Annotated in this window: 97 protein-coding genes and 2 pseudogenes (2 of these 99 running past the window's edge); 58 read left to right on the forward strand and 41 right to left on the reverse strand. The window is 73.6% G+C overall.

Annotated features, from left to right (window positions below; all coding sequences use genetic code 11):
* Both QA634_RS29000 and QA634_RS29005 read left to right on the forward strand, forming a co-directional pair.
* On the forward strand, positions 1-50 hold the final stretch of the coding sequence (locus QA634_RS29000) for a hypothetical protein (protein WP_012335411.1). Its footprint begins 283 nt before the window's first position; 50 of the gene's 333 nt are visible here — the last part of the coding sequence; its start codon lies off the left edge, out of view; it ends in the stop codon at positions 48-50.
* 95 nt (positions 51-145) lie between these two features.
* Positions 146-367, forward strand: coding sequence for a hypothetical protein (locus QA634_RS29005; protein ID WP_012335412.1), 222 nt, complete (start codon positions 146-148; stop codon positions 365-367).
* A gap of 91 nt (positions 368-458) precedes the next feature.
* On the opposite strand, the gene QA634_RS29010 is transcribed toward QA634_RS29005, so the two are convergent.
* Positions 459-836 (reverse strand): 4a-hydroxytetrahydrobiopterin dehydratase, encoded by a 378-nt coding sequence (locus QA634_RS29010; RefSeq protein WP_012335413.1) that lies wholly within the window; start codon positions 834-836, stop codon positions 459-461.
* A 198-nt stretch (positions 837-1,034) separates the two neighbouring features.
* On the opposite strand from QA634_RS29010, the gene QA634_RS29015 reads away from it, so the two are divergent.
* The 8 genes from QA634_RS29015 to QA634_RS29050 all read left to right on the forward strand — a co-directional run bounded on the left by QA634_RS29015 (position 1,035) and on the right by QA634_RS29050 (position 8,959).
* A complete protein-coding gene (locus tag QA634_RS29015; protein WP_012335414.1) occupies positions 1,035-2,009 on the forward strand; it encodes an ABC transporter substrate-binding protein in 975 nt (324 codons plus the stop codon).
* Between the two features lie 61 nt (positions 2,010-2,070).
* Positions 2,071-2,805, forward strand: coding sequence for an ABC transporter permease (locus tag QA634_RS29020; RefSeq protein ID WP_012335415.1), 735 nt, complete (start codon positions 2,071-2,073; stop codon positions 2,803-2,805).
* Positions 2,806-2,809: 4 nt separating this feature from the next.
* Entirely contained in the window at positions 2,810-3,550 is a 741-nt protein-coding gene (locus QA634_RS29025; protein WP_012335416.1) for an ABC transporter ATP-binding protein, read from the forward strand.
* A gap of 141 nt (positions 3,551-3,691) precedes the next feature.
* Positions 3,692-4,531 (forward strand): quinoprotein relay system zinc metallohydrolase 2, encoded by an 840-nt coding sequence (locus tag QA634_RS29030; RefSeq protein WP_283026977.1) that lies wholly within the window; start codon positions 3,692-3,694, stop codon positions 4,529-4,531.
* 452 nt (positions 4,532-4,983) lie between these two features.
* Positions 4,984-6,783, forward strand: coding sequence for a lanthanide-dependent methanol dehydrogenase XoxF5 (xoxF5, locus tag QA634_RS29035; RefSeq protein ID WP_012335418.1), 1,800 nt, complete (start codon positions 4,984-4,986; stop codon positions 6,781-6,783).
* A 138-nt stretch (positions 6,784-6,921) separates the two neighbouring features.
* On the forward strand, positions 6,922-7,533 hold the full coding sequence (locus QA634_RS29040; protein WP_012335419.1) for a c-type cytochrome, methanol metabolism-related: 612 nt from the start codon (positions 6,922-6,924) through the stop codon (positions 7,531-7,533).
* On the forward strand, positions 7,533-8,429 hold the full coding sequence (xoxJ, locus tag QA634_RS29045) for a rare earth element methanol dehydrogenase accessory protein XoxJ (RefSeq protein ID WP_012335420.1): 897 nt from the start codon (positions 7,533-7,535) through the stop codon (positions 8,427-8,429). The genes QA634_RS29040 and xoxJ overlap by 1 nt, the downstream gene beginning before the upstream one ends.
* The gene (locus QA634_RS29050) at positions 8,426-8,959 is read left to right on the forward strand and encodes a PQQ-dependent catabolism-associated CXXCW motif protein (RefSeq protein WP_012335421.1); all 534 of its coding nucleotides are present in this window, start codon (positions 8,426-8,428) and stop codon (positions 8,957-8,959) included. Before xoxJ ends, QA634_RS29050 begins: the two co-directional genes overlap by 4 nt.
* Before the next feature lie 78 nt (positions 8,960-9,037).
* Here QA634_RS29050 and folK read toward each other — a convergent pair whose 3' ends face one another.
* The 3 genes from folK to folP are packed head-to-tail and all read right to left on the reverse strand — an operon-like array spanning position 9,038 to position 10,794.
* A complete protein-coding gene (folK, locus tag QA634_RS29055; protein ID WP_012335422.1) occupies positions 9,038-9,514 on the reverse strand; it encodes a 2-amino-4-hydroxy-6-hydroxymethyldihydropteridine diphosphokinase in 477 nt (158 codons plus the stop codon).
* 12 nt (positions 9,515-9,526) lie between these two features.
* Positions 9,527-9,907: a dihydroneopterin aldolase gene (gene folB, locus QA634_RS29060; RefSeq protein ID WP_012335423.1), complete on the reverse strand. Its 381-nt coding sequence runs from the start codon at positions 9,905-9,907 to the stop codon at positions 9,527-9,529.
* Positions 9,907-10,794, reverse strand: a complete 888-nt coding sequence (gene folP, locus QA634_RS29065; RefSeq protein WP_012335424.1) for a dihydropteroate synthase — start codon at positions 10,792-10,794, stop codon at positions 9,907-9,909. Before folP ends, folB begins: the two co-directional genes overlap by 1 nt.
* A gap of 1,514 nt (positions 10,795-12,308) precedes the next feature.
* Between folP and QA634_RS29070 the strand changes: the two genes are divergently transcribed.
* Positions 12,309-13,118, forward strand: a complete 810-nt coding sequence (locus tag QA634_RS29070; protein ID WP_012335425.1) for a quinoprotein dehydrogenase-associated SoxYZ-like carrier — start codon at positions 12,309-12,311, stop codon at positions 13,116-13,118.
* Positions 13,119-13,124: 6 nt separating this feature from the next.
* Here QA634_RS29070 and QA634_RS29075 read toward each other — a convergent pair whose 3' ends face one another.
* On the reverse strand, positions 13,125-14,057 hold the full coding sequence (locus QA634_RS29075) for a cyclase family protein (RefSeq protein ID WP_012335426.1): 933 nt from the start codon (positions 14,055-14,057) through the stop codon (positions 13,125-13,127).
* A gap of 138 nt (positions 14,058-14,195) precedes the next feature.
* Between QA634_RS29075 and QA634_RS29080 the strand changes: the two genes are divergently transcribed.
* From QA634_RS29080 to QA634_RS29125, 10 genes are all read left to right on the forward strand, one after another.
* Positions 14,196-15,776, forward strand: a complete 1,581-nt coding sequence (locus tag QA634_RS29080) for a sensor histidine kinase (protein ID WP_012335427.1) — start codon at positions 14,196-14,198, stop codon at positions 15,774-15,776.
* 43 nt (positions 15,777-15,819) lie between these two features.
* Positions 15,820-16,524 carry a response regulator transcription factor gene (locus QA634_RS29085; RefSeq protein WP_012335428.1) on the forward strand — a complete coding sequence of 235 codons (705 nt, stop codon included), beginning with the start codon at positions 15,820-15,822 and terminating at the stop codon, positions 16,522-16,524.
* 239 nt (positions 16,525-16,763) lie between these two features.
* Positions 16,764-16,853, forward strand: coding sequence for a pyrroloquinoline quinone precursor peptide PqqA (pqqA, locus tag QA634_RS29090; RefSeq protein WP_012335429.1), 90 nt, complete (start codon positions 16,764-16,766; stop codon positions 16,851-16,853).
* Between the two features lie 75 nt (positions 16,854-16,928).
* A complete protein-coding gene (gene pqqA / locus QA634_RS29095; RefSeq protein ID WP_012335430.1) occupies positions 16,929-17,018 on the forward strand; it encodes a pyrroloquinoline quinone precursor peptide PqqA in 90 nt (29 codons plus the stop codon).
* A gap of 48 nt (positions 17,019-17,066) precedes the next feature.
* The gene (gene pqqB / locus QA634_RS29100) at positions 17,067-17,966 is read left to right on the forward strand and encodes a pyrroloquinoline quinone biosynthesis protein PqqB (protein ID WP_012335431.1); all 900 of its coding nucleotides are present in this window, start codon (positions 17,067-17,069) and stop codon (positions 17,964-17,966) included.
* Positions 17,967-18,381: 415 nt separating this feature from the next.
* Positions 18,382-19,182 (forward strand): pyrroloquinoline-quinone synthase PqqC, encoded by an 801-nt coding sequence (gene pqqC / locus QA634_RS29105; protein ID WP_050777521.1) that lies wholly within the window; start codon positions 18,382-18,384, stop codon positions 19,180-19,182.
* Positions 19,179-19,466 (forward strand): pyrroloquinoline quinone biosynthesis peptide chaperone PqqD, encoded by a 288-nt coding sequence (gene pqqD, locus QA634_RS29110; RefSeq protein WP_012335433.1) that lies wholly within the window; start codon positions 19,179-19,181, stop codon positions 19,464-19,466. The genes pqqC and pqqD overlap by 4 nt, the downstream gene beginning before the upstream one ends.
* A gap of 90 nt (positions 19,467-19,556) precedes the next feature.
* Positions 19,557-20,696, forward strand: a complete 1,140-nt coding sequence (gene pqqE, locus QA634_RS29115) for a pyrroloquinoline quinone biosynthesis protein PqqE (RefSeq protein WP_012335434.1) — start codon at positions 19,557-19,559, stop codon at positions 20,694-20,696.
* A complete protein-coding gene (locus QA634_RS29120) occupies positions 20,693-21,394 on the forward strand; it encodes a hypothetical protein (RefSeq protein WP_012335435.1) in 702 nt (233 codons plus the stop codon). The genes pqqE and QA634_RS29120 overlap by 4 nt, the downstream gene beginning before the upstream one ends.
* On the forward strand, positions 21,375-21,740 hold the full coding sequence (locus tag QA634_RS29125; protein WP_012335436.1) for a hypothetical protein: 366 nt from the start codon (positions 21,375-21,377) through the stop codon (positions 21,738-21,740). Before QA634_RS29120 ends, QA634_RS29125 begins: the two co-directional genes overlap by 20 nt.
* A gap of 42 nt (positions 21,741-21,782) precedes the next feature.
* Here QA634_RS29125 and QA634_RS29130 read toward each other — a convergent pair whose 3' ends face one another.
* Positions 21,783-22,799 carry an NAD-dependent epimerase/dehydratase family protein gene (locus QA634_RS29130; RefSeq protein WP_012335437.1) on the reverse strand — a complete coding sequence of 339 codons (1,017 nt, stop codon included), beginning with the start codon at positions 22,797-22,799 and terminating at the stop codon, positions 21,783-21,785.
* A 91-nt stretch (positions 22,800-22,890) separates the two neighbouring features.
* Here QA634_RS29130 and QA634_RS29135 point away from each other — a divergent pair, with 91 nt between their 5' ends.
* Positions 22,891-23,790, forward strand: a complete 900-nt coding sequence (locus QA634_RS29135; RefSeq protein ID WP_012335438.1) for a LysR family transcriptional regulator — start codon at positions 22,891-22,893, stop codon at positions 23,788-23,790.
* 22 nt (positions 23,791-23,812) lie between these two features.
* On the opposite strand, the gene QA634_RS29140 is transcribed toward QA634_RS29135, so the two are convergent.
* Genes QA634_RS29140 through QA634_RS29155 form a run of 4 tightly spaced genes read right to left on the reverse strand, consistent with a single transcriptional unit; the run spans position 23,813 to position 28,240 of the window.
* Positions 23,813-24,610, reverse strand: a complete 798-nt coding sequence (locus QA634_RS29140; RefSeq protein WP_012335439.1) for a formylmethanofuran dehydrogenase subunit C — start codon at positions 24,608-24,610, stop codon at positions 23,813-23,815.
* Positions 24,607-25,539 (reverse strand): formylmethanofuran--tetrahydromethanopterin N-formyltransferase, encoded by a 933-nt coding sequence (gene fhcD, locus QA634_RS29145; RefSeq protein WP_012335440.1) that lies wholly within the window; start codon positions 25,537-25,539, stop codon positions 24,607-24,609. The genes QA634_RS29140 and fhcD overlap by 4 nt, the downstream gene beginning before the upstream one ends.
* Positions 25,540-25,541: 2 nt before the next feature.
* Complete coding sequence (locus tag QA634_RS29150; RefSeq protein ID WP_012335441.1) at positions 25,542-27,173, reverse strand: formylmethanofuran dehydrogenase subunit A; 1,632 nt, start codon at positions 27,171-27,173, stop codon at positions 25,542-25,544.
* Entirely contained in the window at positions 27,167-28,240 is a 1,074-nt protein-coding gene (locus QA634_RS29155; protein ID WP_012335442.1) for a tungsten-containing formylmethanofuran dehydrogenase subunit B, read from the reverse strand. The genes QA634_RS29150 and QA634_RS29155 overlap by 7 nt, the downstream gene beginning before the upstream one ends.
* 362 nt (positions 28,241-28,602) lie before the next feature.
* Here QA634_RS29155 and QA634_RS29160 point away from each other — a divergent pair, with 362 nt between their 5' ends.
* From QA634_RS29160 to fae, 7 genes are all read left to right on the forward strand, one after another.
* Positions 28,603-29,574 carry a beta-ribofuranosylaminobenzene 5'-phosphate synthase family protein gene (locus tag QA634_RS29160; protein WP_012335443.1) on the forward strand — a complete coding sequence of 324 codons (972 nt, stop codon included), beginning with the start codon at positions 28,603-28,605 and terminating at the stop codon, positions 29,572-29,574.
* Between the two features lie 198 nt (positions 29,575-29,772).
* On the forward strand, positions 29,773-30,666 hold the full coding sequence (locus QA634_RS29165; protein ID WP_012335444.1) for an NAD(P)-dependent methylenetetrahydromethanopterin dehydrogenase: 894 nt from the start codon (positions 29,773-29,775) through the stop codon (positions 30,664-30,666).
* A gap of 216 nt (positions 30,667-30,882) precedes the next feature.
* Positions 30,883-32,037, forward strand: coding sequence for an ATP-grasp domain-containing protein (locus QA634_RS29170; RefSeq protein ID WP_012335445.1), 1,155 nt, complete (start codon positions 30,883-30,885; stop codon positions 32,035-32,037).
* A complete protein-coding gene (gene mch / locus QA634_RS29175; RefSeq protein WP_012335446.1) occupies positions 32,034-33,008 on the forward strand; it encodes a methenyltetrahydromethanopterin cyclohydrolase in 975 nt (324 codons plus the stop codon). Before QA634_RS29170 ends, mch begins: the two co-directional genes overlap by 4 nt.
* 195 nt (positions 33,009-33,203) lie before the next feature.
* Entirely contained in the window at positions 33,204-34,121 is a 918-nt protein-coding gene (locus QA634_RS29180; protein WP_012335447.1) for an ATP-grasp domain-containing protein, read from the forward strand.
* The gene (locus QA634_RS29185; RefSeq protein WP_012335448.1) at positions 34,121-34,981 is read left to right on the forward strand and encodes a triphosphoribosyl-dephospho-CoA synthase; all 861 of its coding nucleotides are present in this window, start codon (positions 34,121-34,123) and stop codon (positions 34,979-34,981) included. Before QA634_RS29180 ends, QA634_RS29185 begins: the two co-directional genes overlap by 1 nt.
* Before the next feature lie 247 nt (positions 34,982-35,228).
* The gene (gene fae, locus QA634_RS29190) at positions 35,229-35,744 is read left to right on the forward strand and encodes a formaldehyde-activating enzyme (protein WP_012335449.1); all 516 of its coding nucleotides are present in this window, start codon (positions 35,229-35,231) and stop codon (positions 35,742-35,744) included.
* Positions 35,745-36,068: 324 nt separating this feature from the next.
* Here fae and QA634_RS29195 read toward each other — a convergent pair whose 3' ends face one another.
* The 4 genes from QA634_RS29195 to QA634_RS29210 all read right to left on the reverse strand — a co-directional run bounded on the left by QA634_RS29195 (position 36,069) and on the right by QA634_RS29210 (position 54,882).
* Positions 36,069-36,686, reverse strand: coding sequence for an invasion associated locus B family protein (locus tag QA634_RS29195; protein ID WP_012335450.1), 618 nt, complete (start codon positions 36,684-36,686; stop codon positions 36,069-36,071).
* A gap of 212 nt (positions 36,687-36,898) precedes the next feature.
* Positions 36,899-51,466 (reverse strand): beta strand repeat-containing protein, encoded by a 14,568-nt coding sequence (locus tag QA634_RS29200; RefSeq protein WP_012335451.1) that lies wholly within the window; start codon positions 51,464-51,466, stop codon positions 36,899-36,901.
* A 16-nt stretch (positions 51,467-51,482) separates the two neighbouring features.
* Complete coding sequence (locus QA634_RS29205; protein ID WP_265576450.1) at positions 51,483-53,327, reverse strand: ShlB/FhaC/HecB family hemolysin secretion/activation protein; 1,845 nt, start codon at positions 53,325-53,327, stop codon at positions 51,483-51,485.
* Between the two features lie 826 nt (positions 53,328-54,153).
* Positions 54,154-54,882, reverse strand: coding sequence for a HisA/HisF-related TIM barrel protein (locus tag QA634_RS29210; RefSeq protein WP_012335453.1), 729 nt, complete (start codon positions 54,880-54,882; stop codon positions 54,154-54,156).
* Positions 54,883-54,923: 41 nt separating this feature from the next.
* Between QA634_RS29210 and QA634_RS29215 the strand changes: the two genes are divergently transcribed.
* Positions 54,924-55,985 (forward strand): hydantoinase/oxoprolinase family protein, encoded by a 1,062-nt coding sequence (locus QA634_RS29215; RefSeq protein WP_012335454.1) that lies wholly within the window; start codon positions 54,924-54,926, stop codon positions 55,983-55,985.
* A 179-nt stretch (positions 55,986-56,164) separates the two neighbouring features.
* On the opposite strand, the gene QA634_RS29220 is transcribed toward QA634_RS29215, so the two are convergent.
* From QA634_RS29220 to QA634_RS35625, 4 genes and pseudogenes are all read right to left on the reverse strand, one after another.
* Entirely contained in the window at positions 56,165-58,690 is a 2,526-nt protein-coding gene (locus QA634_RS29220) for a putative bifunctional diguanylate cyclase/phosphodiesterase (protein WP_012335455.1), read from the reverse strand.
* Positions 58,691-58,913: 223 nt separating this feature from the next.
* On the reverse strand, positions 58,914-59,135 hold the full coding sequence (locus QA634_RS29225) for a hypothetical protein (RefSeq protein WP_012335456.1): 222 nt from the start codon (positions 59,133-59,135) through the stop codon (positions 58,914-58,916).
* A gap of 72 nt (positions 59,136-59,207) precedes the next feature.
* Positions 59,208-59,576: a response regulator gene (locus QA634_RS35620; protein WP_322597464.1), complete on the reverse strand. Its 369-nt coding sequence runs from the start codon at positions 59,574-59,576 to the stop codon at positions 59,208-59,210.
* A 131-nt stretch (positions 59,577-59,707) separates the two neighbouring features.
* Positions 59,708-60,907 (reverse strand): annotated as a pseudogene (locus QA634_RS35625) (ATP-binding protein); the annotation flags it as partial.
* 666 nt (positions 60,908-61,573) lie between these two features.
* On the opposite strand from QA634_RS35625, the gene QA634_RS29235 reads away from it, so the two are divergent.
* The 4 genes from QA634_RS29235 (at position 61,574) to QA634_RS29250 (ending at position 64,415) form a co-directional block, all read left to right on the forward strand.
* Positions 61,574-62,365, forward strand: a complete 792-nt coding sequence (locus tag QA634_RS29235; RefSeq protein WP_012335457.1) for a gamma-glutamylcyclotransferase — start codon at positions 61,574-61,576, stop codon at positions 62,363-62,365.
* A 402-nt stretch (positions 62,366-62,767) separates the two neighbouring features.
* Positions 62,768-62,980 carry a hypothetical protein gene (locus tag QA634_RS29240; RefSeq protein ID WP_012335458.1) on the forward strand — a complete coding sequence of 71 codons (213 nt, stop codon included), beginning with the start codon at positions 62,768-62,770 and terminating at the stop codon, positions 62,978-62,980.
* A gap of 300 nt (positions 62,981-63,280) precedes the next feature.
* Positions 63,281-63,460 carry a hypothetical protein gene (locus tag QA634_RS29245; RefSeq protein WP_018263818.1) on the forward strand — a complete coding sequence of 60 codons (180 nt, stop codon included), beginning with the start codon at positions 63,281-63,283 and terminating at the stop codon, positions 63,458-63,460.
* 208 nt (positions 63,461-63,668) lie between these two features.
* Positions 63,669-64,415: a hypothetical protein gene (locus QA634_RS29250; protein WP_012335461.1), complete on the forward strand. Its 747-nt coding sequence runs from the start codon at positions 63,669-63,671 to the stop codon at positions 64,413-64,415.
* Here QA634_RS29250 and QA634_RS29255 read toward each other — a convergent pair.
* Positions 64,397-64,675 carry a hypothetical protein gene (locus QA634_RS29255; RefSeq protein ID WP_012335462.1) on the reverse strand — a complete coding sequence of 93 codons (279 nt, stop codon included), beginning with the start codon at positions 64,673-64,675 and terminating at the stop codon, positions 64,397-64,399. The two genes, QA634_RS29250 and QA634_RS29255, sit on opposite strands and share 19 nt — an antisense overlap.
* A gap of 204 nt (positions 64,676-64,879) precedes the next feature.
* Here QA634_RS29255 and QA634_RS29260 point away from each other — a divergent pair, with 204 nt between their 5' ends.
* Complete coding sequence (locus tag QA634_RS29260; protein ID WP_012335463.1) at positions 64,880-65,188, forward strand: hypothetical protein; 309 nt, start codon at positions 64,880-64,882, stop codon at positions 65,186-65,188.
* A gap of 174 nt (positions 65,189-65,362) precedes the next feature.
* Positions 65,363-65,668 carry a hypothetical protein gene (locus tag QA634_RS29265; RefSeq protein ID WP_012335464.1) on the forward strand — a complete coding sequence of 102 codons (306 nt, stop codon included), beginning with the start codon at positions 65,363-65,365 and terminating at the stop codon, positions 65,666-65,668.
* Positions 65,669-65,681: 13 nt separating this feature from the next.
* Here QA634_RS29265 and QA634_RS29270 read toward each other — a convergent pair whose 3' ends face one another.
* Positions 65,682-66,746 carry an aromatic ring-hydroxylating oxygenase subunit alpha gene (locus QA634_RS29270; protein ID WP_012335465.1) on the reverse strand — a complete coding sequence of 355 codons (1,065 nt, stop codon included), beginning with the start codon at positions 66,744-66,746 and terminating at the stop codon, positions 65,682-65,684.
* Positions 66,747-66,897: 151 nt separating this feature from the next.
* Between QA634_RS29270 and QA634_RS29275 the strand changes: the two genes are divergently transcribed.
* Complete coding sequence (locus tag QA634_RS29275; RefSeq protein ID WP_012335466.1) at positions 66,898-67,314, forward strand: DUF3597 domain-containing protein; 417 nt, start codon at positions 66,898-66,900, stop codon at positions 67,312-67,314.
* A 48-nt stretch (positions 67,315-67,362) separates the two neighbouring features.
* Here QA634_RS29275 and QA634_RS29280 read toward each other — a convergent pair whose 3' ends face one another.
* Complete coding sequence (locus QA634_RS29280; RefSeq protein WP_012335467.1) at positions 67,363-68,247, reverse strand: fumarylacetoacetate hydrolase family protein; 885 nt, start codon at positions 68,245-68,247, stop codon at positions 67,363-67,365.
* 352 nt (positions 68,248-68,599) lie between these two features.
* On the opposite strand from QA634_RS29280, the gene QA634_RS29285 reads away from it, so the two are divergent.
* Positions 68,600-69,898 (forward strand): OmpP1/FadL family transporter, encoded by a 1,299-nt coding sequence (locus tag QA634_RS29285; RefSeq protein WP_012335468.1) that lies wholly within the window; start codon positions 68,600-68,602, stop codon positions 69,896-69,898.
* Positions 69,899-69,945: 47 nt separating this feature from the next.
* Here QA634_RS29285 and phaC read toward each other — a convergent pair whose 3' ends face one another.
* Entirely contained in the window at positions 69,946-71,739 is a 1,794-nt protein-coding gene (gene phaC / locus QA634_RS29290) for a class I poly(R)-hydroxyalkanoic acid synthase (protein ID WP_012335469.1), read from the reverse strand.
* 199 nt (positions 71,740-71,938) lie between these two features.
* On the opposite strand from phaC, the gene QA634_RS29295 reads away from it, so the two are divergent.
* The 6 genes from QA634_RS29295 (at position 71,939) to QA634_RS29320 (ending at position 77,985) form a co-directional block, all read left to right on the forward strand.
* Positions 71,939-72,271, forward strand: a complete 333-nt coding sequence (locus tag QA634_RS29295; RefSeq protein WP_012335470.1) for a hypothetical protein — start codon at positions 71,939-71,941, stop codon at positions 72,269-72,271.
* A gap of 247 nt (positions 72,272-72,518) precedes the next feature.
* A complete protein-coding gene (locus tag QA634_RS29300; RefSeq protein ID WP_012335471.1) occupies positions 72,519-73,739 on the forward strand; it encodes an LL-diaminopimelate aminotransferase in 1,221 nt (406 codons plus the stop codon).
* 268 nt (positions 73,740-74,007) lie between these two features.
* Positions 74,008-74,223, forward strand: coding sequence for a hypothetical protein (locus tag QA634_RS29305; RefSeq protein ID WP_012335472.1), 216 nt, complete (start codon positions 74,008-74,010; stop codon positions 74,221-74,223).
* A 137-nt stretch (positions 74,224-74,360) separates the two neighbouring features.
* Positions 74,361-74,711, forward strand: coding sequence for a hypothetical protein (locus QA634_RS29310; protein ID WP_012335473.1), 351 nt, complete (start codon positions 74,361-74,363; stop codon positions 74,709-74,711).
* A gap of 16 nt (positions 74,712-74,727) precedes the next feature.
* The gene (locus QA634_RS29315; protein WP_012335474.1) at positions 74,728-75,096 is read left to right on the forward strand and encodes a hypothetical protein; all 369 of its coding nucleotides are present in this window, start codon (positions 74,728-74,730) and stop codon (positions 75,094-75,096) included.
* A gap of 243 nt (positions 75,097-75,339) precedes the next feature.
* Positions 75,340-77,985, forward strand: a complete 2,646-nt coding sequence (locus QA634_RS29320) for an MGH1-like glycoside hydrolase domain-containing protein (protein WP_012335475.1) — start codon at positions 75,340-75,342, stop codon at positions 77,983-77,985.
* Positions 77,986-78,220: 235 nt separating this feature from the next.
* Here the strand turns inward: QA634_RS29320 and QA634_RS29325 are convergent, their stop codons facing one another.
* Positions 78,221-78,688, reverse strand: coding sequence for a MarR family winged helix-turn-helix transcriptional regulator (locus QA634_RS29325; RefSeq protein ID WP_012335476.1), 468 nt, complete (start codon positions 78,686-78,688; stop codon positions 78,221-78,223).
* 78 nt (positions 78,689-78,766) lie between these two features.
* Between QA634_RS29325 and QA634_RS29330 the strand changes: the two genes are divergently transcribed.
* From QA634_RS29330 to QA634_RS29340, 3 genes and pseudogenes are all read left to right on the forward strand, one after another.
* Positions 78,767-80,671 (forward strand): chloride channel protein, encoded by a 1,905-nt coding sequence (locus QA634_RS29330; protein ID WP_012335477.1) that lies wholly within the window; start codon positions 78,767-78,769, stop codon positions 80,669-80,671.
* A gap of 234 nt (positions 80,672-80,905) precedes the next feature.
* Positions 80,906-81,160, forward strand: coding sequence for a hypothetical protein (locus QA634_RS29335; protein ID WP_012335478.1), 255 nt, complete (start codon positions 80,906-80,908; stop codon positions 81,158-81,160).
* 437 nt (positions 81,161-81,597) lie between these two features.
* Positions 81,598-82,386 (forward strand): annotated as a pseudogene (locus QA634_RS29340) (class I SAM-dependent methyltransferase); the annotation flags it as partial.
* A 168-nt stretch (positions 82,387-82,554) separates the two neighbouring features.
* Here QA634_RS29340 and QA634_RS29345 read toward each other — a convergent pair.
* The 15 genes from QA634_RS29345 to QA634_RS29415 all read right to left on the reverse strand — a co-directional run bounded on the left by QA634_RS29345 (position 82,555) and on the right by QA634_RS29415 (position 96,564).
* The gene (locus QA634_RS29345; RefSeq protein ID WP_236728939.1) at positions 82,555-82,836 is read right to left on the reverse strand and encodes a cytochrome C oxidase subunit IV family protein; all 282 of its coding nucleotides are present in this window, start codon (positions 82,834-82,836) and stop codon (positions 82,555-82,557) included.
* Positions 82,833-83,510, reverse strand: coding sequence for a cytochrome c oxidase subunit 3 family protein (locus QA634_RS29350; protein ID WP_012335480.1), 678 nt, complete (start codon positions 83,508-83,510; stop codon positions 82,833-82,835). The genes QA634_RS29345 and QA634_RS29350 overlap by 4 nt, the downstream gene beginning before the upstream one ends.
* Positions 83,507-85,183: a cytochrome c oxidase subunit I gene (locus tag QA634_RS29355; protein WP_012335481.1), complete on the reverse strand. Its 1,677-nt coding sequence runs from the start codon at positions 85,181-85,183 to the stop codon at positions 83,507-83,509. Before QA634_RS29355 ends, QA634_RS29350 begins: the two co-directional genes overlap by 4 nt.
* Positions 85,180-86,112, reverse strand: coding sequence for a cytochrome c oxidase subunit II (gene coxB, locus QA634_RS29360; protein WP_012335482.1), 933 nt, complete (start codon positions 86,110-86,112; stop codon positions 85,180-85,182). Before coxB ends, QA634_RS29355 begins: the two co-directional genes overlap by 4 nt.
* On the reverse strand, positions 86,112-86,897 hold the full coding sequence (locus tag QA634_RS29365; RefSeq protein ID WP_012335483.1) for a hypothetical protein: 786 nt from the start codon (positions 86,895-86,897) through the stop codon (positions 86,112-86,114). The genes coxB and QA634_RS29365 overlap by 1 nt, the downstream gene beginning before the upstream one ends.
* Entirely contained in the window at positions 86,894-87,235 is a 342-nt protein-coding gene (locus QA634_RS29370) for a hypothetical protein (protein ID WP_283026980.1), read from the reverse strand. Before QA634_RS29370 ends, QA634_RS29365 begins: the two co-directional genes overlap by 4 nt.
* A 54-nt stretch (positions 87,236-87,289) precedes the next feature.
* Positions 87,290-88,279 carry a hypothetical protein gene (locus tag QA634_RS29375; RefSeq protein ID WP_012335485.1) on the reverse strand — a complete coding sequence of 330 codons (990 nt, stop codon included), beginning with the start codon at positions 88,277-88,279 and terminating at the stop codon, positions 87,290-87,292.
* The gene (locus tag QA634_RS29380) at positions 88,276-88,761 is read right to left on the reverse strand and encodes a c-type cytochrome (protein ID WP_283026981.1); all 486 of its coding nucleotides are present in this window, start codon (positions 88,759-88,761) and stop codon (positions 88,276-88,278) included. The genes QA634_RS29375 and QA634_RS29380 overlap by 4 nt, the downstream gene beginning before the upstream one ends.
* Positions 88,762-88,855: 94 nt before the next feature.
* The gene (locus QA634_RS29385) at positions 88,856-89,374 is read right to left on the reverse strand and encodes a DUF3341 domain-containing protein (protein WP_012335487.1); all 519 of its coding nucleotides are present in this window, start codon (positions 89,372-89,374) and stop codon (positions 88,856-88,858) included.
* Positions 89,374-90,729: an NrfD/PsrC family molybdoenzyme membrane anchor subunit gene (gene nrfD, locus QA634_RS29390; RefSeq protein WP_012335488.1), complete on the reverse strand. Its 1,356-nt coding sequence runs from the start codon at positions 90,727-90,729 to the stop codon at positions 89,374-89,376. Before nrfD (QA634_RS29390) ends, QA634_RS29385 begins: the two co-directional genes overlap by 1 nt.
* Entirely contained in the window at positions 90,726-93,569 is a 2,844-nt protein-coding gene (locus tag QA634_RS29395; RefSeq protein ID WP_012335489.1) for a 4Fe-4S dicluster domain-containing protein, read from the reverse strand. Before QA634_RS29395 ends, nrfD (QA634_RS29390) begins: the two co-directional genes overlap by 4 nt.
* Complete coding sequence (locus QA634_RS29400; RefSeq protein WP_050777589.1) at positions 93,557-94,168, reverse strand: cytochrome c3 family protein; 612 nt, start codon at positions 94,166-94,168, stop codon at positions 93,557-93,559. Before QA634_RS29400 ends, QA634_RS29395 begins: the two co-directional genes overlap by 13 nt.
* Before the next feature lie 47 nt (positions 94,169-94,215).
* Positions 94,216-95,373, reverse strand: coding sequence for an NrfD/PsrC family molybdoenzyme membrane anchor subunit (gene nrfD, locus QA634_RS29405; RefSeq protein WP_012335491.1), 1,158 nt, complete (start codon positions 95,371-95,373; stop codon positions 94,216-94,218).
* Positions 95,373-96,335 carry a 4Fe-4S dicluster domain-containing protein gene (locus QA634_RS29410; RefSeq protein ID WP_012335492.1) on the reverse strand — a complete coding sequence of 321 codons (963 nt, stop codon included), beginning with the start codon at positions 96,333-96,335 and terminating at the stop codon, positions 95,373-95,375. The genes nrfD (QA634_RS29405) and QA634_RS29410 overlap by 1 nt, the downstream gene beginning before the upstream one ends.
* Positions 96,336-96,345: 10 nt before the next feature.
* The gene (locus tag QA634_RS29415) at positions 96,346-96,564 is read right to left on the reverse strand and encodes a hypothetical protein (protein WP_012335493.1); all 219 of its coding nucleotides are present in this window, start codon (positions 96,562-96,564) and stop codon (positions 96,346-96,348) included.
* Positions 96,565-96,858: 294 nt separating this feature from the next.
* Between QA634_RS29415 and fdh the strand changes: the two genes are divergently transcribed.
* Positions 96,859-100,095: a formate dehydrogenase gene (gene fdh, locus QA634_RS29420; RefSeq protein WP_271413142.1), complete on the forward strand. Its 3,237-nt coding sequence runs from the start codon at positions 96,859-96,861 to the stop codon at positions 100,093-100,095.
* The gene (locus QA634_RS29425; RefSeq protein ID WP_012335496.1) at positions 100,082-100,402 is read left to right on the forward strand and encodes a hypothetical protein; all 321 of its coding nucleotides are present in this window, start codon (positions 100,082-100,084) and stop codon (positions 100,400-100,402) included. Before fdh ends, QA634_RS29425 begins: the two co-directional genes overlap by 14 nt.
* A 203-nt stretch (positions 100,403-100,605) precedes the next feature.
* On the opposite strand, the gene QA634_RS29430 is transcribed toward QA634_RS29425, so the two are convergent.
* Both QA634_RS29430 and mbfA read right to left on the reverse strand, forming a co-directional pair.
* Complete coding sequence (locus tag QA634_RS29430) at positions 100,606-101,076, reverse strand: cupredoxin domain-containing protein (protein ID WP_012335497.1); 471 nt, start codon at positions 101,074-101,076, stop codon at positions 100,606-100,608.
* 279 nt (positions 101,077-101,355) lie between these two features.
* On the reverse strand, positions 101,356-102,333 hold the full coding sequence (gene mbfA, locus QA634_RS29435; protein WP_012335498.1) for an iron exporter MbfA: 978 nt from the start codon (positions 102,331-102,333) through the stop codon (positions 101,356-101,358).
* A gap of 281 nt (positions 102,334-102,614) precedes the next feature.
* Between mbfA and alaS the strand changes: the two genes are divergently transcribed.
* The 5 genes from alaS to rfbA all read left to right on the forward strand — a co-directional run bounded on the left by alaS (position 102,615) and on the right by rfbA (position 108,849).
* The gene (gene alaS / locus QA634_RS29440) at positions 102,615-105,275 is read left to right on the forward strand and encodes an alanine--tRNA ligase (protein ID WP_012335499.1); all 2,661 of its coding nucleotides are present in this window, start codon (positions 102,615-102,617) and stop codon (positions 105,273-105,275) included.
* A gap of 145 nt (positions 105,276-105,420) precedes the next feature.
* Entirely contained in the window at positions 105,421-105,975 is a 555-nt protein-coding gene (gene rfbC, locus QA634_RS29445; protein ID WP_012335500.1) for a dTDP-4-dehydrorhamnose 3,5-epimerase, read from the forward strand.
* Between the two features lie 24 nt (positions 105,976-105,999).
* Complete coding sequence (rfbB, locus tag QA634_RS29450; protein ID WP_012335501.1) at positions 106,000-107,052, forward strand: dTDP-glucose 4,6-dehydratase; 1,053 nt, start codon at positions 106,000-106,002, stop codon at positions 107,050-107,052.
* 7 nt (positions 107,053-107,059) lie between these two features.
* On the forward strand, positions 107,060-107,953 hold the full coding sequence (gene rfbD / locus QA634_RS29455) for a dTDP-4-dehydrorhamnose reductase (protein WP_012335502.1): 894 nt from the start codon (positions 107,060-107,062) through the stop codon (positions 107,951-107,953).
* 11 nt (positions 107,954-107,964) lie between these two features.
* Positions 107,965-108,849, forward strand: a complete 885-nt coding sequence (rfbA, locus tag QA634_RS29460) for a glucose-1-phosphate thymidylyltransferase RfbA (protein WP_018263793.1) — start codon at positions 107,965-107,967, stop codon at positions 108,847-108,849.
* Between the two features lie 42 nt (positions 108,850-108,891).
* Here rfbA and tyrS read toward each other — a convergent pair whose 3' ends face one another.
* A complete protein-coding gene (tyrS, locus tag QA634_RS29465; RefSeq protein ID WP_018263792.1) occupies positions 108,892-110,166 on the reverse strand; it encodes a tyrosine--tRNA ligase in 1,275 nt (424 codons plus the stop codon).
* Between the two features lie 161 nt (positions 110,167-110,327).
* Here tyrS and QA634_RS29470 point away from each other — a divergent pair, with 161 nt between their 5' ends.
* The 4 genes from QA634_RS29470 to QA634_RS29485 form a co-directional block, all read left to right on the forward strand.
* Positions 110,328-111,455 (forward strand): anhydro-N-acetylmuramic acid kinase, encoded by a 1,128-nt coding sequence (locus QA634_RS29470; protein ID WP_012335505.1) that lies wholly within the window; start codon positions 110,328-110,330, stop codon positions 111,453-111,455.
* Complete coding sequence (locus QA634_RS29475) at positions 111,452-112,045, forward strand: DUF3578 domain-containing protein (RefSeq protein ID WP_012335506.1); 594 nt, start codon at positions 111,452-111,454, stop codon at positions 112,043-112,045. Before QA634_RS29470 ends, QA634_RS29475 begins: the two co-directional genes overlap by 4 nt.
* Before the next feature lie 247 nt (positions 112,046-112,292).
* Positions 112,293-113,666, forward strand: coding sequence for an N-acetylmuramoyl-L-alanine amidase (locus QA634_RS29480; RefSeq protein ID WP_012335507.1), 1,374 nt, complete (start codon positions 112,293-112,295; stop codon positions 113,664-113,666).
* Positions 113,667-113,814: 148 nt separating this feature from the next.
* Positions 113,815-114,179, forward strand: the 5' portion of a protein-coding gene (locus QA634_RS29485; protein WP_012335508.1) for a penicillin-binding protein 1A. It continues 2,062 nt past the right edge of the window; 365 of the gene's 2,427 nt are visible here — the first part of the coding sequence; the start codon lies at positions 113,815-113,817; its stop codon lies off the right edge, out of view.

Here is a 114,179-nt window from a genome sequence, read left to right on the forward strand (position 1 = left end):
TCTGGAAGGGGGCGACGCTGCGCAGCCTGGAGGTCGCGCGGCCGGGCTGAGGCCGGCGCGGCGACCCCGGACCAAGGTCGGAGCGAGGCTTGGCGGCGTCCCGCGGCGCCCCATCCTGTTCGGAGGGATCGATGGAGCGCCCGCGATGAACGGCTTCCTGGCAGTCGTGCTGATCTGCGCCAACGCGGTCGCGGTGCAGGATTGCGAGGAGGCGACCGCCACCGACGTCTTCAAGACCCGGGTCGCCAACGAGATGGGCTGCGCCACCGGCTGGCAGGAGATCATCGCGCGCTCGGACGTGCGGGAGGGCATCGGCCAGACCGCCTACCTGAAGACGCAGTGCCGGCGCCTGCGCGCCGGGGGCTGAGGCCCCGCGCCCGGCCGGCGGAGCGGGATCGCGCCGCGGATCCCGATCCCGCCTCGTCCGCCGAACCGGCGGCCGTGGCGGCGAGCGGGGCTCAGCGCTCGTGCTTGACGTAGGCGAAGCGCGGGTCGGCGGGGGTGCCTTCGAGGGCGCCGCCCTCCAGGCCCGGCTGCCAGCCCACCACCTCCTCGATCTTGCGCGCCAGGGCGAGGTCCTTCTCGGTGACGCCCTTCGCCGAGTGGGTGGTGAGCCGCACCTCGACCCAGGCGTAGGAGGCGGTGAGGTCCGGATGGTGCCAGGCGGCCTCCGCGAGGTGGCCGACCGTGTTGATCACCATCAGGGTGCCCTTCCAGGAATGCGTCTTGTAGGTCCGCTTGATCCAGCCGTCCTCGTAGCGCCACGCGGGCAGGTCGCGGGCGAGGCGTTCGGTGACGGCGGCGGCCTCCAGCACGGTGTCGCGGGTCACGGCCATGGGGGTCTCCTCATCCGGTTGACGAAAGTCCAGGTGACCGGGGGACCGGCGCCGTCCCAAGGTCGGCGGGGCGATGGCGAAAAGGTGAACCGCGCCGCGCCCCGGCGCAAGCGCGCGCGGTGGACGGGGACGGCCCGCATCCTTACCAGTGCGCCGACGCGGCGGCCGGGCCGGCCGGACGGAGAGGGGAGGAGCGGGATGCTCTCACGGCGCGGGTTCCTGGCGGCGGCCGCCCTCTGGCCGCTGCCGCTCGGCGCGGCGGAGGAGAGCGCGCTCCGGGTCGGGGTTTTGCCCTTCGGCACCGTCTCCTGGGAGGCGGCCGTCATCAAGGAGCGCCGGCTCGACGCCGCCCTGGGCTTCTCCCTCGAGAGCCTGAAACTCGCCGGCAACGACGCCGCCCGCATCGCCTTCCAGGGCGACCAGGTCGACACGATCGTGTCGGACCTGCTCTGGGCGGCGCGCCTGCGCGCCGAGGGCAAGCCGGTGAAGTTCCTGCCCTATTCCTCCACCGAGGGCGCCCTGATGGTGCCGGCCGGAAGCCCGATCCGCGCGGTCGCGGACCTCGCCGGCAAGCGGATCGGCGTGGCGGGCGGCGCCCTCGACAAGAACTGGCTCCTCCTCAAGGCCCGCGCGCAGGAGAAGGACGGGATCGACCTGGAGCGGGCGGCCCGGCCCGCCTTCGGGGCGCCGCCGCTCCTGATGCAGAAGCTCGAAGCGGGCGAGCTCGACGCCGCGCTCCTCTACTGGACCTTCTGCGCGCGGCTGGAGGCCAGGGGCTTCCGGCGGCTGATCGGCGCGGACGAGATCGCCCGCGCCTTCGGGATCGAGGGGCCGATCGCGCTCCTCGGCTACGTCTTCGACGAGGGGCTGCTCCGGCGCAAGCCCGCGGCGCTGGCCGCCTTCGCCCGGGCCTCGCGCGAGGCCAAGCAGGCCCTCGCCGCGGACGACTCCGCCTGGGCCAGCGTCCGCCCGCTGATGGCGGCGGAGGACGAGGCGACCTTCGGGGCGCTGCGGCGCGACTTCCTGGCCGGCATCCCGCGGCGCCCGGTCGCCGCCGAGCGCGCCGATGCCGAGCGCCTCTACGCGGTGCTGGCGCGGCTCGGCGGCGAGCGCCTGGTCGGCAGCGCCACCACCCTGCCCGAGGGCCTCTACTGGGACGCCCCGCATGGCTGAGCCCGGCCGGGCGCCCCGGCCGGGCGCGGCGGCCGCGCCCCCCGCGGCCGGGTGAGGCGGCATGGCCCTCGCGACGCGCCTCGCCTCGGCGCTGCTCCTCCTGATCGCGTGGTTCCTGGCGAGCCGCTTCACCGACCTGCGCACGCTGCCCTCGCCGGAGGCGGTGACGGCCTTCGTGTGGCGCGAGGCGCAGGGCGGCGACCTGCCGCGCAACGTCGGCATCACGCTGCTGCGGGTGGCGGCGTCCTTCCTCCTCGCCATGACGACCGGGGCGGTGCTCGGCATCCTGCTCGGGCGCTCCCGGGCCGCCGACCGGCTGCTCGACACGCCCCTCATCGTCCTCCTCAACACCCCGGCCCTGGTGATCACCGTGCTCGCCTATATCTGGCTCGGCCTCACCGAGACGGCGGCGATCCTGGCGGTGGCGCTCAACAAGATGCCGAACGTCGCCGTGATCATGCGCGAGGGGGCGCGGGGCCTCGATCCCGGCCTGCAGGAGATGGCGCAGGCCTTCCGCTTCGACCGCCGCACCTGGATCCGCCACGTGCTGCTGCCGCAGCTCGAACCCTTCGCGGTCGCGGCCGCCCGCTCGGGGCTCTCGCTGGCCTGGAAGATCGTGCTGGTGGTGGAACTGCTCGGGCGGCCGAACGGCGTCGGCTACGCCATCTCCTACTATTTCCAGCTCTTCGACGTGGCGGCCCTGATCGGCTACAGCCTCGTCTTCAGCGCGGTCATGCTCGCGGTCGACCTCCTGCTGCTCCAGCCCCTCGATGCCCATGTCCGCCGCTGGCGCTGAGCCCATGTCCGCCGCTGGCGCTGACCCGGCCCTCTCCGTCGCGATCCGCCGCAAGACCTACGCGGCCCGCGGCGAGCGCGTCGAGGCGGTGCGCGACCTCGCCTTCGCGGTCGAGCCCGGCGAGACGCTCTGCCTGATCGGCCCCTCGGGCGCGGGCAAGACCACCACGCTGCGCATCCTGCTCGGCCTCGACCGGGATTTCGAGGGACGCGTCAGCCCCGATCCCGCCACCCTGCGCATCGGCATCGTGTTCCAGGAGCCGCGGCTGCTGCCCTGGCGCAGCGTCGAGCAGAATGTCCGCCTCGCCCTGCCGCGGGCGGAGCGGGGGCGCCCGCTCGACGGGCTGTTCGAGGAGCTCGGCCTGACGCCGTGGCGGGACCGGTTCCCGGGCGAGCTCTCCCTCGGCATGGCGCGGCGCGTCGCCCTCGCGCGGGCGCTGGCCCTGGAGCCGCGCCTCCTCGTCCTCGACGAGCCCTTCGTGTCCCTCGACGACGCGGCCGCCGCCGCCCTGCGCGCGGCCGTGTTCGGCGCCGCGCGGCGCCGCCGCGCCGCCGTGCTGATGGTGACCCACAACGTGCCCGAGGCGCTGGAGGTGGCCGACCGGCTCCTCCTGCTCACGCCCCGGCCGGCGCGGCTCGCCGCGACGATTCCCCTGACCACGCCGCGGGCGGAGCGCGGCCGCGCCTGGCAGGAGGCGACCCGCCGCGACCTCGCGGCCCGCTACCCGGAGGCGGTGGCGGCCTGATCCCGGAGGATTCTCGATGCGCGCGATCCCGCGCTGGCTCCTCGCCGCCACCCTCTCGGCGACCGCCGCCCTGCCGACGCCCCCGCCGCGCGCGCCGAGGCGCCGGCCCCGCCCGGCCCCGCCGAGGCCGCGCCCCTGCCGATGCGGGAGGTGGCGCCGGGGATCCTCGTCTACGCCGCGCCCTACGCGCTCGCCTCCCGCGACAATGAAGGGGCGATCGCCAATGTCGGCTTCGTGGTCGGGCGCGACGCGGTGGCGGTGATCGACACCGGCGGCAGCCTGCTCGCCGGCCGCCGGCTCCTCGCCGCCGTGCGGGCCCGGACGGCGCTGCCGATCCGCTACGTGATCAACACCCACGTCCACCCGGACCACGTGCTGGGCAACGCCGCCTTCGCGGGCGAGGGCGCCACCTTCGTCGGACACCGCAACCTGCCCGAGGCGCTCGCCGCCCGGGCCGGGAGCTACCTGCAATCCAACGCCGACCTCGTCGGCCCGGGCTTCGCGGGCACCCGCATCGTGCCCCCGACCCTCCTGGTGGAGGAGCGCCGCGAACTCGACCTCGGCGGGCGGGTGCTGCGCCTCGATGCCTGGCCCACCGCCCACACCAACAGCGACCTCACCGTGCGCGACCTCGCGACCGACACGTGGTTCCTCGGCGACCTCCTGTTCGTCGGCCACGTGCCGGCCCTGGACGGGCGGCTGGAGGGATGGATCGCGGTGCTGCGGCGCCTGCGGGCCGAGCCCGCCGCCCGCGTGGTGCCCGGCCACGGCCCGGCCTCGGTGTCCTGGCCGGCCGCGTCCGGGCCGATCGAGCGCTACCTGACCACCCTCGAGACCGAGGTGCGGGCCATGGTCCGGGACGGCCGCCCGATCGGGGAGGCCGGCACCGCCGCCGCCGGCGAGGCGTCGGAGTGGTCACTCTTTCGTGATTTCAACGCCCGTAATGCCACCACCGCCTACCAGGAACTCGAATGGGACTGATCGTCATTATCCACAAGCGGCCGGTCGACTGACAGGTGAGCCGGCTCATCCATCGCGCCGCAGCCCCGCGAGGCCGCTCCTGCCCTACACAAGTAGTTGATGCTGCGCTGCGGTAGCGCCGTTGTGCAATGCGGCGCACAGGGGAAATCGTACTTAAGTCACCTGATTGGGCGCCGAAACGCGCCCCGCCGGGCGCCGATCGTTGTTGACGCCGCCCATTTTTCTCTTAGAGTTCGTTCAGCTTCGGTTTCCAACGGCGCCGCCAGGGGAGGGTGGTGTTCGGTTCGCAAACACGGCGTGCCCTAACGGCAAAATAAGCCCGGGCAAGCAATCAAGCCTGTTGTGACACGCTGCCGGAGCTCAACGACGTCCCCATGCGCAAACAGCAGGTCAGTGCTGCCGGCCCCTCGTTCCGAGGGCGGGACGCACGCAAGCACCTGTCGGAGGAATCCATGAGAGCGGTCCATCTCCTAGCGTTGAGCGCGGGTATCCTGGGCGTGACGCCCGCCCTGGCCGATGATCTCCAGAAGGAGATCAACAACCCGGCACAGCAGGTTCTGCAAACCGTCGACTACGCCAACACCCGGTTCTCGAAGCTCGACCAGATCAACACCGGCAACGTCAACAAGCTGCAGGTGGCCTGGACGTTCTCGACCGGCGTGCTGCGCGGTCACGAGGGCGCGCCGCTGGTCGTCGGCGACATGATGTACGTGCACACGCCGTTCCCGAACATCGTGTACGCGCTCGACCTGAACCAGGACGGCAAGATCGTCTGGAAGTACGAGCCGAAGCAGGATCCGAACGTGATCCCGGTGATGTGCTGCGACACGGTCAACCGTGGCCTGGCCTACGCCGACGGCAAGATCATCCTGCACCAAGCCGACACGACGGTCGTCGCCCTCGACGCCAAGACCGGCAAGGTCGCGTGGTCGGTCGTCAACGGCGACCCCAAGAAGGGCGAGACCAACACGGCGACCGTTCTTCCGGTCAAGGACAAGGTCATCGTCGGCATCTCGGGCGGTGAGTACGGCGTGCGCTGCCACGTGACGGCCTACAGCCTGAAGGACGGCAAGAAGATCTGGCGCGGCTACTCGATGGGCCCGGATGACGAGATGCTCGTCAACCCGGAGAAGACCACCTCCCTCGGCAAGCCGGTCGGCAAGGACTCTTCGCTGAAGACCTGGGAAGGCGATCAGTGGAAGCAGGGCGGCGGCTGCACCTGGGGCTGGTACTCCTACGACCCCAAGCTGAACCTGATGTATTACGGTTCGGGCAATCCCTCGACCTGGAACCCGAAGCAGCGCCCCGGCGACAACAAGTGGTCGATGACCGTTTGGGCGCGTGACGTCGACAGCGGCGAGGCCAAGTGGGTCTACCAGATGACCCCCCACGACGAGTGGGACTACGACGGCATCAACGAGATGATCCTCACGGATCAGAAGGTTGGTGACAAGGAGCGTCCGCTCCTGACCCACTTCGACCGCAACGGCTTCGGCTACACCCTCGACCGCGCGACCGGCGAGCTGCTCGTCGCCGAGAAGTACGATCCGGTGGTGAACTGGGCCTCCAAGGTCGACATGGACAAGTCGTCCAAGACCTACGGCCGTCCGCTGGTGCAGGCCAAGTACTCGACCGAGCAGAACGGCGAGGACGTGAACTCGAAGGGCATCTGCCCGGCGGCTCTGGGCTCCAAGGACCAGCAGCCGGCGGCCTACTCGCCCAAGACCAACCTGTTCTACGTGCCGACCAACCACGTCTGCATGGACTACGAGCCGTTCCGGGTGAGCTACACCCCGGGCCAGCCCTATGTCGGTGCGACCCTGTCGATGTACCCGGCCCCGAACAGCCACGGCGGCATGGGCAACTTCATCGCCTGGGACGGCGTCAACGGCAAGATCAAGTGGTCGGTCCCCGAGCAGTTCTCGGTGTGGTCGGGCGCTCTCGCCACCGCCGGCGACGTGGTGTTCTACGGCACCCTCGAGGGCTACCTGAAGGCCGTCGACGCCAAGTCGGGTAAGGAACTCTACAAGTTCAAGACCCCGTCGGGCATCATCGGCAACGTGATGACCTACGAGCACAAGGGCAAGCAGAACGTCGCGGTCCTGTCGGGCGTCGGCGGCTGGGCGGGCATCGGCCTCGCGGCCGGCCTGACCGACCCGAATGCCGGCCTCGGCGCGGTGGGCGGCTACGCGGCCCTCTCGAACTACACCAACCTGGGCGGCCAGCTCACCGTCTTCACGCTGCCGAACTAATCGGTCGCAGCTTGAACCGTACTTAAGTCAGGCCGGCGCGGGTTTCCGCGCCGGCTTCCTTATGATCAAGTGGCCCTCGGAGAGAACCGGCCACCCGCAAGGCCCGGGTCTCTGACCGGATACAGGGAGAAACGTCCGTTGCGTCACCTCAGCACGACCGCTCTGCGGCCCGTTCTGGCCGGCCTCGCCCTAGCAACCGTTTCCGTGGTTGCCGTATATGCTGAGGAAGCGAAATCCGCCGACCCGGCCCTCGCCAATTCGCTCAACCCGAACGACAAGACCGCCGAGATCGACCAGCCGGTGCTCGACAAGGCCAAGGCCGTGAAGGTCGAGGACGGCAAGTACCTCGATGCGGACGGGCATCCGACCTTCCACGTCACCGACAACGGCAAGAAATTCGACTGGTACTCCTATTCGGGCTACCGGCGCTACCACGCCGAGTGCCACGTCTGCCACGGCCCCGACGGGATGGGCTCGACCTACGCCCCGGCCCTCAAGGATTCGCTGAAGAACCTCTCCTACGAGGAGTTCATCGGCATCCTGGTGGGCGGCAAGCAGGACGTGAACGCCGCCCAGCAGAAGGTGATGCCGGCCTTCGGCGACAACAAGAACGTGATGTGCTACGCGGACGACCTCTACGTCTACCTGCGGGCGCGGGCCGCGGGCGCCATGGGCCGGGTGCGCCCGGGCGACAAGGAGGAGAAGCCCGAGGCCGCCAAGAAGGCCGAGAAGGAGTGCCTGGGCGGCTGATGGCGCGGGCAAGGCTCTCGTCCGCGGGCGGCCTCCTGGCCGGCTTTCGCCCGGCCGGCTGGCTCGCGGCAAGCTTGGCGGCCCTGCTGCTCGCGGCGGGGCCCGGCCCGGCGGGCGCGCAGCAGCTCCCGGACCTCGTCACCACGGACGCGCTGCGGGTCTGCGGCGATCCGGCCAACATGCCCTTCTCCGACCGCAAGGGGGAAGGCTTCGAGAACAGGATCGCGGCGATCCTGGCCGACGAGCTGAAGGTCAAGCTGCGGACCTACTGGCTCACGCAGGGGCCGGGCTTCGTGCGCAACACGCTCGGATCCGGGCTCTGCGACGTGATCGTCGGCTCGGCGCTCGGGACCGACCTCGTCCAGAACACCAACCCGTATTACCGCTCGGCCTACGTGCTGGTGTCGCGCCGGGGTGACCTGTCGGGCGTGGCGGCGCTCGACGATCCCCGGCTCAAGGGCAAGGTGATCGGGGTCGTGGCGGGCACCCCGCCGGTGAACCGGATGGGGGAGGTGGGGCTGGTCTCGTCGATGCGGCCCTATCCGCCCTACCAGTTCGACCCCTCGAACGCGCACCAGACCGTCTCGGCCCAGATCGTCGCCGACCTCGCCGAGAAGCGGCTCGACGCCGCCATCCTGTGGGGTCCGGCGGCGGGCTGGCTCGCCCGCCAGAGCGGGGTGCCGATGGAGGTGGTCCCGCTCCTCAAGGAGCCGGACCGGCCGGCGCTGACCTACCGCATCGCCATGGGGGTGCGGCTCAACGAGAACGACTGGAAGCGCACGCTCAACACGGCCCTGCGCAAGCGCCGGGCCGAGATCGAGCAGGTGCTGCGCGACTACGCGGTGCCGCTCCTCGACGAGGAGGAGAACCGGCTCCTCGACCCCAGGGCGCCGTGAGGGCGCTCCTCGTCCTCGCCCTGCTCGCGGCGGCGGGGCCGGCGGGGGCGGCGCCGGTGCCCGAGCCGCCGGGCTACCGGGAGGACGCGTTCCGCACGCCGACCCCCGCCACGCTCCGGGGCGCGCGGGTGGTGACGACCGAGGAGGCGGAGGCCCTGTGGCGGGCGGGCGTGGCCTTCGTGGACGTGATGCCCCAGCCGCCGCGGCCGGCCGCTTTGCCGCCGGGCACGATCTGGCGGGACCCGCCCCACGAGAGCATCCCGGGCGCGCACTGGCTCGCCAATACGGGGTTCGGGGCGCTGGCGCCCGAGACCGAGGCCTATTTCCGGCGCGAGCTCGACCGCCTCACCGGGGGCGACCGCGGGAAGCCGCTGGTCTTCTTCTGCCTGCGGAATTGCTGGATGTCGTGGAACGCGGCCAAGCGCGCCCTGTCCTACGGCTACGGCCAGGTGATCTGGTTCCCGGACGGGACCGACGGCTGGAGCGACGCGGCCCTGCCGCTGGAGCGGCTGCAGCCGGTCACGCCCTGACGGGGAACGACGGGCGCTCGCGCGCCTCTGGCGCGGGGGACTCGCGCGCCTCCGACGCGGGGGAGTCGCGCGCCCCGCTCATTCCACCGGCTCGATCCCGGTGCGGTCGAGCTTGGCCAGCGCCGCGGTCACGGTCTCGCCGCCGATGACGAGGTCGGGGGCGATCTCCGCGAGGGGCACCAGGACGAAGGCGCGCGCGCGCACGAAGCGGTGGGGCAGGACCAGCCGCTCGTCCTCGACCGCGGCGCCGGCATAGTGCAGCACGTCGATGTCGATGACGCGGGGCCCCCAGCGCCGCGCGCGCACGCGGCCGAGCCGCGCCTCGAGGGCGAGGCAGGCGTCGAGCAGCGCGTGCGGGGTCAGGTCGGTCGCCACCGCGACGGCGGCGTTCAGGAACCAGTCCTGGTCGGTGTCGCCCCAGGGGGGCGTGCGGTAGAAGCGCGAGCGGGCGGTGACGCGCAGGCCCGGCGCGGCGTCGAGGCCGGCGATGGCCGCCTCCAGCATGGCGGCCTTGTCGCCGAGGTTGCTGCCGAGACCCAGATAGGCGTCAGTCATGAGGGGCTTCGGTCATGATGGGCTTCGGTCTTGGCGGGTTCTCGTGACCTCGACCGCGACGCCGTCGAGGATCGCCGGGACGGGCGCCCCCGGCTTGTCGACCCGCACGGTGATCGCCGTCAGGGCGGGGAAGCGGGCGAGGCAGGCGGCGGCCACGGCCTCGGCGAGGGCCTCGATCAGGCGGAAGCGCCGGGTCGTGGCGATCTCGCCGGCGAGGGCGGCGAGGTCGGCGTAGCTCACCGAGGCGGCGATGTCGTCCCGGCGCCCGGCCTCGCGCAGGTCGAGGTGCGCGTCGAGGGAGAGATAGAAGCGCTGGCCGAGCCGGTTCTCCTCCTCCAGCACTCCGTGATGGGCGAAGACGGCGAGCCGGTGGACGAGGATGCGGTCGGCCATCAGGGGGCTCCGGCCGCCGCGTCGCGGCGCGGATCGCCGTCGCGGCGCACGCCGCCGTCGCGGCGCATGAGGGCGTCGACGACCTGGCAGGCCTCGACGTGGGGGCGCACGTCGTGGGCGCGCACGATGTCGGCGCCCAGGGTGGCGGCGACGACGTGGGCGGCGATGGAGCCGAACAGCCGGTCGGCCGGGGCGGTGCCGGTGTTGTGGATGCGCCCGAGCAGGGACTTGCGCGAGATGCCGACCAGGAGCGGGAAGCCGAGCGCGCGCAGTTCGGGCAGGCGCCGGACGGCGTCGAGGTGCTGCTCCCAGCTCTTGCCGAAGCCGATTCCGGGATCGAGCACGATGTCGCGCTCGGGGATGCCGGCCTTGGCGGCGATGGCGAGGGAGCGGTCGAAGAAGCGCTTCATCTCCTCGACGATGTCGAGGCTCGGATCCGGGCTCTCGCGGTTGTGCATCACGATCACCGGGGCGCCGTGGGCGGCGGCGACGCGGGCGATGTCGGGCTCGCGCTGGAGGCCCCAGACGTCGTTGACGATGCGGGCGCCGGCCTTGAGGGCGACCTCGGCGGTGGAGGCCTTGTAGGTGTCGATGGAGATCGGCACCGGGCAGGCGGGCGCGACGGCGGCGAGCACCGGGAGGATCCTGGCCTGCTCCTCCTCGGCCGAGACCGGGACGTGGCCGGGCCGGGTCGATTCGCCGCCGATGTCGAGGATGGCGGCGCCCTCCTGGACGAGGCTGGCGGCCTGCCGCTCGGCGGCCTCGCGGGCCTGGAACCGCCCGCCGTCCGAGAAGGAATCCGGCGTGACGTTGAGGATGCCCATCACGAGGGTGCGCCGGCCGAGATCCGGCAGCAGGGCGGCGAGGGCGGAAGGCGACGCGGTCACGGGCACCTCGGCGGCGGGGGAGGGGAGCGTGTCGCGGTTATGCCGGATCGGGGCGTGGTTTCAATCCGGACCTCCGGGAGGGGGTGAACTCGGCGCCGGCCTTGCCGTCCTTTAGCGCCTGACAGTTTCAATCCGCACCCCCGTGAGGGGGTGAACCTGAGCCGTGATGTCGGGGTGCCGCGCGCGCCGGAGTTTCAATCCGCACCCCCGTGAGGGGGTGAACCCCGGTCGTCAACTCGCGATTGCAGCCGTCAGAGCCGTTTCAATCCGCACCCCCGTGAGGGGGTGAACGCGGTCGGGTCCCCGAACAGATCCGCCTCGACCAGGTTTCAATCCGCACCCCCGCGAGGGGGTGAACGGGGATGGCCCCTCGGCCAGCACGCGTCGCAGGAGTTTCAATCCGCACCCCCGTGAGGGGGTGAACCCGGACGGTGACGGTGCCCGCACCCATCTCGTTAGGGTTTCAATCCGCACCCCCGTGAGGGGGTGAACCAGGACGGCCAGGGCGGCGCGCTGCTCTTCCTCAAGTTTCAATCCGCACCCTCGTGAGGGGGTGACCCCCCGGTAGCAGTGCTCTTTCAGCTCATCGATCACGTTTCAATCCGCACCCCCGTGAGGGGGGTGAACCGCCCGCCGCTCGTCTACGTGGTGGCCGCGGTGGAGTTTCAATCCGCACCCCCGTGAGGGGGGTGAACACGGGGCCGGGCTCTCCCGGGACACCGCCAACCTGTTTCAATCCGCACCCCCGTGAGGGGGGGGGTGAACCGGGCCGAGCCGCTCGGTGTACTTGATGATGTTCATGTTTCAATTCGCACCCCCGTGAGGGGGGTGAACCACTGCGGTGCACGGTCTCGGTCTTGTGCTCCAGTTTCAATCCGCACCCCCGTGAGGGGGGTGAACCCGTTGCCGGCCGGCGACACCGTGATGTCAAGCTGTGTTTCAATCCGCACCCCCGTGAGGGGGGTGAACGCGCCCTGCCGCCCGGCTGGCGCGCCCTGACCGAGGTTTCAATCCGCACCCCCGTGAAGGGGGTGAACCCTGCAGCAGCAGCAGCGACACCATGTGCGTGTTGTTTCAATCCGCACCCCCGTGAGGGGGGTGAACCCGCCCGCGCCCGTCGCGCGCCACGCGGTGTCGGCGTTTCAATCCGCACCCCCGTGAGGGGGGTGAACCCCGCCACGATAACCCCCGGCCTCGGCGGACAAAACGACGGCGCGTGCTCGAACCCCGCTCATCCGCGCCCGCCCGCATGCGGCGCCTTGCCGCATACCTTCCAAATCATCAGCTCGTTCAAAAGGTTGCGCCCGCGCGAACCTGTGCCGGCAGGGCTGGGCGCTCGGGGTTCGCGCGCCGCGGCCCGACCGTGAGTCAGGCCACCGCCCCGGACCGCGATGGCTCGCCCGAAGCGGGGCGTGGCACGGGAGCATGGCACGAGACCGGATCCGTCACTACATTGATCGGCAAACAGCAAGGGGCGGGCGCGCCGCCGCGGGGGAGACGATGAGGAGCACCCGATGATCCGTGCGTTCTGGAGACCGGCGCTCGCCGGCGCGGCCCTGTCGGTCCTGGCGGCGACGGCCGTCGCGGCCCAGCCCGCCGCCCAGGAGGACGCCAGGGCCGAGGCGGCCTGGACGGAGCTGCGCCCCAACGTCACCGGCGACCGGCCGATCCAGGACGGGGCCGGCGTGCTGAGCCTCGACACCCCCCGGCGCGCCGAGGATGCCGCCATCGTGCCGGTGGGCATCCGCATCGCGCTGCCCGAGGGCGACGGGCGGGCGGTCAAGCGGCTCACCCTGGTGGTGGACGAGAACCCCTCGCCGGTCGTCGGCACCTTCACCTTCCCGACCCCCCAGCACCGCTTCGAGCTCTCCACCCGCATCCGGGTGAATTCCTACTCCTACGTCCGCGCCATCGCCGAGACCGAGGACGGCGCCCTCTACATGACCAAGGCCTACGTCAAGGCCGCGGGCGGCTGCTCGGCCCCCGCCGTCAAGGACCCGGCCGAGGCCAAGGCCAATCTCGGCAAGATGCGCTTCCGCGCCTTCGCGGAGCGCGGCGAGGCCCAGGTCCAGGTCCGGCACCCGAACTATTCGGGCCTGCAGATGGACCAGGTCACCCGCCTCTACACGCCCGCGTGGTTCGTCGAAACCCTGAGCGTGCGCCAGGGCGAGACGCCGCTCTTCACCCTGACCGGCGGCATCTCGGTGAGCGAGGACCCCACCTTCCGGTTCACCTTCGCGGGCAACGGCGAGCCCGTGACGGTGGTGGCCAAGGACACGGAGGGCCGCACCTTCACGCAGAGCTTCCCGGCCTCGGGCTCCTGAGCCGCGTCACGGCGGAGTCGGGCGCATCACCCCGTCCGGCCCGCGCACGAGCGGGGCGGGCTGGGTCGGCAGCGGCGCGCCCGGCGCCTCCTCGACGCTGACCCCCTCGGGCCAGCCGGGCGGGGCGATCGCCACGTAGCGGGCGAAGCCCCCGGTGCCGCCGAGCGGCTTGGCGAAGCCGATGGCGACGAGCGCGCCCGCCTCCGGCACCTTGTCGAGATTCGCCACCCCCTCGGCCTGGGCGAAGTTGTGGTGCATCAGCCACGCCTCGCCCTCCAGGTTCGGCGTCGTGTCGGTGTCGAGGGGCTCGTGGCCGTGGAACAGGATCCGGCGCTCCAGGTGCAGGACCTGCAGCGCCGCGAGGCTCACGCCCGGGAAGGGCTTGGCGCGGAAGCGCTCGGTCTCGGCCCAGCGCTTCGACCAGTCGGAGCGGACCATCACCACGGCGCCCTCGGGGATGCGGCCGTGCCGCGCCTCCCAGGCGGCGATGTCGGCGACCTGCAGGTGGTAGCCCTCGTCCCGGGCGACCTGCGGGGAGATGTCGATCACCACCAGGGGGCGCAGCGCGTAGGTGGCCGGCAGGTCGCTGATCGTGGCGCCGAGGGGGTTCCAGTGGGCCGGCGGGTCGAGCTGGGTGCCGTACTGGTCGGTGGGAAGGTCGTAGGCCGTCACCACGAAGCCGTGCCGGGCGTAGGTGAAGGCCTCGCCCTTCTCGACGAAGCCCTCGATGGTCCGCCCCGCCCGCGCGGCCCGGACGGTCGCGGCGGCGAAGCCCGGCCAGACCGGCTGGGTCGGCGCGAACGCGTGGGTGAGGTCGATGTACTTGGCGCGCTTGAGGGTCTGCTCGTAGAGCCTCCACAGGGAGGTGTCCTCGGCGCGGGCCGGGGCCGCGAGCGCGAGGGCGAGCGCTGCGGCCCAGAAACGTCCTGTCATCATCATGCCTCCGGCGGTATCGGCGCGAGAGTGGCGTCGGGGCAACCGCGGGGCAACCGGCGCGGGCCCTCGCCCCGGCGCCGGGCGCCGGCATCTATGGCACACTCGGCGGGCGGGGAGGTTCGGCGGGCGGGGAGGTGCGGCATGGGCTCGTTGCGGGTGCGGTTCGGGTTGCTGGTCGGGAGCGCGGCGGCGCTGGTGCTGCTGGCCGCGGGCGGGCTGTTCTGGTCGCTCGCGGCGGCCGAGCGCACCCTCGACAGCACCCTGGAGGCCCAGGTGCGGCTCGAACTCATCGCCGAGCTCTCCGGGCGCCTCACCGAGTACGGCCTCGCCGCGGTCGAGGCGGTGGGCGAGACGCCGAGCCGGCCGGAGCGCCTCGCCACGGCCCGCGACGAGGTCGACCGGGCCCTCAACGCCGTCGACGAGGGCCTCAACCGGGCCATCGCTCGCAGCGACGCCATCGTGGACCGCACCCAGTACGCGGCCCGCTCGCGGCCCCTGGCGCGGCTGCGCGCCGCCCGCGTCATGCTCGACCGGCAGGTGGCCCAGATCCAGCGCGAGCCCGACCCGGTGAAGCGCTCGGACGCGATCCGCGGCGCCCTCAACGCCTTCGGGGCGGTGACCGGCCCGCCGCTCACCTTCCTGGTCGAGGCCGAGCGCCGCGGCGTCGAGAGCGCGGCGGGCGAGGTGCGCGCCCTCGCGGTGCGGCTGCGCGCCCTCGCCCTCGCGGTGGCGGGGCTCGCCGTGGTGGTGCTGCTCCTCGTCCACCGCACCCTGACGCGGCCGCTCCTGCGGCGCATCGACGACATCCGGGCCGGCGCCGCCGCCATCGGCCGGGGCGAGCTCGACACCCGCCTGCCCGTCGCGGCCCACGACGAGCTCGGCCTGCTGGTCGCGAGCTTCAACCGCATGGCGGCCCGGCTCAAGCGCCGCGAGAGCCGCGTCGCCGCCGCCCGCGCCGCTCTCGAGGAGACGGTCGCGCAGGCCACCGCGGAGCTGCGCGCCGCCAACACCCGCCTGGAGGAGATCGACCGCTCCCGCCGCCGCTTCTTCGCCGATGTCAGCCACGAGCTGCGCACGCCCCTCACGGTCATCCTGGGGGAATGCGACCTCGCCGCCCGCTCGCCCGACACGCCCGAGGCCTTCCGCCCGGTGATCGCGACGATCCGCAAGCGGGCGCTGCGCCTGCACCGCCGCGTCGGCGACATGCTGCGGATCGCCCGCTCGGAATCCGGCCAGATCGAGCTGGAGCGCAAGCCCGTCAGCCTCGCCGCCGTCCTCACCGAGGCGGTGGAGAACTGCGCCTCGGAGGCCCGGCGCCGCCGCATCGCCCTCGCCTTCGAGCCGAGCGAGACCGACGTGGAGATCCAGGCCGACCCCGAGTGGCTGCGCCAGATCGTCGAGGGCCTGATCGACAACGCCCTGCGCCACGCCGCCGGGGCGACCCGGGTCTGGGTCGTGCTGCGGGCGCGCCGCGACGGGGCCGAGGTGACGGTGGCGGATGACGGGCCGGGCTTCCCCGCCGAGGCCGAGACCCTGTTCGAGCGCTTCCGCCGCGGCGGGAACTCCTCGCCCGCGCAGGGGTTCGGCATCGGATTGGCCCTGGCGCGCTGGGTCGTCGAACGCCATGATGGCGTGATCCGCCTCGGTTCGGGCGGGGACGAGGCGCGCGGCGCACGGGTCACCCTGGTGCTGCCCGCCGATGCCAGGGAGGACGCGGCGTGAGCGGGCGCCGGGATCCGGCCCGCGCCGCGAGGATGGGGCCCCGATGACGAGCGTGCTGGTGGTGGAGGACGACGGCGACATCCGCGGGATGCTCGCCCGCGGCCTCAGCGCGGAGGGCTTCTCGGTCAACCTCGCCGGCAGCGTCGACGAGGCCCTGGCCGCCGCCCGCGAGCGGGTGCCCGAGGCGGTGCTCCTCGACATCATGCTGCCGGACGGCTCGGGCCACGAGGTCTGCCGCTCCCTGCGCGAGGGCGGCTATCCGGGGGCGATCCTGTTCCTCAGCGCCAAGGACGAGGTCAGCGACCGCGTCGACGGCCTCGCGGTCGGGGCCGACGACTACATCGTCAAGCCCTTCGCCTTCGACGAATTGCTCGCGCGCCTGCGCACCCACCTGCAGCGCCGCCGCGCGGCGGGCGAGCCGCGCACCCTGCTCAGCGCCGGGCGCCTCTCCCTCGACCTCGCCACCCGCCAGGTCCGCTTCGGCGAGACCACCGCGCGCCTCACCCAGCGCGAGGCCGAACTCCTCACCGTGCTGATGGAGCACGCCAACCGGCCGGTGACCCGGGGCGACATCTTCGACCGGCTCTGGGCCAACCAGGGCGGCCTCTCCCTCAACGTGGTGGACGTCTATGTCGGGTACCTGCGCACCAAGCTCGGCGACGTCGCCCGGGCCGGGGGCCCCGCCATCGTGACCGTGCGGGGCAAGGGCTTCATGCTCGACCTGCACGAGCCGAGCTTCCGCCAGTAACCTTCGGTTTGCCGCTCACGAAATTTTTTAGGGCACGAGGGGTCTCCGCTAAACCCTCGCGGGACCGGCACAATAAGACCGGTTTGAGAGCACCCAGCCCTTTGGGGGCGGTGGACCGGAAAAATACCTCTTGCGCTCCCGGTCGGGATTGCCGATATATCCCGCGTGACAGAAAACACTGTCATCTCAACATCTTAGGATCCTCTTATGAGGATCCGGGAAGTCTCAGGAGACGCATCATGAAGTGGGCTCTGCCGGTTGTCGCCGAAGTCTGCGTCGGCATGGAAGTCACCAGCTACGAGTCGGCCGAGATCGATCCCTTCAACTGAGGGCTCGGACTCCGCCTCCGGCGGTCCCGCCGCCGGGGGCCTTGACCATCACCGATCATCGAGAGGAAACGCACCATGAAGTGGGCTCTGCCGGTCGTCGCCGAGATCTGCGTCGGCATGGAAGTCACCAGCTACGAATCGGCCGAGATCGATCCCTTCAACTGAGGCGGTCTCTCGGCCCGGAGGGTGTCTGCGCGCCGACGTGAGAGGATCATGCAGGCGATCATCCTCGGTTCTGCGGCCGGTGGCGGGGTTCCGCAGTGGAACTGCCGCTGCCCCCACTGCACGATGGCCTGGGCGGGCGATGCCCGGGTCAAGCCCCGCACCCAGTCGAGCCTCGCGGTCTCCCCGGACGGGGAGACGTGGCTCCTGGTGAACGCCTCGCCGGACATCCGCCAGCAGCTCTTCGCGACGCCCGCCCTGCACCCGGCCCGCGGCCTGCGGCACTCGCCGATCGCGGCGGTGCTGCTGACCAACGGCGACGTGGACCACGTGGCGGGGCTGCTGACCCTGCGCGAGAGCCAGCCCTTCCGGCTCCACGCCACCCGCAACATCCTCGATTCGGTCTCGGCGAACCGCGTCTTCGACGTGCTGGCGCCCGAGCACGTGGCGCGGCGCGAGGTGGCGCTGGACGAGTCCTTCGCGCCGGTGCCGGGCCTCGCGGTCACGCTCTTCGCCGTGCCCGGCAAGGTGCCGCTCTGGCTGGAGGAGGGCACGCCCGAGATCGGCCAGGAGACCGAGACCACGGTCGGCGCCCTGATCGAGGCGGGGGGCAAGCGGCTCGCCTACGTGCCGGGCTGCGCCCGCGTCACCGACGACCTGCGGCGGCGCCTGTCGGGCGTGGACGTCCTGCTCTTCGACGGCACGGTCTACCTCGACGACGACATGATCCGGGCCGGGGTCGGCACCAAGACCGGCTGGCGCATGGGCCACGTGCCGATGACCGGGGAGGGGGGCGCGATCGCGGCCCTGGCCGAGGTGCCGATCGGCCGACGGATCTTCGTGCACATCAACAACACCAACCCGGTCCTGGTGGAGGAGTCCGAGGCCCGCCGCGCCGTCGAGGCCGAGGGCTGGACGGTGGCGCATGACGGGCTGACGCTGACCCTCTAGCGCATGTCCCGCTGAAGCGGGCGCCGATTCGGCGTCGGACATGCGGCACGATCAACGACCGGGAGCAGCGCCCGATGGCACCGTGCCGGGTCGATCGTCGGAAATCCCTCCCGACCACCACCTCCGCACCGTCCCGGCCAAGTCATCTTTAAGTCAAACATAAGTACATCCCAGACATAGATGTGCATCGATACGGCTTGTTGATCCATCTCAAAGAAATCCGGCGCCTCCTGATGCGACGAGCGCTGATCCGGCGCGGAGGATCAGCCGATCCGACACCCAGAAGGCAGGCCGGATTGCCAGGAATGTGAAGGGCACGACCCTTGACCGCAGCGGCCCGAGCCGCCACCTCGGCTCCGGGAGGAACGGAGCCAGCAGCGCCCCGAACGACCAACCGAAGGCCCACGATCACGCCATGACCGCAGCCCTGTCCCTCACCCTCCCGGCCGCGCCCGCCGCGAACGACGCGAGCCTGCTCTCGCCCGCCGCGCTCGAAGCGGCCCTGCGCGACATCGGCGCCCGCCGCTACCACAACCTGCACCCCTTCCACCGCCTCCTGCACGACGGGAAGCTCGACAAGGATCAGGTGCGGGCCTGGGCGCTCAACCGCTACTATTATCAGGCGATGATCCCGGTGAAGGATTCCGCCATCCTGGCGCGGATGCCCGACGCCAATCTCCGTCGGATCTGGCGCCAGCGCATCGTCGACCACGACGGCGACCACGAGGGCGACGGCGGCATCGAGCGCTGGCTGAAGCTCGCCGAGGGCGTCGGCTTCGACCGCGCCTACGTGCTCTCGACGCGCGGCATCCTGCCGACCACCCGCTTCGCGGTCGAGGCCTACGTCCACTTCGTGGCCGAGCGCTCGCTCCTGGAGGCGATCGCCTCCTCGCTCACCGAGATGTTCTCGCCGACCATCATCTCCGAGCGCGTCGCCGGCATGCTCAAGAACTACGACTTCATCACCAAGGAGACGCTGGCCTATTTCGACAAGCGCCTCACCCAGGCGCCGCGCGACGCCGACTTCGCCCTGGCCTACGTCAAGGAGCACGCGACCACGCCGGCCCTGCAGCGGCAGGCGCTCGACGCGCTCACCTTCAAGTGCAACGTGCTGTGGTCGCAGCTCGACGCCCTGTACTTCGCCTACGTGGCGCCGGGCATGATCCCGCCGGACGCGTGGCGCCCGGGCGAGGGTCTGGTGGAGGGGCGCGCGTGAGCCTGACCCCCGGCGACGTGCCGCGCCTGCCGCGCGGCGTGCGGATGCGCTTCGACGGCGTGCGCGGCGCCCACGTGCTGCTCGCGCCCGAGCGCACCTTCGACCTCGACCAGAACGCCGTGGCGGTGCTGTCGCTGGTCGACGGGGAGCGCAGCATCCGGGCCATCGCGGAGGCGCTCTCGGCGCAGTACGACGCGCCGGTCGGCGTGATCGAGCCCGACGTCATCACCATGCTCAACGGCCTCGCGGAGAAGCGCGTGCTGGAAGCCAAGCCCGCCGCCTGAGGCGGCCCCAAGCCCGCCGCTGAGGCGGCCCCAAGCCTGCCGCTGAGGCGGCCCAAAGCCCGCCGCCCGAGGGCGGCCGAGGACGAGACCATGACCGCCGTCACCCCCACCCTGCCGGCCCCGATCGGGCTCCTCGCGGAGCTCACCCATCGCTGCCCGCTGCGCTGCCCCTACTGCTCGAACCCGCTCGAGCTCGACAAGCGCTCGGCGGAGCTCGACACGGCGACGTGGCAGCGGGTGCTGGGGGAGGCGGCGGCGCTCGGCGTCCTGCACGTCCACCTGTCGGGCGGCGAGCCCACCGCCCGGCAGGACATCGTCGAGATCACCGGGGCCTGCGCCGATCTCGGCCTCTACTCGAACCTGATCACCTCCGGGGTGGGCGGCGCGCTCGCCAAGCTCGACGCGCTCTCCGAGGCCGGCCTCGACCACGTGCAGCTCTCGATCCAGGCCGCCGAGGCCGGCAACGCGGAGCGGATCGGCGGGCTGCGGAACGCCCAGCCGCAGAAATTCGCCTTCGCCGAGCGGGTCGTGGCCTTGGGCCTGCCGCTCACGCTCAACGCTGTGATCCACCGCGGCAACATCGACGAGGTGCCGGCCCTGATCGACCTCGCGGTCAGGCTCGGCGCCAAGCGGCTCGAAGTCGCCCACACCCAGTATTACGGCTGGGCCTACGTCAACCGCGCCGCCCTGATGCCGGCCAAGCCCGACGTCGACCGCTCGATCCGGGTGGTCGAGGAGGCGCGCGAGCGCCTCAAGGGCCGGCTCGTGATCGACCTCGTGGTGCCGGACTACTACGCCAAGTACCCGAAGGCCTGCGCGGGCGGCTGGGGCCGGCGGCTGATGAACGTCACGCCGAGCGGCAAGGTGCTGCCCTGCCACGCCGCCGAGACGATCCCGGGCCTCGCATTCTGGAACGTGCAGGAGCGCGCGCTCGGCGACATCTGGGCGAATTCCCCCGCCTTCCAGGCCTATCGGGGCACGTCCTGGATGAAGGAGCCCTGCCGCTCCTGCGACCGGCGGGAGAAGGATTGGGGCGGCTGCCGCTGCCAGGCCCTGGCGCTGGCGGGCGACGCCGCCGCGACCGACCCGGCCTGCTCGCTCTCGCCGCTCCACGCCAAGGTCCAGGCCCTCGCGGTCGCCGAATCGGCCCTGGAGACCGCGCCCGACTACCAGTACCGCACGATCGGCGGCGCGCCCGTCGTGCCCCAACCCGAGGGAGTGTCCGCGTGAGACCCGCTTTCCTCTGCGGCCTGCTCCTGGCCGCGACGCCCGCGCTGGCGCAGCCGGCGCCGCCGCCCGCAGCGGCCGCGGCGGCGCGGGAGGCCGCGCCGAGCGCCGTCGACCTGCTGTTCGAGGGCAAGCACTTCGCCGCCGCGCCGGCGGGCAGCCGCATCACCTACCGCTACACCCGCTTCAGCGGCATCAAGGACGGCCCCTTCGGCGCGCCGATCGAGGACCGGATCGTCGAGACGGTGGCGGCCGGGTCGGGGCCCGACAGCCGCAACCTGACCATCGAGGCCTTCACGGGCGAGCGCCGGCTGCCGACCGCCCATTACGAGAACATGACCGGGAACCCGCTCCTGGCGCAGTTCCTCGAATACCACGTCCTCGACATCGCCAAGGCGCTGCAGGGCAATCCCCGCTACCTGAAGAACGGGCTGCGCAAGGCGATGCGCGAGGGCGGCCCGGCGACCCCGACCGAGGTCGAGGTCGGGGGCGAGAAGCGGCCCGGCTGGCGGGTGGTGCTGCGGCCCTTCGTGAACGACCCCGTGAAGGACAAGCTGCGCGGCTTCGATAGCCTCACCTACACGTTCGTGCTGTCGCCCGCGGTGCCGGGCGAGATCGTCTCGATCGACGTCGAGGCGCCGGGCCCGGAGGGCGGCAAGCTCCTGCAGGAGACGGTGACGTATGAACCGAGCGTGGGTTAAGGGGGCGCTCGGCGCGGGCGCCCTGCTGGCGGGGCTGGTGCCGGCCCTGGCCGACGACAACGATTACCCGACCGAGGCGCGGGCCGATTACGTCTTCGGCTGCATGGCGGCGAACGGGCAGACCCGCGACGCGCTGCAGAAATGCGCCTGCTCGATCGACGCGATCGCCGCCATCCTGCCCTACGACAAGTACGTGCAGGCCTCGACGATCCTGTCGATGCGCCAGGGCATCGGCCAGCGCGCCAACGAGTTCCGCTCGACCAAGCTGTTCGACGACAAGGTCGCGGAGCTGCGCCGCGCCCAGGCCGAGGCCGAGATCCGCTGCTACCGGGCCAGCGTGAACTGAGGGACGGGTCCGGGGTCCCCGCCGTCCCGGACGCGCGGAGCCTCAGCGCAAGGGCATCCGGGAGACGGGGAGCGGACGGGTCGGTTTCAGACCCTGCCCGGCGCCCGCGGCGCCGAGATCCGCGAGCGTCGCCGCCACGGCCCGGTCGAGCGGCGTGTGCGGCTCCGCCCCGAGCGCCGCCGCCAAGCGGGCATTGTCGAGCCGCAGGGGCACGTTCCAGAGATACAGCATCTCCCGCACCTCCCGCAGGAAGGGCACGAAGGGCGCGGCGGGACGGGTGAGCGCCCAGGGCACCCGGTGGACCGGCAGCCGCTCGCGCCCGAGCGCGCGGGCGATCGCCGCCACCATCCGGGTGCCGTCTGCGTCCCAATGCCCCCGCGTGTGGAAGCGCGCGAAGGCGGGCAGGTCCGCCTCCCGCTCGGCGAGCCGCACCATGGTCTCGGCGAGGTCGGGCAGGTAGGCCCATTGGTGGCCGATGCCGCCCGGGCCGGGATACCACAGCCGCCGCACCGGCCGGTCCCGCTGCGCGAACAGCGCGAACCAGGAATTGCCGGTCATGCCGGGGCCGAACACGTCGCCCGCCCGCACGACGAGGCTGCGCACCCCCGCCGCCGCCGCCTCGGCGAGCCGGCGCTCCATCGCGACCCGGATCGCGCCCTTGCGGGTGAGCGGGTGCTGGGGCGCGTCCTCGTCCGGGTGCGGGAAGGCGTCGGGGCCGTAATTGTAGACGTTGCCCGGAAGCAGCAGGCGCGCGCCCGCCGCCCGGGTGGCCGCGAGGCTCGCCTCCAGCATCGGCAGGACGAGCCGGTCCCAGTCGCGGTAGCCGGGCGGGTTCACCGCGTGGACGACGAGGGCGGTGCCGCGCGCCGCCTCGGTCACGCGCGCGGCGTCGCGGGCATCGCCCGGGATCCAGGCGAGGCCGTCGCCCGCGCGCCGCACCCGCTCCGGATCCCGGTGCAGGGCCCGCACCCGCCAGCCGCCGGCCAGGAGCCGCCGCGCCACCGCCCCGCCGACGCCGCCGGTCGCCCCCAGCACCAGGGCTTCCCTCGTCCCGCCCATCATCCGCTCCTCATCGCCGACGGGGGCACGATGGCAGAGCCGGACGCATCCGGGAATTGCGGAAAGACGGCGGGCCGCTATACGAAATCGTATGGCGGAGCCGAGCTGGGACCATTGCCGCGCGGCGCTGGCGGTGCTGGAGGAGGGCTCCCTCTCGGGCGCGGCCCGGGCGCTCGGCCTGACGCAGCCGACGGTCGGCCGGCAGATCGCGGCCCTGGAGGCGGCGCTCGGCGTGGTGCTGTTCACCCGCTCGCCGGCGGGGCTGCTCCCGACCGAGGCGGGGCTGGCCCTGCGCCCGCACGCCCAGGCCCTGCGGGCCGCGGCGGCCGCCCTGGCGCGCACCGTGACGGCGGCGGGGGAGGGGGTGGCCGGGACGGTGCGGATCACCGCCTCCGAGGTGGTGGGCGGGGCGGTGCTGCCGCCGATCCTCGCCCGCCTGCACGAGGCGCACCCCGCGCTCATCCTCGAACTCGTCCTGTCCGACCGGGTGCAGGATCTCCTGCGCCGCGACGCCGACATCGCCGTGCGGATGACCCCGCCGGCGCAGGGGGCGCTGCTCGCCCGGAAGGTCGGGACCGTGCGCCTCGGCCTGCACGCCCATCGCCGCTACCTGGCACGGCGGGGCGCGCCCGCCTCCGTCGCCGCCCTCGCGGGCCACAGCCTGATCGGCTTCGACGCCGAGACCGCCTTCCTGCGCGACGTCCGGATCGGGGGAATGCCCCTCGACCGGAGCCGGTTCGCGTGGCGCAGCGACAGCGCGCTCGCGCAGCTCGCGGCGGTCCGGGCCGGGTTCGGCATCGGGGTCTGCCAGGCGGGGCTCGCCGCCCGCGAGCCCGATCTCGTCCCGGTCCTGCCGGAGATCGGCTGGGATCTGCCGACCTTCGTGGTCATGCACGAGGATCTGCGCGCCCTCCGGCGCTACCGCGTCGCCTTCGACGCGCTGGCCGAGGGGCTGGAGGCGTATTGCGCCGGGGAGGCGGCGCCGCCTTAGCGCCGCGCGGGCCCGGCGCGCGTCACCCGAGCGGCGTCAGCAACTCGCCCTTGCCGAGCGTCGCGAGGTCCCCGGCGCGCCGCCCGAGCCGCGCGCGGGCGAGGGCCGCGAAGCGCGCCGAGACCGGCTCCAGCGCCCGGGCGAGCAGCCGCACGAAGACGAGGTCCTGGGCGCCCGTGTCGACGAAGGTCGGCAGCAGGGCGCCGTGGCGCTCGACCAGGAGCGTGCCCCGGCGCATGCCGTAGCCCGGATGGTCGCCGATCGCGCCCGCCACGATCGTGCCGGCGATCATCCGCGACCCCGCCAGCGCTCCGGCGGACTCGGCCACGATCAGCCCGGCCCGCATCCGGTCGCCGAGGCGGTCGCCCGCCCGGCCGCCGATCACCAGGGTCGCCCCGTCGAGGCCGCCCATCGCCCCGTGCAGGGCGCCGCCCGCGCTCTCGCCCGCGTCGCCCGCGATCGTGATCGTGCCGCCCCTGGCGCCCGTCCCGGCGAAGGGACCCGCCGAACCGGAGACCCGGATCGCGCCGCCGGTCATGCCGGCGCCGAGGCGCTGCCCGACATCGCCCTCGACCTCGATCGCGCCCGCGCTCAGGCCGGCGCCGACCTGGTCGAGCCGCTCCGAGCCGCCGACGATCCGCAGCGTGTCGGTCCCGTCGAGGGCGAGCGCGAAGCAGTCGCCGAGGCTGAGGCCGAGCCGGCTCGTGCCGATCGGCAGCCGCGCCGCCTCGGCCTCGCCGAGGCCCGCGAGGCGGGCGGGCGTGAGGCCCGAGAGGTCGAGCCGCTCCGGCGGCGCCTGGCGGAGGGTGAGGACGCTCATGCCGCCGCCTCGAGAAGGTCCCGGAGATGGAAGTGGTGGCGGCCGAGATTGCCGCCGTAATTGCCCGCCGTGACCGCCACGAGGCCGAGGTCGCGGCCCGCCGCCGTCGCCGCGTGGAGCGCGGCCCGCATCGCGCGCGCGATCGCCCCCGCCGAGAGCCCGTCGATCACGATCTCCAGCACCACGTTGACCTCGGGCGGCAGGGCCGAGCCCGCGCGCCCCTTCAGGGTCGGGCAATAGGCGTCGTTGGTGGAGGCCATCATGCCCTTGGTGCGCGCGCCGACCTTGGAGCCCGAGCGCACGATGCCGCCCGGGAAGGGCAGGATCACGTCCGGGACGCCGCGCGCCGCCGCCACCGCGATCTCCGCCACCCTCAGCGTGTCCGCGTGGGCGCGGCCGAGGAACAGCAGGTTGCCGCCGCCGACCGCCCCCTCGATGGTCGGGACGGAGTGCTCGCAGAGGAACTCGCCGTCCATCACCGGCGTGCGCCAGAAGCGCCGGCCGCCGACGCGCTTGGCGACCGAGAAGCCGTCGCCGAACATCTGGATCGCGCCGCCGAGCTTGATCGCCTTGCCCCGGTGCGGATCGTCCCAGGCGATCCCCGCATAGGCCGCGCTGCCCGGCGAGGTCAGCACGCATTGCCCGACCCGCTTGAGGAGCTGGCTCTTCAGGCCCCCCGCGTCGAAGCCGAAGAGCAGCACCCGCACGCCGGGCCGCCCGTCGGGCGTCGCCTCGGGGGCGAGCACCGCGTCGATCCCGGCCTCGGCCCCGCAGCCGATCACCGAGGTGGCGAAGCCCGTCATGGTGGTGGCGGCGATCATCGCCCATTCGGGCGTGTCGGCGGTGAGCACGAGGGCCGTGCCCGCCATGTCGAACGCCTCCGCGAAGGTGTCCTCGACCCGGATGCCGTGGAGTGTGAGGTCCGCCATGGTCAGCCCCGCAGCCCCACGCTCTCGAAGGTCTCGCGCGCCGCGAAGGCCTCGTCCGGCACCGAGAAGCTGTCGAGCCCGGCGCCGAACCGCCCCTGCAGGTAGGCGTCGGTCCGCCGCGCCATGCCGGGATCCGCCTCGACCGCGACGCTGAGCGTGCGGCCCGCGCGCGCCGCCACCACGGCCCCGTCCTCCACGATCACCACCCCGTCCTTGAACACCCGGTGGGCCCTGCCGAACATCGCCGTCCGGTCGCGCCCGTCGCGGTAGACCGCGATGTCGGCCCGCGCGCCGGGGCGCAGGTGGCCGCGGTCGGTGAGGCCGAGGAGCTTGGCGGGCCCCGAGCGGGTGAGCTTGGCCACGTCGAGGAGGTCGTACTCGCGCGTGAGCGCGTGCAGGCCCGAGCGCTCCGCCGCGACCTTGGGGTGGCTCGCCAGCTCGCGGTCGCGCTCCTCCTTGTCCATCAGCAGGTGGAGGATGCGCGGATAGGCCGTGAAGGGCCCGCCATTCGGGTGATCGGTGGTCAGGATCGTGCGCTCGGGATCGGGCGAGAGCAGCATCAGTTCGAGCCCGATGGCGAATTGCAGCGAGGAGGTCGGGCCGCGGTCGCGGTAGCGGAACGGGATGATGCCGCCGCCCTCCGCGTCGCCCGCGGTGACGATCCACTTCCTCGGGCTCGCGCCCTTGCGGCCCGCGAACTGGCGCAGGATGTCGAGGGAGATCGTGCAGGTCTGCCCGAACACCACCTGGCCGACGTCCAGCGTGGCGTTGGGGTGGTGGGTCATCGCCTCGGCGAGGCGCGGCGCCGCCGAGGTGAAGCCGCCCCCGAGGGGGTTCTGGGGATCGACCGCCGCGTAGGCGTAGAACTGGGCGTGCGCGAAGTGGATGCGCCGCCCCTCGGCGGCCGCGAGGGTCTCGACGAAGCTGTCGTCGGCGCCCGGCAGGCCGAGATTGCTGCAATGGACGTGGAGCGGGTGCGGCACCCCGATCGCCTCGACCGCGTCGAGGAGCCCGGTCAGGATCCGCCGCGAGGTCAGCCCGTAGGCCGGCACCTCGTCGTCGAGGCCGAAGCGCACGGCGCCGTCCTTGAAGGCGTCGGCCCCGCCCGCATTGATCACCTTCACGCCGAGCGCCCGCGTCGTGGCGAGGTTGAGCGCCACGAGGTCGCGCACCGCCTGCGGCCCGGCCCCGTCGCGCAGGAGCTGGAGCAGGTGGTCGTCGTTGCCCATCACGCAGAGCCCGCCCCGGTCGAGGAGCGGGATGTCGGCGAGTTCGAGCTGGGTCGCGAGGGCGTTGACGGGCGGCATCGCCGGCTCGACGGCGGTGGTGTAGCCCATCCGGGCGTACAGGGCGCCGATCTCCGATCCCGAGCCGTGCGGGCTCCCGGCCCCGCCGGCCTCGGCGACGCCGAGTTCCGGCAGCAGCAGGCGGGAGAGCACCACGTTGCCGCCCGCGATGTGCGAGTGCACCTCGATGCCGCCGGCCATCACCACGCAGCCGGAGGCGTCGAGGATCTCGTCGGGGGCGCGGTCGGGCGCCTCGACGATGCGGCCGTCCTCGATCCAGACGTCGCCGACGGCGTCGCGCCCGGCGGTCGGATCGACGACCCGGCCGCCACTGATACGGGTCAGCATGAGGCGGAGCGCTCCAGGGTGACGGGCGGTGGGGCGGGCGCGAGGCGGTCGTGCAGGGCGCCGATCACCGCGGCGGCGGAGGGCGCCGGACCGGGCGCGGCGGCGGGGTGCCAGGCGATCGCCGCCCGGCGCGGGTGCCAGAGGGCGCCGCCGTGGCTCTGCCCGGGCACGCCCACCGCGAGCACGATCTCGGCCTCGTCGCCGCGCGGGGCGCCGAGCAGGGCCACGGTCGGCACGGCGGCGGTCCAGGCGGGCCGGGGAGCCGGCAGGGCGGCGAGCCAGAGGGCCGCGTCGATCTCGCCGGAGCGGGCCTGCCGGGCGGCGTCGAAGCGCCAGGGATCGTGCTCGGGGCGGGCGCGGCCGAAGCCGACCCGCGGCCCCTGGGCGGTGGTCCAGGCGGCGACCTGCGTCACCGCGCGGCCCTGATCCGCGCCCGCGACGGGCAGGGCGAAGGCCCGGGTCGCCTCGTTGAGGTCCTTGGCGAGGCCGCTCAGCATCTCGGACCCGAGTGCCCCGACCTCGCCGGGATCGTAGAGGAGCACGGCGTAGTGGGCGCCGCGCAGGCGGGCGGCGAGGTCGGCGAGGGGCGCCGCGGCGCCGATCCGCCCGGCCACCAGGGCGCGCAGCAGCCCGATCGCGGCGGGCAGCCCCGCCGCGCCGGACGCGAAGTCGGCCCCCTGGCCGGAGGCGAGCGAGAGGATGCTGCGGCCCGCCCCCGCGGCCCGGCCGCGGCTGGGGCCGGAGGCGGCGAGGTCGGCGAGGAGCGGCGCCTCCGCGGCCCGGTCGCCGACCACCAGCACGAGGTCGGCCCGCGCCACCGCCTCGGCGGGCGTGGTCGCCATGGTGCCGGCGGCGGCCAGCGCCCCGAGATCGGCGTAGAGGTCGTCCGAGGCCGCCGGATCCAGGGAGGCGCCGAGGACTCGCGCGAGACGGAACGCCGCCTGCACCGCCGCCACGTCGGCCGCGAGGCCCGCCACCACGGGCGCCCGGGCGCCTCTCAGCAGATCGGCCGCCGCGGCGAGCGCCGCGTCGGGATCCGTCGCTTGCCCTTTCACCCAGGCCGTCATCCGCCCTCGCCCGATTGGCCGGCCTCGCGCCGGCTCTGCAGGGATCCGCGGGGGCGTCGGTCGCCGCCTCGCGCGGTCGCCGCCTCGCGCGGATGCCGCGGCACGGTCTGCCCCGCGCCGCGGCCGACGTTTGCATCCCGCCCTCGGCGCAGGCAAGACCCCCCGAAAGTCCGGGCGGCGCGGCCGCCGAATTTCACATGCGCAGCTGCGTTGCCCTCCAGGGGCGCGGTATGGGACACTGCGCTGCAGAGTCCCGGATTCGCCCTCGCGCGCGCCGGCCCTTCGCGGGACCGGCCGGTTCGGCGGGCTGCGGGATCAGGCAGGGGTTCGGGTTGGCGGATCGGGCGGGCACAGGGCGGGAGATGGTGCGGGTGCACGCGCCGGCCCGGCTGCATTTCGGCTTCCTTGATCTCCACGGCGGCCTCGGCCGGCGCTTCGGCAGCATCGGCGTCGCCGTGGACGCGCCGTCCATCGACCTGACCGTCGCCGCCGCGCCCGACCTCGCGGTCGAGGCCGACGGGGCCGCCCTCGCCCCGGAGCGCGAGCGCATCCGCCGCTACGCCGAGGCGGCGGCCCGGCAGATCGGCGTGCCGGCGGCGGGCGCCTTCCGGCTCCGCGCGGGCATCCCGGCCCATGCGGGCTTCGGCTCGGGCACCCAGCTCGCGCTCAGCGTCGCGGCCGGCCTCGCCGCCCTGCACGGGGCGGCCTTCGCGCCGGCCGCGTTCGCCGACGCGCTCGACCGGGGCAACCGCTCGGGCGTGGGCCTCGCGGCCTTCGTCACCGGCGGGCTGATCGTGGATGGCGGGCGCGACGCGGGCGGCGCCCCGCCGCCGATCGTGGCGCGCCTGCCCTACCCGGAGGCGTGGCGGATCCTGCTCCTGCTCGATCCGGCCGAGACCGGGGTGCACGGGGCGCAGGAGCGGCACGCGTTCCAGGCCCTGCCGCGCTTCCCGGCCGGGGAGGCGGCCGAGATCTGCCGCATCGTGCTGATGCAGGTGCTGCCCGCCGCCGTCGCCGGCACGATCGAGCCCTTCGGCCGCGGCATCACCGAGATCCAGCGGCGCATCGGCGACTACTTCGCCCCCCATCAGGGCGGGCGCTTCGCCAGCCGCGCGGTCGCCGCCGCCCTCGCGGAGATCGAGGCGCTCGGCATCCCCGGCTTCGGCCAGAGCTCCTGGGGGCCGACCGGCTTCGCCCTCCTGGGCTCGGCCGCCGAGGCGGAGGCGCTGGCCGCCCGGCTGCGGCGGAGCCACCCGGGCCTGACGCTGCTCGTCGCGCGCGGACGCAACCGCGGCGCCGCGGTCACGCGGGAGCCGGCCCCCGCGCAGGCGTGAGCGCCGGTACCGATGAGGGCGGACGATGGTCGGGGTCCGCTCCGGTCAGAAAAGGTCTATCAACGGGGGGCGGGGCAAACTAGCAGTCGTTCCCGGCACGGGGGCGGCACAGGCCCCGGCAGAGGCCGTCGTGGCCGGCTCGGCCTGTTGGGAATGGCCGAGACGACCCTAGGACAGACCACGGAGGAGATCCGCGCCATGGCCCGTTCGATCCTTCACATGCTGACGCCGCTGAAGCACATGAGCCCGTTCGACGTGAACATGGCGGTCGATGCGGGGTTCGAGGTGGTGACGGCCTACACGGGCGTGACGCTGACCGAGGTCGGGCCGCTGGTGCAGGATTCGATCTTCTCGCGGGCGCCGCAGGACGGGGCGCGCACCGGCCTCTTCATCGCCGGCAAGAACGCCGAGGACGCCCTCGACATGGTCGACCGGGCCCGCAAGGCCTTCGTGCCGCCCTTCGTCAACCACGTCTTCGCGGATCCGGCCGGCTCCTTCACCACGGGCGCCGCGATGGTGGCGCAGGTGAACAAGGCCCTGCGCGACCGGTTCGGCGAGGGCCTGCCGGGCCAGCGCATCGTGATCTTCGGCGGGGCCGGCGTGGTGGCCTACGTGGCGGCGGTGATCGGCGCCATCGAGGGCGCCCGCCCGGTCCTGGTCGGCCATGACGGGCAGGAGCGGGTGAGCAAGATCGCCGCGACCATGAAGTGGCGCTTCGACATCGACGTCGAGGCGGTGGACGGGGCCGGCGGCGAGGCCCGCCGCGCCGCTATCGCGCAGGCCGACGTGATCCTCTCGGCGGGGCCGGCCGGCGTCGCGATCCTGTCGGCGGAGGATCTGGACCACGCCCCGCAGCTGAAAGTCGCCTCCGACGTGAACGCCGTGCCGCCCGCCGGAATCGCCGGCATCGACGTCAACGCCGCCTGCGCGCCGCTCCCCTCCGGGCGGGGCGTCGGGATCGGGGCGCTCGCGGTCGGGGACGTGAAGTACAAGACCCAGGCCGGCCTGTTCCGCCGCATGCTGGCCTCCTCCGAGCCGCTCTGCCTCGATTTCCGCGACGCGTACCGGCTGGCGGTGGAGATCGCCGGCTGAGGGGCGCTCCCGCGCGCCGTGGACTGGAAGTCTCGACCGCCTCGTGCTGAGGTCGGCGCCCTGGCGAGGCTCGAACACGCCGAACGGGGATCCGCGGCGTCGGTCGCCCGGACCGGGCGGGGTGCTGCGAGCGTCGCCGGCGCACCCACCACGGCCCGCGGGGTGGGGCTTCCAGAGAACCCCCGTTTCCTTGCCCCGTTTTATTGCCCCGTTTCCTTGCCCACCGATCCCGCTCCCCCTCTTCCCCGCGCCGGCGGCGCGATCCTGATCGCCGCCCAGTCCGGCCGGGCGCTCGCGGCGGCGGCGCGGCGGGCCGGGCTGCTTCCCTACGTGGCCGACCTGTTCGGGGACGCGGATACGCGCGACCTCGCCGCCGGCTACCGGCGCGTCCCCGGCCGGTTCGGCACGGGTCCGCGCGGCGCCGCCCTCGTCGAGGCCCTCGCGGCCCTCGCGGCCGAGGCCGGCGATCCCCTCGGCCTCGTCCTCGGCAGCGGCTTCGAGGGCTCGCCCGCCCTGATGCGCGACCTCGCCTTGCGCCACCGCCTGATCGGCGCCGCGCCCGACACCGTCGCGGCCCTCAAGCACCCGGCGCGGCTCGCCGCCCTCTGCGCCCGCTGCGGCATCCCGCACCCGGAGATCGCCCTCGCGCCGGTGGACGACCCGCGCGGCTGGCTGCTCAAGCGCCGCGGCGCCTCGGGCGGCGGCCACGTCCGCCCGGCGCCGGCCGGCCCCCTGCCGCGGGGCGCCTACCTGCAGCGCCTCGTGCCCGGCACGGCGCGCTCCCTGACCGTGCTGGCCGACGGGCGCGACCTGCGCGTCGTCGCCGACACCGCCCAATGGGCCGACCCGACGCCCGCGCGCCCGTTCCGCTACGCGGGCGCCGTCGATCCGGGCGGCATGCCGGCGGGCGTGCGCGAGGCGGCCGCGGCGGCGCTCGCGGCGCTCGTGGCCGAGACGGGCCTGCGCGGCCTCGCCAGCGCCGACCTGGTGGTGGAGGGGTCCGACTGGTGGCTGGTCGAGGTGAATCCGCGCCCGGGCGCCACCCTCGACATCCTCGACCGGCGGGAGGAGCCGCTCCTCGCCCGGCACGTCGAGGCCTGGGCGGGCCGCCTCGGCGGGACCCTGGCCCTTCCGGTAGATGCGGCCGCCACGCAGATCTGTTACGCCCCATGGCCGATCCCGCTGGTGCCGTCCGTGGCCTGGCCGGATTTCGTGATGGACCGGCCGCCGGCCGGCAGCCGGATCCCCGCCGGGGCGCCGATCTGCACGGTGCGGGCCGAGGGGGCCGACGCCCGGGCGGCCCTGAGCGAGGTCCGATTCCGAGCCGATGCCGTGCGGGCGCTCATCGCCCCCGAGGGAGATCGTTCATGAGTTCCACCACCGTCCGCCCGAGCGTGAACGCCCTGGCGACGCCGCTCGTCGAGGCCCTGGTCGCCGACGCCGCCAAGCTGCGCCTGTCCGTCTCGGCGAAGAGCGGCGAGGCCCGCCTCGTCGACGCGGGCGCGCAGGCGCGCGGCTCGATCGAGGCCGGCCGGCGCATCGCCGAGATCTGCCTCGGGGGTCTCGGCACGGTGACGATCGCGCCCGCCGGCCCGGTCGCGGCCTGGCCCGTCACGGTCACGGTGCACAGCGCCGATCCGGTCCTCGCCTGCCTCGGCAGCCAATATGCAGGCTGGAGCCTCGCGGACGAGGGCGGCTCCTCGGGCTTCTTCGCACTCGGCTCCGGGCCCGGCCGGGCCGCGGCGGCAGCGGAGCACCTGTTCGAGGAGCTGCACTACAGGGACCACGCCGCGCAGATCGCCCTCGTGCTCGAATCGGCGAGCGCGCCGCCCGCCTCCGTCGTCGCCAAGGTGGCCGAGGCCGCGGGCGTGACGCCGGACGCCGTGACCTTCATCTACGCGCCGACCCAGAGCCTCGCGGGTGCCACCCAGGTCGTCGCCCGGGTGCTCGAGGTCGCCCTGCACAAGGCGCATTCGGTGGGGTTCGACCTCGCGAAGGTCGTCGACGGCATCGGGGCCGCGCCCCTGAGCCCGCCCCACCCGGACTTCATCCAGGCGATGGGCCGCACCAACGACGCTATCATCTATGGCGGCCGGGTGCAGCTCTTCGTCGAGGCCGACGACGCCGAGGCCAGGGGCCTCGCCGAGGCCCTGCCGAGCACCACCTCGCGCGACCACGGCGCGCCCTTCGCGGAGATCTTCGCGCGCTTCAACGGCGACTTCTACGCGATCGACAAGCACCTGTTCAGCCCGGCCGAGGTGGTGGTGACCTCGCTCCTCAGCGGCACCAGCCACCGCGCCGGGAGGCTGGTGCCGGAGCTGGTGGAGCGGTCCTTCGCCTGAGGCGGCCCTCGCCCTGCACGGCCCGGGCGCCTCAGACGCTGTCCGGACGATCACGCCCGGACAGCGTCCGACACGCCCGCGCGGCGCTTGAGCGAAGTCGACATCCGCATGGCGCAGCAATCCGCCGGATGTCGGATCGAGCGGGCCGCCGGGTCGGGCGCCGGTCCCGGCCCCGTCAACCTGGAGACGTCTCGGATGCGCATCGGGCTCGCGGCCGATAACGGCGCTTGGCACAAGGGGCGCCTGCTGGCGGCGCTGACGCGGCTCGGCGCCGAGCCGGTGCTGTTCTCCCTCGCCGACGTCACCGTGGAGACGGGCCGTCCCGAGCCCCTGCACGTGCCGGGCTTCGGCGACCGCCTCCCGGACGGGGTCCTGCTGCGCACCATCGCGGGGGGCACCTTCGAGGCCACCACGATGCGCCTCGGCGCGCTCCACGCCCTCGTCGCCGCCGGGACCGTGGTCTGGAACAGCCCCGCCGCCATCGAGCGCTCCGTCGACAAGGCGATGACGAGCCTGCTGCTCGCCCGCCACGGCGTGCCGACGCCCGAGACCTTCGTGCTGTCGCGCCGCGAGGCCGCCGCCGCCCTCGTCGCCCGCGAGGCCGGCCCCGGCCGCCCCCTCGTGCTCAAGCCCCTGTTCGGCTCGCAGGGCGAGGGCCTGCAACTGATCGCCGCCCCGGACGAGCTGCCCCCCGAGGAGCTGGTCGGGCGCGTCTACTACCTGCAGCGCTACATCGCCCGGCGGGACGGGGCGTGGCAGGATTACCGGGTCTTCGTCTGCGACGGACGCGCCGTCGCGGGCATGATCCGGCAGGGCGACGGCTGGATCACCAACGTCCACCGGGGCGGGCGGCCGCTGCCCTGGACCGTCCCGCCCCGCGCCGCGGAGCTGGCGGAGGCCGCCGCCGGCGCGGTCGGCGTGGCCTATACGGGCGTCGACCTGGTCGAGGACGGGGAGGGCGGCTTCCTGGTGCTGGAGGTCAACAGCATGCCGGCCTGGTCGGGGCTGCAGCAGGTCACCGGGATCGACATCGCCGAGACGGTCGCGCGCGGCTTCCTGGCGGCCGTGCGGGCGCGGACCGCCCCGCCGCCGCGCCTGGTGGCGCAGGGCTGATGGAGCCGGCCCTGCAGCCGGATGCGATCGCCGCCGCCTATCGCGGCGCCTGCCGGGCGGAGCTCGCGGCGCTGAAGCCCGGCAACGTCCACGTCTTCGCCGAGGGCCACCGCATGACGCTGGCCGATTTCGAGCGCAGCGCCGCCTTCTCCGCCGGCCCCCTCGCGGCGCCCGGCCGGCGGGTCGGGGAGCGGGTCGAGGCGGCGGTCGCGGCGACGGTCGCGGCGGTCGGCCAGAACACCAACCTGGGCATCGTCCTGCTCTGCGCGCCCCTCGCCGCCGCGGCCGAGCGGACCGGCCCGCTGCGCGACGCCCTCGCGGCGGTGCTGGCGGAGCTCGACGGGCGCGACGCGGCGGGCGTCTTCGCGGCGATCCGGCGCGCCAATCCGGGCGGCCTCGGGCGCGCCGCCCGCCACGACGTCGCGGGCGGGGGCGATCCGCCGCCGCTCCTCGCCGCCATGGCAGAGGCGGCGGGGCGCGACCGCATCGCCCGCGCCTACGTGACGGGGTTCGAGGACCTGTTCGGGACGGGGCTCCCGGCCCTCGCCCGCGCGCGCGCGGAGGGCCTCGCCCCGCCCTGGACCGCCACGGCCGTCCACCTCGCCTTCCTGACGGGCTTTCCCGACAGCCACATCGCCCGCAAGTTCGGGCCGGAGCGCGCCGAGCGCGTGCGGCGGGAGGCGCAGGCCGCCCTCGGAACCGTCATCCTCGGAGAATCCGCCGTCCCGGTGCTCCTCGCCCATGATCGGCGCCTGAAGCAGGATGGTCTCAACCCGGGCACGAGCGCCGACCTGACAGTCGCGACCCTGTTCCTTGATGCGCTGATGCAGCTCAGAGGCGACCAAGTTTCGGCAGGTTGACCGCAGGGGAAGGCAACCTGCCAAAAAGTCGAAAGCCCTTACCTGCCAATGCCTTTTTTATCGTCGAAAATGGCCGCACCCGGCGAGGTTGGCGGCTTGTTCGCGATCCGGCACCGCTGTAGGGTCCGCCCCGCTATCCGGGAACCGGTTCGGCCGCAGGGCCGGACGCCGTAACAAGGATGGCGCGCTTCCAGCCGCGCCTGTTTCGTGGGCGGCTCATCGTTTTGACTCCTGGGAGAAACCCCGCATGGCGACGATCAACAAGGTGCTGGTGGGCGAAGCCCTCGTCGGCGACGGCAACGAGGTCGCCCACATCGACCTCATCATCGGCCCGCGCGGCAGCGCCGCCGAGACGGCCTTCTGCAACAGCCTCACCAACAACAAGCACGGCTTCACCAGCCTGCTCGCGGTGGTGGCTCCGAACCTGCCGTGCAAGCCGAACACGCTGCTGTTCAACAAGGTGACGATCAACGACGCCCGCCAGGCGGTGCAGATGTTCGGCCCCGCGCAGCACGCGGTGGCCAAGGCCGTGCAGGATTGCGTGGCCGAGGGCATCATCCCGGCGAGCGAGGCCGACGACCTGTACATCCTGGTCGGCGTGTTCATCCACTGGGAAGCGGCGGACGACGCGAAGATCGAGAAGTACAACTACGAGGCCACGAAGCTGTCGATCCAGCGCGCCATCCAGGGCAAGCCGACGGCCGCCGAGGTCACGCAGCAGTACAAGACGGCGCAGCACCCCTTCGCCGCCAACGTTTCCTAGACAGGAAACCGTCCGGAGCAGCCAGCGGCACCTCCGCCGCCCCCACCGCCTCCGCCGAAGGGGCTGTTCCAGCGACTGGCCTCCATTTTCCTCGGACGCTGACACGATCGCGGGAGGGCTTCGGCCCTCCCGTTCCGTTTGGCGGGCCGCGTCCCCGGCCCGACGCCCCCGCGCGAGGAGGGACGAGGCGGACCGCGTCCGGCTGCGGCCCGGTGCGAGCGGCCCGCTCGGCGCTCAGCAGAACTGCATGGCGCAATTCTGCTGAGATTCTTGTTTTCGCATGATTTTTGCCGCCGAACCGGTGACCGCTTCGGCGAATGATGCTCAGGAGCGCTCCTTGGCCAGCGCGTCGAGGGCCTGGCTCAGGCCGCGCAGGGAGATCGGCACCGCGACCTCCCGCCCGGCCGCATCCTTGAACGTCAGCCGGCTCGCCTCGATCGGCCCCCGCCACCGCTTCAGGACGTCGTCCTTGGCCGGCCCCTCCGCCGCGCAGGCGCCGGGCAGGCAGCGCCGCCAGGCCATGTCCAGCGCTCCCCCGTCCTTCCCGTCCTTGTCCTCCCCGGCCAGGCGGACTCCGGAGGCGAAGCTCGCATTGACCGGCAGCACGGCCGTCACGTGCAGGCCGTCCTCGCCGGGCACGCGGCCGATCGCCACCTGGGCGACCGGCGCGGCCTGGCCCTGGATCTGGACCGCTTGCGCGACCTCGCACAGCCGCGTCGTCTTCTCCCCGTCCACGAGGCGCTGGCAGCGCAGCACCCAGTCGGCGAAGGTGGCGGTGGTCAGGCCCGGCTCCGCCGGCACGGAGGCGGGCGCCGCTTGGGCCGGGGCGGCGGCCTTGCCTTGCGCCGGCTGCGCGGCGGCCCCGCCGGAGATCGGGCCGGAGGACAATGCGAGGGCCAGCAGAACCATGCCGCGCGACGGCAGGGAGGACAGGAACGACATCGGGCAATGCTCCAAGGGCGCAGGGAGCCGCCCCGCGCTCGGCGAGGCGACGCGATCGACCGCGTGGGCGACTCGTCGGCCGACGCGGTGAAGGATGACGGGAGCCCGCCCCCGGAGCGGGGCAGGCTCACCGGCCGCTTCCTCCGTCGCGGAGGAGGCGCCAGGCCGCCGCACGCGGCGGCGGCCTCTCCGGGCCTAACTCCGCCGGATCCTCATCGGCCGGCGGAGGGGGAGCCGGTCTGGGGGGCCGCCGGGGTGATGTAGCAGGCGGCCTGGCTCAGGCAGGCGACGGGCGTGTCGAAGCGCGGATCGCTGAGCGGGCTTCCCTGGGAGCTGGTCAGGCCCGCCCCCTGGAAGACCGGCGGAGTGTAGGGCGTCAGGCTCTGATTGAGGGTCAGAACCTGGGTCACGGTGCTGGCGGTGACGGGCGAACCGACCGGCGGCGCGGACCCGGCCGCCGCGACCGCTTCCGTCACGGTCAGGGTGCCATTCAGGAAGGTGAGCGCGTAGTCGGGTGATGCGGCCAGCGTACCTTGGGTGATCGGATAGGAGCCGGGTGCGCTGTCCGGCGTCGCCGGGGTGGCGAGCTGGCCCGCCAGGCCATCGCCGCCCACCAGCCCGAGTCCCGACACCGCGTAGGTGAGGACGGGGTTGGGCTGGCCGGAGGCTCGGCTCTGGGCATCGGCGGCGACGGTCAGCGGCCGCGGCGCGACCGTGAGGATGCCCTCGACGAAGGTGATGCCATAGTTGCCGGAGGTGAGGCCGGCGGCCGTGATCGCGTAGCTGCCGGCATTCCGGGCGCCCTGGGCAGACCCGCCATAGGTCAGGCTGCCGCCGAGCACCGAGGCGTCCTCACCACCGACCAGGCCCGCGTACGACACGCCGTTCCCGCCCGAATAGGCCCGCCCGTCATAGGTCTTGGCGTCATTGCCGGCCGTCACCGTCAGCGGAGCCTTGGTCACCGTGAGGGTGCCGGGTGCGTAGGTGATGGCGTAGTTGCCGGAGGTCAGGCCGGCCGGCGTGATCGCGTAGCTGCCGGCGTTCCGCGCCCCCTGAGCCGACCCGCCATAGGTCAGGCTGCCGCCGAGCACGGAGGCATCCTCGCCACCGACCAGGCCCGCGTACGACACGCCGTTCCCGCCCGAGAAGGCCTGCCCGTCGTAGGTCTTGCTCAGGCCGTTGGCCGTCACCGTCAGCGGGGTCTTGGTCACCGTGAGGGTGCCGGGTGCGTAGGTGATGGCGTAGTTGCCGGAGGTCAGGCCGGCGGGCGTGATCGCGTAGCTGCCGGCGTTCCGCGCCCCCTGGGCAGACCCGCCATAGGTCAGGCTGCCGCCGAGCACCGAGGCCTCCTCACCACCGACCAGGCCCGCGTATGACACGCCGTTCCCGCCCGAGAAGGCCTGCCCGTCGTAGGTCTTGCTCAGGCCGTTGGCCGTCACCGTCAGCGGGGCCTTGGTCACGGTCAGGGTGCCGGGTGCGTAGGTGATGGCGTAGTTGCCGGAGGTCAGGCCGGCCGGCGTGATCGCGTAAGTGCCGGCATTCCGCGCCCCCTGGGCAGACCCGCCATAGGTCAGGCTGCCGCCGAGCACCGAGGCGTCCTCACCACCGATCAGGCCCGCGTACGATACGCCGTTCCCGCCCGAGTAGGCCCGCCCGTCGTAGGTCTTGGCGGCGTTGCCGGCCGTGACGAGGAGGGCAGCCTTGGTCACGGTCAGGGTGCCATCCGCGTAGCTGATGGCGTAGTTGCCGGAGGTGAGGCCGGCCGGCGTGATCGCGTAAGTGCCGGCATTCCGCGCCCCCTGAGCCGACCCGCCATAGGTCAGGCTGCCGCCGAGCAAGGAGGCATCCTCACCACCGACCAGGCCCGCGTACGACACGCCGTTCCCGCCCGAGTAGGCCCGCCCGTCATAGGTCTTGGCGGCATTGCCGGCCGTCACCGTCAGCGGAGCCTTGGTCACCGTGAGGGTGCCGGGTGCGTAGGTGATGGCGTAGTTGCCGGAGGTCAGGCCGGCCGGCGTGATCGCGTAGCTGCCGGCGTTCCGCGCCCCCTGGGCAGACCCGCCATAGGTCAGGCTGCCGCCGAGCACGGAGGCATCCTCGCCACCGACCAGGCCCGCGTACGACACGCCGTTCCCGCCCGAATAGACCCGCCCGTCGTAGGTCTTGGCGGCGTTGCCGGCCGTGACCGTCAACGGAGCGGGCAGGATCCTGCCGATCGCGGCCGACAGCGAGGTCTGCGCCAGGACGTAATTGCCCGCCGCCGAGCCCGCGAGCGCGATGCCGGACACGCTCACGGTCTTGCCCGTGCCGGCGTCCTTGGTGTCGTAAACACCGTTCGCCGGCCACACCAAGTTGACCTCGTCGGCCCCGACCACACCCCCCAGGGCATAATTGCCGGCGGCCAGGATCGCGGCGGTCGAGCCATCATAGGTCTTGCTCACGCTGCCCCGGAGGGAGGCCGTCAGCGTGGCCGGGTCGATCGTGCCGATCCCGCCGGACAGGGAGGTCCGCTCCAGGACGTAATTGCCCGCATCGGCGCCCGCGAGCGAGAGGCCGCTCGCGCGCACCAGCTTGTTCGTCCCGGCATTCCCGGTGTCGTAGGTGCCACCCGCGCCCGAGACCGTGACGGCATCGCCTGCGACGACGCCCGCGAGCGCGAAGTTCCCGGCGCCCAGCATCGCGAGCGCGCTGCCGTCGTAGGTCTTGCGCACCGCGCCGGTGAGCGCGACCGCCAGCGTCGCCCTGTCGATGGTGCCGAGGGCCGCCGAGATCTCGGTCGCGGAGCCCAGCGTGTAGTTGCCCGCATCCGCGCCCGACAGGGTCAGGCCCGACGCCGTCACCAGCTTGCCCGTCCCGGCCTTGGCATCCGCGTAGACCGCGCTGCCCGCGACCGAGACCGCGTCGCCGGGGACGAGGCCCGTGAGCGCGTAGTTCGCGGCGCTCAGCGTCGCGGCCGTGCTGCCGTCGTAGGTCTTGCGGGCCGCGCCGGTCAGCGAGACCGCCAGCGTCGCCCTGTCGATGGTGCCGATCGCCGCCGAGACCGTGGGCGCGGCGAGCGTGTAGTTGTCCGCGTCCGCCCCCGACAGGGTCAGGCCCGACACCGTCACGGACTTGCCCGTCCCGGCCTTCGCGTCCGCGTAGACCGCGCGGCCCGACGCCTGCACGACGTCCTGGCCCACCACGCCGCCGAGGCTCAGCTGGCCCGGCGCCACCGTCGCCGCGACCGTCCCGTCATAGACCTTGCGCACCGCGCCGCCGAGCGAGACCGCCAGCGTCGCCCTGTCGATGGTGCCGATCGCCGCCGAGGCCGTGGGCGCGGCGAGCGTGTAGTTGTCCGCGTCCGCCCCCGACAGGGTCAGGCCCGACACCGTCACGGACTTGCCCGTCCCGGCCTTGGCATCCGCGTAGGAGGCGCTCGCCCCCGCGACCTGGACATCGTCCTGGCCGAAGCGGCTGCTGCCGAGGTCGAAGCCGAGCCCCGTCAGGCCGGCGCTCGTGCGGCCGTCGTAGGTCTTGCGCGCCACGCCGGTCAGCGACACCGCCAGCGTCGCCTTGTCGATCGTGCCGACCGTACCCTGGACCTGGCTCGTGCTGCCCAGCGTGTAGTTGGCGGCATCCGCCCCCGACAGGGTCAGGCCCGAGACCGTCACGGACTTGCCCGTCCCGGCCTTGGCGTCCGCGTAGACCGCGCTCGCCCCCGCGACCTGGACGTCGTCCTGGCCGAGGCGGCTGCTGCCGAGGTCGAAGCCGAGCCCCGTCAGGCCGGCGCTCGCGCGGCCGTCGTAGGTCTTGCGCGCCACGCCGGTCAGCGACACCGTCAGCGTCGCCTTGTCGATGGTACCGATCGCCGCCGAAGCCGTGGGCGCGGCGAGCGTGTAGTTGTCCGCGTCCGCCCCCGACAGGGTCAGGCCCGACACCGTCACGGACTTGCCCGCGCCCGCCTTGGCATCCGCGTAGGAGGCGCTCGCCCCCGCGACCTGGACGTCGTCCTGGCCGATGCGGCCGCTGACGATGTTGAGGCCGAGCCCCGTCAGGCCGGCGCTCGTGCGGCCGTCGTAGGTCTTGCTGGCCGAGCCGGTCAGCGAGACCGCCAGCGTCGCCCTGTCGATCGTCCCGATCGCCGCCGAGGCCGTGGGCGCGGCGAGCGTGTAGTTGTCCGCGTCCACCCCCGACAGGGTCAGGCCCGACACCGTCACGGACTTGCCCGTCCCGGCTTTGGCGTCCGCGTAGACCGCGCTCGCCCCCGCGACCTGGACATCGTCCTGGCCGATGCGGCTGCTGCCGAGGTCGAAGCCGAGCCCCGTCAGGCCGGCGCTCGCGCTGCCATCGTAGGTCTTGCGCGCCACGCCGGTCAGAGAGACCGCCAGCGTCGCTTTGTCGATCGAGCCGATCGCCGCCGAGACCTGGTTCGTGGTGCCCAGCGTGTAATTGCCCGCCGCGGCCCCCGACAGGGTCAGGCCCGAGACCGTCACGGACTTGCCCGCGCCCGCCTTGGCATCCGCGTAGGAGGCGCTCGCCCCCGCGACCTGGACGTCGTCCTGGCCGATGCGGCCGCTGACGATGTTGAGGCCGAGCCCCGTCAGGCTGGCGCTCGCGCTCCCGTCATAGGTCTTGGTGACGCTGCCGGTCAGGGACACCGTCAGCGTCTTGGGGTCCACCGTGACCGAGCCGGGCGAAACGAACCGGGTGGTCCGCCCGCCCCAGGAGGTGCCGCTGCCCCCGGACAGACCGATCGCGTAGGTTCCCGCATTGCTCTGTGCGGTCACGCTCGAGGTCACGCTCGGGAGCGCGGACACGACGTTGCCGAAGACGCTCCCCGAGCCGTACACGGTCGGCGCGAGGGTCGGCGGCGTGTCGCCGTAGGTCATGCTGGCCGAGGCATCGAGCGCCACCACGCCCGAGGTGGCGTAGAGTTCGGCGGTGTGCGTCTTGCCGTCGCTCGACTGGGCCGCGGAGGCGTTCGGCCGCGCCCAGACGGTCGTGAAATCCCATCCGACCGCCGTGGCGGTGGCGGTGAACCCGCCGGCGGTGCCGGGGGTGTCGAGCATCTGCGCGGTGGTCAGGCCGGTGCCCATGCCCCCGGCGCTGGTCGCCTGGCCGGTGGCCTCCGTGTCCCAGTAGGAGGCGGTGACGGTGGCGCCGGATCGCAGGCTGCCGACCAGGCCGCCGACAGTGCTGGTGCCCGTCACGCTGCCGGTCGCGTAGGTCTGCCGGATGGCGCCGGCGTTGGTGCCGACCAGACCGCCGACGGGAGCGTCGGGAGTCGTGCCGCCCGTGACGCTCCCGGTCGCGTAGGCCTGCTGGATGGTGCCGGAGTTGATGCCGACCAGACCGCCGGCCGCGCTCCTGGCGGACACCCGACCGGTGGCGTAGGCCTGGATGATGATCCCGGCATTGCTGCCGACCAAGCCGCCGATCAAGTCGCTGCCGGACACGGCGCCGGTGGCGTAGACGGCGCGCAGCGCCCCCGACCCAGCGTTGGAACCGACCAGACCGCCCGCTCGGCCGTAGGTCGATGCGCGCGCAGTGATGTCGGCGAAGACCTTGGTGACGAAGCCCTTGTTGGTTCCGGCCAAGCCCCCGGCATCGCCGGCCGCGCTGACACCGCCGCCGGCCAGCCCGACGCTGCGGACCTCGCCCGTGGGACCGATGATCCCGAACAGGCCCGCCGAGCTGGTCGAGGGCGCGTTGATCGTCAGGCCGGCGATGCGGTGGTCGCGGCCGTCGAAGCGCCCGGTGAACGGGCCCATGCCATTGCCGAGCGGCACGAAGCCGCCGCTGCCCCAGATGTCGGAGGCGGTCGCGCCCGCCGTGGCGCCCGCGTCGAGATCGCCGGCCAGGGCGTAGGACCCGGCGAGATTCACGTTGACGAGCTGGAGCTGGTGCAGGTTGGTGACGGTCGCGATGCCGTCCGCCCCCGGCTGCGCCGCCTCCCAGCGCCCGATCGGCCGCAGGTCGCCGGCCTGGTACCAGTCGCGCGTGAAGTTCCAGCCGGCGTAGCTGCCCTGGTCGCGCGCCTGCGCGGTGGTCAGACCCCTCGCGCCGCTTCCTCCGGCGCTGATCGCCTGACCGGTGGTCTCCGTGTCCCAGAACGACGCGAGGACGGTGCCACCGCTGGACCCGACGAGGCCGCCGGAAAGGTTGTTGGCCGTCACGCGGCCGGTGGCATAGACTTGGGTGAGGGTCCTCCTGTTGCTTCCAGCGAAGCCGCCGACAGTGGTGTTGCCCGTCACGCTGCCGGCGGCGTAGGCCTGGGTGACGAGACCATTCCAGTTATTCCCGACGAAGCCGCCGACAGCGCTGCTGCCCGTCACGCTGCCGGCGGCGTAGGCCTGAGCGATGGTGCCGGAATTGCTCCCGACGAAGCCGCCGACGGTGCGGCCGCCCGTTACGCTGGCGGTGACGTAGGCCTGGGTGATGCGGCCGGAATTGGCCCCGACGAGGCCGCCGACAGTGTCGCCGCCCGTTACGCTGCCGCCGACGAGGCCGACATTGGAGACCGTCGCGCCGCTCTGCACAACACTGAACAGACCGACAGCCTCCATGGTCGGCCGGTTGATCGTGAGCCCGGCGATCACATGGCCGCGGCCGTCGAAGGTGCCGGCGAACCCGGTCGAGCCGCCCCAGATCGGCACGAAGCCGCCCCCGCCCCAGAGGTCGGCGGCGTTGGTGCCCGCGGTGGCGCGCGCGTCGAGGTCGGCGGCGAGCCGGTAGCGGCCGGCGGGATTCGTCGCCACCAGCTGCAGCTGGTGCAGGGTGGCGATCGGGATCGCCCCGTCCGCCCCCGGCTGCGCCGCCTCCCAGAGCCCGATCGGCCGCAGGTCCGCGGTCTGGTACCAATCCGTCGTGAAGTTCCAGCCCGCGTAGCTGCCCTGGTCGCGCGCCTGCGCGGTGGTCAGACCCGTCGCGCCGCTTCCTCCGATGCTGGTCGCCTGACCGGTGGTCTCCGTGTCCCAGAACGACGCGGTGATGGGGGCGCCACTGCCAGCCCCGACGAGGCCGCCGACCGCGCTGTCGCCCGTCACTCGGCCGCTGGCGTAGGCCTGAGTGATGCTACCGCCAGCGTACCCGACGAGGCCGCCGACATTCTTGCTGCCCGTCACGCTACCGGTGGCATAGGCCTGGGTGATGCCGCCGCCGGAGGTGTACCCGACGAGGCCGCCGACATAGCTGGCGCCCGTCACGCTGCCGGTCGCGAAAACCTGGGTGATGCTGCCGGAAGTGGTCCCGACGAGGCCGCCGACGAAAGTGTCGCCCGTCACGCTGCCACTGGCGTAGACCTGGGTGATGGTACCGGCCACATTTTTCCCGGCAAGGCCGCCGACATTGCTCCTGCCCGTCACGCTGCCGCCGTCGAGGCCGATCCCGCGCACGAGGCTGCCTGGGCCGGTCACGCCGAACAGGCTGACGTTGTCGAGGGTGGGCCGGTTGATCGTCAGCCCCCGGATCACGCCGCCGCGGCCGTCGAACAGGCCCGAGAACCGCGCCGACGGGGTCCCGATCGGCACGAAGCCGCCCGGACCCCAGATGTCGGCGGCGACCGCGCCCGCCGTGGCACTCGCGTCGAGATCGGCGGCCAGCGCGTAGGACCCGGCGAGGTTCGCGGCGACGAGCTGCAGCTGGTGCAGGTTGGTGATGAGGGCGGGGCCGTCCGCCCCCGGCTGCGCCGCCTCCCAGCGCCCGATCGGACGCAGGTCCGCGGCCTGGTACCAGTCGCTCGTGAAGTTCCAGCCCGCGTAGCCGCCCTGGTCGCGCGCCTGCGCGGTGGTCAGGCCGGTGCCTCCTCCGGCGCTGCTCGCCTGCAGGGTCGTGTTCGTGTCCCAATAGGAGGAGGTCACGCTGCCGGTGCCGGTCCCGACCAGGCCGCCGGCCTTGGACGGGTCCGCGAGCGCGACCACGAGCCCCGACGCGTAGGATTGGGCGATGCTGCCGCCGTTGCTGCCGACGAGCCCGCCGACATCGGCGCCGCCAGTGACCTCCCCGGTCGCGTAGGCCTGGCTGAGGGTGCCGGCGGTCACCGCGCCGACGAGCCCGCCGACCGAGGTGCCCGACCCGTAGACGCTCCCGGTCGCGGAGGCCTGGGCGATGCGGCCGGAACTGCTGCCCACCAGCCCGCCGACGCCGGTGCCGCCCGAGACGCGGCCGGTCGCGGAGGCCTGGAAGATCGTCCCGTCGCTGGACCCGGCGAGGGCGCCGACCTTGTCACGGCCGATGATGCGGCTGCCGGCGAGGCCGATCCGGGCGACGCGGCCGGCCGCGCTCACCGCGCCGAACAGGCCGACGAAGTCCGAGGTCGGCGTGTTGATGGTCAGGCCGGAGATCGCGCGCCCCCGGCCGTCGAAGCGACCGGAGAAGCCCGCGGCGCTGCCGCCGAGCGGCACGAAGCCGCCCGGGCCCCAGATGTCGGCGGCATCCGCGCCCGCCGTGGCGCCCGCGTCGAGATCGGCGGCCAGGGCGTAGGACCCGGCGAGGTTCGCGGCGACGAGCTGCAGCTGGTGCAGGGTGGTGATGAGGGCGGGGCCGTCCGCCCCCGGCTGCGCCGCCTCCCAGCGCCCGATCGGCCGCAGGTCACCGGCCTGGTACCAATCCGTCGTGAAGTTCCAGCCCGCGTAGCTCGCCGCCTGGCGCGCCGACGCGGTGGTCAGACCCGAAGCGCCGCTTCCTCCGGCGCTGGTCGCCTGACCGGTGCTCTCCGTGTCCCAGAAGGATGACGAGACGTTGCCCATGCTGAAGCCCAGCAGACCGCCCACGCCGACTCCGCCTGTCACGCGGCCGCTGGCGTAGGTCTGCTGGATGCTGCCGCCAGCGTTGCCCCCGACGAGGCCGCCGACAAAGCTGTCGCCCGTCACGCTGCCGCTGGCGTAGGCTTGGCTGATCGTCGCGGAATTGTACCCGACGAGGCCGCCAACCTTGCTCGTCCCCGACACGCTGCCCGTCGCGTAGGCTTGGCTGATCCAGCCGCGGCTGAACCCGACCAGGCCGCCGACTTGGCTGCCGGTCTGGCTGCCGGAGACGGACGCCGTGGAGTAGGCTTGGCTGATCGTCCCGGAGTTGGTGCCCACGAGGCTGCCGACTTGCGAGGAGCCCGAGACGCTGCCGCCGACCAGCCCGATCCGCGTGAGACCGCCCCCCGACGCGAGCTTGCCGATCAGGCCGACAGCATCCTGGCTCGGCCGGGCGATGGTCAGCCCGGTGACGACGTGGCCCGCGCCGTCGAGGCTGCCGCTGAACGGCGCGGTCTCATCGCCCACCGGCACGAAGCCGCCGGGGCCGAACACCTCGCTCGCGTCGGCCCCCGCCGCCGCCTTCATCGTCGCGCCGGCATCGATGTCGGCGGTGAGCCGGTAGCGGCCGGCGAGATTCGTCCCCATCAGCTGCAGCTGATGCAGGGTGGAGATCGGGATCACCCCGTCCGCGCCCGGCTGCGCCGCCTCCCAGCGCCCGATCGGCCGCAGGTCACCGGCCTGGTACCAATCCATCGTGAAGTTCCAGCCCGCGTAGCTCGCCGCCTGGCGCGCCGACGCGGGGGTCAGACCCGCCGCGCCGCTTCCTCCGGCGCTGGCCGCCTGACCGGTGGTCTCCGTGTCCCAGAACGACGCGAGGACGGTGCCATTGCTGGACCCGACGAGGCCGCCGACACCGCCCGTGCCCGTCACGCGGCCGCTCGCGTAGGTCTGCCGGATGGCGCCGGAGTTGAAGCCGACCAGGCCGCCGACATTGACGCCGCCCGTCACGCGGCCGGTCGCGGAGGCCTGGGTGATGCTGCCGCTATTGTACCCAACGAGGCCGCCGACATTGCGGGTGCCCGTCACGCTGACGGTCGCGTAGGCCTGGGTGATGCTGCCGGAATTGGTCCCGACGAGGCCGCCGACGGTGAGGCCGCCCGTCACGCTGCCGCCGACGAGGCCGATGCCGCGCACGAGGCTGCCCGCGCCGGTGGCGGTGAACAGGCCGACTACGTTGATGCTGGGCCGGTTGATCGTCAGCCCCCGGATCACGCCGCCGCGGCCGTCGAACAGGCCCGTGAACCGCGCCGACGGGGTCCCGATCGGCACGAAGCCGCCCGGGCCCCAGATGTCGGCGGCACCCGCGCCCGCCGTGGCACTCGCGTCGAGATCGGCGGCCAGGACGTAGGACCCGGCAAGGTTCGCGGCGACGAGCTGCAGCTGGTGCAGGTTGGTGATGAGGGCGGTGCCGTCCGCCCCCGGCTGCGCCGCCTCCCAGCGCCCGATCGGCCGCAGGTCACCGGCCTGGTACCAATCCGTCGTGAAGTTCCAGTCCGCGTAGCTCGCCGCCTGGCGCGCCGACGCGGTGGTCAGACCCGTCGCGCCGCTTCCTCCGGCGCTGGCCGCCTGACCGGTGGTCTCCGTGTCCCAGAACGACGCGAGGACGGTGCCATTGCTGGACCCGACGAGGCCGCCGACACCGTCCGTGCCCGTCACGTGGCCGCTGGCGTAGGTCTGGAGGATGCTGCCGGCGCTGGCCCCGACGAGGCCGCCGACAGTGCTGGTGCCCGTCACGCCGCCGGTCGCGTAGGCCTGGGTGATGCTGCCGCCATTGGTCCCAACGAGGCCGCCGACAGTGCGGGTGCCCGTCACGCCGCCGGTCGCGTAGGCCTGGGTGATGCTGCCGCCATTGGTCCCAACGAGGCCGCCGACAGTGCGGGTGCCCGTCACGCCGCCGGTCGCGGAGGCCTGGGTGATGCTGCCGCTATTGTACCCAACGAGGCCGCCGACAGTGCGGGTGCCCGTCACGCTGACGGTCGCGGAGGCCTGGGTGATGCGGCCGGAATTGGCTCCGACGAGGCCGCCGACCGTGCTCCCGCCCGTCACGCTGCCGCCATCGAGGCCGATGCCGCGCACGAGACTGCCTGCGCCGGTGACGCCGAACAGGCCGACGTTGTCGAGGGTGGGCCGGTTGATCGTGAGCCCGGCGATCGCATGGCCGCCGCCGTCGAAGGTGCCGGCGAACCCGGTCGAGGCGTCCCCGATCGGCACGAAGCCGCCCCCGCCCCAGAGGTCGGCGGCGTTGGTGCCCGCGGTGGCGCGCGCGTCGAGGTCGGCGGCGAGCCGGTAGCGGCCGGCGGGATTCGTCGCCACCAGCTGCAGCTGGTGCAGGGTGGCGATCGGGATCGCCCCGTCCGCGCCCGCCGGCGCCGCCTCCCAGCGCCCGATCGGCCGCAGGTCCGCGGTCTGGTACCAATCCGTCGTGAAGTTCCAGCCCGCGTAGCCGCCCTGGGCGCGCGCCTGCGCGGTGGTCAGGCCGGTGCCTCCTCCGGCGCTGCTCGCCTGCAGGGTCGTGTTCGTGTCCCAATAGGAGGAGGTCACGCTGCCGGTGCCGGTCCCGATCAGGCCGCCGATGTCGCTTGTGCCGCTCAGAGGGCCCGAGGCATAGCTTTCGCTGACCGTCCCGCCGTTATAAGCCACCAAGCCGCCGATCTGGTTCGAGCCCGTCACGCTGCCCGTCGCGTAGGCTTGGCTGATCGGCCCGGAATTGTAACCCACGAGGCCGCCGATCTGGGTCCAGCCCGACACGCTGCCCGTCGCGTAGGCTTGGCTGATCATCCCGGAATTGTAACCCACGAGGCCACCGGCCGCGCTGCGGGAGGCGGAGACGGACGCCGTGGAGTAGGCTTGGCTGATCGTCCCGGCGTTGGAACCCGCGAGGCCGCCGACATTGGAGGAGCCCGACACGCTGCCGCCGACCAGCCCGATCCGCGTGAGACCGCCGCCCGGCGCGAGCTGGCCGATCAGGCCGACGTAACTCTGGCTCGACCGGGCGATGGTCAGCCCGGTGATGACGTGGCCCGCGCCGTCGAGGCTGCCGCTGAACGGCGCGGTGTAATCGCCCACCGGCACGAAGCCGCCGGGGCCGAACACCCCGCTCGCGTCGGCCCCCGCCGCCGCCCTCATCGTCGCGCCGGCATCGATGTCGGCGGTGAGCCGGTAGCGGCCGGCGAGATTCGCCCCCATCAGTTGCAGCTGGTGCAGGGTGGCGATCGGGATCACCCCGTCCGCCCCCGGCTGCGCCGCCTCCCAGCGCCCGATCGGCCGCAGGTCACCGGCCTGGTACCAATCCGTCGTGAAGTTCCAGCCGGTGTAGCTCGACGTTTGGCGCGCCCCCACAGTGGTCAGGCCGGTGCCCATGCCCCCGGCGCTGGTTCCCTGGCCGGTGGTCTGCGTGGTCCAGTAGGAGGCGGTGACGGTGACGCCGGATTGCAGGCTGCCGACCAGGCCGCCGACGGTGTCCGTGCCCATCACGCGGCCGCTGGCGTAGGCCTGGCCGATGCTCCCGGAAGTGACGTTCCCGACGAGGCCGCCGACCGTGCTTGCGCCCGTCACGCTGCCGGTCGCGTAGGCCTGGGTGATGGTGCCGGAAGTGACGTTCCCGACGAGGCCGCCGACCGTGCTTGCGCCCGTCACGCTGCCGGTCGCGTAGGCTTGGCTGATGCTGCCGGCATTGTTGCCGACGAGGCCGCCGAGTGTGTTGGCGCCCGTCACGCTGCCGGTGGCGTAGGCCTGGGTGATGCTGCCCGAATTCGCCCCGACCAGACCGCCGAGAGCGCTGCCGCCCGTCACGCTGACGCTGGCAGAGGCTTGGCTGATGCTGCCGTAATTGGTCCCGACCAGCCCGCCGACATTGCCGATGCCGGTCATGCTGCCGCCGACGAGCCCGACGTTGCGGACCGCCGCGCTCCCATCCACGACACCGAACAGACCGATATTGGACGTGCCCCCGCGGTTGATCAGGAGGCCGGTGATCACGTGACCCTGGCCGTCGAACAGGCCCTTGAACCGACGGGTGTCGCTCCCAAGCGGCGCGAACCCGCTCCCGTTGTTCCAGCCCGCCGTCTCGCTCGCATCGATGTCCCGGCCGAGCGCGTAGCCGCCCGACAGGTTCTTGCTGATGTCCTGCAGGTTCTGCGCCGTATTCACCAGCATCCAGGCGCTCAGAACCGTCCCCGTCCCGACATTCGGCCCGTAATTCGTCGGCGTCGCATAATCGGCCGGGTTGTAGTACAGCGCCACGCCGCCCGACGCCGTCGCCTGCACGCCGGACCCGAAGGTCACCGTGCCGGTGCCGCTGCCGGCCGCATCCGCCCGCAGCACGATCTGCGCGCCCGTCCCCCCGGTGAGGTTCGCGTTGACCGCCACGTGGCGCGCCGCCGCCAGCGTCAGCGTCGTGCCGCCGCTCCACGTCACCGGGTCGGCCACCGTGATGTCGCCCGCCTGGCTCCCGCCCGTCCCGGTCGTCACCGTCACGTTCGCGCTGCCCAGCGCGGTCTGCAGCGTGCCCACGCTCAGCACGCTGTCGTTCGCCGCCGCGGCGAAGCCCGACAGGCCCGAATCGGCGGCGCCCGAGATCGTCAGGTCGTAGGGGTCGAGCAGCAGCGTCCCCGCCGCACCCGCCGGCGCCGTCAGGTCGGTGCGGCCCCGATAGGCCAGCACCCCCTTCGACGACACCTCCGCCGCGCCGCCATCCCCGCCCAGGCGGCCGCCCGTCGCCACGATCGTCCCGGAAAAGTCGGTCCGCCCGTCCGACCACAGCACCACGTCGCCGCCCGCGCCGCGCGCCGTCGCCTCCGCCCGGATCTCGCTGCCCGCATCCACGCTCAGCGTCGTGGCGTGCGCCAGCCCGCCCTGGCCCTGGCGCCCGCCCCCGAGCCGCACCCGCCCGCCCCCGGCCGCCCCCGACACGTCGATCCGCGCCAGGCTCAGCGCCATGGCGGGCGCCGTCGCCACCACGCTCCCGCCCGCACCCGACCGGCCCGCCGCCGCGAGGACGCCGCTCAGCGCCAGGCTCTCGCCCGCCCGGATCCCGACCCGGCCGCCCCGCGCCCCCGAGGCCTCGATCCGGCCCGCCACCGAAACCTCCCGGCCGCGGATCCGCACCCGGCCCCCTTGCGGGCCGCCCGAGGCGTCGAGCCGCGCCGCCGCCCCGACCTCGACCTGCCCGTCCCCGCCCGAGAGCAGGATGGTGCCGCCCCGGGTCGTGAAGCTGCGCGCCTCCACCACGCCGGACAGGTTCACGGCCTGCCGCGCCATCTCCCGCGCCGCCGCCGCCCGCAGGGTCACGGTGCCGCCCTCGGCCGAGATCACCCCCGAATGGGCCACCAGCGCGCCCGCGCCCGCCCGCCGCGTCGGCACCGCCACCTGCAGGAACCCGTCCCCGGCGAGGTCCAAAGTCGCCTCCTCGCCCGAGCCCAGCCCGACCTTGCCGGCCGGCACCGTGATCACGCCGGAATTCGCCACCTCCCCGCCGATCAGCGCCGCGTAGCCGCCGCGGGCGATGGTCAGCGTCCCCGCTTGGGTCACCGGCGCCGAGGCGCCCGAGCCCCGGAACGACCGCCGCCCGGCCAGGAAGTCGCCGTCCGTGATGCCCAGCGAGGAGGCCACGAAGGCCCCCGCCTCGACCCGGCCGGTCGGGGTGATCGCGATGCCGTTCGGGTTGACGAGGTAGACCTGCCCGTTGGCGGTGAGCTGCCCGGCGATGGTCGAGGGCGTCGTCCCCGTCACCCGGTTGAGGATCGCCGCCTGCGCGTCCGGCTGCCGGAACTCGACCCGGCCGCCCTGGCCGATCGAGAAACCCTGCCAGTTCACGATGGCGTTCGGGCTGGCCTGGGTGACGGTGAGGGCGCCGTTCCGCGGCGCGCCGATGCTGACGCTGCCGGCGACGACCTGCCCGCCGCTCGGCAGGGTCTGGGCCGGGGCCGTCCGGGTCAGGGCCGTGGTGGCCAGCAGCGCGGCGAGGAGGCGGGGGGCGAGGGAGCGCACGGGCATCGGCGGGCTCGTTCGATCAGAATTGCAGGGTGACGCTGAAGGTGACGCGGTCCTCGGCGGGCAGCCGGTCGGAGCGCGCGGAGCGGCCGTATTCGAGGCTGGCGCTCAGGTTGGTGAAGCTCGCCTGCGGCGAGGCCGCGAGCCGGAGCCCCAGCCCGTAGGAGGCGCCCCGCACCATCGGCCGCTCCAGGGAGGTCGGGCGCTGCTGGCGCACCAGCCCGAAGGCCCCGAAGCCGTAGGGCGTCGCGACCAGCCCCGCCGCGGCGCTCTCCGCCTCCTGGAAGCCCGTGCCGAGCTGGGCCGGCAGCGAGGGCAGGCGGAACGGCATCGGGACCGAGGCCACGAAGGGGAATTGCACCTCCCCGCGCAGCACGTAGCCCTCGTCGCCCTGGAACAGGCCGGAATCGAACGAGGACAGGCCCGACAGGCTGGCGATGCCGAATTGCTCGGCCCGCGGCAGGGCCTGGTTGAACGAGGTCTGGGCCCGGGCCCTGAGGTCGAGGGCGAGGTGCTCGGCCAGGGGCTGCGCGAGGCCGAGGCTCGCCTCCAGCTTCTGGAAGTCCGGCCGCGCGCCCTGGCGCGAGAGCGGCACCACGCCCGGCCCGGGCAGGGGCGCCGCCCGGGCGCCGAGCCCGTCGAGGCCGAAGGAGCCGGTCAGGCGCGCCGTCAGGACGCCGTCCGTGGGCAGGACCCAGAGCGCGTCGCCGCTCGCCCGGGCGACCCGCAGCCGGTCGAGGCTGAACGGGGCCTCGATCGGCCGGATGACCGTGAGGCGCTCCTCCTGCGCGTCGAAGCTCGCCTCGGCGGCGAGGGTGAGGTCGCGCGCGCGGATCAGCGGGTAGCGCAGCCGCGCGGAGTAGCGCGAGAAGTCCGAGGTGAAGGCCGGGTTGCCGGGGCGCGGCTTGGCGGTGGTGCGCGCATCCGTGGCCTCCAGGTTGAGGGTGAGGCCGTCGCCGCCGAGGGGCAGGATCAGGCCGGCGGCCAGCGACCGGTTGAGCGGCCGCGGCGAGAACAGGCTGGCCTGGCCGGCCGGGATCGCGGCGCCGCCGGCGCGCAGGTAGAGCTGCTCGCCGTGGCCGGTGGGCGAGTTCATCTCCAGGCCGAGGCTCGCCGGGTTCCGCCCGAGCGCGTCCGAGAGGGTGTTGTCGACGCCGACCATCCCGGTGACGGGCTTGTAGCGCGCCTCGACCACCAGGATGCTGGAGCCCGGGGCGGTGCCGGGGGCGAGGGTGGAGCGCAGCACCGTGCCGGGGGTGTCGCCGGCCAGCATCAGCCCGCGCTCGATCTCGGCGAGGCGCAGGCCGCGGCGCCCGGCCAGGGGGGCGAGGAGGGCGGCGACGCGGTCGCGGATCTCGGGCGGGAGGGCGGCGGTGTCGATCCGCTCCAGGGTGCCGTCGATCACGACGAGCCGCAGCGCGCCGCCGTCGCGGAGCGCCTGGGCGGGCAGCACCACCCGCACCAGGGCGTATCCCTCGGCGGCGTAGGCCTGTTCGAGGTCGCGGGCGGCCGCGAAGATCTGCGCCAGGGTGACGGGGCCGGCGGCGAGCCGGTCGGCGAGGGCGCGGGTGGCGCCCTCCAGGGCCGGCAGGGTGCCCTCGGCCGCGACGGCGCCGAGGCGGACCGAGACGCGCTCGGCGCCCGGCGGCGCCTCGGGCCCGGCCCCTTCCGGGATGACGAGGCCCGCCCCGCGGGCCTGGGGGGCGGGGCGGAAGGACGGCGGCGTGATCTGCGAGGCGGTCTGGGCGCGGGCCGGGACGAGGCCCGCCGCCGCGGCCGCGAGCGCCCCGATCGCCATCGCCGGCCACGGCCCGGCCCGACCGGCGACCGCTGCCCGCCCGCGCGCCGTCGAATCCTGCATCATGATGCCCACCCCGAGTAGATTGTCCGGCCGACCAGCGTTTCCGATCGGTGCACCGCCTTGGATTATCTCGCGATCGGCCCGATCAGACCGGAGCAAGCGGGGAAATATTCCTGTCATTATCGTAATTCTTGACCGAATATCCGGACCGAGAGGCACTCGCCTGCGATGCGAGCCGCGTCGAAAGCAGGGTTCTCATAGCTTCTTACTCTACGCAAGATTCCTTAACGTCAAGCGCGGCCGGAGCCCGGCGGGATCGCCGCAAAGGCGCCGGGTGCGGCTTCGCGAACACACCCCGCGCGGTTGCGAGGACCCGGCGGCGCCCGCGGGGCGATCCGCGGCGGCGCCCGGCGGGACCGGCTCGGCCGGGCCGCGCGCGGGCCGGGCGGGATCGTCCGGCTTCGGTCGTGCGGGAGCGGTGCGCCGCGCTCGGGCGTTCTCTCGGCCTCGGGGGGCTTGGTTCCGATCTGCGCGGGATGGGTGCCGGACGGAGTCCCGGTGGGCGGTCCGGCCCGACCTTCGGCTCGGCGAGACCTCCGGCCAAGGCTCTCCCCTGTCCCGCACGACCGGACCGGAGGGGAGGGGGGCCGGGACTCGGCGCAGGCGGCCGCGAAGCGTCCGTGTGCCCGCACCGCTACGGATCAATCGACAATCTTACCGTTCAAGTCTTGTGCCGATCACAATTTCAGAAGATCACCGCACGTCACGCGCGGCATCCCCATCCGTCCCGCCTCGCGGTCGGTTCCTGGAAGCAGATCCGAGCCGGACAGGTCCTCGCCATTCGGTCGAGCGGAGTGGTCGTGCCGGAGACCGAAAGATCTCCGACCCGTCAGGAGAGATGCTCCGGCCGCAGGCGGCCGTCGTGGAGCGCGCTCGCGACCAGGATCCCGGCGGCGCCCGCCGCGCGCAGACCCGCCAGATCCTCCGGGCCGCGCAGACCCCCGGCGGCGTAGAGCCGGGCCGCGGGCGCCCGCGCCCGCACCGCCGCGATCCCGGCGAGGTCCGGCCCCGCCCCGCTCCCGACCCGCCCGAGCGCCATCACGATGATCTCGGACGGCCACAGGGACGGATCCTCGTGCAGGGCGGCCGGGCCGAGCGGCGCGCCGTCCCGACTGTCGAGGGACAGGATCGCCGCGTCGCCGAGGCGGCGCACGAGGTCCGGATCGCCCTGGCTCTCGCTGCCGAGCACCGGCCGGCCGAGCCCCGCCTCCAGGAAGGCGGCGACCGCCGCCTCGCCGGCGAAGCCGGCATCGACCCACAATTCCACCCCGGGCGCGGCCGCCGCGACGGCGCGCAGCGCCGCGCGGTCGGGCGGCGCGCCCTCCATGATCGCGTCGAGATCCGCCACGTAGAGCCGGCGCGCCGGCCAGGCGGCGAGGAGCCCGGCCGCCACCGCGCCCGGATCCGCGCTCGCGCTCAGCGGCGTGCGGATCGGCGCATAGGCGTGGCGCTCGCCGGCCCGCGCCCGCACCACCTGCCCGCGCCGCAGGTCGAGGACCGGGATGATCGCGACCGGCTCCCGGCCCGCGATCGGGCTTGCGCCCGCGCCCCCGCTCATGCCACCCCGGCCCCGGTTCCCACCCGCCGCGAGACCTGCCCGTGTCCCTGCCGCATGATTCCGCCTCCGCCGCCCGCATCATCGGCTGGGACCTCGGCGGGGTGCATGTCAAGGCGGCGCTGGTGGAGGAGGGCGCCGTGCGGGCGGTGGTCCAGGCGCCGTGCCCGCTCTGGCGCGGGCTCTCCGCCCTCGACGCGGCGCTCGCCGGCCTGCCGGACTGGGCGCGGGGCCCCGCGCACCACGCCGTCACCATGACGGGCGAACTCACCGACTGCTTCGCCGACCGGGCCGACGGGGTGGCGCAGCTCGCCGCCTGGGCGGACCGGTCGCTCTCCGGCCCGGTCGCGATCTATGCCGGGCGGTCGGGCTTCGTCGCGCCCGAGGCGGCGGCCCCGGCCGCGGCGGAGATCGCCAGCGCCAATTGGTACGCCACCGCCGCCCTGGTCGGCCGCCTCGTCCCGGAGGCGCTGCTCGTCGATATCGGCTCGACCACGGCCGACCTGATCCCGGTCGCGGCCGGGCAGCCCGCCGCGCGCGGCTACAGCGACGCGGAGCGGCTGGAGACCGGCGAGCTGGTCTATACCGGCGTCGTGCGCACGCCGCTCCTCGCCCTGAGCCCCTGGGCGCCCTTCCGCGGCCGCCGCACCGCCCTGATGGCCGAGACCTTCGCGGCGACCGGCGACGTGCACCGGCTGCTCGGCGACCTGCCCGCCGAGGAGGACCAGCAGGACACGATGGACCTCAAGGGCAAGTCGCGGCCCGAGACCGAGACGCGGCTCGCCCGCATGATCGGGCGCGACCGCCACGAGGGCAGCCCCGCCGATTGGAGCCGCCTCGCCGGCCACTTCGCGGAGGCGCAGCTGCGCCTCCTGCACGACGCGGCCGCCGTGATCCTCTCGCGCGGCGACCTGCCGGCGCGGGCGCCGGTGATCGCCTGCGGGGCGGGCCGCTTCGTCGCGACGCGCCTCGCCGCCCGGCTCGGGCGCCCGGTTCGGGACCTCGCCGACCTGATCGCCCCGCACCTCGCGGCGGGCGCCGAGGCCTGGGCCTCGACCTGCGGGCCGGCGGTCGCGGTGGCGTGGCTGGCGCGGCCGGCCGGCTGAGCGGGGCCGCCCGTCATCCCCTGCCCGGCCGTGATCGTCCGGACAGCGGATGACAAGCCCGCGCGGCGCGTGAGCGAAACCGAAATCCGCATTGCGAAGCAATCCATCGGATTTCGTATGGCAAGCCCGCGCGGCGCGTGAGCGAAGCCGAGTTTCGCATGGCGACGCAAGCCGTCGGATCAGGCGGTCCGGCGGCCCTCGGCCCAGCACTGCGCGGCGAAGAGGTCGGCCGCCATCGGCTGCCCGAACAGGTAGCCCTGGCCCTCCTGGCAGCCCTCCGCGGTCACGCAGCGCAGCATCGCGGGGGTCTCGATCCCCTCGGCCGTGACCTCCAGGCCGAAGCTGCGCCCGAGCGCCACCACCGAGCGCACGATCGCCAGGTCCTGGGCGGAATCCGGGATGCCGCGGACGAAGGAGCGGTCGATCTTCAGGCGGGTGAGGGGAAAGCGCTTCAGGAGGCTCAGGGACGCGTAGCCGGTGCCGTAATCGTCGAAGGCGAGGCCCACGCCCATGTCCCGCAGCGCCCGGAGCGGCGGGATCAGCGCGTCGTCGTGCTGGAGGATGATGGTCTCGGTGATCTCCAGTTCCAGGGCCGAGGCCGGGAGCGCCGCCTCGGCGAGGGCCGCGCGCACCTCCTCGACGAGGTCCCGGGACAGGAACTGCCGGCTGAACAGGTTGACCGCGACGCGCAGTTCCCCGAGGCCGCGGCGGCGCCAGCCGGCGGCCTCGGCGCAGGCGGTGCGCAGCACGAAGCGCCCGACATCCTCCGCGGCGCGGCTGCTCTCCAGCGGGGCCAGGAAATCCGCCGGGGCGAGGAGGCCGCGCTCCGGATGCCGCCAGCGGATCAGCGCCTCCGCCCCCGCGATGGTGCGGTCGCGCAGGCGCAGCTGGGGCTGGTAGAACAGGACGAACTCCCCCTCGGCGAGGGCGCGGGGCATCTCCTGCTGGCACGCCGTCCAGGCGAGGAGGCTGCGCCGCATCTCGGGCCGGAAAACCCGCCGGCAATGCTGCCCCGCCCGCTTCGCCTCGTGCAGCGCCATGTCGGCGCGGGCCAGGAGGTCGTCCGCCCCGCGCTGGCCGTGCGGCGCGACCGCCACGCCGATGCTGGCGTCGAGGTGGAAGATCTGCTCGGCCACCCGGAAGGGCTCCGCGAGGCCGCCGAGGATCCTGTCGGCGGTCCGCTCCCCCTCGGCGGGCTCCGCCAGATCGGGGAGCAGGACCGCGAACTCGTCCGCGCCGATGCGCGCCACCAGCCCCGACCCGCCCACGTCCCCCTGCAGGCGCTGGCCGACGAGGCGCAGGAGGACGTCCCCGACGGCGTGGCCGAAGCTGTCGTTGACCCGCTTGAAGCCGTCGACGTCGATCAGCAGCAGCCCGGCGAGGCCCCCCGCCGGCCGGGCGTCGAGGGTCGCGAGGTCGCGCGTCAGGGCGCGGCGATTGTACAATCCGGTCAGCCCGTCCGTCTCCGCCTGCCGGCGCAGCGTCTGCATCAGGTTCGCGCGCTCCTGCAGCCGCTTCTGCAGAACCAGGAGGGCGTCGAACAGGAGGGCGATCTCGCGGACGCGCATGGGCGCCCGGACGGGGGCGGGATCGACGCCTCCCGCCAGGGCGACGATCGCCTCCCGCGCGTCGAGGAGCGGCCGCAGGATCGAGGCGCGCAGGGAGCCGAGGAGGCCGCCGATCAGGGCGAGGGCGGCGAGCGTCACGAGGCCGGCCGCGGCGAGCGCGTCGCGCGCCCCGTCGCGCTCCCGGGCGGAGGCCGCATTCATCCGGGCGAGAAAGGCCGTGCGCAAGTCCTCGAGCGGCTTCAGGGTCGGGACGTAGCGGGCGGTCAGCGTCTGCGCATCGAGCGAGTAGCGCCCCGAAGGTCCGCGCCCCTCGGCGATCACCGCCTCGACCGTGCCGAGCCCCTCGCCCAGGAAGCGGCTCTCGACCTCCCGCATCAGCGGATCGAGGGCGGCGGGGATCTGGCCCTGCAGGAGCTGCCAGATCTCGCGCAGGCGCCCGCGGGTCTCGACGGCTTCGGCGAGGTGGACCTCGCCGAGCGGCGCGCGCACGGCCAGCGCCGGGACGATGAAGGAGGCGATGCGCCCGCCATGCTCCCTCAGGTCGCTCACCGCCCGTGCCACCATGGCTTGGCCGGCGAGCGCCGGGTCGAGCTCGCGCAGCGTCCGGACCTCCCAGGTCACGACGTCCTGGAACTGGTCGACGACCGCGATCATCGCCCCGACGGCCGCGCGGATCTGGTCCGCGCCGCGGGCGGCGGCCGGCATCCGGGCGATCTCGTCGACCTCCCGGCGCGCCGCGCGCAGCCTCGCCTGCGCGGCGTCGATGAGGTCGGCCGGGAGGCGCCGGGCCGGGCCGGTGAGCCCGTCGGGATCGTCCGGGCCGTGGAGCTGCGCGAGCGCCCGGTCGGTGGCCTCGCGGAACTCCCGCAGCCGCGTCAGGGCCGCCGCGTTGCCGGCGGGATCCTGGGACATGGCGACGTTGGCCGGCCCGCGCTCGGCCGAGATGCGGTTGGCGGCCTCGAGCACGCGCGCGAACTGCGCGATCTCGGCGAGGTTGTGCCGGGACCGGAGGAAGGCCGTCACGGCCGGGGCGACCAGCGTCGCGCTCAGGGCCGCGAGGCCCGCGCCGATGAGGAGGATCGCGATCCAGAGGCGGCGGCTGAGGCTGGTGGCGCCGTCTGTCGTCCTGGCCTGCACACACACCTCCCGCGTACCGGCCGGAGCCGACGTCCCCGACACCTGCCCCAGCTGGCCCGACGCCGGATCCCGGCGCGCCATCTCTCCAGATGCGGCCGGACTCGTTGCGGAAAGATTATCTATTCCGTCCCCCTAGGTCACGTCAGCCGTAAAAATCAGGCAGTGCGGCGGATTGACCGAGAGGAACAGCGCTCGTTGAGCGGGCAAGTTGATCCTGCGGCCGTCATGCTGCAATGCAGCGCCGCACGAGGGCGACGACCAGCGGGTGCCCCTGGGAGTCCTGCCGCAGGGGCGTGCCCGCCAGCAGCCGGCCGGCCCGGGCCAGCCGCTGATCCGCCCTGGCCCGGCAGGCCTCGGCGGCCTCCCGCAGGGTCCGGGCTTCCTCGAGGTCCCTGTTCGCCTTGCGCAGGAGCCACATCGCCCGCAGGGTCCGGATGAAGCGCATCGCCCGATCTCCGTCGTGAGGCGGGCATCCTTCCCGAGCCGCGCTCCGGCGGCGGTGCGTCGCCGCACCCCGTCACGGGGCCGGGCGCGCCGCCCCGAGCACGGCGCGCAGCTTGGCGGCGAGCTGCGCCACCGTGAAGGGCTTGGTGATCAGCTGCGTGCCGGGATCGAGCATGCCGTTGTGCACGATGGCGTTGCGGGTATAGCCGGTCATGAACACGACCTTGAGGTCGGGGCGGCGGCGCAGGGCCTCGTCGGCGAGCCTGCGGCCGTTGACCTCCGGCATCACGACGTCGGTGAGGAGGAGCCCCACCTCCGGGTGGAGCGCCAGCAGGTTGAGGGCGGCGGCGGCCCCGTCCGCGGCCAGCACCCGGTAGCCGAGATCCGCGAGCGCCTCGACGGTGAACTGGCGCACCGCCGCCTCGTCCTCGACGACCAGCACGGTCGTGTCCTCCTGCGCGAGGGCCAGGGCGTCGGGGACGGGGGGAGGGGGCGCTCCTCGGGCCCCGCGTGGCGGGGCAGGTAGATCTTGACCGTCGTGCCCTGGCCGAGCTCCGAATAGACCGCGACGTGCCCGCCCGACTGGCGCACGAAGCCGTAGACCTGGGACAGGCCGAGGCCCGTCCCGCGGCCCTGCTCCTTGGTGGTGAAGAAGGGCTCGAAGGCCCGCGCCAGCACCTCCCGGGGCATGCCGCTGCCGTTGTCGGTCACCGCGACGAGGACGTACTGCCCGGCCGCGACCTCCGTCCGGGCCGCCGCGTAGGCGTCGTCCAGGTCGGCGTTGGCGGTCTCGATGGTCAGGCGCCCGCCGGTCTCCGGCAGGGCGTCGCGGGCATTCACCGCGAGGTTGAGGAGCGCGTTCTCGAGCTGGTTGGGATCCGCGAAGGTCCGCCAGAGCCCGCCGGCCAGCACCGTCTCGAGCCGCACCGTCTCGCCGAGGGTCTGGCGCAGGAGCTCGGCCATGCCCGAGACGAGGGCGTTGGCGTCGACGGGCCTGGGGTCGAGGGGCTGGCGGCGCGCGAAGGCGAGGAGGCGCTGCGTCAGCGCCGCGGCGCGCTGGGCCCCGCCCACCGCGTTCTCCAGGAGGCGCAGCTGGCGGGCATCGGTCTCGCCCATGCGCCGCTGCAGCAATTCGAGGGAGCCCAGCACGACGGTGAGGAGGTTGTTGAAGTCGTGCGCGAGCCCGCCCGTGAGGCGCCCGACCGCCTCCATCTTCTGCGACTGGCGCAGCTGCTCCTCGCTCGCCTCCCGGCGCAGGATCTCGGCGCGCAGCTGCGCCAGGGCCTCGCCCTCGCGCCGGGTCCGCCGCAGGGCCACGAGCGTCAGCGCCACCAGCCCGGCCGTCGCCGGGATGCCGAAGACGAGGTGGCTCGCCATCGTGTCGCGCCACTCCGCCAGGATGCGCGCGCGGTCGATCCCGGCGGTGACGTAGACCGGGTAGGTCGGGAGCCGCCGGTAGCCGTAGAGCCGCTCCTGCCCGTCCACCGCCGAGCGGGTCACGTAGAAGCCCTGTCCGGGCGCCCGGGACAGGGCCGCGAGGAAGCCGCTGTCGGGCGGCACGCGCGCGACGCGCCCCGGCTGCTCGGGCACCCGCGCCAGGATCGCCCCGTCCTCCCGCAGCAGCGAGACGGTGTCGAGGCCGCTCTCGCGCACCTGCGCGTAGAAGTCCCGGAAATAGGCCGGGTCGATCGCCACCGCGACGATGCCCCGGAAGCCCTGGCCGCGCCGGGCGGTGCTCACCTGGAAGACCGCGGCCCCGTCCACCCCGGTCATCACCTCGCCGACGTAGTCCCGGCCCGGCGGCAGGCCCCCGTCCCGGTGCAGGCGGAAGAAGGGGCGCTCCAGGAATTCCGGCTCGCGCCCCTCGGGCGGTGCGCCGGCGCTGACCAGGGGCCTCGCCCGCGCGTCGAGGACCCAGATGTCGCTCACCTGCGCCAGCGTGTCGCTGAGCTCCCGGAGCTGGCGGGAGAGGTCGGGGCCGCGGGCCCGGATCGCCTCGTCCGGCAGGCCGTCCAGGATCTGGTTGGCCTGCCGGGTCACGAGGTCCGCCGTCTCGAACACCTTGACCGCGTGCTCGCGCACGAGGTCCAGGGTCTGGGCGAGGCGCAGCCGCGCGTCCCGCCAATGGCTCTGGTAGGAGAGCCAAGCGCCCGTGGCGAGCACCAGCGCCGGCAGCAGCACGGCGGCCACCACGACGATCCGGAGCGACCGCTCGGCCCCCGTGGGAGGCGGGCGAGGCGCGCCGGCGCCGTCGGCGCGGGTGGGCGGCACGGGAGCTGTCACGGGGGCGCGGCCGGGGAGCTTGGGTGTTTAGTCCTATTCGGTTACCAGACGGGCCGGCCGGTCGCCAGCGCCGGCGCGGCGCGCGCGCCGGGGCGGGAAGGGTGGAATGAACGAAGGGTTGCGCCGATCGCGCGGGCGCGGGCGGGGTCCCGCGCCGTGACGGACCGCCCCGTCCTGACCGCCGCCCTGATCGCCCGGGCGCATCCCGATCCGGTGCCCGACGACGCCGCGGCGATGCCGCTCCTGTCCGAGGCCGAGACCGAGGCGCTGCTCGCCGCCGCCCTCGCCGCCAAGCCCGGCCCGCCGGACGAGATCTGGCTCTTCGCCTACGGAGCCCTGATGTGGCGGCCCGAATTCCCGTTCGCGGAGCGGCGCGCGGCCGGCCTGCCCGGGTGGCACCGGCGGTTCTGCCTCTGGCAATGGCGCTTCCGCGGCACGCGCGACAATCCCGGGGTGATGCTCGCCCTCGACCGCGGCGGGCGCTGCCGCGGCCTCGCCTACCGGCTCGCCGGGCCGGACCCGCTCGCGGCTTTGCGCCCGGTCTGGCACCGGGAGATGCGCGGGCGCGGCTACGCGGCGCGCTGGCTGGCGGCCCGGACCGAGGCCGGGACCGTCCCGGCGCTCGCCTTCGTGGCGAACCGCGCGGGCGAGCGCTACGCCGGCCGCCTCGGCGAGGAGGCGATCGCCGCGCGCATCGCGGCGGCCTGCGGCCATCTCGGGCCGAACGCGGAGTACCTCCTCAACACCGCCGCCTCCTGCGCGGCGCTCGGCCTGCGCGATCGCCACCTGGAGCGCCTCCAGGCCCTCGTCGCCGCCCGCCTGGAGGCGGCGGCGCGCGCCCGAGCCGGTGCGGCGGACATGGCCGCCGGCGCTGCGAGGCGGCCCCCGGCGAGGCGGCCCCCGGCGACGCGCCCCCCGGCGAGTCCGGAGCCTGAACCCGAGGCCTGAGCGGAGGACGCCTCGGCCCGCCCACGCCTGCTGCCCGGGGCCCGGGCGGAATCCGGGTTCGTGCGCCTCCCGGACCGGTGCCGAAGGCCCGGAACCCGGCACCCGTCCCGGGCATTTCCGAGGGGTGAGGCGGTCCCTGTCCCCAGCGGGCCGCACCGCAGTGAAAAACGCCGCCGAACCACCGCTGCGCGCTTGACGCCGGCCGCCTCCGAGCGCAATTGGGGGCGTCCGCGCGTCCTCGCCTCGGCCGTTCGCGCGGCTCCACCGGAACCACGAACTCCATGTCCAGCGACAGTAGTCGAAGGACCACGCCGCCTGCGCTTGGTGCGTGAGCCGCGCCTGATCGTGTGATCGGGCTCGCCCGCGACCAGTCGAGAGGCGGCTGGTCGCATGAGGTGAGCCATGACCCTGTTTTCCGGAACCGCCCGCGCGGCCGCGGTGGCCGATCGCCGTGATCAGAGCATCGCCGTCGCGCTGATCCTTCTCCTCGCCCTCGTCTTCGCACCGGCCATCGGCCTCCACGTGGCCGTGAGCACCTTCGGCGTCGGCGCGCCCGCGCCCACGCCCGAGGGAGTCGCGGCGGCCCCGGCAGAGGCCAAGCCGTCCCGCGGCTGAGCCGTGCCGCGGCTGAGCCGTGCCGCGGCTGAGCCGGCGCGGCCGAGCCGGCTCGCAACCGGCTTCCGGCTGTGCTTGGATCGGCCCCGGCGGGCGCCCGCAGGCGCCCGCGCCGGATCGGCCGACTCGAGAACGGCGCCTCATGAACGACGACCTGCGCGAATCCCGCGGCGCCCTCATCCTGCTCGCCGCCGCGGTCCTCTCGGTCCTGCTCTTCGGGGCCGCGACGCTGCTCGGCCTCACCGGCTGACGGGAACCCTCCGGCCCGCTCGGCGGATGTGTCGTCAGGAGGAGCGCACCATGACGGCCACCGATCCCGCCAAGGATTCCGCCAAACCCGGCGACAAGGCCCCGCCCGGTACCCCCGGCACCGGCGAGAACATCTGTCCCCGCTGCCACGGCTCCGGCCGCGTCGAGGGCACGTCCTGCCCGGACTGCGCCGGGACCGGCAAGGTCACCGAGCCGATCGGCGGCGCCTGAGGCGACCGACCCCGCCGCGCAACCCCGTCTTCACGTCCCGCCTGCGATAACCATCCGGTGACACCCACGGTCGTTGCTCACGACCGTGGGTTCCGTTCTCGAATCGGCGCCAAGCCTCGGGCTTGGTGTCGCCCATTCGAGAGGGTCGGCGGCCCGATGCGTCGGCATCCCGGGCCGCCGGGATGAGTGTGCCCGGAGGAGCGAGCGGATGGCGGGGGAGCGCAGGAGCAAGGCGGCGGAGTGGCGGGAGGCGCGCAACGCCGTCTCCCGCGCCCGCCTGGAGAAGGCGCTGCCCGCCATCTTCCCGCCGCTGGTGCTGCGCCACGCGCTCTCGCGGCCCTTCGTGCCCCCGACCCCGCGCCTCGCCGTCGAGAGCTACTGGCGCGGCCACGTGATCCGGGCCGACCGTCTCGCCCGGGCCCTGGCCGCCCGCAGCGGCCATCCCGAGGGCTGGACGTGGCGGCTCGGCAAGGAGGAGGGGCTCGGCGCGAGCTTCCGCCTGCCGCCCGCCCCCTTCCGCGAGCCGGCCTTCGCCCGCGGGCGCGGCCATTGCTGCATCTGCGGCCAGCCGGTCTTCCGCTTCGGCTGGCACGCGGATCTCTGGGGCGCCGGCGCGCCCAACCGGAATGCCGGCTGGCACGCCGCCTGCGTCACCGCCTGGAAGTTCTGGATCGCCGCGAGCGACCACGCGAAGGTGCTGAAGGCGCGCCAGCGCCACCGCTGCCCGGAGACCGGCAAGCGCCTGCTGCGCAGCGCCGAGGTCGATCACCGGGTGCCCCTCTACCAGGTCTGGCGCGAGCACCGGGACGCGCCCTGGCCGCGCCTGCTCGGCTACTGGGGCGTGCCGAACCTCCAGGTCGTCAACCGCGCCGCCCATGTCGGCAAGTGCGCGGCCGAGGCCGGCGAGCGGGCCGCCCACCGGCGGCTCGCGGCGGCTCAGCGCGGGACGATGTGAAGCCCGTCGTCGGGCAGGAGGTTGCGGGCCGGTCCGCCGGTCTGCTGGCCGCGGCCCTGCTGGTAGTAGGGCCGCTCGGGGTGGTGGTCGTTGTCGCTGCCCGAATCGTACTCCCAGGGCTGCGACCAGGGCGCGCGCCCGCCCACCGTCCCGGTCGCGTCGATGTCGGGCGGGAGGCGCCGGGGCCCCGCCTGCGCGGAGAGCGGCAGCAGCCCCGCGGCGCCGAGGCAGAGGATCCGGATCAGCCCAGCCATCGTCATCGTCCCGCTCCGCCGGGTCCCGCCCGGCCATCCCGAGTCTCAACGGTCCAGCTGAAGGCTTCGTTCCCGAAGGGCAGGGCGCGAAGTGTTGCGTCCCCCGCCGCGCGACGCAATCCGCGATGTGCGCCGGCGCAAATCGCGCGCAACGCCGCGCGCCTACACAGCGCCCCAGAGACGGCCGCAGGGCCGCGAGGGGAGCGCACCATGATCCGGACCGCCACGCTGATCACCGCCCTGGCCGCCCTGGCCTCCTACGCCCTGGTCCCGTCCGGGACGGGCGCCGAGGCGCACGTCGCCCCTGCGGCCAAGCGCTTCACAGACAAGCGCTTCACCGAGCGGCTGCCGGTGGCGTCCTTCCGGCCCGAGCCGCAGGATATCGCCCTGTTCTCCCTCGCGGGCGCGCAGCGGACGGCCGCGCGGCCCTGCAGCACCTGGCCCTACGAGGGCGCCCGCTGCGTCGCCGAGGCGCCGGAGCCGGGCGTCGCCCGCGTCGCGGGCCTGGCGCGGCGATGACGCGGCGTCTGCACGAGGCGCTCCTGATCGCCGGCAGCTTCGGCCTCGGCGTCGGCCTGGCCTTCCTGGTCGCCCCGCTGATCTGAGGAGCGCGCGCCGATCGGGCGGGGGGCCGGCGGCGCGCCGCGCGTCGGAAGCCGGGACTCTCGGGCCGCGACGCGCTATACCGCGGCCATGCTCAAGCTCGCCCGCATCCTCGGTCTCCTGCTGCTTCCCGGCACCGCCCTGGCCCGGGACCTGCCGCACCGCGTGCCGGCCCCCGCCCTGCGCTGCGGCCAGGTCCTGGCCCTGCTGAACCAGCGCGGGGAGGCCATCGTCGACACCGGGCCCTTCACCTACGAGCGCCTGGTGCGCGACATCGGCTTCTGCCCGATCGAGCAGACGACCGAACCCTTCTTCGGTCCCTCGGCGGATGCCGGGAGGTGCTTCCTCGGCTATCGCTGCAAGGACCGGATGAGCGAGGGCCGCCGCGGCGACTGAGCGGCGGCGCGGCTCAGCTGCGCCAGCGCAGGAGCCGCGGCGCGAGCGGGTTGGCGAAGGCCGCGCCCGCCTCACGGGCGCGCAGGAACTCGCGCTTGAGGCTGAAATACCATTGCGACTGCACGTCGCTCTCCCCGATCAGCACCATCGCGGGCTTCCGGTCGAGGCCCTTCTGGGCGACCTGCAGCACGTCGCGGTCCTGGCCGAGGAATTGCCGCATCAGCGGCCGCGCCAGCGGCCGCAGGAGGTTCAGCAGCGGCAGGTTCCAGTACATCGCGTTGACGAGCGCCGTGCGGCCCGGGCCGAGCGGCGTCGCGAAGGTGTAGTTCGCGATGCGCTTCTCCCCGGCCCTGATCCGCTCCAGCCGCACGCCCGGCAGGCGGAACTCGATCTCGACCTCCGGCACCGCCCCGAGCAGGCGGTAGACCGCCGAGGCGCTCTTCGCCCTGTGGCTCGTCATGGTGAAGCCGAACGGGGAGGGGGCGAAGTGCTTCTCCTTCTCCCGCAGGGTCTTGGAGGTCCGCCACCACCACAGATCGTGCACGTAGGCGACATGGGCCGGATCGACGAAGCTCAACGCCACGAGGTCGAAGCTCGCCTCGACCTCCAGCGTCTCGACCAGCATGCCCGCGTAGGGGAACTCCACCTCCGGAATCGGCGGCGCGTCCGGCCGCGGCTCGCCCGCCGCGATCCAGACGAGGCCGGACGCCTCCCTCACGGAGAAGCGCGGCAGCCGCACGGTGCGGAAGTCGGATTCGTCCCGGGCCGCGAGGGCGGGGATCGCCGCGCATTGCCCGTCCGGCCGGAACTCCCAGCCGTGGAACGGGCAGACGAGGCGGCCCTCGACCAGGCGCCCGGCCGAGAGCGCCATGCCCCGGTGCGGGCAGCGGTCGCGCAGGGCGAAGAGGCCGCCGCCCGCCGCCCGCCCGACCACGATCGCCTCCTCGCCGAGCGTGACGGCACAGAGCCGCCCCTCGCGGAAGCGGCGGCTCTCGCCGACGCAGTACCAGACGTCGTCGAGCGGGCGGCGGATGGGATCCCCTGTCATGCTGTCCTGCGGGTCGGGGCCGGGCCCCATGATGTCATGCGCGCGCCGGCTGCTTAGGGCAAAGTCGGCCGCGCGTCATCGCCGCCGCGGCAGCCGGAACGCGGGACGCGGCGTTTCGTTAACGGCGGCGCTGGGCCGGGCCGGCCCCGCTCGCCGGCCCACATCACAAGGAGAGACCGCGATGAGCCTGCTCGGATCTATCGTCAGCAAGATCCTCCATCCCTTCGGCGGCGAGGCCCAGGCGGCGACGCCGAACGCCCCGGCCTCGGCCTCCTCCGCCCCCTCCGCGGGCGGCTCCGCCGAGCCGGCCGCCACCGGCACGGTCCCCACCGTCGACGGCAAGGTCGACGTCGAGGCGGTCCTGAACGGCCTCGCCGCCAAGGCCGGCCAGCCGCTGAACTGGCGCACCTCGATCGTCGACCTGATGAAGCTCCTGCACCTCGACAGCAGCCTGACGGCCCGCAAGCAGCTCGCGGCCGAGCTGCATTACGGCGGCGACACCGACGACACCGCCACGATGAACGTCTGGCTGCACAAGCAGGTGATCCGGAAGCTCGAGGAGAACGGCGGCAAGGTGCCGGACGACCTCAAGGATTGATGCGGCCGGGGCGCGCCGCGGCCCCGGGCGGGGCCGCGGCGATCCCGCTCAGTTCGTCGGCTCGCCCGCCGCCACCTTGGCGGTCCAGTCGTCGAAGGCGATCACGGTCTGGCGCTGCTCGCCCAATCCCTCGATGCCGAGGCTCACCACGTCGCCCGCCTTCAGGTAGCGCGGCGGCTTCATCCCGAGCCCGACCCCCGGCGGCGTGCCGGTGGTGATGACGTCGCCCGGCTCCAGCAGCATGAAGTGCGACAGGTAGGAGACGATCTGGCGGCAGTCGAAGATCATCGTGCGCGTCGAGCCGGTCTGCATCCGCGCGCCGTTCACGTCGAGCCACATGCCCAGGTTCTGGACGTCCGGGATCTCGTCCGGCGTCACCAGCCAGGGGCCGAGGGGGCCGAAGGTCGGGCAGCCCTTGCCCTTGGTCCAGGTGCCGCCGCGCTCCAGCTGGAATTCCCGCTCCGAGACGTCGTTGCAGACGCAGTACCCCGCCACGTAGTCGAGGGCCTCGTTGGCGTGGACGTAGGAGGCGCGCTTGCCGATCACGATCGCGAGCTCCACCTCCCAGTCGGTCTTCGCCGAGGCCTTCGGCAGGATCACGTCGTCGTTCGGGCCGACGATGCAGGACGGCGCCTTGTTGAAGATGATCGGCTCGGAGGGGATCGGCGCGTTCGTCTCCGCCGCATGGTCCGCGTAGTTGAGCCCGATCGCGATGAAGTTGCGCACGCCGCCCACGCAGGGCCCGAGGCGCGTGCCCGCCGGCACCGCCGGCAGCCTCGCCGGGTCGAGCGCCCGCAGGCGCCCGAGGCTCTCGGCCCCGAGCACCGGTCCGGCGATGTCGCGGATCACGCCCGAGAGGTCGCGGATGGTCCCGTCGGGGCCGACGAGGCCGGGCTTCTCCGCGCCGCTCTCGCCGTAGCGTACCAGCCTCATGCTCAAAGCTCCCCTGTCGCGCCCGGCCGCGGCCGGGCCCCGGCGCGAAAACGCCCGCGGGCTCGCGGAAGTTCGTGGCAATTGTATCACAGAGGCCGGCGAAATGCCGGAGCGGCAGCCAACCGCTGCGGGCGTGCGCCAGTTATTGCAACTGATGCCAATAGTGGATCCGGCCGCTCTGCTCGTACTATCGCACGAAACTCCCATCGAACGAGGTTTACTCAAATATAGCCAGCGCCCGTGGCGGCCGGCGGGCCGCGTTGCGCCGCCGCCGCCGCCTGAGGCAGAGTCAAGCTGAGCCGCCGGCCGAAGCTGCTGCGACGGAGCCTCGCGGGATAATGGGGAGTGGAACGTGCTGAGCTCAACGAGCAGGGCTGCGCTGCTGGCCGCGCTCGCCTTCGGGGCGGGCGTCGCGGGGGCGGACCGGGCGCGGGCGGGCGCCTTCGGCCTGCGGGAACAGAGCGCCGAGGCCCAGGGCCTGGCCTTCGCGGGCGCGGCCGCCGGTTCGGGCGGCCTGTCCTCGATGTTCTGGAACCCGGCCGCCGTCACGATGAAGCCGGGCTGGAACTCGGACTACAACGCCACCGTGATCGTGCCGCAGGCGACCTTCACGACGCAGCCCGGGACCTTCGCGCCGCTGCGCACCCTCGGCGAATCGGGCGACATCGGCCAGGCCGCCGTGCTGCCGGCGACCTACACCAACTACCAGCTCGGCGAGCGCCTGTTCCTGGGCCTCGCGGGCGCCGCGCCGTTCGGCCTCGTCACCAAGCCGAACCAGGTCTGGGCCGGCCAGACCTACAGCCGCTCGTCGCGGATCTTCTCGCTCAACTTCAACCCGGTGATCGGCTACCGGGTCACCGACTGGCTGTCGGTGGCGGCCGGCCCGACCATCGAGTACTTCAAGCTCAAGCTGCGCCAAGCGGTCGGCATCTCGCCGCTCGCCCCGAGCGCGCTCCTCAAGGGCGACGATTGGGGCGTGGGCTTCACGGCCGGCCTGCTGATCCAGCCGACCGCCACCACGACCCTCGGCGTCGGCTTCCGCTCCTCGATCCACCACGAGCTCGACGGGGTGCTCTCCGTGGTGCCGGGCCGGGTGCGCTCGAACCTCAACACGCCCGAGAAGCTCTCGGTCGGCCTGACCCAGGGCATCACCCCGGAATTCCGCATCAATCTGGGCTTCGAGTGGGACAACTGGTCCCGCCTCGGCACGCCGGCCATCGTCTCGCAGAGCCTCAACATCCCGGTCTCGGCCCTGCCGCTGCGCTACCGGGACGGGTTCCACTACTCGGTCGGCGGCGAGTACGACGTCAGCCCGCAATGGACGCTGCGGGCGGGCTTCGCCTACGAGGTCTCGCCGATCACCGACGCCAACCGCTCGACGCGGCTGCCGGACGGCGACCGCTACTGGGGCTCGATCGGCGCGAGCTACCGCTACAGCGACAAGATCCAGTTCGACGTCGCCTACTCGCACCTGTTCGCGGCGGGCCGCAACCCGGTCCGGATCGTGCCGGGCGATCCGCTCTACGTGGCGCCGCTCGCCTATCTGGCGACGACGGACACGAGCGCCGACGTCGTGTCGGTGGGCATCAAGTACCGCTGGGATACGCCGGCGGCCCCGCTCAGCCCGGCGCCGATCATCCGCAAGTACTAACCCTGTGGGGCCGCCCGGCCGCGTGCCCGGCGGCCCGCGCAGGTCGGTCACGCCTTCACGCGCACGTAGGTCCCGGGTGCCGGGGCCAGCGAGGGGAGCCTGCCGCCGCCCGGCTCGCGGGCCGGGACGCGCTCGGGCGCCTGGCGCTCGATCCACGCGAACCAGTAGGGCCACCACGAGCCGGGATGCTCGGTCGCCGCGGCGATCCACTCGCCGAGCGAGCCGTGGGCCGGGCCGCCGGTCCAGAACTGGTACTTCGGATTGGCGGGCGGGTTGACGACGCCCGCGATGTGGCCGGAGCCGGCCAGCACGTAATCGACCGGCCCCCCGAAGCAGCGGCATCCCTCGAAGACCGAGAGGGCCGGGGCGATGTGGTCCTCGCGGGTGGCGAGGTTGAAGATCGGGATCGTCACCTTGCCGAGGTCGAGGCGCGTGCCCGCCAGCACCATCTCGCCGCGCGACAGCCTGTTCTCCAGGTAGCAGTTGCGCAGGTAGAAGGAGTGGTTGGCGGCCGGCATCCGGGTCGCGTCGGAGTTCCAGTAGAGCAGGTCGAAGGGCAGCGGCGCCTTGCCCTTGAGATAGGTGTTGACGACGTAGGGCCAGATCAGGTCGTTCGGCCGCAGCATGTTGAAGGCGTTGGCCATCTTGGAGCCGTCGAGGTAGCCGCGGCTCTGCATGCTGGCCTCGACGGCGCGGATCTGCGGCTCGTCGACGAAGACCTTCAGGTCGCCGGCATGGGTGAAGTCGACCTGGGTGGTCAGGAAGGTCGCGCTGGCGATGCGGTCGTCGCCCGTCGCGGCCATGGAGGCCAGGGTGACGCCCAGCAGGGTGCCGCCGACGCAGTAGCCCACCGCCGAGACCTCGCGCTCGCCGCTCGCCGCCTCGACCGCGTCGAGGGCCGCGAAGATGCCCTCCCGCATGTAGCTCTCGAAATCCTTCTCCGCGTGCCGCTCGTCCGGGTTGACCCAGGAGATCACGAAGACGGTGAGCCCCTGCGACACCGCCCAGCCGATGAAGCTCTTCTCCTTGTTGAGGTCGAGGATGTAGAACTTGTTGATCCAGGGCGGCACGATCAGGAGCGGGCGCTTCAGCACCGTCTCGGTCTGCGGGGCGTACTGGATCAGCTCGATGAGGTCGTTGCGGAAGACGACCTCGCCGGGGGTGCTCGCCATGTTGACGCCGATCTCGAAGCGGCCGGGATCGGTCTGGCGCACGCGCAGCTCGCCCCGCCCGGCCTCGACGTCCTCGGCGAGCATCCGCATGCCGCGCACGAGGTTGGCGCCGCTCTCGCGCATCGTGTCGCGGATCAGCTCCGGGTTGGTCGCCAGGAAGTTCGACGGCGACAGCGCGCTCGACAATTGCCGCACGTAGAAGCGCGCCTTGGCGCGGGTGTGGTCGTCGAGCCCCTCGGCCTCGTCGACCAGGATCTCGGCCCAGCGGGTGGTGATGAGGTAGCCCTGCTTCAGGAAGTCGAACATCGGGTTCGTCGACCATTCGGGGGCCGCGAAGCGCTTGTCGCGGGGATCGGGCATCGCCACGGGGGTCACCGCCTCGCCCTGCATCCGCTGCAGCGTCGAGCCCCACAGGGCCAGCATCTGGCCCCCGATCAGCGTCTGCGCCTCCGTCGCCTTCTGGGGGTCGGCGAGCCAGCGCTCCGCCACCGTCCCGAGGGTCCTGACCACTTCGGTGACGCCCTCGGCCAGCGCCGCGTCGGGCTTGCCCTGCTCGAAGGGCTTGGCGTAGGCCACCACCGCCCGCCGGAACTCCTCGACCAGCTGCCCCGCGTTGCAGGACATCGACTCCACGTCCACGACCGGCGTCGCGACCTTCTCGACCGTCACGCGCTACTCCCTCCCACTCGGCCGCCCCTGCCGGGTCAAGCCGCCTTTCGGACAAACTAACGCCTCACAACCGGATTCTGCCAGATGCCGAACCGGGTTTCCCAAGTACCCTGCCCATACCCTGCCCATACCCTGCCCATACCCTGCCCGCGCTGCACTGCCCAGGTTCCACCGCCGCGATCCCACCGTCCAGGTTCCCATGCGCTTCCCGCTGCGTCGTGCCCTCCTCCTCACCCTCGCCCCGGCGCTCTCGGCCTGCGTCCTCGACGGGTCGAATCCCGTGCGCGACGCCGCGCGGGCGATCGTCCCGGCCCCGAAGCCGGTCGAGGCGCCCGACTTCGTCGCCCGGTCCCGGCGCCCGGACATCGACTACGTGCCGGTCGGCACCTCGGCCCCGCCGCGCCCGGTGCGGGCGAAGTCGGCCGCGGGCGTGAAGGACCTGGAGGCCGAGCTCGACGCCAGCCGCCGCCGCAACGAGGCCAAGGGCAGGGACGCGGCCGGGGCCGGGGCGGCGGCGAAGCCGGCCCCGTGAGGCCGGGAGGCGCGGGGCGTCCGGGTCGCTTGGCGGCTCCTGCGGGTGTCTTGCCGGCCTTCTGGCAGAGATCTGCGACAGGTCCGCGAACCACACCCGCGCGGAATTCGACCTCGGTCGGAGGGAATGACAGTTCCGCCGCGGCCGGAACACCGCTAATCAGGACGGCTCCGGCGGCGCTGCACCCGCCGGACGAACGACCCCGCGACGGGCGCCCCGGGAGGCGGCGCCGATCAGGATCCGGCCGATGACCGATTTTCACCGCATCAAGCGACTGCCCCCCTACGTCTTCGAGCAGGTCAACCGGATCAAGGCCGCCGCCCGCGCCAACGGCGCCGACATCATCGATCTCGGCATGGGCAATCCGGACCTCGACGCGCCGCGCCACGTGATCGAGAAGCTGATCGAGACCGCCGGCAAGCCGCGCACCGACCGCTACTCGGCCTCGAAGGGCATCGCCGGCCTGCGCCGGGCCCAGGCCGGCTACTACCAGCGCCGCTTCGGCGTGAGCCTGAACCCCGAGACCCAGGTCGTGGCGACCCTCGGCTCGAAGGAGGGCTTCGCCAACATGGCCCAGGCCATCACGGCGCCGGGCGACGTGGTGCTGGTGCCCAATCCGAGCTACCCGATCCACGCCTTCGGCTTCCTGATGGCGGGGGGCGTGATCCGCTCGGTCCCGGCGGAGCCGACGCCGGCCTTCTTCCCGGCCGTCGAGCGGGCGGTGCAGCACTCGATCCCCAAGCCGGTGGCGCTGGTGGTCTGCTACCCCTCGAACCCGACCGCCTACGTCGCCTCCCTCGACTTCTACCGGGACCTCGTCGCCTTCGCCAAGAAGCACGACCTGATCCTGCTCTCCGACCTCGCCTACGCGGAGGTCTATTTCGACGACGCCAACCCGCCGCCCTCCGTGCTGCAGGTGCCGGGCGCCATCGACGTGACGGTGGAGTTCACCTCCCTGTCGAAGACCTTCTCGATGGCGGGCTGGCGGATGGGCTTCGCGGTCGGCAACGAGCGGCTGCTCGCGGCCCTGACGCGCGTGAAGTCCTACCTCGATTACGGCGCCTTCACGCCGATCCAGGTCGCCGCGACCGCCGCCCTGAACGGGCCGGACGCCTGCATCCACGAGATGCGCGCCACCTACCGGCGGCGGCGCGACGCGCTGGTCGATTCGTTCCAGAAATGCGGCTGGGCGATTCCCGCCCCCTCCGCCTCGATGTTCGCCTGGGTGCCGATCCCGGAGAAGTTCCGCGGCCTCGGCAGCCTCGAATTCTCCAAGCTGCTGGTCGAGAAGGCGGACGTGGCGGTGGCGCCGGGCATCGGCTTCGGGGAGCACGGGGACGAGTTCGTGCGCATCGCCCTGGTCGAGAACGAGCAGCGCATCCGCCAGGCCGCCCGCAACATCCGCCGCTTCTTCGAGGGGGCGGAGCGCACCCTGCACAACGTGGTCCCCCTGCAGAAGGCGGTCTGAGCCGGGATCCGCTTGATCGAAGCGGATCCCGGATCCCAAGCCTGCGCGGCGCCTGAGCGAAGCCGACATCCGCATGGCCGCAATGGGAGATGGCGACGCAAGCAACCGGATGGCGGATGAGCCGGGCGGGGCCTTGTGGCCGCGCGGTGACAGGGCGGGGTGAAAGCCCGGCTCGGGCCGCGCCGGTCCCGGGCGCGCCTTGATCGGAGCGGGGCGGAGCGGCAGGGTTGCGGCCACGCTGCCGTTCCTCAACCCCCCGGGTTCTTCCATGCGTCGTTCGCTGACCCTCGCCGGCCTGGTCCTCGCGGCCCTCGCGCCGGCCGCCTGCGCGCCGAACCCGATCGTCGCCCGCGATCCGGTGCCGGCCCCGGGGCCGGAGGAGGCCTATCGCTGCCATTCCCGGCCGACCGTGCTGAACGGCTTCTGGACCGATTGCGAGCCGGCCCTGCGCGAGCAGGCGGTGGTGGTCCGCAGCAAGGGCTGATCGGCCCCGGCGGCGCGTCCCCCGGCGCGCTCTCCCGGCAACACGTCCCGGCAACACGTCCCGGCAACACGTCCCGGCAACCCTTGCGGTTCCGGCGCGTTGAGGAGTTGGCCCCCCCTCGCGTCAAGGACCGGCCCGTGCCTCGCCCCCTTCTCCTCCTCGTCGCCGCCGGCCTCGCCGGCCCCGCCGCGGCCCAGACGGCCCGGGAGGCTCCGCTGACCCTGCGCGTGCGGCCCGAGGCGGCCGCGCGCCAGGACGTCTACGCCCGCGCGGCGGCGCGCGGTCCCGTGGTGCTGCGCGTCGACCCCTTCGCCGTCCCGAGCGGCGCGCCGCTGGTGGCGGTGCGGGCGGTTCCGGTCGCGCATGTCCAGAACGGCGGCGCCTTCGGGCCGACCGGGTTCGGCTACTACGACGACCAGATCAGCGAGGGGCCGCTCAACCGCCGGCCCCGCCCGGCCGCCTACGTCCTCGGCAGCGTGCCTTACTGAGCGTCAGGATCCCGCCATGCTGCGTCCCATCCTCGTCCTCGCCGCCGCCCTCGCCCTCGGCGGGTTGGCGGGTCCGGCCTCGGCCCAGAGCGTCGGCTACGTCACGGGCATTCCCGGCCCCGATCCGGCGGGCGGCGACGAGATCGGCTGGGGGCCGGCCTACCGGCCCGAGACCAGCTTCTCGCAGCCCGGCACCCCGCCGACCCCCGGCGACTACGCGGGCGCCGCCTACCGGGCGCGCACGGGCCGGGGCGTCTACGAGGGCGTCCAGGCCGGCGTGACGCCCGGGACCGAGGCCCCGGCGCTGCGCCCGCGCCGCATGCGCGCCGCCGCGCCGCCGGCCCGCCGCCACGCCGTCCGCCACCACCGGCAGGCGGCCCGCTGAGCCTCGTTCGCCGGGCGCGGGCGCCTCCACCCCGGAGCCTTGGCGGCGAAGAAGCCTTGGCGCTCCAGAAGCCTTGGCGCTCCAGAAGCCTTGGCGCTCCAGAAGCCTTGGCGCTCCGGAAGCCTTGGCGCTCCGGAAGCCTTGGCGCTCCGGAAGCCTTGGCGTTGAAAATGCATCGGCGGCGGCCCGGGAGGGGCGGGCGCCGGAGGCCCGCGCCCCGTCCCGCAAGCCGGATGGAGCGCCGTGGACGGGGTGGATCGTTGGGCCGAGCGGCGGCGCATCGCCGAGCAGGGCCGGGGCGAGCGGGCGTGGTCCCTCTGGGGACCGTATCTCAGCGAGAGGCAGTGGGGCACCGTCCGCGAGGATTACAGCCGCGACGGCGATGCGTGGCGCGCCCTCACCCACGAGGAGGCGCGCTCGCGCGCCTATCGCTGGGGCGAGGACGGCCTCGCCGGGATCTGCGACGACCGCGGCTTCCTCTGCGTCGCGCTCGCCCTCTGGAACGGCCGCGACCGCATCCTCAAGGAGCGCCTGTTCGGCCTGACCAACCAGGAGGGCAATCACGGCGAGGATGTCAAGGAGATCTACCACTACCTCGACGCCGTGCCGAGCCACGCCTACCTCAAGTTCCTCTACCGCTACCCGCAGGATCCGTACCCCTACGAGGCCCTCCTCGCCGAGAGCCTGCGGCGCGGGCGCGACCGGCCCGAATTCGAGATCGAGGAGACCGGCCTCTTCGCGGATGACCGCTTCTTCGACGTCGCCGTCGAGTACGCCAAGGCCGACATCGCCGACATCCACCTGCGCGTCACCGCGGTCAATCGCGGGCCGGACCCGGCCGACCTCCACCTCGTGCCGCAGGTCTGGTACCGCAACACCTGGTCCTGGGAGGCGCAGGGATCCGAGGCGAGGCCGCGCCTCGCGGCGCTGCCGGACGGCTCCGTCGCCTGCGCGCATCCGCGGCTCGGCGCCTACCGGCTCAGCTACGAGGGCGCGCCGCGCCTGCTGTTCTGCGAGAACGACACCAACCTGCGCCGCCACGCCGGCCGGCCCGACGCGCCCGGGCCGTTCAAGGACGGCATCCACGCGGCCCTGATCGAGGGCGACCGCGCCGCCGTGTCGGAGGAGGGCGGCACCAAGCTCGGCCTGCACTACCGGTTCCGCCTGCGCCCCGGCGAGCGCGCGACGGTCCGCCTGCGCCTCGCGGCAGGCCCGCGCCCGCGCCCCGTCGACCGGGAGGATGCCGTGCTCGCCCAGCGCGTCGCGGAGGCCGACGCCTTCTACGAGGATCTCCAGGACGGGATCGAGGATCCCGACCGGCGGGCGATCTTCCGGCAGGCCGCCGCGGGCCTGATCTGGACGAAGCAGCTCTACCGCTACGACGTCCGCCGCTGGCTCGCCGGCGACCCGCTCCAGCCCGAGCCGCCGCGGGAGCGGGCCTGCGGCCGCAACGCCGCCTGGCGCCACCTCGCCGCCGCCGACGTGCTCTCGATGCCGGACAAGTGGGAATATCCCTGGTTCGCGGCCTGGGACCTCGCCTTCCACTGCCTGCCCCTCGCCCTCCTCGATCCGGGCTTCGCCAAGGGCCAGCTGCTGCTGCTCACCCGCGAATGGTACATGCACCCGAACGGGCAGCTGCCGGCCTACGAGTGGGAGTTCGGCGACACCAACCCGCCGGTCCATGCCTGGGCGACCTTCCGGGTCTTCGAGATCGACCGGGAGCGCCGGGGCGGGCGCGGCGACCTCGCCTTCCTGGAGGGCGTGTTCCACAAGCTCCTGATCAACTTCACCTGGTGGGTGAACCGCAAGGACGCCACCGGCCGCAACGTCTTCCAGGGCGGCTTCCTCGGGCTCGACAACGTCGGCGTCTTCGACCGCTCCCGGCCGCCCCCGGGCTTCGGCATCGTTCACCAGGCCGACGGCACCGCCTGGATGGCGATGTACGCCCTCAACATGATGCGCATCGCCCTCGAACTGGCGCTCCACAACGACGTCTACGAGAGCACGGCCTCGAAGTTCTTCGAGCATTTCCTGCTCATCGCCGAGGCGATGACCGACATGGGCGGCGAGGGATTCGGGCTCTGGGACGAGGAGGATCAGTTCTACTACGACGAGGTCGACATGCCGGACGGCGGCATGATCCCGCTGCGGGTGCGCTCGATGGTCGGGCTGGTGCCGCTCTTCGCCGTCGAGGTGATCGAGCCCGGCATGCTCCAGCGCCTGCCGGACTTCGCCCGGCGCCTCAACTGGGTGCTGGAGCACCGGCCCCACCTCGCGCGGCTCGTCTCGCGCTGGACGGAAGGCGGCGTCGGCGACCGCAAGCTGCTCTCGCTGCTGCGCGGCCACCGCATGAAGGCGCTGCTGCGGCGCATGCTCGACGAGAGCGAGTTCCTGTCGCCCTTCGGCGTGCGCTCCCTCTCGAAGGTGCACGAGGCGCAGCCCTACGCCCTCGACGCCTTCGGGGCCTCCTTCACGGTCCGGTACGACCCGGCCGACTCGACCTCCAACATGTTCGGCGGCAACTCGAACTGGCGCGGGCCGGTCTGGATGCCGATGAACTACCTGATCGTCGAATCCCTGCGCCGCTTCCACGCCTATTACGGCGACGATTTCCTGGTCGAGTACCCGACCGGCTCCGGGGACCTGCGCACGCTGAGCGCCATCGCGGACGCGCTGGAGGACCGGCTCATCGCCCTGTTCACGAAGGACGCGGAGGGCCGCCGGCCCGCCTTCGGCGCCCGCCCGCCGCCGGTCTTCGGCGACGGGGAGCCGCTCCTGTTCCACGAGTTCTTCGACGGGGACAGCGGCCGCGGCCTCGGCGCCTCGCACCAGACCGGCTGGACCGCCCTGGTGATGAACCTGCTGCTCCGCCAGGCGGGCCGGCGCTAAGCATCATTCGCCGAAGGGGTCACCTTTTCGGCGGCGGCCCGAAGGACCGCGTCAGCGGAAATTGATGCGAGAACAAGAGCTAGGCAGAGTTGCCCGGCGCAACTCCGCTCAGCCCCGCGCCCGCGACCGCCCCGGGCGGCAGGATCGGGGGCCGGGAACGGCTCGTCCGCCCCTGGGGCGCGACGCGGTGTCCCGGCGTTCCAGCCCCGCGCCTTCGCGCCGGGCCTGTTCCCGGTCAGCCGCCGGCCTGCGGGCCGGCCTGCGGGCCGGCCTGCGGCCGGGCGAGGCGTCCCAGCGCCCGGACCAGCGCCGGTTCGAGGCTCCTCAGCTCCCGCAGATGCGCCGCCGTGAGCCGCGCCAGCAGCGCCTCGGCCCGCGGCGTCAGGGCGAGTTCCATCCGCCGCCGGTCCGCGCGCCCGCGGGTCTTGGCCAGCAACCCGCCCTCGACCATCCGCGCCACCAGCTCCGCGGCGCTGTGGGGCGCGATCAGCAGCTGCTCGGCCAGCAGCCCGACCGTCGGCGGCCGCTCCCCCGCGTGACCCGCCACGGCGAGCAGCGCCTGGTGCTGCTGGGGCGGCAGCCCCTCGGCGAGCGCCGCCGCCTCGCTGAAGGCCAGGAACTGCCTCAGGCGGAACCGGAACGCCGCCAGCGCCGCGTATTCCGCGCGCGACAGGCCCTCCGGCGCAATCGGCTCTTCGGCCAAGGCATGCCTCCTCGTCGGTCCGCGCGCTGGAAATATATCGTGACACGATATATTTCCGCCCCGCGACGCGGAGGGAACATGGATCAGCAGAGGGCTCCGGCCCAGGCCGCCGGCAGGCCGGCCCAAGCCGCCGGCAGGCCGGCCCAGTCCGCCGGGAGGCCGGCCCAAGCCGACGGCAGGCCGGCCCAGTCCGCCGGGCGGCACGCCATACCCGTCCGGGCCCGGCGTCCGCTCGCGGATTTCAGCGCCGACCATCGGGTCGTGATCCTGCTCGCCATGGCGCTCGTGGTGGGGACGGGCGGGGCCTTCGCGGCCCTGGCGCTGGTCAAGCTGATCGGCCTCGTCACGAACCTCGCGTGGTTCGGGCGCCTCGACGCGGAGCCCGCCGGCCTCGCGGGCGCGCCCCGCGGCGCCTGGATGGTGCTGGCGCCGGCGCTGGGCGGCCTCGTGATCGGGCTGATGGCCCGGTTCGGCTCGGAGAAGATCCGCGGCCACGGCATCCCGGAGGCGATCGAGGCGATCCTGATCGGCGGCAGCCGGATGTCCGCCAAGGTGGCGCTGCTGAAGCCGCTCTCCTCGGCCATCTCGATCGGCACCGGCGGCCCCTTCGGCGCCGAGGGACCGATCATCATGACGGGCGGGGCGATCGGCTCGCTCTTCGCGCAGCTGTTCCACCTGAGCGCGGCCGAGCGCAAGACGCTGCTCGTCTCCGGCGCCGCCGCCGGCATGACGGCGATCTTCGGCACGCCGGTCGCCGCCCTGCTCCTCGCGGTGGAGCTGCTGCTGTTCGAGTGGCGCCCGCGCAGCTTCATCCCGGTCGCGGCGGCCGCCGCGGTGGCGACCGGCTGGCGGCCCCTGCTGTTCGGCGCGGGGCCGCTCTTCCCCTTCGCGGCGGTGCCGGACCTGCCCGGCTGGGGGCTGCTCTCCTGCGCCGGGCTCGGGGTCGCGGCGGGCCTGCTCTCCGGCCTGCTCACCAAGCTGCTCTACGGCCTGGAGGACGCCTTCGAGCGCCTGCCGGTCCACTGGATGTGGTGGCCGGCCCTCGGGGGCCTCGTCGTCGGGGCGGGCGGCCTCGTCGAGCCCCGCGCCCTCGGAATCGGCTACGACGTCATCGCCGACCTGCTCGGCGGCCGCCCGGGGGCGGGGGCCGTCCTCACCCTCCTCGCCGTCAAGGCGCTGATCTGGCTCGTCGCCCTGTCCTCGGGGACCTCCGGCGGCGTGCTCGCCCCGCTCCTGATCCTCGGCGGGGCGATGGGCTGGCTCCTCGGCCACGCCGCCGGCCTGCCGGGGGAGGCGGGATTCTGGGCGCTCCTCGGCATGGCGGCGATGCTGGGCGGCACCATGCGGGCCCCGCTCACGGGGGCGCTCTTCGCCGTGGAACTGACCGGCGAGGTGCGCGCCCTCGCGCCGCTGCTCGCCGCCACGGTGGCGGCCTACGCGGTGACGGTGCTGCTGCTGAAGCGCTCGATCCTCACCGAGAAGATCGCGCGGCGCGGGCAGCACGTCACCCGCGAGTACGGCGTCGATCCCTACGAACTGACCCGCGTCGCCGAGGTGATGGTGCGCGAGGTGGACGTGCTGCCGGCGGACCTGCCGGTGGCCGAGGCGCTGGCGGCGATCGAGGCGGGGCGCCACCGGGCCTACCCGGTCGTCGACGCCGCCCGGCGCCCGGTCGGGCTCGTGACCCGCGCCGATGCCCTGCGCTGGGCGGTGGAGGAGGGGCGGGGCGCAGCGCATCCGGGGGAACGCCTGGAGGAGCGGGTCTCCGACGCCTCCCTGGCGGTGGTGCATCCGCGGGACGTGGTGGCGCGGGCCATCGACGTCATGATGGAGAGCGACCAGGGCCGCATCCCGGTGACCGATCCGCGGACGGGCGCCCTCGTCGGCCTCGTCTCCCGCAAGGACCTGCTGCGCGTGCGCGCCGCGGTGATCCGCGCCGAGGCCGAGCGGCGCCCCTACCTCGTGCGCGGGCGCGGCGGCTGAGCGGCCGCGGCGGCCCCGCCGCGCGGTGGGCCCCGATCTTAACGTGGGTTGCCGCGGGACCGGGCGCCGTTCGCTACCCTGGGACGATCCCAGCGGGCGTGTCCGATGACCGCCGGGTCCGTTCTCGAAGCCTCGTCGAGCCACCGGCTCGCGCCGAGGATTCGAGGGGGTTGGAGGCCCGGTGCGCCAGCGTCCTGGGCCGTTGCGATGAGGGGTCCATCCTCCGAGGGTTGCATGACCAACAGGCAGCACGATCTTCTGGATCGCGGCACCGTGGCGGAGATCGAGGATCTCGTTCTCGGCGGGCGGGGCGACGTCGAGCGGCGGCGCATGGTGCAGCGGCTGCGGCAGCTGGAGAGCCTGTCGCGGCAGCGCATGAACGACCGCGAGGAGCTCCAGCTGATCATGTCGGCCCGGCGCCTGCTCGGCGACCGGGAGAGTTTCGGCGTCGTGCGCGGCCTCTTCGCCGAGGATGCGCGGCGGGCATGACCCGCAGGCATCCGCTGCAGGGCTCGCCCGGGAGCGCGGGCGGCTGAACGGCGTTCTTGTCCGACGAGACGCATCGAACCCGGTCCGGCGCCGGCTTCCGGCGGTTCGGGCCGGGCTGACGGCGGAGCCGTCGGATGACGACGCTGATGGAACGGGTGCTCGGCCGCGTGCTGGCGGCTCTGCCGCTGGCCGGGCCGCTGACGGTGCTGGGCACGGACGGGCGGCGCCTCACGGCCGGGCCCCGGGACGGTCCGCCGGTCCGCGTGCGGCTCCGCGACCCGTCGGCGGCGCGCCGCCTCCTCCTCGATCCCGACCTCGCCTTCGGCGAACTCTACGTGGAGGGCGGCCTCGTTCTCGAGGAGGGGACGCTGCCCGACCTGATGCGCGTGCTCCTCGCCCGCAGCCGCGGCGAGGTGCCGCTGCCCTCCGCGACCGCGATGGCGCTGCTGCGCCGCCTCGGCCGGCGGCTCGGCCGGCGCAACACGCCGCGGCGGGCCCGCCGCAACGTCGCCCACCATTACGCGCTCGACGAGCGCCTCTACGGGCTCTTCCTCGACCCGACGTGGCAGTATTCCTGCGCCTACTTCACGGCGGAGGAGGACGACCTCGCGGCCGCGCAGCGGGCCAAGATGCGCCACATCGCCGCCAAGCTCCTGGCCGGGCCCGGGCAGCGGGTCCTCGACATCGGCTGCGGCTGGGGCGGCCTCGCGCTCTACCTCGCCGGGGTCGCGGGCTGCGCGGAGGTGCGGGGCATCACGCTGGCGGAGGGGCAGCTCGCCCGGGCGCGGGCGCAGGCGCAGGCGCGCGGCCTCTCCGCCCGCGCGCACTTCGCCCTGGAGGATTTCCGCCGGGCGTCGGGCAGCTTCGACCGGATCGTCTCGGTCGGCATGTTCGAACATGTCGGGCCGGCCGATTACCCCGGCTTCTTCCGCCTCGTCCGGGAGCGCCTGGCGCCGGACGGGGTGATGCTCCTGCACACGATCGGGCGCACGGGGGCGCCCTACCCGACGAATGCCTGGATCACCCGCTACATCTTCCCGGGCGGCCACCTGCCGACCCTGTCCCAGATCACGCCGGCGATCGAGCGCTCGGGCCTGATCGTCACGGACGTGGAGGTGCTGCGCCTGCACTACGCCCGCACGCTGGCCGCGTGGCGCGCCCGCTTCGCCGCGAGGCGGGAGGCGGCGCGCGCGCTCTACGACGAGCGCTTCTGCCGGATGTGGGACTGGTACCTCGCGGCCTCCGAGGCGGCCTTCCGGTACGAGGACCTGGTGGTGTTCCAGATCCAGCTCGCGCGGCGCAACGACGTGGTGCCGCTCACGCGGGACTACGTCGCCCGGGAGGAGGCCCGGCTGCGCGCGCGGGAGGAGCGGCGGGGCCGCGGAGCGCTCCCCTCACGGCCGGGTCAGCACGTCGCTGAGCGTCAGCGCGAACAGCACCCCCGCCCACAGGAACCCGGCCAGGGCGGCGAGGCGCACGAGGCCGCGCGCCTCCCGCAATTCCATGTAGAAGACCAGCACCAGGAGCGCCTTCGCGGCCGCGATGGCGAAGCCGATCGCCGCCGTCGCCGCCCCGAGCTTCCAGAAGGCCGCCGCGCAGGTCAGCGCCAGGAGGCCGAGCAGGGCCGCCCAGATCGCGAGGTTGCGCAGCCAGAGGGAGCGGACCGTCGCGCTCATCCGGACCGCCCCGGCAGGTAGAAGACCGGGTAGAGGACGATCCAGACGACGTCGACGAGGTGCCAGTAGAGGGCCGTCACCTCGACCTCGGGGCTGCCGCGCAGCTCCAGCCGGCCGCGCCAGCCGAGGAGCGCGAGCCGCCCGACCAGCGCGATCCCGACCGACAGGTGCAAAGCGTGCACCCCCGTCATCAGCCAGTAGAGGGCGAAGAAGATCTGGGCCGGCGCCGCCGCGAGCGGGAAGTGCGGCCCGGGCACCAGGCTCTTCTCGATGTCCTCGCGGTACTCGACCCCCTTCACCGCCACGAAGGCGAGGCCGAGCGCGGCCGTCACGGCGAGGCAGGCGACCACGAGGCGGCGCAGGTCCTCCTCGGCCTTGGCGGCCTGGGAGGCCACCGCCATGGTCAGGCTGCTGGTGAGCAGGATCGCCGTGTTGGCGGTGCCGAGGGCGAGGTTGGTCTCGCGGCCCGCCGCCGCGAAGGCCTCCGGGTGGGCGATCCGCATCACCGCGTAGGTGAGGAGCAGCGCCCCGAAGAACAGCGTCTCGCTCGCCAGGAAGAGCCAGATCCCGAAGGTCGCCCCGCGCCGCTGGCGCCCGAGATCGGACCAGGGCTCGCGGATCAGCCGCGCGGCCGGCTCGCCCCCGGCGACGCCCCCCTCGGCCGCGCCGCTCACGGCAGGAGCTCCTGCTCGCGCTGGTAGCTCGGCGGGCCGATCGTCGCCGAGTGGCCCTCCGGATGGTAGTCGTAGGGCGCGCGCACCACCCGCGGCTGCCGGACGAAGTTCTTGTGCGGCGGCGGCGAGGTCGTGCTCCATTCGAGGCCGGTCGCGTCCCAGGGGTTGCTCGACGCCCGCGCCCCGTAGACCAGCGACCAGGTCAGGTAGGCGAGCGGCAGCAGGTAGGCCGCCGCCAGGATCGCCGCGCCCGACGACGACATCACGTTGTAGATCTGGAATTCCGGCGGATAGGTGTGGTAGCGCCGCGGCATCCCGAGATAGCCGGCGATGAATTGCGGCGCGAAGGTCAGGTTGAACCCGAAATACATCAGGATGGCGGCGAACCGGGCCCAGGATTCCGGGTACATCTTTCCCGTCACCTTCGGCCACCAGAAGTGCAGACCGCCGAAGAAGGCCGAGACCGAGCCGCCCACCATGATGTAGTGGAAGTGCGCGACCACGAAGTAGGTGTCCGTGACGTGGACGTCGACCGGGATGGCGGCGAGGAAGAGCCCCGACAGGCCGCCGGTCGTGAACAGCCCGACGAAGCCGAGCGCGTAGAGCATCGGCGCGCCGAACCCGATCTGCCCGCGGTAGAGCGAGAAGATCCAGTTGAAGACCTTGATGGCGGACGGCACCGCGATGATGAAGGACAAGAACGAGAAGATCAGGGCCGCGTAGGGCGACATGCCCGACACGAACATGTGGTGACCCCAGACGAAGAAGCCGATCCCGGCGATCGCCAGGATGGCGTAGACCATGAACGTGTAGCCGAAGATGCGGCGGCGCGCGAAGGCCGGAATGATCTCCGAGACCACCCCCATCGCCGGCAGCACCATGATGTAGACGGCCGGGTGCGAGTAGAACCAGAACAGGTGCTGGAACAGGATCGGGTCGCCGCCGCGGTTCGGGTCGAAGATCGGCAGGCCGAGCCAGCGCTCGGCCATGACGAGGAGCAGCGAGATCGCCAGGACCGGCGTCGCCAGCACGATCACGATGCTGGTGGCGTAGATCGACCAGACGAAGAGCGGCAGGCGGAACCACGTCATGCCGGGACAGCGCAGCATGTGCACGCTGGCGATGATGTTGACGCCGGTGGCGATGGTGGAGAAGCCGACCAGGAACACGCCGAGCGCCGCCGCGAAGACGTGCGTGTTCGAGAACATCGTCGAGAAGGGCGTGTAGAAGGTCCAGCCGGTATCGACCCCGCCGGCGATCAGCGCGTAGACCGTGCAGGCCCCGGCCGCCACCGTGAGGTACCAGCTGAACAGGTTGAGCCGCGGGAAGGCGAGGTCCGACGCCCCGATCATCAGCGGCACCAGGAAGAGGCCGAGCGTGTTGGGGATGGAGGGCACCAGGAAGAACCACACCATCACGATGCCGTGGAACGAGAACAGCTTGTTGTAGGTGTCCGAGGTGAGGAGGTGGCCCTCCGGCGAGACGAGTTCGAGGCGCACCAGGGTGATCGCCGCGCCGCCCATGAAGAAGAACACGGTGATCACGACCGCGAACAGGATCGCGAGGCGCTTGTGGTCGGTGGTGGTGAGCCAGGACCCGACCGAGCGGCTGAACCGCAGGTAGTCCGGCTCGGTCGGCAGCGGCAATTCGCCGAGCGCCGCGGACTCGCTCATGACCGGTCCTCCTTCGCGAGGGAGCGGATGTAGGCGACGAGGCTCTGGATCTCCCCCTCCGAGAGCCGGCCGGCGAAGCTCGGCATGATCGGCGCGAAGCCGGCCACCACGTCCTTGTTCGGCTGCAGGATCGAGTCGCGCAGATAGGCCTCGTCGGCCGCGACCACGCGCCCGTCCGCCAGCGCCACGGTGCGGCCGTAGAGGCCGGCGAGGCTCGGCGCGTGCACCCGGGCGGAGGCGGCGTGGCAGCCCGAGCAGCCGCGCTCCACGAACAGCGCCGCGCCCGCCTTGGCGAGGTCGTCGCCCTCCGGCTGGGCGGCGAGCCACGCCGCGTAGGCGTCCGGCCGCATCACCACGATCTTGCCGCGCATGCGGGAATGGTCGGTGCCGCAATACTCGGCGCAGAGGAGGTGGAACACCCCGAGCTTGGTGGCCTCGAACCACGCCACGTGGGTCTGGCCCGGCACCACGTCCTGCTTGAGCCGGAAGGCCGGCACGAAGAAGGAGTGGATCACGTCCTGCGAGCGCATCTCGAGGCGCACCGGCACGCCGATCGGCACGTGCAGCGCGTCGATCTCGCGGGCGCCGTTGGCGTGCAGCGCCTTCCACATCCACTGCTTGGCGACGACCTGCACCTCGATCGCGTCCCCGGGCGGCGTGAAGGACCTGATCTCGATCGAGGTGCCCCACCAGAACAGGAAGACGAACAGGAACAGGGTCGCGCTGGTCCAGCCGATCTCGAATTCGCGGCTCACCACCTCGGGCATCGGCCCGCGCGGGGCGGCGGAGCCGCGCCGGTAGCGGACCGAGAAGCCGAGGAGCAGGCAGACGACGAGGAGCAGGATCGCGCCCGACAGGACGAGCAGGCCGGCGAAGATCGCGTCGATGCGCTGCGCGAGGGTCGAGGCGGTCTCGGGCCAGAAGGCCATCACGGAACCCTCCGGGCCGGCCCGCCGCCGCGGCCGAGCCGCCACAGGGCCAGACCCAGCCCGGCCACCGTCAGCGCTCCGGCGAGCGTGAGGAGCCGCGAGATCGCGGGCGTGTAGATCCCCCGCGCCGCGTCGAAGCCGTAGCACAGCACCGCGAGCCGCCCCGCGACGCCCCCGATCGCCCCGCGCCCGGCCTCCAGCAGCGCGAGGCGCAGGCTCGGCCCGTCGAGGGCGAGGGTCGAGAGGGCGCGGGCGAGGTGTCCGTCCAGCGTCAGGGCGAGGGCGGCGGACGGGTGGGCGTACTGGTCGTGCTCGGCATCGTAGGCGGTGCGGTAGCCCAGCGAGCGGGTGAGGTCCGCGAGGGCGGCCGGGTCGGCGCGCAGGAGCACCGTCGCCGCGCGCAGGGCCGGATCGGCCACCTGCGCGCCGAGGAGCGCCCGGCCCTCGGCGAGGCCGTCCTTCGGGTCGAGGCCGAGCACGATCAGCCGGTAATCGGCGCCCGGCCGCAGCCCCGTCTCGCCGAGCGCGCCCGCCACCACGGCCAAGGCCGGCCCGCACAGGGTGCGGCAGGTGAAGTCGACCGGGACGAGGAGCGCCGGGCGGCCCCCGAGCGCCTCCCCGAGGGCGAGGGAGCGGCCGCTCTCGTCCGTGACGCGGGCGCCGAGGGGCAGGCGGGCGCCGGCCGGCGGCGCGAGGCCCGCCGCCGCGAGCTCGGAGGCGGCGAGGCCCGCCCGGGCGGCGCAGGGCGCGAGCGCGATCAGCAGGGCGAGGAGGAGGCGCGTCACGGCCGCCGGCTCTCCTTGATCGGGCCGGGCGCCGCCGCCGGGGCGCCGACCGGGTCGAGGGCCGCGGCGCCCCGGCCCGCGAGGATCTCCATGGCGCGCGCGACCGGGATCCGGACGATGCCGCGCTCCCGGTCGACCCAGGCATAGCCGGACAGGGCCTCGCCCTGCGCGTCGAGGAGGCGCTTGAGGTCGCCGGCCGGGTCGATCTGCAGGCCGGGCTGCGGCATCGCCCGCGGCGGCGGCCGCTCGCGCCGCGGGGCGCCGCGGTCGTAGGAGAGCTTGAGCCCGCCCATGGCGGCGGCGACGAAGAGCGCGAAGCCCGCGACGGCGGCGAGCACCGTCCGGACCGGGACGCCCGGGGCCTCCGGGGGGCGGGGATCTCCGGGGAGGCGTCAGCCGGCATGGCCGAGCCCTCCGGGCAGGCGGCGCGCCGGGAACAGGCGGGCCAGGAGGCGCCCCGAGAGGCGCACGAGGCCGACCGTGACCGCGACGGCGGCGAGGAGGCCGAGCGCGCCCAGGAGGAGGGGCGGGCCGGGCGGGTCGTAGGCCGGCGCGACGAGCCAGAGCCGGTGCAGGCCGATCCCGAGGAGCACGAGCCCGCCCACCAGGCGCAGGGCGGCGCGGCTGCGCCGCAGGTGCCCGTTCAGCAGCAGCCCGAAGGGGAGGACCGCGCCGGCCGCGACGGCGGCGACGATGAGCCAGACGAGACCGTGCTGGCCGCGGCGCAGGTACCAGGCGGCCTTGTCGGGCAGGTCGCCGTACCACGCCACGATGAAGGACATCAGCGCGATGTAGACGGTGCCGGTCAGGGTGGCGAGGAGCAGGCCGGCGAGGTCGCTGGCGTCGCGCCCCGCGAGGTCCGGCGGCGCCAGCAGGGCCGCGAAGGCGAGGGCGGAGAGCATCTGCTCGATGGCGAAGCCCGCTGCGAAGGCCGAGGAGGTGAAGCCGGGCTCGACGGAGAGCACCCAATCGACCGCGATCACGCTGATCAGGACCGCGTGCAGCAGGAGCGCCACGGCCGCGAACAGGCCGCCGCCCCGTCCCGCCGCGACCACGAGGCCGATCACCGACCAGATCACCAGGGCGAGGACCGAGCGGGCGAGGAAGAAGGTCGGGTGCAGGTAGAGGGGAGCGACCTGCGGCGGGGCCTGCGCCGGATCGGCCGCCCACGGATAGATCGCCGCGAGGCCGAGCGCGATCGGCAGGAAGGCCAGGGCCGCGAGCGGGGTGAGCGAGGCGGCCGGGCGCAGCACGGGGGCGAGCGCCTCGCCCCAGCGCCCGCCGGTGAGGCCGTGGATCAGGAGCAGCGCGAGGCTGCCGATCGGGATGCCGCTCCAGGCGGCGTAGGCGGCGAGCCAGCCGCGGGCGGCCTGCGCGATCACCGCAGCCTCCCGGCGGCTTCGGGCGCCTCGGCCAGGGTGGCGTGGTGCGAGAGCTGCAGGGCCCGGATATACGCGGCCACGGCCCAGCGCTCGGCGGGCGGGACGCGGGCCGCGTAGGCGTACATCACGCCGTAGCCGTGCGTGATGACGTCGACGAAGTGGGAGGCCGGGGCCGCGCGCAGGCGCTCGGAATGGTAGGAGGGCGGCGGCGGGAAGCCGCGCTGCACGATCATCCCGTGCCCGTCGCCGTCGTAGCCGTGGCAGGGCGAGCAGAACACGTCGTAGCGGTCGCGGCCGAGCCCGAGGAGGGCGGGCGTCACCTCCGGCGGGGCGGCGAGGGCGGCGTCGCGGGCGAGGTCGCCCTGCGCGACCGCGCCCTCCGGCAGCGGCCGGGCCGAGGTGCCGTCCGGCCAGATCCGGGAGGCCGCGTAGGTGTCTAAGCGCTTCTGCTGGAAGAGGTTCTGGTCCTGGCAGCCGGCCACCAGCAGGCCGGCGAGGAGGAGGACCGGGCGGGCGCGCCGCGGCGCCGGGCGCCCCCGACGGAGGGGGCGGGCGGGGATGACGGGCGCGCCCTCCTCATGGCCGCACCTCGAACACCACGAGGGCCCCGGTCTCCTCCAGGAGGTGGCGCAGGGCGGTGCCGTCGCCCGGCGCCGCCGCGGCGGCGAGCAGGAAGAACCGGTCCTGGCTCGCCCGCTCGAAGCCCGGGACCGCGAAGAGCGGGTGGTGCAGGCGCGGCAGGCCGGTGCCCCACAGGAAGGCGAGGAGCCCCGCCAGCGCCGCCGCGAACACCCCCACCTCGAACGGCACCAGCAGGAAGACCGGCCAGCTGTGCAGCGGGCGCCCGCCGGAATTGAGCGGGTAGTCGATCACCGCGGCGTACCATTGCAGGAGATACGCGAAGGCCGCCGCGCCGACGCCCCCGGCCAGCATCGCCCAGCGCAGGCGGCTCGGGCGCGGGTCCAGCACGCCCTCGACCGCCTCCACCGGGTAGGGCGTGAAAGTGTCGAGGGGCCGGTGGCCCCGCGCGCGCAACGTGCGGGCCGCCCGGACCAGGCTGTGGGGATCCGCGAAGCAGGCCAGCATCTCTCCCATCAGGCGGCCCCCTCCCGGTGGGCGAGTTCGCGCAGCTCGTGCATCGACACCGCCGGCACCACGCGCACGAACAGAAGGAAGAAGAAGGCGAACAATCCGAGCGGACCGATCAGGAAGGACCAGTCCCAGAAGGTCGGGCGGAACACCCGCCACAGGCTCGCGGCATAGCCGTGCGACAGCGTCGTCCAGGTGATCAGGATGCGCTCCAGCCACATCCCGACATTGATGACGAGCGAGATCGCCAGCATGGCCGGGATGCTGCGCCGCAGGCGGCCCAGCCAGAGGGCCTGCGGCACCACCACGTTGCAGGCGAGCATCGCCCAGTAGAGGAGCGCGTAGTCGCCCAGGAACTCGTAGGCGACGAGGCGGCGCTCGTCGGGCTTGCCGCCGTACCAGGCCATGAACCATTCGGTGGCGTAGGACAGGCCCATGACCAGCGAGGCCATCAGCATCACCCGCCCCATCACCTCGAAGTGGTTGACGGTGATCAGGGCCTGGAGCCGCAGGCCCCAGCGCACCAGGGCCGCCAGCACCACCACCATGGCGAAGCCCGAATACATCGCGCCGACCACGAAATAGGGCGGGAAGAGGCTCTCCTGCCAGCCCGGCATCAGGCTCGCCGCGAAGTCGAGGCCGACGATCGAGTGGACCGAGCAGACCAGGGGCACGGCGAGCGCCGCCAGCGTCGTGTGCAGGGTCCCGAGGCGGCGCCAGTGCCGGGCCGAGCCGCGCCAGCCGAGCGCCAGGCTGCCGTAGAAGAGCCGGGCGCCCCGCGAATCCGCCCGGTCGCGCATCGTCGCGAGGTCGGGGATCAGCCCGACGTACCAGAACAGCAGCGAGAACAGCAGGTAGCTGACGATGGCCCAGAAATCCCACACCAGGGCGCTGCGCCATTGCGGCCACAGCCCCATCGTGTTCGGGTAGGGGGCGAGCCAGTAGGCGTAGATCGGCCGCCCGAGGTGGAGGATCGGGAACAGCCCGGCGATCGAGACCGCGAACAGGGTCATCGCCTCGGCGAAGCGGTTGATCGAGGCCCGCCAGTGCTGCCGGGTCAGGAGCAGCATCGAGGAGATCAGCGTGCCGGCATTGCCGATGCCGATCCACCAGACGTAGTTGGCGATGGCGAAGCCCCACACCACCGTGGTGTTGATGCCCCAGACGCCGACGCCCCGCCAGAACAGCCACGCGACGGCGACGAGCGTCAGGAGCACGAAGGGCAGGGTGAGCGCGAGGGCGATCCACCAGCCCCGGCCGACCCCGACCAGGATCGGGGCGACCACCGCGTCCGTGATGGCCGCGTCGCTCTCGCGCGCGGCGGCGATCCAGCGATGGGCCGGCCGGGGCTCCGCGCTCACGAGCCGTCTCCCGGCAGGTCGGGGGCGGGGTTGCGCAGGTCCGCCAGGTAGGTGGTGCGCGGGCGCGTCCCGAGATGGCCGAGCAGCGCGTAGTGGCGCGGCTCCGCCCTCAGGCGGGCGACGTCGGACCCCGCCTCGGCGAGGTCGCCGAAGGCGATCGCCCGGCTCGGGCAGGCATCCTGGCAGGCGGTGGTGACCTCGCCCGGCCCGAGCGGGCGCCCGTCCCGCTCCGCGGCGCGGCGCGCGCCGCTGATCCGCTGGATGCAGTAGGTGCACTTCTCCATCACGCCGCGCTGGCGGACCGTCACCTCCGGGTTGCGCTGGGCCGGCAGCGGATCGAGGCCGAGATTGGCGTATTCCTGGCCGTCCGCGTAGCCGAGGAAGTTGAAGCGGCGCACCTTGTAGGGGCAGTTGGCCTCGCAGAAGCGGGTGCCGATGCAGCGGTTGTAGACCTGGAGGTTCAGGCCCTCGCCGTCGTGGACCGAGGCCGCGACCGGGCAGACCGGCTCGCAGGGCGCGTGCTCGCAATGCATGCAGGGCACGGGCTGGAAGCCCGGACGGGGATGGTCCGGCCCGCCGCGATCGTAGGTGTCGACGCGCAGCCAGTGCATCAGCCGCCCGCGCGCGACCTCCTCCGGCCCCACCACCGGCACGTTGTTCTCGGTCTGGCAGGCGACCACGCAGGCGTTGCAGCCGATGCAGAGCGAGGCGTCGATCACCATGGCCCAGGCGTGGCCGTCCGCGTCGCCCGTCCAGGGCGCGATCAGGCTCGGATGGGGGCCGGGATCGGTCCCGGGCGCCTCGCCGATGGCGGTTCGGCCCTCGGCCAGGGCGGCGAGCGTCAGGAGCGGGTAGTTCTCCCGCGCCTCCCGCTCGCGCACCACGCGCTGGGTCGTCAGGATCCCGGGATGCTGCCCGGTCGGGGCGAGGGCGACGCCGTCGACGCGCCAGAGGGCGTCCTCGCGGCGCAGCGCGTAGGCGCTGGCGCCGATGCCGTTGCCGATGGCGCCGGCCCGGGAGCGGCCGTGGCCGAGGGTCAGGCTCGCCACGCCCGCCGCGTGGCCCGGCACGGTCGCGACCGGCACCTCGATGCTGCGCCCGCCGGCGGCGACGCGGACGAGGTCGCCCTGGGCGAGGCCGCGCCGGGCCGCCTCGTCGGGGGCGAGGGCGAGGGCGTTGCCCCAGACCTGCTTGGTCAGGGGCGCCGGGCATTCCTGCAGCCAGGCATTGTTGGCCATGCGCCCGTCCCAGGTCCCGGGATCGGGCCGCAGCACCAGGGTGAGGTCCTGCGCGGCGGCGGGCGGCCCGGGATCGGGCAGGCGCGGGCTGCCGGTCGCCACCGGCGCGGCGGCGCTGTCCTGCACCACGCCCTCGTGCAGGGCGCGCCGCCACCATTCCTCGAACCCGGCCTCGCGCCCCGGCCTCCAGGTCTCGCGCACGAGGTCGTAGGACGCGGCGTCGCCCTCGCCGAGGAGGGCGCAGACGACCTCCTCGGCCGTGCGGGTGGCGTAGAGGGGGCGGATCAGGGGCTGCACCAGCGAGGCGGTGCCGTCGACGGCCCGCAGGTCGCCCCAGGCCTCGAGCGGGTGGGTCTCGGGCACGTGCCAGGTGGCGAGCACGGCCGTCTCGTCCACGGCGGGGCCGAGATGGAGCCGGAACGGGGCCCGGCCCAGCCTCTCCGCGAGGGCGAGGTCGGCGGGCGCGTCGTAGACCGGGTTGACCCCGAGCATCACGAGGTCCTGCACGCCGCCCGCCGCGAGGTCGCGGGCGAGGTCGGAGAGCGTGCCGGGCGCCCGGCCGCCGATCAGGTCCGGCGGCTCGATCCAGTCGAGGGGCGCGCCGAGCACGCCGTTGATCCAGTGCGCGAGGGCGTGGATCTCGGGCGGCAGGGTCGGCCCGGCGAGGACGAGGGCGGCGCCGCGGCGCGCGCGCAGGTCCTGCGCGGCCCGCGCCGCGAGGCGGGCGGCCTCCTCCGGCAGGGTCGGCGCGCGCAGGTCCGCCCCGAGGGCGCGGGCCAGCGCCACCGCCACCTCACCGATCCGGTGCGGCGGCAGGGCGAGGCGGTGGTCGGCCTTGGCGCCGGTCAGGGTCGGCGCCGCCTCGACCGCGTAGAGCCGCGAGAAGCCCTCGCCCGCCGCCGGGACGCGGCGGCTGCCGAAGCCGCGGCCGTTGCGGATCTGGTCGGGACCCGGGCCGAGCGGGTCGGCGTCGAGGCTGACGATCACGGCGGCGCGGTCGAGATGCGGCACGGGCCAGAGCGGGCGGCCGAAGGCGAGGGCGGCGCCGGCCCGGGCGGAGGCGTCCTCGGTCGGCTCGTGCGCGTGCCAGGCCGCCCGCGGATAGGCGTCGAGCAGGCGGGCGATCTGGCGCTGGAGCGTCGGCGAGGTCACCCGGCCGGTGAGCAGCCGCATCCCCTCGCCGCGCGTCTCCCGCCAGGCCGCGACCTTGGCGACGAGCGCCCGCTGCAGCGCGCTCCAGGTGCCGATGTCGCCGCCCTGGCGCAGGGTCTTCGAGCGGTCGGGATCGTAGAGGGACAGCACCGCCGCCTCGGCGAAGACGTCCGTCGCCCCGAGGCTCCCCGGGTGGCGCGGGTTGCCCTCGACCTTGATCGGGCGACCGTCCACGGAGCGCACCCGGCAGCCGCGGCCGTAGCCGGCGAGCGGCAGGGTGCTGGCGAAGACGAGCGGCACGCCCCCGGTGACCCGCTCGGGCTGGACCACGTAGGGGACGATCTCCTCGTCCGGCTTGGCGCAGGCGCCGGCCGCCAGCGTGATGCCGGCCGCGAAGGCCCGCAGCGCCTCGCGGCGCGAGACCGTCCGGGGCCCGCTCAGCGGTGGCATATCGAGCACTCGCTGAGGCGGTCGGCGGACCGGATGTGGTAGGCCGCCCTCAGCGCCCTGCCGCGGGTCTCCTGGTCGGGGGGAGGGGTCCAGGCCATGTCGTAGACCTCCTCGCGGGGGCGGAGATTCGGCTCGGGGTTGCGGTGGCAGTCGAGGCACCAGCTCATCGTGAGCGGGGCGGCCTGGCGCATCAGCGGCATGCCCTGGACGGCGCCGTGGCAGGTCGAGCAGCCGACGCCCTTGGCGACGTGCACGCTGTGGTCGAAGTAGACGTAGTCCGGCAGGGTGTGGACGCGCCGCCAGCGGATCGGCGTGCCGGTGGCGAGGCTCGCCCGCACCGGCGCCAGCATCTCGGCATTGGTCCAGATCTGCGAGTGGCAGGACATGCAGGTGTGGGTCGGGGGGAGGCCGGCGAAGCGGGCCTTCTCCACGGAGGTGTGGCAGTAGCGGCAGGCGATCCCGAGCCCGCCGACATGGTGCTGGTGGCTGAAGGGCACCGGCTGCGCGCGGACCACGTTCTGCCCGGTGGCGTAGGGCGCGGCCCAGAGCCGGTAGGTCAGCCCGACCGCCAGCACCGGGGCCGCGGCCATCCCGGCCATCACCAGGCGGATGATCGTGTCGGCGCCGGGACGGAAGATCTGCACGGTCAGGCGGAGCGTCGGAGCGGGACGGACCGGTGAGCGGCGCGGAGGCGGCCGGTGCGCGGCGGCGGGCCATGTTCGGGGGAGCTCTCGGGCGAGGTCTCGGGCAAATTCTCGGGCGAACTCTCGGGCAAATTCTCGGGCTGCGCGAAGCGGAAGCTGACATCCGGCCGCGCCGCGGATTTGTCGCCCGCTCCCATCACGGAGATGCGCAGCAGCGCGCTGCCGGCCAGCACCGCGAGGCCCGCCGCCACGGACAGCTCCGCGGGCGGCCGCCGCCCGCGGGCGCGCATCGCGCGCTCGGCCGCGTAGAGCCCGAGCGGCAGCAGCACGCCCAGGCCGACGGCGCCGACCTTCTCGGCCGTCCCGGCCCGCCCGCGCGTGGCGGGCTCGACCCCCGTCCGCCGATAGGCGAGCGCCGCGGCCGCGTCCCCGGCGAGCTCGACCGCGAGCGCCGCGGCCGCGATGCCGTGCAGCGCGTCCCGCTGCGGCCCGGCGGGCTCGGCCATCGCCAGGGCCGCCGCCCCCGACGCCACCGAGGAAGCGCCGAAGCGCACTGCCAGCGCGCGGGGTGCCGCCGCCCAGAGCGGCGTCGAGGTCGCCGAGAGGAGGGCGGCCGTGTAGGTCGACAACCCCGCCCCGAGCAGGGCCGCCGGCACGCCCGCCGCGCGGGCGGCCCCCCGCATGGTCCTCGGGGCGATCCCGAGATCGGCGGCGACCTGCGCCGCGGCGCTCACGCCCGCGCAGGCGGAGAAGCCCATCAGGATCCAGGTCCCGATCGACATCGGCGAGGTGGCCTTGGCCACCCGCAGCATGTTGTAGAAGCGGCTCGGGGTGTGCAGGTCGTAGATCAGGAGCGCGCTGCCGAGGGTCGGCGCGAGCAGGGCCGTGTAGCGGGCGCGGCGGATCATCGGGCCGGCCTCGACGCCCCGGGTCGCCTCGGCGAGGGCCGCCAGGATCGCCGAGGAGCCCGAGAGGCCGGCGAGGAAGATGTAGCCGCCCACCACCGCGTTCTCGAACGGCGCCGGCTTGAGCTGCGCGCGGCCGTAATAGGTCGGCCCCGCCCAGGCCTCCCCGGGTTCCGGCCGGCGCGCGCCCGAGGCGCGGTCCGGGCGGGGGAGCGGGGCCTCGGGGCCGCGCGCGACGACGGGATATTCGGCCATCAGGCGCGCTCCTGGCGGCCGGCACCGCGCTGATCGGGACCGCGCCGGCCGCCCCGGGATCCGGCCCCGCCGAGCAGGAGCGCCGCCGCGAGGGCGAGGCCCGCCACCGCGGTGAGCCCGGTCGCGAGGCTCGGGGCGACCCGGTTGGCGGGCCGGGTCGGCGCGGCCGGCAGGTTGTAGACCTCCGGCCGGTCGGTGAGCAGGAAGAAGGCGTTGAGGTGCCCGAGATCGCCGGTGGCGCCCGGGCTGCCGGGCACGCCGTACAGGTAGGCGCCGGGCACGCCGCGCCCGTGCAGGGTCTCGACCCGCGCGCGCGCCTTCTCGTGCAGGTCGCCGAGTTCCCCGAACTGGATCGAGTCGGTCGGGCAGGACTTGGCGCAGGCCGGCTCCAGCCCGCCCTTCAGGCGATCGTAGCAGAGGGTGCACTTGTGCGCCTTGCCGTCGACGGTGCTGACGTCGACCACCCCGAACGGGCAGGCCGGCACGCAATAGCCGCAGCCGTTGCAAATGTCCTGCTGCACCACGACGGTGTCGAACTCGGTCTTGAACAGGGCGCCGGTCGGGCAGGCTTCCAGGCAGGGCGCGTTGTGGCAGTGCTTGCACACGTCGCTCATCATCAGCCAGCCGCTCTGGAATGGCGTCTGGAGGCTGTCGCGCACCCCGCCGGGGCCGGACTTCTCCACGAAGCTGACGTGGCGCCACGTGTTGGCCGAGAGGGCGCCGGTATTGTCGAAGCTGTGGCCGGAGAGCCCGAGATTGTCGGCCGGCAGGTTGTTCCACTCCTTGCAGGCGACCTCGCAGGCCTTGCAGCCGATGCAGACCGTGGTGTCGGTGAAGAAGCCGTAGGATCGGCCCGGCTCGATGCGGGTGCCGGCGGTGATCTCGGCCTCGTCCGGGATCATCCGGTCGAGGCGCGACTCCGCGATCTCGGCCGCGCGGGGATGCAGGTGCTGGATGCCCATCGGCCGGCCCTCAGATCCGCTCCAGCCGCTCGGCGCGGTGGGCGATCAGGTTGCGGGTCCGCGCGTAGCGCACCCGCACCCGGGCCTGCTCGGCCTGGAGCCGGGCGAGGTCGTCGGGCTCCGCCCCCGCCATCGGCCCCAGCACGAAGAGGTGCGCGATCCCCTCGTCGTCGACGAGCTGGAACCGGGTCTCCTGCGCGATGGTGACGACGCCTCGCATCGACGGCATGGGATCCCTCGTCCGCGCAGAGCGCCCGCTCGCGCCGCTTCCGCGCCGCCAACGCCGGGGGACCGGGTTGGTTCAGCGGCGTCCCTCGGCTGCGTCCCGGCCGGCTGCTCCCGCGGTCACATAACGCCCCCGGGCGGCGCCTCCAGGCGCCGGGCCGGCCGCGCTCGGTCCGGCAGCGTACGAAGCCGGGCGCCGGGCCGCCGGCGCGCGCCGCGCCGCCGGAACCATGACGCATGGTCGGGATTGGAGCGCTGGGACGGGTCGCGATCGGCCCCCTGGACGGGAGTGGCGGCCATGGCGCGGCGGATCGGCAAGGGGATCGGCAAGGGCATTGGCAAGGGGATCGGCGAGCGGGTCACCGGCTTCCTGCGCGACTGGTCGATCCCGCGGCAGCTCGCGGGCGAGAGCGTGATGGGGCGCGCCGCCCGCAGCACGATGTCGGAGCGCCTGCGGCCGCGCCTGGAGGAGGCCGACCGGGTCGGCACCAGCATCTGCCCGTTCTGCGCCGTCGGCTGCGGCCAGCTCATCTACGCCAGGAACGGCCGCCCGATCCACGTCGAGGGCGACCCGCGCTCGCCGATCAATGCCGGGACGCTGTGCCCCAAGGGCGCCGGCACGCTCGGCATGCTGCTCTCGCCCGAGCGGATCAGCCGCGTCCTCTACCGGGCGCCGCGCGCGCGGCACTGGGAGGTCAAGCCGCTGGACTGGGCGATGGAGCGCATCGCGCAGCTCACCAAGCAGGCCCGCGACGAGACCTTCGCCGAGCGGCTGCCGGACGGGCGCGTCGTCAACCACACGCTCGGCATCGGGTCGCTCGGCGGCGCGACCATGGACAATGAAGAGAACTACCTGATCAAGAAGCTCTTCGGCGGCGGGCTCGGCATCGTCAACATCGAGAACCAAGCCAGGATCTGACACTCCGCCTCGGTGCCCAGTCTGGGTACCTCCTTCGGACGCGGCGCCGCCACGATGGCGCTGTGGGACCTCGCGAACGCGGACTGCATCATCGAGATGGGGTCCAACATCGCGGAGAACCACCCGATCGCCTTCCGCTTCGTCACCGAGGCGCAGCGCAAGGGCGCGACCATCATCCACGTCGATCCGCGCTACACCCGCACCAGCGCGCTCGCGGACATCTACGCGCCGCTGCGCTCGGGCAGCGACATCGCCTTCCTGGGCGGGATGATCCGCTACATCCTGGAGCACGACCTGTGGTTCCGGGACTTCGCGCTCGCCTACACGAACCTCGCCCACATCATCGAGGACGGCTACCAGGACCCGGAGACCCTCGACGGCCTGTTCTCGGGCTTCGACCGCAGCTCCGCCGCCTACGAGGACGGGACCTGGCAATACGCGGGCAAGCGGGTGCCCTCCTCGGTGGCCGAGCACCGGGTGCAGACGAAGGAGGGCGACCCGGGGGAGGGCAGCCCCTACGAGAGCATGACCGAGGGGCCGCCGCCGCGGGACCCGACGCTGCAGCACCCAAACTGCGTCTACCAGATCCTGAAGCGGCACTACGCCCGCTACACGCCCGAGATGGTCGAGCGGGTGACCGGCTGCCCGCGGGAGACGTTCGTGCGGGTGGTCGAGACCTTCGCGCGCAATTCCGGGCGCGAGCGCACCGGCGCCTTCACGTACGCGGTCGGCTGGACCCACCACACCACCGGCGTGCAGATCATCCGCGCCGCCTCGATCGTCCAGATGCTGCTCGGCAATATCGGGCGCCCGGGCGGGGGCATCATGGCGCTGCGCGGCCACGTCAGCATCCAGGGCTCGACCGACATCCCGACCCTCTACAACATGCTGCCGACCTACCTGCCGCAGCCCAACGTCTTCCACGAGCACGCGACGCTGGCCGACTACCTGCGGGTCGAGACCCCGACCACGGGCTGGTGGGCGAACATGCCCAAATACGTGATCAGCCTGCTGAAGGCGTGGTACGGCGAGGCCGCCACGCCGGCGAGCGACTACGGCTACCAGTTCCTGCCCAAGCTCACGGGCGACGCCTCCCAGGAGCCGATGACGCTCTCGATGGTCGACGGCATGATGCGCGGCCAGTTCATCCTCGGCCAGAACCCCCTGGTCGGCGCCGTCAACGCGGACCTCGTCGAGCGCGGCTTGTCGAAGCTGCGCTGGATGGTGGTGCGGGACTTCGCCATGACCGAGACGGCGAATTTCTGGCAGAAGGGCCGGCTGGTCGAGCGCGGGGACCTCAGCCCGGAGGAGATCGAGACCGAGGTGTTCTTCCTGCCCGCCGCCATGCCGGGCGAGAAGGAGGGCAGCGTCACCAACACGAGCCGCCTCGTGCAGTGGCACGACAAGGTCTGCGAGGCGCCGGGCGACAGCCGCTCGGACCTCTGGTTCATCTACCATCTCGGCCGGCGCCTGAAGGCGCTCTACGCCGACAGCACCGAGACCCGCGACGGGGCGATCCAGGCGCTCACCTGGGACTACCCGGTCGAGGGCGCGGTCGCCGAGCCGCGGGCGGAGGCGATCCTGGCCGAGATCAACGGCTACACGGTCGCCGACGGCAAGCCGGTGGCGAGCTACAAGGCGCTCAAGGACGACGGCTCCACCGCCTGCGGCGGCTGGATGTATTGCGGGATCATGCCGGAGGAGGGGCGCAACCTCGCCCGGGCGCGCCGGCCGGACGGGCCGGACGGGCCGGGCTCGCATCTCGGCTGGGCCTTCTCCTGGCCGTCGAACCGGCGCACCCTCTACAACCGCGCCTCGGCCGACCCGGAGGGCCGGCCCTGGTCGGAGGCCAAGAAGATGGTCTGGTGGGACGAGGCGCAGGGACGATGGACCGGCCTCGACGTGCCCGACTTCGTCGAGACGAAGCGGCCGGACGAGCGTCCGGACTGGTCGAAGCACCCGCGCGGCATGGACGCGCTCGGCGGGGACGATCCCTTCATCATGGAGGCGGACGGCAAGTGCCAGGTCTTCGTGCCGACCGGCCTGAAGGACGGGCCGCTGCCGACCCATTACGAGCCGGTCGAGAGCCCGGTGCGCAACCCCCTCTACGGCCAGCAGATGAACCCGGCCGCGAAGCTCTGGGGGCGGCCCGGCAACGCGCTGCACGCCCCCCAGGACCCGCGCTTCCCCTACGTGTTCACCACCTTCCGGTTGACCGAACTCCATTGCGGGGGCGTGCCGACCCGGGTGATGCCGCACACGGCGGAATTGCAGCCCGAGGCCTTCGTGGAGGTCTCGCCGGAGCTCGCGGGCGAACTCGGCCTCCGCCATCTCGGCTGGACCGTGCTGTCGACCCTGCGCGGCGAGATCGAGGTGCGGGCGATGGTGACCGAGCGGATCCGGCCCTTCCGGATCGACGGGCGGACGGTGCACGAGGTGGCGATGCCCTGGGTGTTCGGCCGCGAGGGCTACGCGCGCGGCGCGGTGGCGAACGTGCTCCTGGCGATCACGGGCGACCCGAACACCAGCATCCACACGACCAAGGCGCTGACCTGCAACCTGCGGCCGGGGCGCCTGACGCAGCTCAAGCGGGAGGCGCGCCGTGGCCCCGCATGAATACGGCCACGCGGCGCTCTCCGCCCTCGACGCGGTGCTGGCCGAGCGGCCGCGCAAGGACGATCACGGCCTGACCCACGCGATGCAGTGCCTGACGCGCTTCCGCGACGAGGTGATCGCGATCCAGCGCGAGGACCCGCCGTCGCGGGACCGGCGCGAGACCCTCTCGCGGCTGAACGCGGTGGTGGCGGTGGTGTTCGGGGCGCATTTCCCCTTGGGCACCGTGCCCTGGGCCGAGGTCGAGAAGGCGCGCGGCTGGCTCCGGGACCTGGTGCGGGAGTTCGAGGGCGAGGGCGCGGCGGGCTGATCCGGGATCGGATTGATCACAGCGGATCTCCGGATCGCGCGCCCGCGCGGCGCGTGAGCGAAGCCCCAATCCGCCATCCCGAAGGAATCAAGCCGATGTGGCCTGAGGGGCTTGCCGGTGGCCGGTGCGGGCCGGCTCCCCGCCGGCGCGCCGCCGCAGGGGAGGGGCGCGTCCGGTCCGGGACCGGGCGCGGCTTGCGCGGCTCAGCGCGGGGTCGGATCGACCAGCGTCAGCTTGCCCTCGAACGGCTTGCTCTGCGCCGTGACGCTCGTGCAGCCGAACGTGTACTCACCCGGCCCGATCGTGCGCAGGCGGATCTCGCCGGTGCCGTTCTCCTTGACCAGGTAGGCGTCGTTGCTCGCCACGTGGACCACGTCGCCGTCGTGGTGGAGCACGTTCTTGTTCTGGAAGATCTGCGGCGCCGTGAGCGTCACGCGCGCGCTCGACCGGTTGGTGACTTCGAGCGCCACGTTGCTGTTGGCCGGCAGGCGCAGCTCCGCCGGCTCGCACTTGGCGGCGCCGTTCTCGCTCGTGATGGTGAGCTGGACCGGCGGCATCGCGTCGCCCCCGGCCTTGGGCGGGGGCAGGTCGTTCGCCGCGAGGGCCGCCCCGGCGAGGCCCGCCAGCAGGAGCCCGGCGAGGCCGCCGCGGGCCAGGGAGAGGTGTCGCATCATCGTCGCTCCGTCCGGTCTGCATGAACGCGCAGGCCAAACGTCGGGAGCCGGCCCGATGTTGCCGGCTGCGACCGGAAGGACCGGCCGCCCGCTCAGGCGCTGTCCGGACGATCACGTCCGGACAGCGCCTGAGCCCGCGCGGCGCTTGAGCGAAGCCCAAAGCCGCCATCCCGAAGGGATCAAGCGGATTTGGGATGACACGCCCGCGCGGCGCCTGAGCGACGCCGACATCCGCATGGCCGAAATGGGAGATGGCGACGCAATCCGTCGGATCTCGGATCAGGCGCTGCCGATCAGGATGCCGGTCGCGAAGACCAGGAGCCCCCCGACCACGACCTGGAACGCCGCCTGCAGGAAGGGCGTGTCCATGTAGCGGGCGCGGATCCAGGAGATCGCCCAGAGTTCGAGCAGCACCACCGCCACCGCGAGGCCCGTCGCGAGCCGGAAATCGTGGATCAGGTAGGGCAGGGTGTGGCCGATCCCGCCCGCCGTCGTCATCAGCCCGCAGACGAGGCCGCGGATCCAGGGCCGGCCGCGCCCGGTCATCGAGCCGTCGTCCGAGAGCGCCTCGGCGAAGCCCATCGAGATGCCGGCTCCCAGCGAGGCCGCGAGCCCGACCAGGAAGGCGTCCCAGCTGTTCTGCGTCGCGAAGGCCGCGGCGAAGACCGGGGCGAGCGTCGAGACCGAGCCGTCCATCAGGCCCGCGAGGCCCGGCTGGATCACCTGCAGCACGAACAGGCGGCGGGCGGTCTCCTTCTCCTCCTCGCCGGCCCGGGTCTCGGCGCGCGCCTCCAGCTGCGAGGCCATCGCCTCGTGCCCGGCCTCCACGTCCGCGAGGTCGCCCAGGAGCTTGCGCACCTTCGGGTCGCTGCAGCGGGCGGCCGCCTCCCGGTAGAAGCGCTGGGTCTCGGCCTCCATCGTCTCGGCGCGGTGGCGCACCGCCGCGATGTCGAAGCGCGCCTGCATCCAGACCGGCTTGCGGCGCACGAAGCCCTTCACGTCCTCGCGGCGGATCAGCGGGATGTGGTCGCCGTAGCGCTCCTCGAAGAGGTCGAGGAGCTGGCGGCGATGGTCGCTCTCGGCGCTCGCCATCTCCCGGAACACCTGCGCGGAGGCCGGGTAATGCTCCCGCAGGCGCTCGGCGATCTCGCGGTAGATGCGCCCGTCCTCCTCCTCCGCCTGGATGGCGAGAGCGAGAACTTCCCGGTCGGTGAGGTCGGACAGGGCAACCTGCGGGCCCTGCGTGAACAGCGGCATGCGCGGCTCTCCGGTGCATGAATTTAGAATTGCTCTAATTCCAGACTGAGCCGCGCGTCAACACCCGCGGGGTGCCCGCGGCGCCGCGCGCCGCACCGGCGCGGGGGCGGCGGGCGCGCGGGGCTCGCCTCGACACGGGGGGATGGCATGACTAAGAGAACGGGCGCGAGCCCTTGGTGCTCCTCACGAAACGCCCGCCGTCCGCCCAGCGGGCGTTCCGTGAGCGGCACTCCCGGGCCGGGATGTTCTCGCCCCCACCTCAACCCACGAGTTTTCGCCCGATGAGCGGTGTCAACGAGATCCGGTCGACCTTCCTCGACTACTTCGCCAAGCACGGGCACGAGGTCGTCCCCTCCTCGCCGCTCGTACCGCGCAACGACCCCACGCTGATGTTCACGAACGCCGGCATGGTGCAGTTCAAGAACGTCTTCACCGGAGTCGAGAAGCGGCCCTACCACCGCGCCGCCACCGCCCAGAAGTGCGTCCGCGCCGGCGGCAAGCACAACGACCTCGACAACGTCGGGTACACGGCGCGCCACCACACCTTCTTCGAGATGCTCGGCAATTTCTCGTTCGGCGACTACTTCAAGCCGCTGGCGATCGAGTTGGCCTGGAACCTCGTGACGAAGGAGTTCGGCCTCGACAGGAGCAAGCTGCTGGTCACGGTCTACGCCGACGACGACGACGCGGCGACGCTGTGGCGCAAGATCGCCGGCTTCCCGGAGGAGCGCATCATCCGCATCGGCACCTCCGACAATTTCTGGCAGATGGGCGATACCGGCCCGTGCGGGCCGTGCTCGGAGATCTTCATCGACCAGGGTCCGGAGCTGTGGGGCGGCCCGCCCGGCAGCCCGGAGGAGGACGGCGACCGCTTCCTCGAATTCTGGAACCTCGTCTTCATGCAGTACGAGCAGATCGAGCCGGGCAACCGGGTCGGCCTGCCGCGGCCCTCCATCGACACCGGCATGGGCCTGGAGCGCATGGCGGCGATCCTCCAGGGGGTGAAGAGCAACTACGACACCGACCTGTTCCGGAGCCTGATCGACGCGGTGGCCCACCAGGTCGGCCGGCCGCCGGAGGGCGCGCAGACCGCCTCCTACCGGGTGATCGCCGATCACCTGCGGGCCGCCTCCTTCCTGGTCGCCGACGGGGTGCTGCCGGGCAACGAGGGGCGCGGCTACGTGCTGCGCCGGATCATGCGGCGGGCCATGCGCCACGCCCAGCTCCTCGGCGCCCGCGACCCGATGATGTACCGCCTCGTGCCCACCCTGGTGCGCGAGATGGGGCAGGCCTATCCCGAGCTGGTGCGGGCCGAGTCGCTGATCTCCGAGACCCTGCGCCTGGAGGAGACCCGCTTCCGCCGCACCCTGGAGCGCGGCCTGTCGATCCTGGACGCGGAGACCCGCGACCTCTCCGAGGGCCAGAACCTCTCGGGCGAGACCGCCTTCACGCTCTACGACACGTACGGGTTCCCCCTCGACCTGACGCAGGACGCGCTCAAGTCGCGCGGCATCGGCGTCGACACCGACGCCTTCAAGGCCGCGATGGAGCGCCAGCGCGCGGCGGCCCGCGCCGCCTGGGCGGGCTCCGGCGAGGCGGCGACCGAGACCCTGTGGTACGCCCTGCGCGAGCGCGTCGGCGCCACCGAGTTCCTCGGCTACGAGGCCGAGACCGCGGAGGGCGTGGTCACCGCCCTGGTCCGGGGCGGCGTCGAGGTCGAGGCGCTGGCGTCCGGCGAGGAGGGCCTGCTGGTGGTGAGCCAGACGCCCTTCTACGGCGAGTCCGGCGGCCAGGTCGGCGATACCGGCACGGTCGCGGCGGCGGGGCTGCGGGCGCGGGTCACCGACACCGAGAAGAAGCTCGGCGACCTCTTCGTGCACCACGTCGCGGTCGAGGAGGGCCGGCTCACGGTCGGGCAGGCGGTGGAGCTGAGGGTCGACCACGCCCGCCGCGCGGCGATCCGCGCCCACCACTCGGCCACCCACCTGCTGCACGAGGCGCTGCGCCAGGTGCTCGGCGACCACGTCGCCCAGAAGGGCTCCCTGGTCTCGCCCGAGCGCCTGCGCTTCGATTTCAGCCACCCCAAGCCGATGAACGACGACGAGGTCGCGGCGGTCGAGGAGATGGCGAACCGCGTGCTGCTGCAGAACGGGCCGGTGGTGACGAAGCTGATGGCCGTCGACGACGCCATCGCGACCGGGGCCCGCGCGCTCTTCGGCGAGAAGTACGGCGACGAGGTCCGGGTCGTCTCGATGGGCGAGGATCAGGGCGGGGACGGGCGCCGGCGCACCTTCTCGGTCGAGCTCTGCGGCGGCACCCATGTGGGCCGCACCGGCGAGATCGGGCTGATCACCGTGGTGGGGGAGGGCGCGGTCGCCTCCGGCGTGCGCCGGATCGAGGCGATGACCGGCGACGCGGCGCGGCGCCACCTCGCCGAGGAGAGCCGGCGCCTCGCCGCCGTGGCGGGGCTGCTGAAGGTCCCGCCGGCCGAGGCGGCCGACCGCCTCGCCGCCCTGATCGAGGACAGGCGCCGGCTGGAGCGGGAGCTCTCCGAGGCGCGCCGCAAGCTCGCCATGGGCGGCGGCGGGGCGGGCGAGGAGCCGGTGCGCGAGGTCGCGGGCGTCAAGCTGATGGCCCGTTCCGTCGAGGGCGTCGAGATGCGCGACCTCAAGAGCCTCGCGGACGAGGGCAAGAAGCGCCTCGGCTCGGGCGTGGTCGCGATCGTCGGCGTGGCGCCGGACGGCAAGGCCGGCCTCGTCGTCGGCGTCACCGACGACCTGACCGACCGCTTCGACGCGGTCGCCCTGGTGCGGGCGGGCTCCGAGCGCCTCGGCGGCAAGGGCGGCGGCGGGCGCCGCGACATGGCCCAGGCCGGCGGCCCGGACGGGGCGGCGGCGCAGGACGCCCTCGCCGCGATCGAGGCGGCGCTCGCCGCCGCATGAGCCGGGCTCGCCGCCTGGGCGGGGCTTGCCGCCTGAGCGGCGCCGCGGCCGCTCGGGCTTGCCGCGGCTGCCGGGAGACAGTACGGCCCCAGCCGGGCGGACCCGGCCGGGGCCCAGGACGGGGAGCGGAGGGAGAGCGTCGCGCATGAGGATCGTGGATCAGTCCATCCCGGACGTGAAGCTCGTCGTCCCGGCGCGCCACGGCGACGCGCGCGGCTGGTTCTCCGAGACCTACCGGGCCGACCTCCTCGCGCAGGCCGGCATCACGGACCTCTTCATCCAGGACAACCAATCCTTCTCGGCCCAGGTCGGCACGGTCCGGGGCATCCACTTCCAGACCCATCCCCACGCGCAGGGCAAGCTCGTCCGCGTCGTCTCCGGGGCGATCCTCGACGTCGCCGTGGATCTGCGCCGCGCCTCGCCCAGCTACGGCCGCCACGTCGCCGTGCGCCTGGATGCCGAGAACGGCCACCAGCTCTACGTGCCGGTCGGGTTCGGCCACGCCTTCTGCACCCTCGAACCCGACACCGCCATCGCCTACAAGGTCTCGGGCGGCTACTACAGCCCCGCCCATGACGGCGCGCTCCTCTGGAACGACCCGGATCTCGGCATCGACTGGCCGGTCTCGCCCGAGGCCGCGATCCTCTCCGCCAAGGACAAGGCCGCCCCGCGCCTCGCCGACCTTCCCGCCCATTTCTGACGCCCCGAACGGAGATCCCCTCCCATGCGCATCCTCGTCACGGGCGGCTGCGGCTTCATCGGCTCGGCGCTCGTCCTCCACCTCGTCCGCGACCTCGGCCACGAGGTGCTCACCCTCGACGCCCTCACCTACGCGGCCAACCCGATCTCGCTCCTGCCGCTCAGGGACGAGCCCCGCCACCGGCTCGTTCAGGCCGACATCTGCGAGCCCGAGCGCGTCGCCGCGCTCTTCGCGGAGTTCCGGCCCGAGGCGGTGATGCACCTCGCCGCCGAGAGCCACGTCGACCGCTCGATCACCGGACCGGCCGCCTTCATCCGCACCAACGTGGTCGGCACCCAGGTCATGCTCGAGGCCGCCCGCGCCCACCATGCCGGCCTGCCCGCGGACGGGCAGGCGCGCTTCCGCTTCCTCCACGTCTCCACCGACGAGGTCTACGGCTCGCTGCCCCCGGGCGGCTTCTTCACCGAGGAGAGCCGCTACGACCCCCGCTCGCCCTACTCGGCCTCCAAAGCCGCCTCCGACCACCTCGCCCGGGCCTGGCACGAGACCTACGGCCTGCCGGTGCTCGTCACCAACTGCTCGAACAATTACGGGCCGCGCCACTTCCCCGAGAAGCTGATCCCGCTGATGATCCTCAACGCGCTGGAGGGCAAGGCGCTGCCGGTCTACGGCGACGGGCAGAACGAGCGCGACTGGATCCACGTCGAGGACCACGCGCGCGGCCTCGTCGCGGTGCTGGAGCGGGGCCGGATCGGCGAGACCTACCTGCTCGGCGGCCGCGCGGTGCGCAGCAACCTTTCGGTGGTGCGCACGCTCTGCGCGATCTTCGACCGGCTGCGGCCCGAGGCCGGCCCGCACGAGCGGCTGATCAGCTTCGTGACCGACCGTCCCGGCCACGACCGGCGCTACGCGATCGACCCGAGCAAGGCCGAAGCCGAACTCGGCTGGCGCCCGACCCGGAGTTTCGATCAGGCGCTGGAGGAGACGGTCCGCTGGTACCTCGACCACCGCGAGTGGTGGCAGCCGATCCGCGAGGGCCGCTACGCGGGCGAGCGCCTCGGCCTGACGGCGGCGTGAGGGCGCGATGCGGGCGATCCTGATCCTCGGCGGGGGCGGCCAGGTCGGCACGGCGCTGCGGCACGCCGCCTGGCCGGCGGGGGTGGCGCTGCACGCGCCGTCGCGCGAGGCCCTCGACGTCACCGACGAGGCGGCCGTGGCGGCGGCGCTCGCCGAGCGCGCCTACGCGGCGGTGATCAACGCCGCCGCCTACACGGCGGTCGACCGGGCCGAGAGCGAGGTCGCGGCGGCGTGGCGCCTCAACGCGCTGGCGCCCGCCATCCTCGCCGCCGCGACGGCGCGGGCGGGGATCCCGCTGGTGCAGGTCTCGACCGACTACGTGTTCGACGGCAGCTTGGCGGGCGCCTACCCGACCGACGCGCCCGTGAACCCGGCCAGCGTCTACGGGGCGAGCAAGGCGGGGGGCGAGATGGCGGTGCGCACGGCCAATCCGCGCCACGCGGTGGTGCGCACGGCCTGGGTGGTGAGCCCGCACCGGGCCAACTTCGTCAAGACGATGCTGCGGCTGGCGGGCGAGCGCGACGCGCTGCGGGTGGTGGACGACCAGCGCGGCTGCCCGACCTCCGCCGACGACCTCGCGGCGGCGCTCGCCGCGATCGCCCTGCGGCTCGCCGAGGATCCCGCGGCCCCGGGCGGCACCTACCATTGCGTGAATGCCGGCGCGACGACCTGGTGCGGCTTCGCGCGGGCGATCATGGCGGGCGCCCGGGCGCGCGGGGCGCGGGCGGTCCCGGTCGAGCCGATCGCGACCTCGTCCTACCCGACGCCGGCGCGGCGCCCGGCCAATAGCGAACTCTCGACCGCGACGCTGAGCCGGGATTTCGGGATCGTGCCGCGGCCCTGGGAGGCGGCGCTCGCCGACATCCTGGACCGGCTGATCGGCCCGGTGACGCCGGCCTGAAGGAGGCCATGATGAAGGGCATCGTGCTCGCCGGCGGCTCCGGCACCCGACTCCACCCGGCGACGCTCGCGATCAACAAGCAGCTGCTGCCGGTCTACGACAAGCCGATGATCTACTATCCGGTCTCGGTGCTGATGCTGGCCGGGATCCGCGAGATCCTGATCATCTCGAGCCCCGAGCACCTGGACAATTACAAGCGGCTGTTCGGGACGGGCGAGCAGTTCGGGGTGACCTTCTCGTACGCGCTGCAGCCGCGGCCGGAGGGGCTGGCGCAGGCCTTCCTGATCGGGCGGGACTTCGTCGGCGCGGACCCAGTCTCGCTGATCCTGGGCGACAACCTGTTCTTCGGGGCGGGCCTGCGGGCCCTGCTGCAGCGGGCGCGGGCGCGGGCGCGGGGAGCGACGGTGTTCGCCTACCACGTCGACCACCCGGAGGCCTACGGGGTGGTGAACCTCGACGGCTCGGGCCGCCCGACCAAGCTGGTCGAGAAGCCGAAACTGCCGGAATCGACCTGGGCGGTGACCGGCCTGTACTTCTACGACAACCAAGTGCTCGACATCGCGGCGGCCGTGAAACCCTCGCCGCGGGGCGAGCTGGAGATCACGGACGTGAACCAGGCCTACCTGGAGCGCGGGCAGCTCGAGGTGGAATGCATGTCGCGCGGCTACGCGTGGCTGGACACGGGAACGCATGACAGCCTGCTGGAGGCGGGGGAGTTCGTGCGGGTGATCCAGAGCCGGCAGGGGATGCAGGTGGCCTGCCTGGAGGAGATCGCCTACCTGCAGGGCTGGATCTCCCGCGAGCAGGTGGCGGCGCGCGGCGACCTCTTCGCCAAGACGAATTACGGCCAGTACCTGCTGCGCCTCGCCCGCCAGGAGACGCACGCGGGCTATTGAGGCCGGGCGCCTCCGCGGCGGGGCTCCGCCCCGCCCCCGCCGTCACACCGGCCGCAGCAGCACGTGCTTCTTGCGCCCGAAGGACAGCTTGATCACCCCGTCCCCGGTCAGGTCGCCCTCGCCGAGCACCGCCCGCTCGTCGCTCACCGCGGCGTCGTTGACCTTGAGCCCGCCGCTGCGCACCTGCCGGCGCGCCTCGCTGGTCGAGGGCAGCAGCTTGGCGTGGTCGGGGCCGAAGGCGGCGAGCACGCCGAGGCCCGCGGCCAGGGCCGCCCGCGGGATCTCGACCGTCGGCAGGGTCTCGGGCGCCGCCCCCTCCTCGAAGGTGCGCCGCGCCGTCTCGGCCGCCGCCTCGGCCGCCTCGCGCCCGTGCAGCAGCGCAGTCGCCTCGGTGGCGAGCACCTTCTTGGCCTCGTTGATCTCGGCCCCGCCCAGAGCGGCGAGGCGGTCCGTCTCGGGCAGCGGCAGCAGCGTGAACAGGCGCAGGAAGCGGCCGACATCCGCGTCCTCGGTGTTGCGCCAGAACTGCCAATACTCCCAGGGCGAGAGCAGGTCGGGATTGAGCCAGACCGCGCCCGAGGCGGTCTTGCCCATCTTGGCGCCCGAGGCCGTGGTCATCAGCGGGCAGGTCAGGGCGTGGAGCTGCGGCGTGCCGAGCCGGCGCCCGAGGTCGATCCCCGTGACGATGTTGCCCCACTGGTCGGAGCCGCCCATCTGCAGGGTCACTCCGTAGCGCCGGTTCAGCTCCACGAAGTCGTAGGCCTGCAGGATCATGTAGTTGAATTCCAGGAAGGACAGTTCCTGGTCGCGCTCCAGCCGCAGGCGCACGCTGTCCATCGACAGCATCCGGTTCACCGAGAAGTGACGGCCGACCTCGCGCAGCATCTCGATGTAGTTGAGCTGGGTCAGCCACTCGGCATTGTCGGCCATGCGGGCGAGGCCTGCGGCCTCGCCGAAGCGCAGGAAGCGCGCGAAGGTCTTGCCGATCTCCGCCTTGTTGGCGTCGATCTGCTCCACCGTGAGGATCCTGCGGGTCTCGTCGCGGCCGGACGGGTCCCCGACCCGCGTCGTGCCGCCGCCCATCAGCGCCACCGGCGTGCCGCCGGTCGCCTGCAGCCAGTGCAGCATCATGATCGAGAGCAGGTGCCCGATATGGAGCGAGGGCGCCGTGCAATCGTAGCCCACATAGGCCGTCAGCCGGCCCTCGCGGGCGGCCTCGTCCACGCCCGCGAAGTCGGAGCATTGGTGGACGTAGCCGCGCTCGATCAGGACCTTCAGGAACTCGGAGCGGGGCGCGAAGTCGGTGGGCGCGGCCATGGGCATCGGGTCTCGTGTGGCGGCGGGACAAGCCCCGGCCGCCGTGCTAGCTCGGATGAATGCGCGGCGCTCATAGCAGCGCGCGGCGCGAAAGGCACGGGCCGGGTTCACGGGCCGGGTTCACGGGCCAGGTTCACGGACAGGGATCGCGGGCAGGCATCATGGGACGGGTGATCGGCCTGATGAGCGGCACCTCGCTCGACGGCGTCGACGTCGCGCTGATCGAGACCGACGGCGAGGCGGTGAGCGTGACGCGCGGCGGCAACGGCGGCCTCGCGCCGCTCGGCCCCACCGGCTACCGCGCCTATTCGGACGAGGATCGGGCGCTGCTGCGCCGGGCCCTCGCCGATGCGGAGGCGATCCGCGCGCGCGGCGACCGGCCCGGAATCCTGCGCGAGGCGGAGGATCTCGTGACCGCGCGCCACGCCGAGGCGGTGGAGGCCTTCCTGGCCGAGACCGGGCTCGCGCCCGGCGACATCGACCTCGTCGGCTTCCACGGCCAGACCGTGATCCACCGGCCCGGCGCGGGGCTCACCGTGCAGATCGGGGACGGCGAGGCCCTGAGCCGCCGCCTCGGCCTGCCGGTCGTCCACGACCTGCGCGACGCGGACGTGCGGGCGGGCGGGCAGGGCGCCCCGCTCGTGCCGGTCTTCCACCGGGCCCTGGCGCGGGCCTCGGGCTTCGAGGGGGCGCTCGCGATCCTCAACATCGGCGGCGTCGCCAACGTCACGCTGATCAGCCGGGCGGGGGATCTCCTCGCCTTCGACACCGGGCCCGGCAACGCGCTCCTCGACGACTGGATGCGCGAGCGCACCGGAACGCCCCTCGATCGCGGCGGCCGCGCCGCGGCGGCGGGGCGGCCGGACGAGGCGCTGCTCGCCTGGCTCCTGGTCCACCCCTACTTCACCCGCCGCCCGCCCAAATCCCTCGACCGGAACTGGTTCTCGCACCGGGTCGCCGGCCAGCTCCCGACCGAGGACGGGGCCGCGACCCTCACCGCCTTCACGGTCCGGGCGATCGCCCGCGCCCTCGACTTCGCCGAGGAGCCGCCGCCGCACTGGATCGTGGCCGGGGGCGGGGCGCGCAATGCCGAGATGCTGCGGCTGCTGCGCCACCACCTGCGGGCCGAGGTGACGCCGGCCGACGCGATCGGCTGGTCCTCCTCGCATCTCGAGGCCCAGGCCTTCGCCTACCTGGCGGCGCGCTCCGCCCGCGGCCTGCCGATCACCTTCCCGTCCACGACGGGCGCCCCCGCGCCGATGACCGGCGGCGTCACGGCGCGTCCGTGAGCCTCGGCCACGCGCTCGCCCGCATCGTCCGCGAGTACCCGGCGGCGCGCTGCGACCCGCTCCCCGGCCACCCGCTGGCGCACGTGATCCGCCGCGGCGCCCCCGACGAGGTGCGGGCCGCCCTGCCGCCGGGCGCCGCCCTCCTGGTGAAGGGCAGCCCCGGCCGCGGGCGGCACTGGGCGGCGGTGCCCTGGATCGCCGTCTTCGACCCCGCCGTCACCACCAGCGCCACGCGGGGCTACTACCTCGTCTACCTGTTTCCGACCGACCGGGAGGCCGTGCACCTCTCCCTGGCGCAGGGCACGGTCGCGGCGATGCGGGCGCACGGGTGCCGGGCCCCGGCGCATCTGCGCGCGGACGGCGAGCGCCTGCGGGCGCGCCTCGCCGACCATGCGGACCGGCTCCCGGTGACGCGGATCGGCCTCGGCACCGTCGGCGACCTCCCCCTCGGCTACGAGGCGGCGCACATCCTGGGCCTCAGCTACGGGCTCGCGGAACTCGGCGACGAGCGGCGGCTGCGCCGCGACCTCGCGGCCGGGCTCGAGGCCTGCGCGGCCCTCAAGGCGCGCGGCGGGCTGGCGCCCAGGTGATCCGGGATCCGCTTGATCAAAGCGGATCCCGGATCACGAGCCCGCGCGGCGCCTGAGCGAAGCCATCAACCGGATGGCGTATGAGCCGGCGGAGCGCCCAGTCGAAGCGCGGCTGTAACCTAACGGCAACAGGCATCCGGCGCTGGCACCGGAAGGCTTAGCGGCGCGTTAACCATGGCGCGCTTATCGCGTAACCGGGATCACCTTCGCGATTCGCCACAGCCCAGCCACAGCCCAGCCACAGCCCATGCCGCGACCGCCCGCCCGATTCGAGACCTGCGCCACGCCCGCGGCGGCCCTTCGGCCGGCCCCGCGCCGGGCGGCGACGCGTCTCGGCCTCGCGGCGGCCCGCCTCGTGGGAGCCTGCCTGGTCGGGATCTGCCTGTTCGGGACCTGCCTGGTCGGGACCTGCCTGGTCGGGGCTTGGCTCGGCCTCGCGCCCGCGGCCTGGGCGGGCGCGCTGCCGGCGGTCGCGATCGCGGCCGAGCTCTCGCCCGCGCCGGAGGGCGGCACCCGGCTCAGCGTCGTGCTGTCGCGCCCCGTCGAGGCCAAGGCCTTCGTGATGGAACGGCCCGACCGCGCCATCATCGACCTGCCCGAGGTGAACTTCCAGCTCCCGCTGGAGACCGGCCGGCGGCGGGAGGGCCTCGTCGCCTCCTTCCGCTACGGCCTGTTCGCGCCCGGCCGCTCGCGCATCGTCATCGACCTCGCCCAGACCGCCACGGTGGCCAGGGTCGCGACCAGCTCCCGCAAGCGCGACGGGGCGACCTTGCTCACCATCGACCTCGCGCGCGCCGACCGCGACGCCTTCCGGCGCGCCGCCGTCGCCCCGGCGCCGCCCGCCGCCCCGAAGGCCGTGCCGGCGAGCGCGGGCGACACCCGCCCCCTCGTCATCATCGATGCCGGCCACGGCGGCACGGATCCGGGGGCGATCGCCGCGAACGGCGCCTTCGAGAAGGACATCGTCTTCGGCGTCGCCCGGGACCTCGCGCGGCGCCTGGAGCAGGGCGGGCGGGTGCGGGTGCGCATGACCCGCGAGAGCGACGTCTTCGTGCCGCTCGGGGAGCGCGTCCGCATCGCCCGCGACGCGAGGGCGGATCTCTTCATCTCGATCCACGCGGATTCGATCTCGGCCGCCCCGCAGGTGCGCGGGGCCACGATCTACACCGGCTCCGAGAAGGCGACCGACGCGGAATCGGCCCGCCTCGCCGACCGCGAGAACAAGGCCGACCAAGCCGCCGGCGCCGACAGCGCCGAGGGGCCGGGCGACGTCGCCGACATCCTGCAGGAACTCACCCTGCGCGAGACCCGCGGCTTCTCGGCGCGCTTCGCGCAAGGCCTGCTCGGCCAGCTCGACCGGGTGATGGAGATGAGCAGCAAGCCCCACCGCGAGGCGGGATTCCGGGTGCTGCGCTCGCCGGACGTGCCCTCGGTGCTGGTCGAACTCGGCTACCTGTCGAGCAAGCACGACCTCGACCTCCTGCTCTCGGACGCGTGGCGGGCCAAGGTCACGACCCGCATGGCGGAGGCGATCGAGGCCTTCTTCGCCGCCCGCCCGGCCCCGGTCCCGGCCGTGGTCGCCCGCAGCTCGGCGCTGACCACCGCCCCAGTTTCACCATAGATCCCGTGTCGATGGGCGCCCGTCGGCGTCTCGATTCCCCAGGGCCTGCCGCGGCCGCTCGCCTCTCGCCGAAGCGGCGCGATGGGGATATCCTGGCCGCGGCGCGGCCTGCAGCCCCTGCGGCTCATCATCGACGGATCGGGTTCGGATGCGCTTTGTCCTTCGCTTCTTCGGCTTCCTGTTCAGCATCGCCGCGATGGTCTTCGTCGCCGGCGCCGCGGTAGGCGGCTACTTCTACTGGAAGTACTCTCAGGACCTGCCCGACCACGCCGCGCTCGCCAATTACGAGCCGCCGGTGATGACCCGCGTCCACGCGGCGGATGGCAGCCTGCTGGCCGAGTATGCCCGCGAGCGGCGGCTCTACCTGCCGATCCAGGCGATGCCCAAGATCGTCGTGGCGGCCTTCCTGTCGGCCGAGGACAAGAACTTCTACAAGCACAACGGCATCGACCCCGAGGGCATCGTCCGCGCCGTGCTCACCAACGCCCAGAGCGGCAAGAAGCAGGGCGCCTC

Origin of the sequence: Methylobacterium sp. CB376 (assembly GCF_029714205.1) — a bacterium.
Classification (GTDB): domain Bacteria; phylum Pseudomonadota; class Alphaproteobacteria; order Rhizobiales; family Beijerinckiaceae; genus Methylobacterium.

Coding starts and splice junctions, on each gene's coding strand:
- QA634_RS29355 (WP_012335481.1), bottom strand. CDS start 85,183: ATGAGCGAGTCCGCGGCGCTCGGCGAATTGCCGCTGCCGACCGAGCCG.
- QA634_RS29295 (WP_012335470.1), top strand. CDS start 71,939: ATGCGCTTCCCGCTGCGTCGTGCCCTCCTCCTCACCCTCGCCCCGGCG.
- QA634_RS29165 (WP_012335444.1), top strand. CDS start 29,773: ATGGCCCGTTCGATCCTTCACATGCTGACGCCGCTGAAGCACATGAGC.
- QA634_RS29480 (WP_012335507.1), top strand. CDS start 112,293: ATGCCGCGACCGCCCGCCCGATTCGAGACCTGCGCCACGCCCGCGGCG.
- QA634_RS29015 (WP_012335414.1), top strand. CDS start 1,035: ATGCTCTCACGGCGCGGGTTCCTGGCGGCGGCCGCCCTCTGGCCGCTG.
- QA634_RS29400 (WP_050777589.1), bottom strand. CDS start 94,168: ATGGCCGGGATGGCCGCGGCCCCGGTGCTGGCGGTCGGGCTGACCTAC.
- QA634_RS29280 (WP_012335467.1), bottom strand. CDS start 68,247: ATGAGGCTGGTACGCTACGGCGAGAGCGGCGCGGAGAAGCCCGGCCTC.
- QA634_RS29345 (WP_236728939.1), bottom strand. CDS start 82,836: ATGAGCGCGACGGTCCGCTCCCTCTGGCTGCGCAACCTCGCGATCTGG.
- QA634_RS29315 (WP_012335474.1), top strand. CDS start 74,728: ATGCTGCGTCCCATCCTCGTCCTCGCCGCCGCCCTCGCCCTCGGCGGG.
- QA634_RS29125 (WP_012335436.1), top strand. CDS start 21,375: ATGAACCGAGCGTGGGTTAAGGGGGCGCTCGGCGCGGGCGCCCTGCTG.
- rfbA (WP_018263793.1), top strand. CDS start 107,965: ATGAAGGGCATCGTGCTCGCCGGCGGCTCCGGCACCCGACTCCACCCG.
- QA634_RS29140 (WP_012335439.1), bottom strand. CDS start 24,610: ATGAGCGTCCTCACCCTCCGCCAGGCGCCGCCGGAGCGGCTCGACCTC.
- QA634_RS29205 (WP_265576450.1), bottom strand. CDS start 53,327: ATGATGCAGGATTCGACGGCGCGCGGGCGGGCAGCGGTCGCCGGTCGG.
- QA634_RS29210 (WP_012335453.1), bottom strand. CDS start 54,882: ATGAGCGGGGGCGCGGGCGCAAGCCCGATCGCGGGCCGGGAGCCGGTC.
- xoxJ (WP_012335420.1), top strand. CDS start 7,533: ATGGCGCGGGCAAGGCTCTCGTCCGCGGGCGGCCTCCTGGCCGGCTTT.
- mch (WP_012335446.1), top strand. CDS start 32,034: ATGAGTTCCACCACCGTCCGCCCGAGCGTGAACGCCCTGGCGACGCCG.
- QA634_RS29245 (WP_018263818.1), top strand. CDS start 63,281: ATGACGGCCACCGATCCCGCCAAGGATTCCGCCAAACCCGGCGACAAG.
- QA634_RS29300 (WP_012335471.1), top strand. CDS start 72,519: ATGACCGATTTTCACCGCATCAAGCGACTGCCCCCCTACGTCTTCGAG.
- QA634_RS29185 (WP_012335448.1), top strand. CDS start 34,121: ATGGAGCCGGCCCTGCAGCCGGATGCGATCGCCGCCGCCTATCGCGGC.
- alaS (WP_012335499.1), top strand. CDS start 102,615: ATGAGCGGTGTCAACGAGATCCGGTCGACCTTCCTCGACTACTTCGCC.
- QA634_RS29150 (WP_012335441.1), bottom strand. CDS start 27,173: ATGCTGACCCGTATCAGTGGCGGCCGGGTCGTCGATCCGACCGCCGGG.
- QA634_RS29275 (WP_012335466.1), top strand. CDS start 66,898: ATGAGCCTGCTCGGATCTATCGTCAGCAAGATCCTCCATCCCTTCGGC.
- fae (WP_012335449.1), top strand. CDS start 35,229: ATGGCGACGATCAACAAGGTGCTGGTGGGCGAAGCCCTCGTCGGCGAC.
- folK (WP_012335422.1), bottom strand. CDS start 9,514: ATGACTGACGCCTATCTGGGTCTCGGCAGCAACCTCGGCGACAAGGCC.
- QA634_RS29260 (WP_012335463.1), top strand. CDS start 64,880: ATGATCCGGACCGCCACGCTGATCACCGCCCTGGCCGCCCTGGCCTCC.
- QA634_RS29410 (WP_012335492.1), bottom strand. CDS start 96,335: ATGGGCATCCAGCACCTGCATCCCCGCGCGGCCGAGATCGCGGAGTCG.
- fhcD (WP_012335440.1), bottom strand. CDS start 25,539: ATGGCGGACCTCACACTCCACGGCATCCGGGTCGAGGACACCTTCGCG.
- QA634_RS29470 (WP_012335505.1), top strand. CDS start 110,328: ATGGGACGGGTGATCGGCCTGATGAGCGGCACCTCGCTCGACGGCGTC.
- QA634_RS29130 (WP_012335437.1), bottom strand. CDS start 22,799: ATGGGCGGGACGAGGGAAGCCCTGGTGCTGGGGGCGACCGGCGGCGTC.
- QA634_RS29395 (WP_012335489.1), bottom strand. CDS start 93,569: ATGCCACCGCTGAGCGGGCCCCGGACGGTCTCGCGCCGCGAGGCGCTG.
- tyrS (WP_018263792.1), bottom strand. CDS start 110,166: ATGGCCGCGCCCACCGACTTCGCGCCCCGCTCCGAGTTCCTGAAGGTC.
- nrfD (WP_012335491.1), bottom strand. CDS start 95,373: ATGGCCGAATATCCCGTCGTCGCGCGCGGCCCCGAGGCCCCGCTCCCC.
- coxB (WP_012335482.1), bottom strand. CDS start 86,112: ATGGCCTTCTGGCCCGAGACCGCCTCGACCCTCGCGCAGCGCATCGAC.
- QA634_RS29255 (WP_012335462.1), bottom strand. CDS start 64,675: ATGACGATGGCTGGGCTGATCCGGATCCTCTGCCTCGGCGCCGCGGGG.
- QA634_RS29155 (WP_012335442.1), bottom strand. CDS start 28,240: ATGACGGCCTGGGTGAAAGGGCAAGCGACGGATCCCGACGCGGCGCTC.
- xoxF5 (WP_012335418.1), top strand. CDS start 4,984: ATGAGAGCGGTCCATCTCCTAGCGTTGAGCGCGGGTATCCTGGGCGTG.
- QA634_RS29195 (WP_012335450.1), bottom strand. CDS start 36,686: ATGTCGTTCCTGTCCTCCCTGCCGTCGCGCGGCATGGTTCTGCTGGCC.
- rfbB (WP_012335501.1), top strand. CDS start 106,000: ATGCGCATCCTCGTCACGGGCGGCTGCGGCTTCATCGGCTCGGCGCTC.
- QA634_RS29020 (WP_012335415.1), top strand. CDS start 2,071: ATGGCCCTCGCGACGCGCCTCGCCTCGGCGCTGCTCCTCCTGATCGCG.
- QA634_RS29135 (WP_012335438.1), top strand. CDS start 22,891: ATGGCGGAGCCGAGCTGGGACCATTGCCGCGCGGCGCTGGCGGTGCTG.
- rfbD (WP_012335502.1), top strand. CDS start 107,060: ATGCGGGCGATCCTGATCCTCGGCGGGGGCGGCCAGGTCGGCACGGCG.
- folB (WP_012335423.1), bottom strand. CDS start 9,907: ATGGCCGACCGCATCCTCGTCCACCGGCTCGCCGTCTTCGCCCATCAC.
- QA634_RS29025 (WP_012335416.1), top strand. CDS start 2,810: ATGTCCGCCGCTGGCGCTGACCCGGCCCTCTCCGTCGCGATCCGCCGC.
- pqqA (WP_012335429.1), top strand. CDS start 16,764: ATGAAGTGGGCTCTGCCGGTTGTCGCCGAAGTCTGCGTCGGCATGGAA.
- QA634_RS29010 (WP_012335413.1), bottom strand. CDS start 836: ATGGCCGTGACCCGCGACACCGTGCTGGAGGCCGCCGCCGTCACCGAA.
- QA634_RS29005 (WP_012335412.1), top strand. CDS start 146: ATGAACGGCTTCCTGGCAGTCGTGCTGATCTGCGCCAACGCGGTCGCG.
- pqqB (WP_012335431.1), top strand. CDS start 17,067: ATGCAGGCGATCATCCTCGGTTCTGCGGCCGGTGGCGGGGTTCCGCAG.
- QA634_RS29200 (WP_012335451.1), bottom strand. CDS start 51,466: ATGCCCGTGCGCTCCCTCGCCCCCCGCCTCCTCGCCGCGCTGCTGGCC.
- QA634_RS29430 (WP_012335497.1), bottom strand. CDS start 101,076: ATGATGCGACACCTCTCCCTGGCCCGCGGCGGCCTCGCCGGGCTCCTG.
- QA634_RS29070 (WP_012335425.1), top strand. CDS start 12,309: ATGATCCGTGCGTTCTGGAGACCGGCGCTCGCCGGCGCGGCCCTGTCG.
- pqqC (WP_050777521.1), top strand. CDS start 18,382: ATGACCGCAGCCCTGTCCCTCACCCTCCCGGCCGCGCCCGCCGCGAAC.
- QA634_RS29080 (WP_012335427.1), top strand. CDS start 14,196: ATGGGCTCGTTGCGGGTGCGGTTCGGGTTGCTGGTCGGGAGCGCGGCG.
- rfbC (WP_012335500.1), top strand. CDS start 105,421: ATGAGGATCGTGGATCAGTCCATCCCGGACGTGAAGCTCGTCGTCCCG.
- QA634_RS29270 (WP_012335465.1), bottom strand. CDS start 66,746: ATGGGGCCCGGCCCCGACCCGCAGGACAGCATGACAGGGGATCCCATC.
- QA634_RS29330 (WP_012335477.1), top strand. CDS start 78,767: ATGGATCAGCAGAGGGCTCCGGCCCAGGCCGCCGGCAGGCCGGCCCAA.
- QA634_RS29265 (WP_012335464.1), top strand. CDS start 65,363: ATGCTCAAGCTCGCCCGCATCCTCGGTCTCCTGCTGCTTCCCGGCACC.
- QA634_RS29180 (WP_012335447.1), top strand. CDS start 33,204: ATGCGCATCGGGCTCGCGGCCGATAACGGCGCTTGGCACAAGGGGCGC.
- pqqA (WP_012335430.1), top strand. CDS start 16,929: ATGAAGTGGGCTCTGCCGGTCGTCGCCGAGATCTGCGTCGGCATGGAA.
- mbfA (WP_012335498.1), bottom strand. CDS start 102,333: ATGCCGCTGTTCACGCAGGGCCCGCAGGTTGCCCTGTCCGACCTCACC.
- QA634_RS29305 (WP_012335472.1), top strand. CDS start 74,008: ATGCGTCGTTCGCTGACCCTCGCCGGCCTGGTCCTCGCGGCCCTCGCG.
- QA634_RS29415 (WP_012335493.1), bottom strand. CDS start 96,564: ATGCCGTCGATGCGAGGCGTCGTCACCATCGCGCAGGAGACCCGGTTC.
- QA634_RS29240 (WP_012335458.1), top strand. CDS start 62,768: ATGACCCTGTTTTCCGGAACCGCCCGCGCGGCCGCGGTGGCCGATCGC.
- QA634_RS29075 (WP_012335426.1), bottom strand. CDS start 14,057: ATGATGATGACAGGACGTTTCTGGGCCGCAGCGCTCGCCCTCGCGCTC.
- QA634_RS29085 (WP_012335428.1), top strand. CDS start 15,820: ATGACGAGCGTGCTGGTGGTGGAGGACGACGGCGACATCCGCGGGATG.
- QA634_RS29030 (WP_283026977.1), top strand. CDS start 3,692: ATGCGGGAGGTGGCGCCGGGGATCCTCGTCTACGCCGCGCCCTACGCG.
- QA634_RS29225 (WP_012335456.1), bottom strand. CDS start 59,135: ATGCGCTTCATCCGGACCCTGCGGGCGATGTGGCTCCTGCGCAAGGCG.
- pqqE (WP_012335434.1), top strand. CDS start 19,557: ATGACCGCCGTCACCCCCACCCTGCCGGCCCCGATCGGGCTCCTCGCG.
- QA634_RS29250 (WP_012335461.1), top strand. CDS start 63,669: ATGGCGGGGGAGCGCAGGAGCAAGGCGGCGGAGTGGCGGGAGGCGCGC.
- QA634_RS29335 (WP_012335478.1), top strand. CDS start 80,906: ATGACCAACAGGCAGCACGATCTTCTGGATCGCGGCACCGTGGCGGAG.
- QA634_RS29385 (WP_012335487.1), bottom strand. CDS start 89,374: ATGGGAGAGATGCTGGCCTGCTTCGCGGATCCCCACAGCCTGGTCCGG.
- QA634_RS29160 (WP_012335443.1), top strand. CDS start 28,603: ATGGTGCGGGTGCACGCGCCGGCCCGGCTGCATTTCGGCTTCCTTGAT.